The sequence below is a fragment of the Citrobacter koseri ATCC BAA-895 genome (assembly GCF_000018045.1).
Taxonomy (GTDB): domain Bacteria; phylum Pseudomonadota; class Gammaproteobacteria; order Enterobacterales; family Enterobacteriaceae; genus Citrobacter_B; species Citrobacter_B koseri.
In genome coordinates this window covers 4,600,653-4,715,995 of sequence record NC_009792.1, presented here as the reverse complement: position 1 = coordinate 4,715,995, position 115,343 = coordinate 4,600,653, and the positions used below count along the sequence as shown (strand labels likewise).

The 115,343-nt window shown below is 53.3% G+C and carries 109 protein-coding genes and 1 tRNA gene (2 of these 110 cut by a window edge); 54 read left to right on the top strand and 56 right to left on the bottom strand.

Going from position 1 to position 115,343, the window contains the following annotated elements; genetic code table 11:
* Positions 1 to 12 carry the final stretch of a purine ribonucleoside efflux pump NepI gene (gene nepI, locus CKO_RS21885; RefSeq protein ID WP_024131071.1) on the top strand. The gene continues 1,182 nt to the left of window position 1, outside the view, so only the last 12 of its 1,194 coding nucleotides appear in the window; the start codon falls outside the window, past its left edge; the stop codon is at positions 10 to 12.
* Positions 13 to 51: 39 nt separating this feature from the next.
* Here nepI and CKO_RS21880 read toward each other — a convergent pair whose 3' ends face one another.
* Positions 52 to 345: a YicS family protein gene (locus tag CKO_RS21880; RefSeq protein ID WP_024131070.1), complete on the bottom strand. Its 294-nt coding sequence runs from the start codon at positions 343 to 345 to the stop codon at positions 52 to 54.
* 188 nt (positions 346 to 533) lie between these two features.
* Between CKO_RS21880 and dagR the strand changes: the two genes are divergently transcribed.
* From dagR to CKO_RS21810, 14 genes are all read left to right on the top strand, one after another.
* Entirely contained in the window at positions 534 to 3,332 is a 2,799-nt protein-coding gene (gene dagR / locus CKO_RS21875; protein ID WP_012135811.1) for a transcriptional regulator DagR, read from the top strand.
* Positions 3,333 to 3,579: 247 nt separating this feature from the next.
* The gene (locus tag CKO_RS21870; RefSeq protein WP_024131069.1) at positions 3,580 to 4,005 is read left to right on the top strand and encodes a PTS sugar transporter subunit IIA; all 426 of its coding nucleotides are present in this window, start codon (positions 3,580 to 3,582) and stop codon (positions 4,003 to 4,005) included.
* An 11-nt stretch (positions 4,006 to 4,016) separates the two neighbouring features.
* Complete coding sequence (locus CKO_RS21865; protein WP_012135808.1) at positions 4,017 to 4,502, top strand: PTS sugar transporter subunit IIB; 486 nt, start codon at positions 4,017 to 4,019, stop codon at positions 4,500 to 4,502.
* Between the two features lie 23 nt (positions 4,503 to 4,525).
* Positions 4,526 to 5,275 (top strand): PTS mannose/fructose/sorbose/N-acetylgalactosamine transporter subunit IIC, encoded by a 750-nt coding sequence (locus CKO_RS21860; RefSeq protein WP_012135807.1) that lies wholly within the window; start codon positions 4,526 to 4,528, stop codon positions 5,273 to 5,275.
* A complete protein-coding gene (locus tag CKO_RS21855) occupies positions 5,272 to 6,132 on the top strand; it encodes a PTS system mannose/fructose/sorbose family transporter subunit IID (protein WP_012135806.1) in 861 nt (286 codons plus the stop codon). Before CKO_RS21860 ends, CKO_RS21855 begins: the two co-directional genes overlap by 4 nt.
* A 3-nt stretch (positions 6,133 to 6,135) precedes the next feature.
* The gene (dgaE, locus tag CKO_RS21850) at positions 6,136 to 7,245 is read left to right on the top strand and encodes a D-glucosaminate-6-phosphate ammonia lyase (RefSeq protein WP_012135805.1); all 1,110 of its coding nucleotides are present in this window, start codon (positions 6,136 to 6,138) and stop codon (positions 7,243 to 7,245) included.
* Positions 7,232 to 7,975, top strand: coding sequence for a 2-dehydro-3-deoxy-phosphogluconate aldolase (dagF, locus tag CKO_RS21845; RefSeq protein ID WP_012135804.1), 744 nt, complete (start codon positions 7,232 to 7,234; stop codon positions 7,973 to 7,975). Before dgaE ends, dagF begins: the two co-directional genes overlap by 14 nt.
* A gap of 160 nt (positions 7,976 to 8,135) precedes the next feature.
* Entirely contained in the window at positions 8,136 to 8,954 is an 819-nt protein-coding gene (gene nlpA, locus CKO_RS21840) for a lipoprotein NlpA (protein WP_024131067.1), read from the top strand.
* A 901-nt stretch (positions 8,955 to 9,855) separates the two neighbouring features.
* Entirely contained in the window at positions 9,856 to 10,413 is a 558-nt protein-coding gene (locus tag CKO_RS21835) for a fimbrial protein (RefSeq protein WP_012135801.1), read from the top strand.
* 52 nt (positions 10,414 to 10,465) lie between these two features.
* Positions 10,466 to 11,212 (top strand): fimbria/pilus periplasmic chaperone, encoded by a 747-nt coding sequence (locus tag CKO_RS21830; RefSeq protein WP_012135800.1) that lies wholly within the window; start codon positions 10,466 to 10,468, stop codon positions 11,210 to 11,212.
* Between the two features lie 94 nt (positions 11,213 to 11,306).
* Positions 11,307 to 13,727 (top strand): fimbria/pilus outer membrane usher protein, encoded by a 2,421-nt coding sequence (locus CKO_RS21825; protein ID WP_232626235.1) that lies wholly within the window; start codon positions 11,307 to 11,309, stop codon positions 13,725 to 13,727.
* A gap of 14 nt (positions 13,728 to 13,741) precedes the next feature.
* Positions 13,742 to 14,827, top strand: coding sequence for a fimbrial protein (locus tag CKO_RS21820; protein ID WP_012135798.1), 1,086 nt, complete (start codon positions 13,742 to 13,744; stop codon positions 14,825 to 14,827).
* Between the two features lie 10 nt (positions 14,828 to 14,837).
* Entirely contained in the window at positions 14,838 to 15,569 is a 732-nt protein-coding gene (locus CKO_RS21815; RefSeq protein ID WP_012135797.1) for a fimbrial biogenesis chaperone, read from the top strand.
* Positions 15,570 to 15,585: 16 nt separating this feature from the next.
* Entirely contained in the window at positions 15,586 to 16,224 is a 639-nt protein-coding gene (locus tag CKO_RS21810; protein WP_012135796.1) for a helix-turn-helix domain-containing protein, read from the top strand.
* A gap of 44 nt (positions 16,225 to 16,268) precedes the next feature.
* Here the strand turns inward: CKO_RS21810 and CKO_RS21805 are convergent, their stop codons facing one another.
* From CKO_RS21805 to CKO_RS21795, 3 genes are all read right to left on the bottom strand, one after another.
* The gene (locus CKO_RS21805) at positions 16,269 to 17,171 is read right to left on the bottom strand and encodes a carboxylate/amino acid/amine transporter (RefSeq protein ID WP_024131066.1); all 903 of its coding nucleotides are present in this window, start codon (positions 17,169 to 17,171) and stop codon (positions 16,269 to 16,271) included.
* 93 nt (positions 17,172 to 17,264) lie between these two features.
* A complete protein-coding gene (locus CKO_RS21800) occupies positions 17,265 to 18,353 on the bottom strand; it encodes an AAA family ATPase (protein ID WP_012135794.1) in 1,089 nt (362 codons plus the stop codon).
* Between the two features lie 126 nt (positions 18,354 to 18,479).
* Positions 18,480 to 19,487, bottom strand: coding sequence for a zinc-binding alcohol dehydrogenase family protein (locus CKO_RS21795; RefSeq protein ID WP_012135793.1), 1,008 nt, complete (start codon positions 19,485 to 19,487; stop codon positions 18,480 to 18,482).
* A gap of 111 nt (positions 19,488 to 19,598) precedes the next feature.
* On the opposite strand from CKO_RS21795, the gene CKO_RS21790 reads away from it, so the two are divergent.
* On the top strand, positions 19,599 to 20,507 hold the full coding sequence (locus CKO_RS21790) for a LysR family transcriptional regulator (RefSeq protein WP_012135792.1): 909 nt from the start codon (positions 19,599 to 19,601) through the stop codon (positions 20,505 to 20,507).
* Between the two features lie 283 nt (positions 20,508 to 20,790).
* Here the strand turns inward: CKO_RS21790 and CKO_RS21785 are convergent.
* The 8 genes from CKO_RS21785 to gmk all read right to left on the bottom strand — a co-directional run bounded on the left by CKO_RS21785 (position 20,791) and on the right by gmk (position 30,324).
* Positions 20,791 to 20,885, bottom strand: a tRNA-Sec gene (locus tag CKO_RS21785).
* Between the two features lie 249 nt (positions 20,886 to 21,134).
* Positions 21,135 to 22,844 carry an AsmA family protein gene (locus CKO_RS21780; protein WP_012135789.1) on the bottom strand — a complete coding sequence of 570 codons (1,710 nt, stop codon included), beginning with the start codon at positions 22,842 to 22,844 and terminating at the stop codon, positions 21,135 to 21,137.
* 121 nt (positions 22,845 to 22,965) lie between these two features.
* The gene (xanP, locus tag CKO_RS21775) at positions 22,966 to 24,357 is read right to left on the bottom strand and encodes a xanthine/proton symporter XanP (RefSeq protein WP_024131065.1); all 1,392 of its coding nucleotides are present in this window, start codon (positions 24,355 to 24,357) and stop codon (positions 22,966 to 22,968) included.
* A gap of 103 nt (positions 24,358 to 24,460) precedes the next feature.
* Entirely contained in the window at positions 24,461 to 26,542 is a 2,082-nt protein-coding gene (gene recG, locus CKO_RS21770; RefSeq protein WP_012135786.1) for an ATP-dependent DNA helicase RecG, read from the bottom strand.
* 4 nt (positions 26,543 to 26,546) lie between these two features.
* Positions 26,547 to 27,236, bottom strand: a complete 690-nt coding sequence (gene trmH / locus CKO_RS21765; RefSeq protein ID WP_012135785.1) for a tRNA (guanosine(18)-2'-O)-methyltransferase TrmH — start codon at positions 27,234 to 27,236, stop codon at positions 26,547 to 26,549.
* A 4-nt stretch (positions 27,237 to 27,240) separates the two neighbouring features.
* Positions 27,241 to 29,352, bottom strand: a complete 2,112-nt coding sequence (spoT, locus tag CKO_RS21760; protein WP_012135784.1) for a bifunctional GTP diphosphokinase/guanosine-3',5'-bis pyrophosphate 3'-pyrophosphohydrolase — start codon at positions 29,350 to 29,352, stop codon at positions 27,241 to 27,243.
* 18 nt (positions 29,353 to 29,370) lie between these two features.
* Complete coding sequence (gene rpoZ, locus CKO_RS21755; RefSeq protein WP_000135058.1) at positions 29,371 to 29,646, bottom strand: DNA-directed RNA polymerase subunit omega; 276 nt, start codon at positions 29,644 to 29,646, stop codon at positions 29,371 to 29,373.
* Between the two features lie 54 nt (positions 29,647 to 29,700).
* Positions 29,701 to 30,324, bottom strand: coding sequence for a guanylate kinase (gene gmk, locus CKO_RS21750; RefSeq protein WP_012135783.1), 624 nt, complete (start codon positions 30,322 to 30,324; stop codon positions 29,701 to 29,703).
* Positions 30,325 to 30,580: 256 nt separating this feature from the next.
* On the opposite strand from gmk, the gene ligB reads away from it, so the two are divergent.
* A complete protein-coding gene (gene ligB / locus CKO_RS21745; RefSeq protein WP_024131064.1) occupies positions 30,581 to 32,263 on the top strand; it encodes an NAD-dependent DNA ligase LigB in 1,683 nt (560 codons plus the stop codon).
* On the opposite strand, the gene CKO_RS21740 is transcribed toward ligB, so the two are convergent.
* Both CKO_RS21740 and CKO_RS21735 read right to left on the bottom strand, forming a co-directional pair.
* Positions 32,260 to 32,877: a trimeric intracellular cation channel family protein gene (locus CKO_RS21740; protein WP_012135781.1), complete on the bottom strand. Its 618-nt coding sequence runs from the start codon at positions 32,875 to 32,877 to the stop codon at positions 32,260 to 32,262. The two genes, ligB and CKO_RS21740, sit on opposite strands and share 4 nt — an antisense overlap.
* Before the next feature lie 257 nt (positions 32,878 to 33,134).
* Entirely contained in the window at positions 33,135 to 33,998 is an 864-nt protein-coding gene (locus CKO_RS21735) for a YicC/YloC family endoribonuclease (RefSeq protein ID WP_012135780.1), read from the bottom strand.
* Between the two features lie 125 nt (positions 33,999 to 34,123).
* On the opposite strand from CKO_RS21735, the gene rph reads away from it, so the two are divergent.
* Positions 34,124 to 34,840 (top strand): ribonuclease PH, encoded by a 717-nt coding sequence (rph, locus tag CKO_RS21730; RefSeq protein ID WP_012135779.1) that lies wholly within the window; start codon positions 34,124 to 34,126, stop codon positions 34,838 to 34,840.
* Between the two features lie 64 nt (positions 34,841 to 34,904).
* Positions 34,905 to 35,546: an orotate phosphoribosyltransferase gene (gene pyrE, locus CKO_RS21725; RefSeq protein ID WP_024131063.1), complete on the top strand. Its 642-nt coding sequence runs from the start codon at positions 34,905 to 34,907 to the stop codon at positions 35,544 to 35,546.
* A gap of 75 nt (positions 35,547 to 35,621) precedes the next feature.
* Here the strand turns inward: pyrE and slmA are convergent, their stop codons facing one another.
* The 3 genes from slmA to coaBC form a co-directional block, all read right to left on the bottom strand.
* Positions 35,622 to 36,218 (bottom strand): nucleoid occlusion factor SlmA, encoded by a 597-nt coding sequence (gene slmA / locus CKO_RS21720; RefSeq protein ID WP_012135776.1) that lies wholly within the window; start codon positions 36,216 to 36,218, stop codon positions 35,622 to 35,624.
* A 109-nt stretch (positions 36,219 to 36,327) separates the two neighbouring features.
* Positions 36,328 to 36,786 (bottom strand): dUTP diphosphatase, encoded by a 459-nt coding sequence (gene dut / locus CKO_RS21715; protein WP_006687626.1) that lies wholly within the window; start codon positions 36,784 to 36,786, stop codon positions 36,328 to 36,330.
* Positions 36,764 to 37,984 carry a bifunctional phosphopantothenoylcysteine decarboxylase/phosphopantothenate--cysteine ligase CoaBC gene (coaBC, locus tag CKO_RS21710; RefSeq protein WP_024131062.1) on the bottom strand — a complete coding sequence of 407 codons (1,221 nt, stop codon included), beginning with the start codon at positions 37,982 to 37,984 and terminating at the stop codon, positions 36,764 to 36,766. Before coaBC ends, dut begins: the two co-directional genes overlap by 23 nt.
* Positions 37,985 to 38,157: 173 nt before the next feature.
* Here coaBC and radC point away from each other — a divergent pair, with 173 nt between their 5' ends.
* From radC to mutM, 4 genes are all read left to right on the top strand, one after another.
* On the top strand, positions 38,158 to 38,820 hold the full coding sequence (gene radC, locus CKO_RS21705; protein ID WP_012135774.1) for a RadC family protein: 663 nt from the start codon (positions 38,158 to 38,160) through the stop codon (positions 38,818 to 38,820).
* A gap of 216 nt (positions 38,821 to 39,036) precedes the next feature.
* On the top strand, positions 39,037 to 39,273 hold the full coding sequence (rpmB, locus tag CKO_RS21700; RefSeq protein ID WP_003024071.1) for a 50S ribosomal protein L28: 237 nt from the start codon (positions 39,037 to 39,039) through the stop codon (positions 39,271 to 39,273).
* Positions 39,274 to 39,293: 20 nt separating this feature from the next.
* Positions 39,294 to 39,461, top strand: a complete 168-nt coding sequence (rpmG, locus tag CKO_RS21695; protein WP_001051798.1) for a 50S ribosomal protein L33 — start codon at positions 39,294 to 39,296, stop codon at positions 39,459 to 39,461.
* A gap of 98 nt (positions 39,462 to 39,559) precedes the next feature.
* Positions 39,560 to 40,369 carry a bifunctional DNA-formamidopyrimidine glycosylase/DNA-(apurinic or apyrimidinic site) lyase gene (gene mutM / locus CKO_RS21690; RefSeq protein WP_012135772.1) on the top strand — a complete coding sequence of 270 codons (810 nt, stop codon included), beginning with the start codon at positions 39,560 to 39,562 and terminating at the stop codon, positions 40,367 to 40,369.
* 51 nt (positions 40,370 to 40,420) lie between these two features.
* On the opposite strand, the gene coaD is transcribed toward mutM, so the two are convergent.
* Together coaD and waaA are read right to left on the bottom strand one after the other, a co-directional pair.
* A complete protein-coding gene (gene coaD / locus CKO_RS21685) occupies positions 40,421 to 40,900 on the bottom strand; it encodes a pantetheine-phosphate adenylyltransferase (RefSeq protein WP_012135771.1) in 480 nt (159 codons plus the stop codon).
* A gap of 8 nt (positions 40,901 to 40,908) precedes the next feature.
* On the bottom strand, positions 40,909 to 42,186 hold the full coding sequence (gene waaA, locus CKO_RS21680) for a lipid IV(A) 3-deoxy-D-manno-octulosonic acid transferase (protein ID WP_012135770.1): 1,278 nt from the start codon (positions 42,184 to 42,186) through the stop codon (positions 40,909 to 40,911).
* A 422-nt stretch (positions 42,187 to 42,608) separates the two neighbouring features.
* Here waaA and CKO_RS21675 point away from each other — a divergent pair, with 422 nt between their 5' ends.
* Genes CKO_RS21675 through CKO_RS21660 form a run of 4 tightly spaced genes read left to right on the top strand, consistent with a single transcriptional unit; the run spans position 42,609 to position 46,604 of the window.
* A complete protein-coding gene (locus tag CKO_RS21675; protein ID WP_012135768.1) occupies positions 42,609 to 43,733 on the top strand; it encodes a glycosyltransferase family 4 protein in 1,125 nt (374 codons plus the stop codon).
* Positions 43,726 to 44,523, top strand: a complete 798-nt coding sequence (rfaP, locus tag CKO_RS21670) for a lipopolysaccharide core heptose(I) kinase RfaP (RefSeq protein ID WP_012135767.1) — start codon at positions 43,726 to 43,728, stop codon at positions 44,521 to 44,523. Before CKO_RS21675 ends, rfaP begins: the two co-directional genes overlap by 8 nt.
* A gap of 31 nt (positions 44,524 to 44,554) precedes the next feature.
* Entirely contained in the window at positions 44,555 to 45,574 is a 1,020-nt protein-coding gene (locus tag CKO_RS21665) for a glycosyltransferase family 8 protein (protein WP_012135766.1), read from the top strand.
* A gap of 37 nt (positions 45,575 to 45,611) precedes the next feature.
* Positions 45,612 to 46,604 (top strand): glycosyltransferase family 8 protein, encoded by a 993-nt coding sequence (locus tag CKO_RS21660; protein WP_012135765.1) that lies wholly within the window; start codon positions 45,612 to 45,614, stop codon positions 46,602 to 46,604.
* Positions 46,605 to 46,630: 26 nt separating this feature from the next.
* Here the strand turns inward: CKO_RS21660 and CKO_RS21655 are convergent, their stop codons facing one another.
* Genes CKO_RS21655 through rfaD form a run of 7 tightly spaced genes read right to left on the bottom strand, consistent with a single transcriptional unit; the run spans position 46,631 to position 53,900 of the window.
* Positions 46,631 to 47,575, bottom strand: coding sequence for a glycosyltransferase family 8 protein (locus CKO_RS21655; RefSeq protein WP_012135764.1), 945 nt, complete (start codon positions 47,573 to 47,575; stop codon positions 46,631 to 46,633).
* Complete coding sequence (gene rfaQ, locus CKO_RS21650) at positions 47,576 to 48,631, bottom strand: lipopolysaccharide core heptosyltransferase RfaQ (RefSeq protein WP_012135763.1); 1,056 nt, start codon at positions 48,629 to 48,631, stop codon at positions 47,576 to 47,578.
* 1 nt (position 48,632) lies between these two features.
* Positions 48,633 to 49,646 (bottom strand): glycosyltransferase family 2 protein, encoded by a 1,014-nt coding sequence (locus CKO_RS21645; RefSeq protein ID WP_012135762.1) that lies wholly within the window; start codon positions 49,644 to 49,646, stop codon positions 48,633 to 48,635.
* Positions 49,639 to 50,922, bottom strand: a complete 1,284-nt coding sequence (locus tag CKO_RS21640) for an O-antigen ligase family protein (RefSeq protein WP_012135761.1) — start codon at positions 50,920 to 50,922, stop codon at positions 49,639 to 49,641. The genes CKO_RS21645 and CKO_RS21640 overlap by 8 nt, the downstream gene beginning before the upstream one ends.
* Positions 50,923 to 50,940: 18 nt before the next feature.
* Complete coding sequence (rfaC, locus tag CKO_RS21635) at positions 50,941 to 51,909, bottom strand: lipopolysaccharide heptosyltransferase RfaC (RefSeq protein WP_024131061.1); 969 nt, start codon at positions 51,907 to 51,909, stop codon at positions 50,941 to 50,943.
* Between the two features lie 3 nt (positions 51,910 to 51,912).
* The gene (gene rfaF / locus CKO_RS21630) at positions 51,913 to 52,959 is read right to left on the bottom strand and encodes an ADP-heptose--LPS heptosyltransferase RfaF (protein ID WP_012135759.1); all 1,047 of its coding nucleotides are present in this window, start codon (positions 52,957 to 52,959) and stop codon (positions 51,913 to 51,915) included.
* An 8-nt stretch (positions 52,960 to 52,967) separates the two neighbouring features.
* A complete protein-coding gene (gene rfaD, locus CKO_RS21625; protein ID WP_012135758.1) occupies positions 52,968 to 53,900 on the bottom strand; it encodes an ADP-glyceromanno-heptose 6-epimerase in 933 nt (310 codons plus the stop codon).
* Positions 53,901 to 54,115: 215 nt separating this feature from the next.
* Between rfaD and kbl the strand changes: the two genes are divergently transcribed.
* Positions 54,116 to 55,312, top strand: coding sequence for a glycine C-acetyltransferase (kbl, locus tag CKO_RS21620; protein ID WP_012135757.1), 1,197 nt, complete (start codon positions 54,116 to 54,118; stop codon positions 55,310 to 55,312).
* A gap of 9 nt (positions 55,313 to 55,321) precedes the next feature.
* Positions 55,322 to 56,347, top strand: a complete 1,026-nt coding sequence (gene tdh / locus CKO_RS21615; protein WP_012135756.1) for an L-threonine 3-dehydrogenase — start codon at positions 55,322 to 55,324, stop codon at positions 56,345 to 56,347.
* 53 nt (positions 56,348 to 56,400) lie between these two features.
* Here the strand turns inward: tdh and rfaY are convergent, their stop codons facing one another.
* Positions 56,401 to 57,087: a lipopolysaccharide core heptose(II) kinase RfaY gene (gene rfaY / locus CKO_RS21610; RefSeq protein ID WP_012135755.1), complete on the bottom strand. Its 687-nt coding sequence runs from the start codon at positions 57,085 to 57,087 to the stop codon at positions 56,401 to 56,403.
* A gap of 179 nt (positions 57,088 to 57,266) precedes the next feature.
* On the opposite strand from rfaY, the gene CKO_RS21605 reads away from it, so the two are divergent.
* Complete coding sequence (locus CKO_RS21605) at positions 57,267 to 58,301, top strand: glycosyltransferase (protein ID WP_012135754.1); 1,035 nt, start codon at positions 57,267 to 57,269, stop codon at positions 58,299 to 58,301.
* On the opposite strand, the gene CKO_RS21600 is transcribed toward CKO_RS21605, so the two are convergent.
* Genes CKO_RS21600 through gpmM form a run of 3 tightly spaced genes read right to left on the bottom strand, consistent with a single transcriptional unit; the run spans position 58,288 to position 62,094 of the window.
* Positions 58,288 to 59,253, bottom strand: coding sequence for a divergent polysaccharide deacetylase family protein (locus tag CKO_RS21600; protein ID WP_024131060.1), 966 nt, complete (start codon positions 59,251 to 59,253; stop codon positions 58,288 to 58,290). The two genes, CKO_RS21605 and CKO_RS21600, sit on opposite strands and share 14 nt — an antisense overlap.
* 3 nt (positions 59,254 to 59,256) lie before the next feature.
* Positions 59,257 to 60,516 carry a murein hydrolase activator EnvC gene (envC, locus tag CKO_RS21595; RefSeq protein WP_230012564.1) on the bottom strand — a complete coding sequence of 420 codons (1,260 nt, stop codon included), beginning with the start codon at positions 60,514 to 60,516 and terminating at the stop codon, positions 59,257 to 59,259.
* A 33-nt stretch (positions 60,517 to 60,549) separates the two neighbouring features.
* On the bottom strand, positions 60,550 to 62,094 hold the full coding sequence (gene gpmM / locus CKO_RS21590; RefSeq protein WP_024131059.1) for a 2,3-bisphosphoglycerate-independent phosphoglycerate mutase: 1,545 nt from the start codon (positions 62,092 to 62,094) through the stop codon (positions 60,550 to 60,552).
* A 248-nt stretch (positions 62,095 to 62,342) separates the two neighbouring features.
* Here gpmM and CKO_RS21585 point away from each other — a divergent pair, with 248 nt between their 5' ends.
* The 5 genes from CKO_RS21585 to cysE all read left to right on the top strand — a co-directional run bounded on the left by CKO_RS21585 (position 62,343) and on the right by cysE (position 65,486).
* Entirely contained in the window at positions 62,343 to 62,774 is a 432-nt protein-coding gene (locus CKO_RS21585) for a rhodanese-like domain-containing protein (RefSeq protein ID WP_012135748.1), read from the top strand.
* A 27-nt stretch (positions 62,775 to 62,801) separates the two neighbouring features.
* Entirely contained in the window at positions 62,802 to 63,053 is a 252-nt protein-coding gene (grxC, locus tag CKO_RS21580; protein WP_012135747.1) for a glutaredoxin 3, read from the top strand.
* Between the two features lie 47 nt (positions 63,054 to 63,100).
* Complete coding sequence (gene secB, locus CKO_RS21575; RefSeq protein ID WP_003024155.1) at positions 63,101 to 63,568, top strand: protein-export chaperone SecB; 468 nt, start codon at positions 63,101 to 63,103, stop codon at positions 63,566 to 63,568.
* Positions 63,568 to 64,587, top strand: coding sequence for an NAD(P)H-dependent glycerol-3-phosphate dehydrogenase (gpsA, locus tag CKO_RS21570; protein WP_012135746.1), 1,020 nt, complete (start codon positions 63,568 to 63,570; stop codon positions 64,585 to 64,587). Before secB ends, gpsA begins: the two co-directional genes overlap by 1 nt.
* 77 nt (positions 64,588 to 64,664) lie before the next feature.
* Positions 64,665 to 65,486, top strand: coding sequence for a serine O-acetyltransferase (cysE, locus tag CKO_RS21565; RefSeq protein ID WP_012135745.1), 822 nt, complete (start codon positions 64,665 to 64,667; stop codon positions 65,484 to 65,486).
* An 81-nt stretch (positions 65,487 to 65,567) separates the two neighbouring features.
* Here cysE and trmL read toward each other — a convergent pair whose 3' ends face one another.
* The 5 genes from trmL to CKO_RS21540 form a co-directional block, all read right to left on the bottom strand.
* Positions 65,568 to 66,041, bottom strand: coding sequence for a tRNA (uridine(34)/cytosine(34)/5-carboxymethylaminomethyluridine(34)-2'-O)-methyltransferase TrmL (gene trmL / locus CKO_RS21560; RefSeq protein ID WP_012135744.1), 474 nt, complete (start codon positions 66,039 to 66,041; stop codon positions 65,568 to 65,570).
* Between the two features lie 141 nt (positions 66,042 to 66,182).
* The gene (lldD, locus tag CKO_RS21555; RefSeq protein ID WP_012135742.1) at positions 66,183 to 67,373 is read right to left on the bottom strand and encodes a quinone-dependent L-lactate dehydrogenase; all 1,191 of its coding nucleotides are present in this window, start codon (positions 67,371 to 67,373) and stop codon (positions 66,183 to 66,185) included.
* Complete coding sequence (gene lldR, locus CKO_RS21550; protein ID WP_012135741.1) at positions 67,370 to 68,146, bottom strand: transcriptional regulator LldR; 777 nt, start codon at positions 68,144 to 68,146, stop codon at positions 67,370 to 67,372. The genes lldD and lldR overlap by 4 nt, the downstream gene beginning before the upstream one ends.
* Complete coding sequence (gene lldP / locus CKO_RS21545) at positions 68,143 to 69,798, bottom strand: L-lactate permease (RefSeq protein WP_012135740.1); 1,656 nt, start codon at positions 69,796 to 69,798, stop codon at positions 68,143 to 68,145. The genes lldR and lldP overlap by 4 nt, the downstream gene beginning before the upstream one ends.
* Positions 69,799 to 70,069: 271 nt before the next feature.
* A complete protein-coding gene (locus tag CKO_RS21540) occupies positions 70,070 to 70,432 on the bottom strand; it encodes a YibL family ribosome-associated protein (RefSeq protein ID WP_012135739.1) in 363 nt (120 codons plus the stop codon).
* Between the two features lie 290 nt (positions 70,433 to 70,722).
* Here CKO_RS21540 and CKO_RS21535 point away from each other — a divergent pair, with 290 nt between their 5' ends.
* Entirely contained in the window at positions 70,723 to 70,932 is a 210-nt protein-coding gene (locus CKO_RS21535; RefSeq protein ID WP_012135738.1) for a hypothetical protein, read from the top strand.
* Between the two features lie 12 nt (positions 70,933 to 70,944).
* Here CKO_RS21535 and mtlR read toward each other — a convergent pair whose 3' ends face one another.
* From mtlR to mtlA, 3 genes are all read right to left on the bottom strand, one after another.
* On the bottom strand, positions 70,945 to 71,535 hold the full coding sequence (gene mtlR, locus CKO_RS21530) for a mannitol operon repressor MtlR (RefSeq protein WP_012135737.1): 591 nt from the start codon (positions 71,533 to 71,535) through the stop codon (positions 70,945 to 70,947).
* Complete coding sequence (mtlD, locus tag CKO_RS21525; protein WP_024131058.1) at positions 71,532 to 72,680, bottom strand: mannitol-1-phosphate 5-dehydrogenase; 1,149 nt, start codon at positions 72,678 to 72,680, stop codon at positions 71,532 to 71,534. Before mtlD ends, mtlR begins: the two co-directional genes overlap by 4 nt.
* 286 nt (positions 72,681 to 72,966) lie before the next feature.
* The gene (gene mtlA / locus CKO_RS21520; protein WP_012135735.1) at positions 72,967 to 74,880 is read right to left on the bottom strand and encodes a PTS mannitol transporter subunit IICBA; all 1,914 of its coding nucleotides are present in this window, start codon (positions 74,878 to 74,880) and stop codon (positions 72,967 to 72,969) included.
* 531 nt (positions 74,881 to 75,411) lie between these two features.
* Between mtlA and CKO_RS21515 the strand changes: the two genes are divergently transcribed.
* From CKO_RS21515 to CKO_RS21480, 8 genes are all read left to right on the top strand, one after another.
* Positions 75,412 to 75,789: a DUF3302 domain-containing protein gene (locus CKO_RS21515; RefSeq protein ID WP_012135733.1), complete on the top strand. Its 378-nt coding sequence runs from the start codon at positions 75,412 to 75,414 to the stop codon at positions 75,787 to 75,789.
* A 2-nt stretch (positions 75,790 to 75,791) separates the two neighbouring features.
* The gene (locus CKO_RS21510) at positions 75,792 to 76,928 is read left to right on the top strand and encodes an HlyD family secretion protein (RefSeq protein WP_012135732.1); all 1,137 of its coding nucleotides are present in this window, start codon (positions 75,792 to 75,794) and stop codon (positions 76,926 to 76,928) included.
* A gap of 174 nt (positions 76,929 to 77,102) precedes the next feature.
* Positions 77,103 to 77,711, top strand: coding sequence for a glutathione S-transferase (locus CKO_RS21505; protein WP_012135729.1), 609 nt, complete (start codon positions 77,103 to 77,105; stop codon positions 77,709 to 77,711).
* A 99-nt stretch (positions 77,712 to 77,810) separates the two neighbouring features.
* Positions 77,811 to 79,202 (top strand): L-seryl-tRNA(Sec) selenium transferase, encoded by a 1,392-nt coding sequence (selA, locus tag CKO_RS21500; RefSeq protein WP_024131057.1) that lies wholly within the window; start codon positions 77,811 to 77,813, stop codon positions 79,200 to 79,202.
* The gene (gene selB, locus CKO_RS21495) at positions 79,199 to 81,046 is read left to right on the top strand and encodes a selenocysteine-specific translation elongation factor (protein WP_012135727.1); all 1,848 of its coding nucleotides are present in this window, start codon (positions 79,199 to 79,201) and stop codon (positions 81,044 to 81,046) included. The genes selA and selB overlap by 4 nt, the downstream gene beginning before the upstream one ends.
* 186 nt (positions 81,047 to 81,232) lie before the next feature.
* Entirely contained in the window at positions 81,233 to 82,384 is a 1,152-nt protein-coding gene (gene yiaY / locus CKO_RS21490; protein WP_024131056.1) for an L-threonine dehydrogenase, read from the top strand.
* 215 nt (positions 82,385 to 82,599) lie between these two features.
* Positions 82,600 to 84,138, top strand: coding sequence for an aldehyde dehydrogenase AldB (gene aldB, locus CKO_RS21485; protein ID WP_012135724.1), 1,539 nt, complete (start codon positions 82,600 to 82,602; stop codon positions 84,136 to 84,138).
* A 579-nt stretch (positions 84,139 to 84,717) separates the two neighbouring features.
* A complete protein-coding gene (locus tag CKO_RS21480) occupies positions 84,718 to 85,131 on the top strand; it encodes a winged helix-turn-helix domain-containing protein (protein WP_012135723.1) in 414 nt (137 codons plus the stop codon).
* 85 nt (positions 85,132 to 85,216) lie between these two features.
* On the opposite strand, the gene araD is transcribed toward CKO_RS21480, so the two are convergent.
* From araD to yiaK, 8 genes are all read right to left on the bottom strand, one after another.
* The gene (gene araD / locus CKO_RS21475; protein WP_012135722.1) at positions 85,217 to 85,912 is read right to left on the bottom strand and encodes an L-ribulose-5-phosphate 4-epimerase; all 696 of its coding nucleotides are present in this window, start codon (positions 85,910 to 85,912) and stop codon (positions 85,217 to 85,219) included.
* Positions 85,906 to 86,766 carry an L-ribulose-5-phosphate 3-epimerase gene (locus CKO_RS21470; RefSeq protein WP_012135721.1) on the bottom strand — a complete coding sequence of 287 codons (861 nt, stop codon included), beginning with the start codon at positions 86,764 to 86,766 and terminating at the stop codon, positions 85,906 to 85,908. Before CKO_RS21470 ends, araD begins: the two co-directional genes overlap by 7 nt.
* Positions 86,759 to 87,421, bottom strand: coding sequence for a 3-keto-L-gulonate-6-phosphate decarboxylase UlaD (ulaD, locus tag CKO_RS21465; RefSeq protein WP_012135720.1), 663 nt, complete (start codon positions 87,419 to 87,421; stop codon positions 86,759 to 86,761). Before ulaD ends, CKO_RS21470 begins: the two co-directional genes overlap by 8 nt.
* Positions 87,418 to 88,923: an FGGY-family carbohydrate kinase gene (locus CKO_RS21460; protein WP_012135719.1), complete on the bottom strand. Its 1,506-nt coding sequence runs from the start codon at positions 88,921 to 88,923 to the stop codon at positions 87,418 to 87,420. The genes ulaD and CKO_RS21460 overlap by 4 nt, the downstream gene beginning before the upstream one ends.
* A 90-nt stretch (positions 88,924 to 89,013) precedes the next feature.
* A complete protein-coding gene (locus CKO_RS21455) occupies positions 89,014 to 90,333 on the bottom strand; it encodes an MFS transporter (RefSeq protein WP_047460323.1) in 1,320 nt (439 codons plus the stop codon).
* Between the two features lie 105 nt (positions 90,334 to 90,438).
* Positions 90,439 to 91,368 (bottom strand): DUF4862 family protein, encoded by a 930-nt coding sequence (locus CKO_RS21450; RefSeq protein ID WP_012135716.1) that lies wholly within the window; start codon positions 91,366 to 91,368, stop codon positions 90,439 to 90,441.
* Positions 91,369 to 91,390: 22 nt separating this feature from the next.
* On the bottom strand, positions 91,391 to 91,855 hold the full coding sequence (locus CKO_RS21445; protein WP_012135715.1) for a YhcH/YjgK/YiaL family protein: 465 nt from the start codon (positions 91,853 to 91,855) through the stop codon (positions 91,391 to 91,393).
* 11 nt (positions 91,856 to 91,866) lie between these two features.
* The gene (gene yiaK / locus CKO_RS21440; RefSeq protein ID WP_012135714.1) at positions 91,867 to 92,865 is read right to left on the bottom strand and encodes a 3-dehydro-L-gulonate 2-dehydrogenase; all 999 of its coding nucleotides are present in this window, start codon (positions 92,863 to 92,865) and stop codon (positions 91,867 to 91,869) included.
* Between the two features lie 218 nt (positions 92,866 to 93,083).
* Here yiaK and yiaJ point away from each other — a divergent pair, with 218 nt between their 5' ends.
* The gene (gene yiaJ / locus CKO_RS21435; RefSeq protein WP_012135713.1) at positions 93,084 to 93,899 is read left to right on the top strand and encodes an IclR family transcriptional regulator YiaJ; all 816 of its coding nucleotides are present in this window, start codon (positions 93,084 to 93,086) and stop codon (positions 93,897 to 93,899) included.
* A gap of 117 nt (positions 93,900 to 94,016) precedes the next feature.
* A complete protein-coding gene (locus CKO_RS21430) occupies positions 94,017 to 94,490 on the top strand; it encodes a 4Fe-4S dicluster domain-containing protein (protein WP_012135712.1) in 474 nt (157 codons plus the stop codon).
* 35 nt (positions 94,491 to 94,525) lie between these two features.
* Here the strand turns inward: CKO_RS21430 and avtA are convergent, their stop codons facing one another.
* Entirely contained in the window at positions 94,526 to 95,776 is a 1,251-nt protein-coding gene (gene avtA, locus CKO_RS21425) for a valine--pyruvate transaminase (RefSeq protein WP_024131054.1), read from the bottom strand.
* A 175-nt stretch (positions 95,777 to 95,951) separates the two neighbouring features.
* Positions 95,952 to 97,982, bottom strand: a complete 2,031-nt coding sequence (gene malS, locus CKO_RS21420) for an alpha-amylase (protein WP_012135710.1) — start codon at positions 97,980 to 97,982, stop codon at positions 95,952 to 95,954.
* 316 nt (positions 97,983 to 98,298) lie between these two features.
* Between malS and CKO_RS21410 the strand changes: the two genes are divergently transcribed.
* A complete protein-coding gene (locus tag CKO_RS21410) occupies positions 98,299 to 99,123 on the top strand; it encodes a protein bax (protein WP_024131053.1) in 825 nt (274 codons plus the stop codon).
* A gap of 102 nt (positions 99,124 to 99,225) precedes the next feature.
* Here the strand turns inward: CKO_RS21410 and xylR are convergent, their stop codons facing one another.
* The 4 genes from xylR to xylF all read right to left on the bottom strand — a co-directional run bounded on the left by xylR (position 99,226) and on the right by xylF (position 104,257).
* Positions 99,226 to 100,404 carry a D-xylose utilization transcriptional activator XylR gene (xylR, locus tag CKO_RS21405; protein WP_012135707.1) on the bottom strand — a complete coding sequence of 393 codons (1,179 nt, stop codon included), beginning with the start codon at positions 100,402 to 100,404 and terminating at the stop codon, positions 99,226 to 99,228.
* A gap of 82 nt (positions 100,405 to 100,486) precedes the next feature.
* A complete protein-coding gene (gene xylH, locus CKO_RS21400) occupies positions 100,487 to 101,668 on the bottom strand; it encodes a xylose ABC transporter permease XylH (RefSeq protein ID WP_012135705.1) in 1,182 nt (393 codons plus the stop codon).
* The gene (locus tag CKO_RS21395; RefSeq protein ID WP_012135704.1) at positions 101,646 to 103,187 is read right to left on the bottom strand and encodes a xylose ABC transporter ATP-binding protein; all 1,542 of its coding nucleotides are present in this window, start codon (positions 103,185 to 103,187) and stop codon (positions 101,646 to 101,648) included. Before CKO_RS21395 ends, xylH begins: the two co-directional genes overlap by 23 nt.
* Positions 103,188 to 103,264: 77 nt before the next feature.
* Positions 103,265 to 104,257 (bottom strand): D-xylose ABC transporter substrate-binding protein, encoded by a 993-nt coding sequence (xylF, locus tag CKO_RS21390; protein ID WP_012135703.1) that lies wholly within the window; start codon positions 104,255 to 104,257, stop codon positions 103,265 to 103,267.
* Positions 104,258 to 104,623: 366 nt separating this feature from the next.
* Between xylF and xylA the strand changes: the two genes are divergently transcribed.
* The 3 genes from xylA to CKO_RS21375 all read left to right on the top strand — a co-directional run bounded on the left by xylA (position 104,624) and on the right by CKO_RS21375 (position 107,983).
* Entirely contained in the window at positions 104,624 to 105,946 is a 1,323-nt protein-coding gene (xylA, locus tag CKO_RS21385; protein ID WP_024131052.1) for a xylose isomerase, read from the top strand.
* Positions 105,947 to 106,000: 54 nt separating this feature from the next.
* A complete protein-coding gene (gene xylB, locus CKO_RS21380) occupies positions 106,001 to 107,455 on the top strand; it encodes a xylulokinase (RefSeq protein ID WP_012135701.1) in 1,455 nt (484 codons plus the stop codon).
* Positions 107,456 to 107,629: 174 nt separating this feature from the next.
* Complete coding sequence (locus CKO_RS21375; RefSeq protein WP_012135700.1) at positions 107,630 to 107,983, top strand: YiaA/YiaB family inner membrane protein; 354 nt, start codon at positions 107,630 to 107,632, stop codon at positions 107,981 to 107,983.
* 7 nt (positions 107,984 to 107,990) lie between these two features.
* Here the strand turns inward: CKO_RS21375 and CKO_RS21370 are convergent, their stop codons facing one another.
* On the bottom strand, positions 107,991 to 108,986 hold the full coding sequence (locus CKO_RS21370; RefSeq protein WP_012135699.1) for an acyltransferase: 996 nt from the start codon (positions 108,984 to 108,986) through the stop codon (positions 107,991 to 107,993).
* Positions 108,987 to 109,175: 189 nt separating this feature from the next.
* Between CKO_RS21370 and CKO_RS21365 the strand changes: the two genes are divergently transcribed.
* The 3 genes from CKO_RS21365 (at position 109,176) to glyS (ending at position 112,564) form a co-directional block, all read left to right on the top strand.
* Positions 109,176 to 109,478, top strand: coding sequence for a YsaB family lipoprotein (locus tag CKO_RS21365; protein WP_012135698.1), 303 nt, complete (start codon positions 109,176 to 109,178; stop codon positions 109,476 to 109,478).
* A gap of 95 nt (positions 109,479 to 109,573) precedes the next feature.
* Positions 109,574 to 110,485 (top strand): glycine--tRNA ligase subunit alpha, encoded by a 912-nt coding sequence (gene glyQ, locus CKO_RS21360; protein ID WP_001168544.1) that lies wholly within the window; start codon positions 109,574 to 109,576, stop codon positions 110,483 to 110,485.
* Positions 110,486 to 110,494: 9 nt separating this feature from the next.
* Positions 110,495 to 112,564: a glycine--tRNA ligase subunit beta gene (glyS, locus tag CKO_RS21355; RefSeq protein WP_012135696.1), complete on the top strand. Its 2,070-nt coding sequence runs from the start codon at positions 110,495 to 110,497 to the stop codon at positions 112,562 to 112,564.
* Positions 112,565 to 112,678: 114 nt separating this feature from the next.
* Here the strand turns inward: glyS and cspE are convergent, their stop codons facing one another.
* Both cspE and CKO_RS21345 read right to left on the bottom strand, forming a co-directional pair.
* Complete coding sequence (gene cspE / locus CKO_RS21350; RefSeq protein ID WP_000014594.1) at positions 112,679 to 112,891, bottom strand: transcription antiterminator/RNA stability regulator CspE; 213 nt, start codon at positions 112,889 to 112,891, stop codon at positions 112,679 to 112,681.
* 280 nt (positions 112,892 to 113,171) lie between these two features.
* Complete coding sequence (locus tag CKO_RS21345; RefSeq protein WP_012135694.1) at positions 113,172 to 113,462, bottom strand: HTH-type transcriptional regulator; 291 nt, start codon at positions 113,460 to 113,462, stop codon at positions 113,172 to 113,174.
* A gap of 356 nt (positions 113,463 to 113,818) precedes the next feature.
* Here CKO_RS21345 and CKO_RS21340 point away from each other — a divergent pair, with 356 nt between their 5' ends.
* A complete protein-coding gene (locus tag CKO_RS21340; RefSeq protein ID WP_024131051.1) occupies positions 113,819 to 114,529 on the top strand; it encodes a DUF3053 domain-containing protein in 711 nt (236 codons plus the stop codon).
* A gap of 93 nt (positions 114,530 to 114,622) precedes the next feature.
* On the opposite strand, the gene ghrB is transcribed toward CKO_RS21340, so the two are convergent.
* A protein-coding gene (gene ghrB, locus CKO_RS21335) for a glyoxylate/hydroxypyruvate reductase GhrB (RefSeq protein WP_012135692.1) crosses the window boundary here: on the bottom strand, positions 114,623 to 115,343 show its 3' portion. Its footprint extends 254 nt past the window's final position; only the last 721 of its 975 coding nucleotides appear in the window; its start codon lies off the right edge, out of view; it ends in the stop codon at positions 114,623 to 114,625.

The following is a 115,343-nucleotide window of genomic DNA, read 5'->3' as shown; positions in this document are numbered from 1 at the left end:
ACGACGCGATAATACATCAAAAGGGGTGACGATTCGGTCACCCATGACGTTTTACATATCCGGGCATTCGACTTTGCCGAGCGCTTCCCAGTAGTTATTCTGGTTGTTCCTTTCTATCGCCACGATGGCTTCGCGGATGTGCTGTTGATTACTCTCATTCGACATGATCATCTTCTCCCATGCCTCATCCGACAGCGATGCCTGCGGCGTACACATTTTGCGTAGCTCTTTCAGGACGGTGCTTTTTTCGTTAGCGGTCTGAAGCGAGCTATAAGGCGAGTTAGCCAACGCAATGCCTGGCAGCGCGAGAAGGGCGGTAAAGAGCAGCAGAGCGGTTTGTTTCATCGTCATCATCCAGTATTCAAAGTTTAAGCATAAGTATAGACAGAACACGACTCTCTCAGCGGTCCGCATTACTTCGAAAAACCGTCTCGTCTGTAAGTTGTAGGCGGATTCTCCCCGCTCTCTCACTTTCTTGCGTAGCAGAATAGTGTATGTTCTGAACAATCATTTATTTCTTAAGCGGTAAAGAGATGAGACGGATTGAGGTAATACTGGGGGAACTCGAACGGCTGACGCGCGGGCTGAATCTTGCCGATCTGGCGCAGGAGACGGCATTTACGGCGGAAGCCATTGGCTTTAACCTCGGGCTGGCGCGCAACTCGGTCAGTAAAGATCTCAATCAACTCTGCAATGATGGTCTGGCGATCAAAAGCCGGGGCCGCCCGGTGTTTTTCCTGCACCGTCAGGCGCTGGAAACGCTGCTGGGGCGTAAGCTGGATGACGCCGAACGTGAAGTACGTACAATTGCCGATCTGTTGCCGCGTCAGGAAGGGCACACAATCGACGATCCCTTTACCGGTCTGATTGGCTACGATCGCAGCCTGCGCGATGCAGTAGAAAAAGGCCGCGCCGCAGTGCTTTACCCCCACGGGCTGCATGTGTTGCTGACCGGACCTTCCGGCGTTGGCAAAACCTTCTTTGCTGAACTGATGCACCGCTTTGCCTGCGAGCACGCCGCAGGCTCCCTGCCGCCGCTGGTCTATTTTAACTGTGCGGAATATGCCCATAACCCGGAACTGCTCTCTTCGCACCTGTTTGGTCATCGACAGGGGGCGTTTACCGGAGCGAGCGAGAATAAACCCGGCCTGGTGGAGCAGGCGGACGGCGGCTATCTGCTGCTGGATGAGGTACACCGTCTGCCGTATGAAGGGCAGGAAAAGCTGTTCTCCATTCTCGATAAAGGTGAATACCGTCCGCTGGGGGCAAGCAGCAAGGCGCGTTCGATATCGGTACGCCTGATTTGCGCGACGACAGAACCGGTAAGTTCGGCGTTGTTGCGTACTTTTCAGCGGCGTATTCAGGTCTGTATCGATCTGCCGGGCATTCGCCAGCGTTCAATCGAAGAACAGGTGGAGCTGATTGTCGGCTTTCTGCAACGTGAAAGTCGCAAAATTGAGCGCACGGTGAGTATCGACAAGACGCTGTTGCTCTGGCTGCTGAATAAGCCGCTGGAAGGCAACATCGGCCAGCTCAAGAGTGATATCCAGTTCCTCTGCGCTCAGGCGTGGGCGTCGGGGATGACGGAGCATAACGATACGCTGCAACTGGATAAACGGCTGGCGGAAATGCCGTTTAACGCCACGCCGGAGCAACGTCTGCTGGTGGACACGCTGTTTGATGGCAAAGAGCGCTTGAACGTTGACGCGCGCACGTTGCCCGCCTTGAAAACGTCGCTGGCGACGGGCGCTGAGATTGAAGAGAGCGATCTTTTTTACAGCTTCCTGACCCGCGAATACGTCAATCTGCGCAACAGTAACGTGCCTCCGGCGGAAACGCTGGCAATCCTGAAAAATAAGCTCAGCTCAATTTTTGAATATGGCCTCTACAGTCGCGACAATATTGCGCATCCGCCGCGTTATGGCGACCAGATTGAGGAACGCGTGACGCTGCTTATTGGCTGTGTGGAGCAGGTGCTTACGTTTACGCTGCCGGAGAACCTGGTAAATCCGCTGCGTAAACATTTTCTGGCGCTGATTGGCTACGTTCAGCGCGGCCTGATCCCGCAGCTTTATTCTTCCAGCCTGATCCTCGATCGTTGCAAAGATGAGTACGACAACGCCACATTGTTGTGCCGAAAAATCAATGAATTGCTGCATATTCAGTGTCCGGCGACGGAAGTGGTCTGGCTGTGTCTGTTCCTCAAAGAGTGTCGTCATTATCGTCAGCGTATCGACGCCAGCCCGGACTGCGGGGTGATCCTGATTGCTCACGGCGCAACAACGGCCACAAGCATGGCGCAGTATGTGAATCGGGTGCTGGAGCGCGAGTTGTTCAGTGCTATCGATATGCCGTTTGAGCAGTCGGTGCATGACACGCTGGAAACTCTGACCCAGATGATTCAGACCCGACGTTATCAGCGGCTGATCCTGATGGTGGACATCGGCTCGCTGGTACATTTTGGCAGTACGATCAGCAAATTATTCCAGATTGACGTTCTGCTGATGCCAAATATAACCCTGACCAGCCTGCTGGAGGTGGGGCTGGATTTAAGCTATGAAACCAGCGACCTGCCGCAGCTGGCGGCGTTAATGCAGGGTAAAAGCATCCCCTGCCAGCTTTGTACGCCACAGCAGGAAAACGGCGGCAAAGTGCTGGTTATCTCCTGTATTACCGGCATGGGCACGGCGGAAAAAATCAAAAAGGTGCTGGAGGAGAGTTTTGGCGAGCTGATGTCGCAGGACACGCGGATGGTGATCCTCGATTACAACGATGTTCGCAGCCTGGAGCGCGTCCAGCAGTCGCTGCATGCCAGTGAACGACTGGCGGGTATTGTTGGCACCTTCCAGCCGGGGCTGCCGGATATTCCATTCATTTCGCTGGAGGAATTGTTCTCTGAGCAAGGGCCGGAACTGGTGTTGAGCCTGTTAACGCCGGACCTCACCAGCGCTGAACGCCGCCTGGAAATGGAACGTAGCGCAATGCGCTTTATCAGCGCGCTGACGATGGAGAGCATCATCAACCATATTTCAGTGCTTAACCCGCAGCGCATTCTGAAAGAAATGGAAGGGGTGCTTAACCATCTGACCACCACGCTTTCGCTGAAACCAAGCCGCCAGGTGACACTGCGCTTCCTGATCCACTGCTGCTGCATGGTCGAGCGTATCGTGATTAACCGAAAACCGTTACAGATGGCGCTGGAAAACAAACCGGATCTGGATGCCCGCGCGTTTAGTGTCATCAAATCGGCTTTCCTGCCGATTGAAGAGGCTTATGCCATCCGTTTATCGGACGCGGAATATTTTTATATCTACGAATTACTCTATAGCTGATCCCTTATCTGGCGTGGCGCTGCGCCTCGCCAGACCTCTCTTCTCCCCTCGCGTGACACAAATCCTGGCACAGCCTTTGCTCTTACTCTGATGAGTTTTGCCGGATGGCGTTTGCTATTCGTAGGCCCGGTAAGCGTAGCGCCACCGGGCAATGTGTGCCGGATGGCGGCGTAAACGCCTTATCCGGCCTACGGCGGTGACGCTATCGGGCATTGTCAGTCTCATGTAATCGAGCCAGGAGGCCATTTTGACTACCACTGAATCCTTGCCCCAGATCCTGCTGCTGACGCATGGCGGCTGGGGACAACAGCTCTGCAACAGCCTTCGCATGGTGATGGGGGAAATTAAAGGCGTAACAGAAATTGCGCTCATGCCCGTGGATACGCTGGGCGAGTTTTATCAACGTGTCGAAGCCGTGGTGAAAACCATGCCGGAAGGCTCACTTATTCTGACCGATTTTGTTGGCGGCACGACCTCCAACGTGGCGGCACGACTGAGTGCGGATTATCCGGTGGCGGTGGTTTCCGGGCTGAACGCCTCGCTGCTGCTGGAGGCGCTGGACCGGCGCGAACACGGCCCGCTTACCGCCTGCGTGAGCGGTCTGGTGGAAGCCGGGCGCAGCAGTTGTCTGGATGTCGTCGCCCATGTTCGTCAATTACAACAATCACAATAAGGAAAATCATTATGGCAAACATCGTGTTATGTCGCATCGACAGCCGTCTGATTCATGGGCAGGTCGTGACGAAGTGGGTCGGACAATCCCAGGCGAACCGGATTGCCGTGGTCAGTGACGAACTGGATGCCGATCCGTTTATGAAAAACATCTACCTGATGGCCGCGCCGCCAAACATCAAAGTGGATTGCTACAGCAACCAGAGCTTTGCGGCATCGTGGAAAGAAAACCAACTCGGCGACGGCAATGTGCTGGTGTTGTTCCCGTCTCTGGTGGCCATTCAACAGGCCGTGCAGCAGGGATTTGATGTCACCACCATTCAGGTTGGGGGCTTAGGCGGTGGGCCAAACCGCAAAGCGGTTTTCCAGAACATTACGCTCGATGAAAAAGACGTTGGCATTCTTAACGACCTGAAAAGTCGTGGGATTCAGGTGTTCTTCCAGACTATCCCGGAAGATAAACCACAGTCGCTGGACGATATCCTGAAAAAATTCTAACCCTCTGATAATGGGATAACACTATGGATACTTTAGTCTTTGCAAGCCTGATGGGGTTGTATTACTGGTTTGCCCGATTACGCCTTGGCTACACCTTCTCCGCCATGCTGCTTCAGCCGGTGGTTGTCGCGGTCTTTGTGGGGCTGCTGCTCGGGAATATGCAGACGGCGATGATCATCGGGGCGGGTATGCAGCTCGTCTATCTGGGCGTGACCTCGACGCCGGGCGGCAACGTGCCGTCAGATCCGGCGCTGGCGGCCTGTATCTCGATCCCCATTGCGGTTAAAGCCGGAATGGACCCCAACCTGGCGATTGCGCTGGCGATTCCGTTTGGCGTGATCGGCGTATTCCTCGACCAGCTACGCCGTACGCTGAACGCCGCCTGGGTACATATGGCCGACAAACACGCGGAAACGGCAAACATGGCGGGCATTATGCGCTGCGCTTTCCTTTACCCGGCGTTACTCGGTCTGGCGCTGCGTTTCCCGGTGGTGTTCGCCGCCAACTATTTCGGCCAGAACGTAGTAGAAAGCTTCCTCAAGCTGATGCCGCACTGGCTGACCCACTCCTTTGAAATCATGGGCGGGATCCTCCCGGCGCTGGGCTTCGCCATCACCATTATGGTGATCGGCAAAAAGAGTCTGCTGCCGTGGTTTATCGGTGGATTCTTCGCGGTGCTGTACCTCAAGGTCGACATCATGGCGATGGCAATCTTCGGCACCTGTGTGGCCTTCCTGATTAAAGGCCTGGCGAAAAATGAAGGAGCAGCATGATGAGCAGCGACGTAATGCAACATGAACTGGTTGAGCGTGCGCGGGAAACCGGAGCGCTGACCAAAGCGGACATCACCAGGGCGTGGTTTATCTACTGGCTGGGCGCGGAGGTTTCTAACTCCTATGAACGTTTACAGAGCCTGATTTTCTGCGCCTCGATGACGCCGATCATCAAAAAACTCTACCCGCAAAAAGAGGAACAGGTGGAAGCGCTGAAGCGCCATCTGAACTTCTTTAACTCAGAACAGACCTTTGGCGCGGTGATCCAGGGCATCTCCATCGCTATGGAAGAGCAGAAAACGCGTGGCGAACCGATCAGCGACGCCTCCATCACCGGGATTAAAACCGGCCTGATGGGGCCGCTGGCCGGGATGGGCGATTCCATCGTCTGGGCGGCGGTGATGCCGCTGTTGATTGCGATTTTTATTCCGTTCGCCGCCAATGGCAGCGCATTCGGGGGTATTGCGCCGCTGATTCTCTATCCGGCCATTACGCTGGCGATCAGCTACGGCCTGATTCACAAAGGCTATACGCTGGGACGTGATTCCATCGTCGGGCTGTTGCAAGGGGGGCGAATCAAGGAACTGATCTACGGCGCTAACGTGCTGGGGCTGATCATGATGGGGGCGCTGTCGGCGAGCTACGTCAAGATCACCACCCCGCTGAAAATCAGCGCCCTGAAAGGTTCTGAAGTGGTGGTTCAGCAGATCCTCGATTCGATTGCGCCTGGCCTGCTGCCGCTGGCGGCAGTATTTGCCATCTACATCTTTCTGGTGAAGAAAGGGCCGCGTTATACCACCATTCTGCTGTCGATTGTGGCGCTTAGCGTGGTCTGCTCGCTGCTGGGAGTGTTGTAAGCCATGACACAGAATATCTATCAACAGCTGGGGCTGAAGCAGGTGATTAACGCCTGCGGCAAGATGACGATTCTTGGCGTCTCCAGCGTCGCGCCGGAGGTGATGCACGCCACGGCGCGTGCGGCCTCCGCTTTTGTCGAGATCGACAAGCTGGTGGAAAAAACCGGTGAGCGGGTCTCCCGCTATACCGGCGCGGAAGACAGTTATGTCACCTCATGCGCCTCGGCGGGAATTGCGATTGCCGTTGCCGCCGCCATTACCCGTGGCGATCGGGACCGGGTCACGCAGATGCCGGACAGTTCCGGTATGGCCAATGAAGTGGTGATGCTGCGTGGGCATAATGTGGATTACGGCGCGCCGATCACCAGCGCGATCCGTCTGGGTGGCGGGCGCGTAGTGGAAGTGGGGTCGAGCAACCTGGCCGCGCGCTGGCAACTGGAGAGTGCGATTACCGATGACACCGCCGCCCTGCTGTATGTGAAATCACATCACTGCGTGCAGAAGGGGATGTTGGGCATTGAAGACTTCGTCCAGGTGGCGCAGATTCACAACCTGCCGTTAATTGTTGATGCCGCTGCCGAGGAGGATTTGCACGTCTGGGTGGCGAGCGGCGCGGATATGGTTGTCTACAGCGGCGCGAAAGCCTTCAATGCGCCAACCTCTGGATTTATCACCGGCAAGAGAACGTGGATCGCCGCCTGCAAAGCGCAGCATCACGGCATCGCCAGAGCGATGAAGATCGGTAAGGAGAATATGGTCGGGCTGGTGTATGCGCTGGAGAATTATCACCAGGGGCAGACGGTAGTCACCGCCGAACAGCTTCAGCCGGTAGCCGACGCCATTTCAGCGATTCGTGGGTTGAGTGCGGATATCGAGCAGGATGAGGCCGGGCGCGCGATCTGGCGTATTCGTATTCGGGTGAATGCCCGTGAACTGGGGCTGGATGCCCGCGAAGTCGAAGCTCAGCTGCGCGGCGGCGATATCGCCATTTATGCCCGTCGCTATAACCTCCACCAGGGCGTTTTCAGCCTCGACCCGCGAACGGTCGCAGAAGGGGAAATGGCGTTAATCGTGGCGCGACTGAAGGAGATTGCCGACCATGCAGCAGATTAATTTTTATCGTAATCGTGTGGCGATTAACGTACTGGCGAAAGATATCGCCAATGCCAGGGAAATCTATGATGCTGCCGAAGGCCATGCGGCGATCGGCGTCCTCTCCGCACAGTTTGCCTCAGTGGAGGACGGTGTTCAGGAGGTAAAACGCTGGATGGCGGAGGTGCCGTGCATCTCCGTGGGGCTGGGAGCGGGCGATCCGGCGCAATACTATAAGGCGGCGATGATTGCTGCAAAGGTACACCCGGCGCACGTCAACCAGACCTTTACCGGATGTGGTTTTGCCGCTGGCGCGCTGGCGGCAACGGGCGGCGAAAAAACGCATATCAACGCGCTGGTCAGCCCGACAGGCACGCCGGGCGAGGTGCTTATCTCCACTGGCGTTCGCAGCAGCCAGGGGACGCCGGCCCGCGTTTCCTGCGATGCAGCGGTACGCATGATGCAGGATATGGGGGCGCACGCGGCGAAGTTTTTTCCGATGGGCGGCGAGACGTCGTTACCGGAGCTGTATGTGCTGGCAACCAGCGCAGCCCGCAACGGGATGACGCTGATCGAACCGACCGGCGGCATTTCCCTGGAAAATTTCGGCGTTATTTTGCAAACCTGCCTGGAGGCGGGCGTGCCGCGCGTGATGCCGCATGTTTACAGCTCGATTATCGATCCGCAAACCGGAAACACCCGGCCTGAAGATATCGTCAGGTTAATGGAGATCGTGAAAGCGCTGGTTTGATGGCGTAGTTTACGTAGGCCCGGCAAGCGTTCGCGCCACCGGGCTTTTTGTATATGCCTTTTTCTTCTTGCTGATGCCTTTTCGTTTTTTAAACCGCAGCGGCCTTCCCGCTATAGTCATTTCATTACCCATCAGATGGTTATTTAATAAGGATAAAAACGTGAAATTGACGATACCTCATTTACGGGCAGGGGCGGCGGTACTGTTGGCGGGCATATTGCTGGCGGGGTGCGATCAGCAAAGCAGCGACGCGAAACACATCAAAGTCGGCGTGATTAACGGCGCCGAGCAGGATGTGGCGGAAGTCGCGAAGAAAGTCGCCAAAGAGAAGTACGGTCTTGATGTGGAACTGGTAGGATTCAGCGGTTCATTGCTGCCTAACGATGCGACCAATCACGGCGAACTGGACGCCAACGTGTTCCAGCATCGACCGTTCCTCGAACAAGATAACAAAGCCCATAACTACACGCTGGTAGCGGTAGGCAACACCTTTGTTTTCCCGATGGCGGGCTACTCGAAAAAAATTAAAACGGTTGATCAACTGAAAGACGGGGCGACGATCGCCATTCCTAACGATCCGACCAACCTCGGGCGTGCGCTCCTGCTGCTGCAAAAAGAGAAGTTGATTACCCTGAAAGAGGGGAAGGGTCTGTTACCAACGGCGCTGGATATCACCGACAACCCACGTCATCTGAATATTATGGAGCTGGAAGGCGCGCAGCTGCCGCGCGTACTGGACGATGCGAAAGTGGATGTGGCGATCATTAGCACCACCTACATCCAGCAAACCGGACTTTCACCGGTACATGACAGCGTCTTTATCGAAGATAAAAACTCGCCGTATGTGAACATACTGGTGGCGCGGGAAGACAACAAAGATGCTGAAAATGTGAAAGCGTTTTTACAGTCTTATCAGTCGCCGGAAGTTGCGAAAGCCGCAGAGACTATCTTTAACGGTGGCGCGGTGCCGGGGTGGTGATCGGTAACGCTTTAAGTTAAATGAACTTTATCGCCAGAGACTCTTTTCTGGCGATAACATGCAGCATGGTATTTCCCGCTTAACGACAATAGCGAAATTTCTCTTCTTTTTTCCCCGTTCGGAGTTTTCAACAAACTTTCCCCTTCCATTCTTTTTTGTGCTCAAAAAAGCCGATTCTAATAGTGGATTGTCCTTTTTTGTAAGGTTGTGGTAAGCAATCTTTAGATTTTTATACTGAGAAATAGTAGGTGATTAAAAGAAAAGATCGTTCCGGTAAAATTCCTGGAAATGGTATGTATTGTAACCTTGGCTTAACAATAGTTACGTTTAGAATCTAAATAGGATTATTCTTGCAAAAAATTAAAAAAATGATTTGTTTGTAATAACTCATTAATTATTAATAAATTATATAAAATACTTTAGTCGTATTGTCAGGATTATTCTCGTAATTCTAAAAGTGGTGTTTTCTGGCTAATAATGCAGCAATAAATGTGATCGTTTTGTTCTTGTTTGTTTGATATTTGGTTTTTATTGTGTTTTTTATATGTTTAAATTTCGACTGTTTTGGGTCGTGCAGTGATCTGGATCAATTTATTTGATTTATAAAATTTTATCTTTTTTTAACTGATACTGTCTTATAAAAACCTGGTTATCGATATATTTTGCATGGTGAATAGCGCAGATATTATGCGGTACTTTATTTTCCTGTAAGCATTTGGATTTGATTTCTTTTGGTTGAAAAATCCTAATATTGCGGATGAAAGTTTTGCGTATATTATGTCAATGGAACCGGAAGGTGTTATTCAGTACTCATTTTTGATAATGGGGTGAGGTTTGTTTTGCCTTAATAACACATTCAATACGTCGTTCATTTATATCAACAACACCAGGGGAATTTATTATGCGTAAATATAATTATGCGTTATCCGCGTTAGCAATGGTTATCACTTCCGCATTTACTGCTTCAGCATTTGCGGTGGATGGAACTATTACAATTAACGGACAAATTACTGATACAACTTGTACTATTTCTGTCGACGGTGGCAGTAATGATGCAACGGTAACGCTGCCAACCGTTTCGTCTACTACGCTCGGCGCAGCAGGCGCAACGGCAGGTGCTACGCCGTTCACTATCTCGCTGAGTAACTGCTCAGGAACATCTTTAAATACCGCCAGCACCTACTTCGAACCTGGCGCTTATGTTGATAGCACAACCGGTCGTCTGAACATTGATTCAGCAGCGGCAGATGCAGCGACTAACGTGCAGGTTCAATTATTAAACGCCGATCGTGACGCCATTGTTGCAGGGGCTTCAGTAGCGAATGGCCAGAATGATATCCCTGTCGATATCTCTTCTGGAAACGGTACGCTGAATTACTTTGCGCAATATTATGCTACTGGCGCATCTACTGCGGGTTCTGTAACGACTCAGGTCGATTACACCATGGTTTACGAGTAATAAAGACAGGAGTAAAGGCGGCGTCCTTTACTCCTGATTATGAGGTGATGAGATGTTAAAGATATTATCTTCCGGGCTGGTATTGTTATTTTCGGCGTTCTCACTGAACGCTATGGCTGACGTTGTGATTAACGGAACACGCATTGTATTTAATGCAAAAGACAAGGAATCAACGGTACAGTTAAAAAACCGGGGGAATAATCCTTATCTTTTACAAATATGGATGGATGATGGTAACCCAAATGCAAAGCCTGGGGAGATCACGGTTCCGTTCCTCATTGCTCCTCCCGTTGTTCGTATTGATCCGGCGAAGGGGCAAGCTGTGCGAATCATGGCGACGAACCCGTCATTGCCGCAGGACAGGGAGTCCTTGTTTTGGTTCAACATGCTGGAAATTCCGCCAAAAGCACAGGATTCAACGTCGGGCAAAACACATATGCAGTTGGCATTTCGTACCCGAATAAAATTATTCTACCGCCCGGATAATCTGCAACCAACACCATTACAGTCTTATAAAGAATTAAAAATATTCCAACAAGGGAACAACATAAAAGTAGTAAACGACTCTCCCTATTACATCACTTTCAGCAAGGTTGAGATTCGTCGAACAACAGGGTCAGCTGTATTAGCTGCTGTAGAAAACTTCCCCCAGCGTATGGTGAAGCCAAAAAGCGAAATAGTATTTCCGCTCGCTAATAAAAAATCGACGCAATTGAGCGGTGCTTCAGTTTTTTACAGTGTAATAAATGATTATGGTGGAGAAACAACAAATGAGCAAAAATTACAAAGTAGCCCATAACGTTATTTCTTGTCCTCTGAGATTAACCCGCATTGCTCAATTCGTTGTTTTATCTTTTATTTCTGTTCAGGTTGCCTTCGCTGAAAATGATGAAGTGCAATTTAATAGCGATTTTTTACGCTCAGCGATTGATGTTAGCAACTATTCTCAGGGAAACCCGGTTCCGCAGGGACAATATAATGTCGATCTGTATGTGAACGACAAATGGCGAGGACGTGGTGAAGTTAAGTTCGAAAATGATAAAAGCAATGCCGTAGTAGCCAAGCCGTGTTTTACGCTGAAGCTGATATCAACGCTGGGAATCGATATTGATAAAATTGATCCAATGCTGCGCCAGTCGTTAAAGAATAATGAAAGTTGTGTGCGTATCGGTGATATATCTTCTGATTTAACAGCTTATTACGATGTGACGACACAGCGCATCAATGTGCAGGCGCCTCAGATATGGCTGCTTCGCCAGGTTCGCGGCTATGTTAATCCTGAATTATGGGATAACGGTATTCCTGCTGCGACGTTGCAATATGATTACAACGCATGGCATGCAGAGATGTCTGGAACGGACTCTATGTCATCTCAGTATCTGAGCCTGATGGGAGGGCTCAATTGGGATGCCTGGCGCTTACGCTATCGCGGTGTTTTCAACTGGAACAACGATCAGGGTTGGCATTATGACTCAACCAGCACTTATCTTGAGCGCGGCATTATTCCGCTGCGCAGCAAACTGGTGATGGGTGATTCCACCACGGATGGCCAGGTCTTCGACAGCGTTGGTTTTCGGGGCGTAATGCTGACTTCTGACGATCGTATGTATGAGGATTCCCAGCGAGGCTATGCGCCAGTCATTACCGGTGTTGCGAACACCAACGCACTCGTCAGCGTGAGTCAGCGCGGCGCGCGTATCTATCAAACGACGGTTCCGCCAGGCGCGTTCCGTATTGATGACCTGTACCCCAATGGCACCGACGGCGATCTGCTGGTAACGATTAAAGAGGCAGATGGGAGTGAGCACAGTTTTACCGTGACCTATGCTTCCATCGCTGAACTGCTCCGCCCGGGAACCAGTCGCTATTCGCTGATGGCGGGGCGCTATCGGAATACCTCCGTGAATGAGAAACCACAGATTGCGATGGGGACATTCCGTCATGGTTTTACTAACTTACTGACCACTTACACCGGTGCGATGGGCGGGGAGGATTATCAATCGGTCGCAGGTGGCGTCGCGCTCAATACGCTCATTGGCGCGCTTTCTGCTGACATAACGCATGCGCGAACGACGCTTGCGGATAACAGTAAGCGTGAAGGCCAGAGCATCCGCTTTTCATTTGCCAGGATTCTGCCCGTCGTTGATACCAATATCACTCTGGCGAGCTATCGCTATTCCAGCTCCGGTTATTACGATATTGACGATGCGATGTTGATGCGTGATTTAGAGCGGACAAATAAAGGGGCTTATTCCAGCAGCATTAACCGCAAGAATCGTCTGCAACTCAGCGCAACGCAAACTATTTCCGAGACTCTTGGGAGCATTAATCTCAGTGCCAGCACTCAGGATTACTGGAACAAAAGCGGGCGTGATACCGAGTATCAGTTGGGTTACACCAATGCGTTCAAGTGGTTCAATTTTAACCTCAACGCCAGCCGTACCCGCGATTTAGTGAAAGACAAATGGGATAACAAAATCGCGATAGGGATTTCCCTGCCGTTAGGGAACAGCGCGCGCTCGGCTTATCTCAGTACCACCTATGTTCAGGAAAGCGGGCATCGGGGGCTGCAAAACTCAATCGCCGGCACCTCCGGGGAGAACCGTCAGTATAACTGGGGCGCGTTCGTCAATCAGGATGACTACGACCATAGCAGCAATAAAACCACGGGCGGCGTCAGTGGTAACTGGACTTCGCCGTGGACCAGCATGGGCGGCAGTTTCTCAGCAGGCCAGGGTTACCAGCAATACGGCATGAACCTCTCTGGCGGTGTTGTCGCCTGGCAAAATGGCGTTGTGCTGACGCCGATCATGGGGGACACCATGGCGGTCATTGAAGCGGAACATGCGGGAGGCGCAAAGGTGGCAAACAACAGCAGCCTTAGCCTTAACCGCAATGGCAATGCCGCAGTGCCTTACCTCTCACCCTATCGCCAGAACACGATTGAGCTCGACCCTCGGGGGCTATCGAATGATATCTCCCTGGACGTCACCAGCCAGAACAGCGTCCCTACCGCAGGCGCCGTGGTGTTGATGAAATACGCCACGGATACAGGGTATTCCGTGCTTTTCACTCTCCGCCATGCCGGTGATGTGCTGCCTTTTGGCGCCGATGTGGTCGATGAGAGCGGCAATACTGTCGGTTACATCGCCCAGGGTGGGCAAAGTTTTGCGCGCGTTAAGAATCTGGCGGGCAAATTGCGCGTGAAATGGGGAAGTGGATCGGGTCAGGAGTGCCAGTTCAGTTACCGCTTATCAGAGCAGAAAAGCGCAGATGTCGCCGACTTACGTCGGGCTGATGCGGTATGCCAGTAATTAAGGAGTGAAAGATGAAAACTATCGTAACGGGCGTTGCCCTCTCTTTTCTGGCACTGGTGGCGATGTGCGGCGTGGCGCGAGCGGACGGGACGTGGGTGAACTGTGAGCGTACCAATGGCTACTACCAGTACTTTGACTCTACGACCGTACAGGTGGGTAAAGATGCTGCCGTAGGCGATTTATTAGGTACATGGGCGACCTCTTACAACCCGACGGCATGGACCTGCTCTCATCGTACCAATTATCAAAGCTACGCCATCCCGATGGCGGTACAGGGGTATCCCCCCTACACCGTTTGGGGAACTACCCAGGTCGATGGGCAAACGTATACTGTCTATAACACGACGGTAAAAACCGGGTTGGGGTATATCGCTCGCTGGCGCTATACGGTAAAAGGGCAAACCAGCGACTGGTATCCTCTTACTATTGCGACCGGAGGGCAGCAGACGCCTTCGCAGTTATTTACGGTGACAGGCGATGGAAGTTCATGGAATCTCGGCGTGGATGTCCAAATCCGTTTTGTAAAAACCTCGACATCGTTAACCGCAGGCAGCACTTCCGTCTTTGACCCGATGTATATGCGACACTACCAGACATACGGGGGCAGTACGTCTGTTGGCAGCGGCACCTATATGATCGCTGATTTTCTGGCGGGAGGGCTGATCATATCCACCACCGGGGGAACCTGTACGACGTCGGATGTCACGGTTAATTTACCGGCTGTTAGCCGAACTGATTTTAGTGGCATAGGTTATACCGCTGCGCGTACTGATTTTAATCTGAACTTTACAAAATGCCCGGCAGGGTTGTCGAGCATCAGCTATTTGTTTACGCCGACCACGGCCATTATTGATAACGCCAACGGTGTTTTTGCGCTGGCGAGCACCTCAACGGCGAGTGGCGTGGGTATCCAGTTGTTGGACGATCAGAATATCCCTCTGTCGTTTAATACGGCATATCTCCTGACGGATTATGATCCGGCTCAGGACAATGCGAATTATACCGTGCCACTGCGTGCCGGTTTATATCAGACTGCGGCAAATGTCTCTTCTGGCGATGTCAGAGGTGCAGTGACATTCACCCTTGTCTATAAATAGAGGAGGGGGCATGGCGAAACGGCTAAAATATGTTCTGAACCACTTCCTGATTTTACTTTTATTGCCGTCATCGGCTATGTCGGCAACGTATATTAATTACACGCGAGTGATAATTAATGAAAAGGCGCGCGAAACATCATTTACTATTTACAATGAAGGGCTGAAACCCGTTTTATTGCAGTTGTGGACTGAAAAAGACAATATTTTTGATCGTCCCGAGGAGATTAAAACACCGTTTATCATTTTACCTCCGATTTTTCGGCTTGAAGGAAAAACATCCCGGGCGGTGCGGGTACAGTTTACTGGCGACCAGCATACATTACCTGCTGACAGAGAGTCTTTATTCTGGCTGAACACGCTGGAAGTCCCTCCTGTGGCTGATAGTAAAGCGGAGAAGGGCGCGCTACAGGTCGCTTTTCGTACTCGGGTGAAGTTATTCTGGCGGCCCACTGCACTGGCAGCAATCACCCTTGAGGAAAGTATAAAAGAATTACACATCTCTTTATCTGATTGTGGAGGAAAACGCTGCCTGTTAGTAAAGAATAACTCACCTTTGTACGTAACATTAATGGATCTTACGTTGAATGACGGTACAGAAATAAAGCAATTACCTGATGATGGTCTTTGGGCACCATTGTCAACTAAAACGGTTGTTTTACCCAAAAACACAAAAGGGGAGGGCACAGTCAAAACACTCTCATGGATTGATGATTATGGCGTGGTCAATACCTATAACTACTAATGCGAAGGATAACGTTATGCTTAATTTTAACCCTTCATCCTTACGTTTTAAATTTATTTACCTGACGAAAAATATTTATGATGGTATTGCCATTCATACACTTTTTGAAGATGCCCTGCATGAATCAGGATTGAAAATGGGGCTTAATGAAGATATACCCTTTCACCTGATCGATAAGTACAGTAATTTTATTCCGTTTTCATTGCGGTTTGATGCGACGTATAAACAACGCAGTCGCACGCTCGAACACGATATTACCCTCTCGGCAAAAGGGGAAGAGATAAAGCGAATGCGTTTTAATCATATACTCTTTTTTGTCGATATGTATAACCCTGACCATACCTCTTTTCTTTCGGTTGCCGGACTGCATGGCCTTACGGCGGTCAGGGAGCGCATGGATGCTTTCATGGTGCATTGTAATGCGGTGATTAATGGTAATAGAAAATGCCGTTCAAGTAGTTTCTTGTTCACGCTGCGTGAGCAGCAAATTGTGTTTCATCTCTTACAAGGCATGTCGGTTAAAGAAATCGCACTGGAATTAAATGTGAGCGATAAACTGGTTTATCGGGAGCGCTGGGCGCTGACGCGTAAGCTTATCGACCAGAAAAATTGCAGATTATACAAAAGGCTAATAAACATTAACGCGACATTATAAGCGATAAAAGAGTGGACCAGATTATTGGAGTCCACTCTTTTGCCTTATGCCGCCCGGGCGCGACGGCGGGAATCCATTGAAATCAGCACCACCGACGAGAGGATCAGCAATGTACCAAGCCAGTCCGGCAGGGTGAAGCTGATGCCCAGCAACAGCAGCGATAACAACGCGCTGCTTAGCGGTTCCGCGCAGCTCAGAATGCTCGCTTTCGGCCCGCCAATCATTTGCGCCCCTTTCAGATACAGGCTGAAAGTCAGCGATGTGCCGATGACCACCAGATAGAAAAACGCCAGAATCAGGCTGCCGCTGACCACAAAATCCGTTCCCTGCCCGGCATAGAAGGGCAGCAATATCACGCCGCCGATCAACATGCTCCAGCCAACGACAGGAAGCGTGCCGTAACGCGCGATCAGCGTAGAGGGCCAGGTCGTATAAAACGCTGCGGCAAACGCGGAGGCAATCCCCCAGAACAGTGCGGCAGGCGAGATAGACAGCGATGTCGGATTACCGTGCGTTACCAGCAAAAAGGTGCCAATAAGAGAGGTGAGAATGGCCGTCAGCACCAGAATGCCGGGGCGTGCTTTCCGTACCAGCGAGAACCACGCCACGATAATCGTCGGCGATAAAAATTGCAGCACCGTTGCGGTGGCGGCATTGGATTTCTCAATGGTGAGCAGGAAGGTGAGCTGTACGGTAAGCGCCCCCATGATGGAAAAGAACAGCAGGCTTAGGGCGTCCTGGCGGTTTTTGAAAATGGAAAATACTTTGTCGCCGTGAACAAACGAGAGCATCAGCAGAATCAACCCGGCGAATATCAGACGCGTCATGGTCAGAAACTGCGACGACATCTGGCTTTGTTCCATAATGTACTGCGCGCAAACCCCTGAACTTCCCCATAATACGGCGGCAATCAGGACGTTCAGCATCCCTCTTCTGGTGGACCCCATTTTTTCCTCAACATGGTGTTTTGTCTTTTTTATGTGCAGGCATCATAGCAGAGATGGCGGCACAAACGAGACGGGCGTTAGCATCGCCCACTTTTACGACAGTCGGGTAAGCTGTGTTTCACCGTCCTCCATCGCCAGTTGATACAGCGAAAACGCGGCATGTTTCTCGATCAGATTTGCCAGTTCAGGCGAATGACTGGTGAGCCAGATTTGCGAATGGCGGCTGGCTTCGGCGATCAGTTGGGCGAGGGCGGGCAACATCTGCGGATGCAGGCTGTTTTCCGGTTCGTTGAGCGCGATAAAAGCTGGCGGTCGCGGGCTTAACAGCGCTACGGCCAGGCACAGGAAACGTAGCGTGCCATCCGAGAACTCCGCAGGTTCCAGCGGACGGGTCAACCCTTCGCGTTTCATCATCAGGCGAAAGCGGCCGCCGCTGTTATCGCTGTAGAACACGCAACCGGGAAATGCCCGGTCGAGAATCCGCATCAGCAGCAGTTCATCGCCAATCTCGACGATTGTCTGGAACGCTGCCGCCAGGTTTGCTCCGTCGCTGGCCAGAACCGGTGAGCGGAATCCCACCTGCGGAACACGAATCGCAGAACCAGACGAGACTGAAAATTCATGATAAAAGCGCCAGTTGCGCAGCATTTCTCGCATCTGCGACACCTCCGGGTAGAGGTGTGGCTCTCCCAACTGGCCGAATACCGACTCGTTCTCATACAGCGTGCCGCTGTGGGTGACTTTCTCGTGATGGATATTATTGAGGAATACGACCTGGTTTTTACGTTTCATCAACTGTGAGGAGGGGCGGCGAGCGTGTCCGCTCAACCAGACAGACTCCTCTTTGATGACCGGGTCGAGATCGAACTGCGACGGGTAGGGGAGCTTCTCGACAAACCCTACCTGTAACTCGTATTCATAGGTTTCTGTTTCTACCGCCAGAGTCATGCGCCGCAACTGGTCGCTGCGCGTTTTCCCGGCCCAGAATACCTTCAGAATGCCGCCTTCGTTCGCCAGCGCCTGTGAGAACTGCCCCTGTGCCGCACTGTGCATCAGGTGAATCGCCTTATAGATATTCGACTTTCCGGTGCCGTTAGGGCCGAAGACGATATTGAGCTGTTCCAGTTCCAGAGACTGATGGCGAATCGAGCGGTAGTTTTCGATGTGCAGCGTTTTGATCATGGGCGTTAGCGGTAGAGGGGCGATGCGCCAAGCATAGCGATTTCGTCCCGGAAGAGACAACCCGTTCATATAGTTTTACGCGGCGCATAAAAAAGCAGGGGCGACTTTCTCGCCCCTGGGGGCTTATCAGAAGCCTTCCAGCACAATCTTGCCGACGGAGCGGCCCGTTTCAAGCTGTGCGTGCGCTTTCTGAATATTCGCCGCGTTGATGGCTCCGTAATGCTCGCCCAGCGTGGTGTGAATCACCTTAGCATCAATAAGCTGCGCCACGCGGGTCAGTAGCTGATGCTGGGCGAGCATGTCGTCGGTTTCAAACATTGAGCGGGTAAACATAAACTCCCAGTGCAGCGAAATACTCTTTGTTTTCAGCGGTCGTGCGTCGAGCGTTGCTGGATCGTCTATCAGCGCCAGCTTACCCTGCGGCGCCAGGGCTTCGATGAGCTGCGGGTAATGCTTATCAGTGTGGGTCAGGCTGGCGACGTGCGTCACCGCGTTGATGCCGATTCGCGCCAGCTCTTCCGTCAGCGGTTTGCTATGGTCGATAACATAATGCGCACCGGCTTCGCGTACCCATTTCTGGCTTTCCGGGCGCGACGCGGTGCCGATCACCGTCAGTCGGGTGAGTTTGCGGGCCAGCTGCGTCAGGATGGAGCCCACGCCGCCTGCGGCGCCGACAATCAGCAACGTATCCCCTTCGTTGCCGCCTTCTTCAACGCCGAGGCGGTCAAACAACATTTCCCATGCGGTGATCGAGGTCAGCGGCAGCGCTGCTGCGGCGGCATTATCCAGCGTTTTGGGTTTCAACGCGACGATGCGCTCATCAACAAGCTGGAACTCGCTGTTGCTTCCCGGACGGCCCAACGCGCCGGCATACCAGACTTCATCCCCCGGTGCGAACAATGTCACCGCCTCGCCGACTGATTTCACTACGCCTGTGGCATCCCAGCCCAGCACGCGCGGGGTCTCTGCGTTAAAACCCGCGCGTACTTTGGTATCGACCGGGTTAACGGAGATGGCTTTCACCTCAACCAGCAGGTCATGTCCGGCGGCGACCGGAACAGGGAGGTCAATGTCCTGTAAAAACTCAATATTGCTGCCTTCTGGCGCGGTGCGGGTAATTGCGATGGCTTTCATAACGTCTCCGGTGTGGGAACAGGTTTATCGTTTGTATAATTCGATGGTAAACCGCCAGCAGAACGGGAAAAATAGCCTCACGACGACAGGACTTATATTCGGGGAGTGAAAATGTTCCGGCTTGAAGATCTCACGTTGTTTGTTCGCGCGGCGGCGCTAAACAGTTTTAGCGATGCGGCGCGGGAAGCCGGGGTACAGCCTGCCCAGGTCAGTTCCGCCATCAAACGGCTGGAGTCTACGTTAAACATTCGCCTGTTCGCACGCTCGACCCGCAGCTTACGGCTAACGCCGGAAGGCGAGGTCTGGTTGCCTTACGCCAGACAGATGCTTGAGGTGATGCACGCCGGGCTGCAAAAAATTCAGACGCCGGAAGATGAGATCTCCGGTACGCTGCAAATCGCCGTGCCCTCCGATCTTGGGCGCAATTTACTGCTCCCGGTATTTCAGTCGTTTCGCCGTCGCCACCCTGCGTTGCGCCTGCGGGTGTTTTTCTCCGATCAGGTCGCCGATGTATTTAAAGATCCGGTTGATGTCGCGTTCCGTTACGGCAATACGGAAGATGCTTCTTACATCGCGCTGCCCGTCTCCCCCGATAACCGGCGTGTGCTGGTGGCTTCGCCGGACTGGGTCGCGCAATACGGCGATCCGCGTCATCCCGATGATTTAGCGAATCTGAATGCGTTAACGTTCGTGTTGCGCGGACGCCTGCATGACCGCTGGACGTTCATCCGCAACGGTGACGTCAGCAGCGTACAGGTCAACGGCACCATGATGAGCGATGATGCTGAAGTTATCCGGCGGCTGGCTATCGCCGGAGAGGGGATGGCGTATAAATCCTGGCTTGATGTCTCTGAAGATGTGCGTGACGGGCGATTGCAGCGCCTGATGCCAGATTATCAGGGAGAGAAAGTCCCGCTGAACATGATCTGCCCGCACCGCAAACAGCTTTCGACGGCAGTCCGCCTGCTGCACGAAGCGGTAAAAGCACGCTGCGAAAGACTGGAACTCCCCCCGATGTGAGGCGATACGCGTTGCCGTTTGTATTTTGTAGGCCGGATAAGCGTAAGCGCCATCCGGCGCACAATATGACGAGGGGAATCAGCGCGCCCTTAATCCTTTTTAACTGCGGTTGTGCTTCTTTTAGTTCACCAGGTAATGTTTTCTCCCGTTTGCTCCTGGCCGTCAGGACGATACAGCCATAATCGATTTCTTAATAATGGGTGAGGGCGTTTAAAGATCAGGTCGCAATGAAGGAATGAGTTTGGGGAATTGGCTTAAGACCCAGGGGAAGAGTGAGGAACTTTGGCGGAAGATCACAGGAGTCGAACCTGCCCGGGACCGCTGGCGGCCCCAACTGGATTTGAAGTCCAGCCGCCTCACCGGAGACGACGATCTTCCGCGCCCACATTGCTACATGGAGGCGGGGCGCATTATAGCTACTTTCTCAAGGTTTCCACATCCCCCCACTCACTTTTTTCATCAGCCTTTCGCCTTACTATGATCGATTTCATATAAATCTTCACAAAATCCATGAGTTACCTGTTTTCATATCTTTTGGGAATTATGAGTTCACATAGCGTCCATGCGACGTTTCGTGAGAAAACCTGTCACAGGCCCGGTACGCGTAGCGCCACCGGGCAAAACACATTATTGCGCAGGCTGTGGTTGCGTGACTTCCACTCCTGACACAACGCCTGCCCGCATTATTTGCGTCACCTGCTGTTTATCGGCGTTTACCGCGTGCAACTGGCCGTTTACCGTTGGCTTCAGTGGGGCGTCCGCCTGGATATTACCGCTGGCGGTAAGCTGGATGTTGCCGTCGCCGGAAATGGGCAGCGCAGGCCATCCCCATTGCTGCAAGACGTTCATTGGCACACCGCGTCCGTTCAGGCTGACTTTTGTCTGGCGCTGGGGGAGTTGCGAAACGCTGGCCGTAGCTTCTAACAGCCCTTTCTCTGTAAATGCGCTCAGCTCGTTGATGTTAACTGTGCTGCTGTTTGCCGCCAGCGCCAGGGAGGGGCGACGCACGTCCACTCGGTTAAACGTCGCGGCTGCCGCGTTAAGCGTTGCGTTCCCACTCCATACGCCCCATTGATGGTTCTGCACCAGTCCCAGATTTGCGCCATAACCATCCAGCGCGGTGAGCTGCCACGGGAAAGCCGGGTCGATATCAATCACCAGGTTGCGACTGGCGCTGAATTTTTTCAGCGTCAGGCTGTTTAACCAGCCTGGCAGAGGTTTCATCCACTGCTGCTTCCAGTTTTCCGGCAGCGTGTATTCCAGCCCGGCAATGGCGGTATCGTCGAGGATTAGCGCTTTGCCATTACGCAGCCAGTTGCCGGATGTTCTGACCATACCGCCTTCCCAGCGGGTCGTGAACTGGCGTAGCGCAATGCCCTGCGGTGAGAATTCGGCATTCAGAATGGGATCGAAGAAATGCAGAGAACCGTAGATGAACTCGCTGGCATTCATCGATAGTTTGCCTTCTTGCGTCTGCCAGTCATCTTTGCTGAACGTCAGGTTGCGCAAACTGAGATCGAGGTCGGTTACTGCCCAGTCCGGGCCTTGCAGGCGGGCATCGGTCACTTCAAGACGGCCAATTTGCAGAGACGGGATAGCGGTGAGCGGGGCAAAAAAGTCGGTCAGCGATTTATCGCTTTGCAGCCGGATGTCGTTCAGACGCAGATTTTCCACCACCCAACTGCCGTCCGCGTTGCGTCGCGCCACGCCGGTTAAGGCGCCGCGCGCAATGTCTGCGCCAATGTTGCTTAAGATTACCTGTTCCTTATCAATGCTGCCTTCAATCAGCACGTTGGTCGCGGGAACATCATTCAGCGTGAGTGAACCGGCGCTGAGCTGGATCTGCGCCTTATTCCCCAATACCTTGCCCGCTTCAGGATGCCAGGGAACCACGCCGCCGTTAACGCGCTGAGCGCTCAGGTTCCACTCACCGCCCGGGCTGTTAAGCGCCATGTTCTGTAATTGCAGGCGGTCAGCCTGAACAGGAAGCGGTGCGGTCTGCGGGGAGATATTGAGCGTGCCGTCCTGCAACAGGATGGCGTCGACGTGCAGGGGATCGGTTATCTGGCGACTGCTCAGGCCGATATCCACCGTTTTCGCGACTAACGTGGCGGGCTGGCCATCCCGGCCAAACGTGACGTTCTCAAGCAAAACGTGGGACGGTGCGGAGAAGCGGTGGTCCATGACATCAAATGTCAGGCTGTACCCGCTGTTCTCTGATATCCAGGCGCTTACATGCTCCGCGCCCCAGCGGGTTTGCAGCAGAAAATAGAGGCCGAAGATCACCACCAAAAGGGCAATCAATATGTAGAGAATCAGCTTTCCAATAAATTTCATGGTCTTCCATCCCGCGAAGTGCACACATCTGAGTTATGCACGATTTACGCGCAATCCTCAAGGCGGGAATGGTGAAAGAGCGTTACAGCGGCGATGATTGTCGATCATCACCGCATTTCGCTTACGGCTTCTCTGGCGGGAAAATCAGGTTCAGAACGATAGCGGTGATGCCCCCAGCGGCAATGCCGGAGGAGAGCAGGTTTTTCACCCAGTCTGGCGCAAATTGCAGGATCAGCGGCTGCTGAGAAACGCCCAGGCCGACAGCCAGCGACAGCGCGATAATCAGGATAGCGCGGCGGTTCAGCGGTTCACGGGAGACGATACGCACGCCGGAAGCGGCGATGGTGCCGAACATCACCAGCGTGGCGCCGCCGAGCACCGGTTCAGGAATGTGCTGCACAAAGCCGCTTACTGCCGGGAACAGGCCGAGCAGGATCAGCATCAGCGCTACCACAAAGCCGACATAGCGGCTGGCCACACCGGTCAACTGAATCACGCCGTTATTCTGCCCGAAACAGGAGTTGGGGAAGGTATTGAACACGGCGGAAACAAAAGAGTTCAGGCCGTTAGCCAGCACGCCGCCTTTCAGACGCTTCATATACAGCGGCCCGGAGACCGGCTGCTCGGAGACATCGGAGGTGGCGGTGATATCGCCGATGGTCTCCAGTGAGGTGATCATAAAGACCAGCATCAGCGGCAGCAGCAGGTTCCAGTCAATGCCCAGACCGTAGTACAGCGGCGTGGGCACCATGATTAAGTCTTGTGTTGCCGGTGTGGTGTTTTCCGGCAACATCCCCATAAACCAGGCCAGCAGATAGCCTGCCGCCATCGCGATCACCAGCGAAGCCACGCGCAGGTAAGGGTTGCGCTGGCGGTTAAGCAGGATGATCAGCGCCAGTACAACGCCTGCCAGCATCAGGTTTTTGGGCGCGCCAAAGGTGTTGTCGCTCATTGCGGCATAGCCGCCGCCAATGGATGTTAAACCCACCTGGATCAGCGACAGGCCGATAATCATCACCACCACGCCGGAGACCAGCGGTGTGATAATGCGGCGCGCCAGATGCAGTATGCGGGAGAGAACCATCTCGGTGCAGCTTGCCAGCATCAGCGTGCCGAATAGCGCCGCCATCATGGTGGGGACGTCCGCTCCGCCGGTTTTCAGCGCGGTGCCGCCCATAATCAGCGGGGCGACAAAGTTAAAACTGGTGCCCTGAATAGATAGCAACCCTGAACCGACCGGACCCCATGCTTTGATTTGAATAATTGAGGCCACACCGGAGGCGAACAGCGACATACTGATAATGTGTTGAGTATCTTGTGCCGGTAAACCGAGCGCCTGGCAGATTAACAGCGCTGGCGTGATGACCGCGACGAACATTGCCAGCAGGTGCTGACAGGCGGCAAACAGGGTTTGAGGGAGCGGCGGGCGATCTTCAAGGCGGTAAATCAGTTCGCTGTTTTGCGTCTGCGCAACCGGTTGCGCATTTGCCGACTCGACGGTGTTAACAGACATCAGAGGCAATCCCATGGTGGAAAAGCGGTGATTTTATCTGACCAGATGGTAAAAGCAAACGATTGCATTTATAAATTTTACAAACGGTCTCGGGCAGGGGTTATCAGGCGTTGGAATAACGCTCGGTTTCGGGCATCCAGCGTTCAATCAGGGCGGTTGCCTGTTGCGGATAATGTTCGTGAATGTGACGGGCGATGCGTTGAACATCCGGGATAATGGCCTGATCGCGCAGCAAATCCGCCACTTTGAACTCGGTGTTACCCGTCTGACGCGTGCCCAGCAGTTCACCGGGGCCGCGAATCTCTAAATCCTTTTGCGCAATCACAAAGCCGTCGTTGCTGTCCCGTAAGACCTGAAGGCGCTTCTGTGCGGTTTTCGAGAGCGGTGATTTGTAGAGTAGTACGCAATGGGAGGCCACCGCGCCACGGCCCACGCGTCCACGCAACTGGTGTAATTGTGCCAGACCTAACCGTTCCGGGTTTTCGATAATCATCAGGCTGGCGTTGGGGACATCCACCCCGACTTCAATCACCGTTGTTGCGACCAGCAGGTGCAGCTCACCCTGCTTAAAGGCCGCCATCACCGCCTGCTTCTCTGCGGGTTTCATTCGCCCATGAACCAGACCAATCTTCAACTCCGGTAAGGCGAGCCTGAGCTCTTCCCATGTCGCTTCCGCAGCCTGGGCTTCTAACAAATCCGACTCTTCAATCAACGTACAGACCCAGTATGCCTGGCGGCCTTCCTGGGTACAGGCATTGCGGACGCGATCGATAATATCGCTACGACGGGTGTCCGGGATGGCAACGGTAGTGACAGGTGTGCGACCCGGCGGTAGCTCATCAATCACGGAGGTATCGAGATCGGCATAGGCGGTCATTGCCAGGGTGCGGGGGATCGGCGTTGCGGTCATGATTAACTGATGCGGGTGGAACCCCTGCTGCTGACCTTTTTCCCACAGCGCCAGACGTTGATGGACGCCGAAGCGGTGCTGTTCATCGATAATCACCAGCGCCAGCCCGTTAAATTGTACCTGCTCCTGGAAAATCGCGTGGGTGCCGACCACCATCTGTACCTGCCCGCTGGCGATGGCTTCCTGCTGCGCCAGGCGCGCTTTCCCCTTCTGTTTACCTGCCAGCCAACCCACTTCAATACCAAGCGGTGCAAACCAGTTGCGGAAGTTACTGGCATGCTGCTCGGCCAGCAGTTCTGTCGGCGCCATCAACGCCACCTGTTTGCCGTGCGCAATGGCGCGTAGCGCAGCCAGTGCGGCGACCAGCGTTTTACCGGAACCGACGTCGCCCTGCACCAGACGCATCATTGGCACATCGAGCGCCATGTCGCGTTCTATCTCCGCCACCACGCGCGCCTGCGCACCCGTTGGTTTGAACGGCAATGCGGCCAGCAGCTGATTTTTCAGTGAATCGTTCGCGCTAAGCCGCTGGGCGTGAAAACGCTGCGCGCCGGCACGCAGCGCCAGCATGCTCAGGTTATGCGCCAGTAGTTCTTCCAGAATCAGGCGTCGCTGCGCCGGATGCTGCCCGGTTTCCAGATCGCTAAGCTGTAGCGACGGTGGTGGGCGATGCAGCGTGCGCAAGGCTTCCGGCAGGCTCGTCATTCCTTGCGCAAGTTCAGGCGGCAGAAGTTCGGCAATGGCGCAGGTATCAAGCAGGTCCAGCGCCTGGTCGGTGAGCTTACGCAGCGTGGCTTGCTTAATGCCTTCGGTGGTCGGATAAACGGGTGTGAGCGTTTCCTGAAGCTCCGGCGTGCTGAGATCGCCCTGCACGCGGTATTCAGGGTGAATCATCTCCGCGCCGTACTTCCCGCGTTTGGCTTCACCATAGGCCAGTACGCGCCGCCCGGTCGCCAGGCTGTTTTTCATTGCCGCGCTGAAGTTGAAAAAGCGCATGGTGAGAATGCCGGAGCCATCGCTAATCTGGCAGGTCATCATCCTGCGACCGCCGAAGGTGATATTGCAGTTCAGCACTTCGCCTTCAACAGTGGCGTAAATGCCCGGCAGCAGTTCGCCAATCGGGTAAAGATGGGTGCGATCTTCATAACGCAGGGGAAGGTGCAACAGGAGGTCCTGCACGGTGTGCAAGCCAATTTTCGCCAGTTTGCTGCTTTGCGCCGCGCCAACACCGGTTAAGGAATTGAGCGGGATGGCATCCAGCAAACGGCCTTTCATGTGATTACCCTGCCGCCTGCATCGTGGACCACCAGGCGGCGTCGGCCTCGATCTCACCCTGCATGTTTACATGAGGGTAGGGTAGACCTTTGCGCTTGGCGACTTTCGCCAGCACCGGATAGCCGCCCTCAAACAGCAGGCGCTGCTGTTCGTCTTCCGGCAGCATGCTGTTTTCACGCAGGTACATGCCTGCGTTCTGCCGCTGGCGCTGCGCTTCGTAGAGAATCAGAGCGGAAGCGACGGAAACGTTAAGTGACTGCACCATGCCGATCATCGGGATGATGATGTCCTGATCCGCCAGGTCTAAGGCTTCCTGGGTGATGCCGGTTTTTTCCTGCCCCATCAGGATGCAGGTTGGGCGCGTGTAATCGATTTCGCGGAAATCAACCGCTTTATCAGAGAGATGAGTCGCCAGAATCTGCATGCCCCGGCCCTTCAAGTGGCTGACCGCATCGCCGATGGTACGGTGGGTTTTCACCTGTACCCAGCTATTGCTGCCCGCTGCCGCCGACGCCATGGTGCGCATACGGCTGCCCGGCCAGACGGCGTGAATTTCGTGTACGCCTACTGCGTCGGCGGTGCGAATGATCGCCGAGACATTATGAGGTTTGTGGACCTGCTCCATGCAGACCGTCAGATCAGGCTGACGCCTGGCGAGCATCTCGCAGATACGCGCATAACGCTGTAAGTTCATAAAACTAGTTTCGGTTACGGGTGACTTTTATCACGTCCGGCATCACGCGGATTTTGCGCATGATATTCGCCAGATGCACGCGGTCACGCGCGGTGAGGCGAATAAAGGCGCTATAGACGCGACCATCCTTTTCTTCCGTATTCAGACTCTGAATATTGGAGGTCGTCGTGTTGATTGCCGCCGTCAGGTTGGCCAGCGCCCCCTGGTGGTTAAACATATCCACCTTAATTTCGGTGATGAACTCCTGCTCCGTCTCTTTGTCCCATTCCACAGCCATAAACTTCTCTGGCTCTTTCTGGTAACCACGGATGTTGCGGCAGGATTCATGGTGGATAACTAACCCTTTACCTGGGCTGACGTGCGCAATGATCGGGTCGCCTGGAATCGGGCGGCAGCACTTCGCAAAGGTGATCAGCACGCCATCCGCGCCTTTAATCGGCAAATGCCCATGATTGGACTGCGTTGTGGCAGGTGCTGCGGCTTCGCCTTGCTGAAGATTTTTCGCCACCACCACGCTCATCGCATTGCCCAGACCAATTTCCGCCAGCAGATCGTCCAGCGTTGCGAGCTTCATTCGCTCCAGTTCGCGCTGGATATTCTCCTGCGGGATTTCAGCCAGTTTACGGCTGCCGCCGAGGGCATGGTTGAGCAGACGGCGCCCCAGGCTGACGGAATCATCACGCTTGAGGTTCTTCAGCAACTGGCGAATTTTGGCGCGAGCTTTTGAGCTGACGACAAAGTTAAGCCATGCCGCATTCGGGCGTGCGCCAGGGGCGGTAATAATTTCGACGGTCTGACCGCTGGTAAGCGGCTGTGACAGTGGGTATGGCTGCCTGTCGACGCGCGCGCCTACGCAGGCATGACCGATATCGGTATGTACGGCATAGGCGAAGTCGACCGGCGTGGCACCGGCAGGCAGCTCAACAATGCGCCCTTCCGGTGTGAAAACGTAAATCTCATCCGGGAAGAGATCGGATTTAACGCTCTCGATAAATTCAAACGAGCTACCGGCGCTCTGTTGCAGCTCCAGCAGGCTTTGCATCCAGCGCTGAGCGCGGATTTGCGCGGTGGTGCTGGTTTCACCGTGCTCTTTATAAGCCCAGTGCGCCGCAACCCCCATTTCCGCCATCTGGTCCATGTCTTCGGTACGGATCTGTACCTCAACCGGAACGCCGTGCGGGCCGATCATCGAAGTGTGTAAAGACTGATAGCCGTTCGCTTTTGGAATGGCGATATAGTCTTTTACGCGCCCCGGACGCGGCTTATACAGGCTGTGCATCTGGCCGAGTACGCGATAGCAGGTATCGGCATCATGTACGATCACGCGAAAGGCGTAGATGTCCATGATGGAGTGAAAACGCTGCTCTTTGAGCACCATTTTGCAGTAGATAGAGTACAAATGCTTTTCACGCCCGCTCACGCGACACGGAATGCCTGCTTCCTGCAAACGTCCTTCGATCTCAGAGAGGATTTTTTGAATCATCTCTTTGCGGTTGCCGCGAGCGGCTTTTACCACTTCTTTAATCACGCGATAGCGGTTTGGGTACAGCGCTTCAAAACCCAGCTCTTCCAGCTCGGTTTTAATGTGATGAATACCTAAACGGTGCGCCAGCGGACTGTAGATCTCAAGGGTTTCACGGGCGATGCGGCGACGTTTATCCGGGCGTAATGAGCCCAGCGTGCGCATGTTGTGAGTGCGGTCGGCAAGTTTGATGAGAATGACGCGGATATCCTGCACCATCGCCATAATCATCTTGCGAAAGTTTTCAGCCTGCGCTTCTTTCTTATCGCGGAACTTAAGCTTATCAAGCTTGGATACCCCTTCTACCAGCTCTGCAACGCTTTTACCAAAAAGCTGTTCCATGTCCTGGTAGGTCGCAGGAGTATCTTCAATCACGTCATGCAGCAGCGCAGCCATCAGCGTTTCATAGTCGAGTTTCATCTCGGCCAGAATACAGGCTACCGCAACCGGGTGCGTGATATAGGGTTCACCGCTTGAACGTGTCTGACCCTCGTGAGCGTCACGTGCAACGAGATACGCCTGCTGAAGACGTTTTATCTGGTCTTCAGGCAGGTAGTTTTGAATCAGTTGATTCAGGCTTTCAAACAGATACAAGGGCGACCCGCTTTGTGATTAACGACGGCCTTCAGCAATAGCGGTAACGGCTTGTAATTCAGCGGCTTCCTGCTCTTGCTGTTCCTGGCGCTCACGGACGTCGAGGATCTGGTTGTTGATCAGACCTTCTTCGATTTCGCGCAGCGCGATTACGGTAGTTTTATCGTTTTCTTCCGGTACAAGCGGATCCTTGCCGCCTACCTGCATCTGACGAGCGCGACGCGCGGCGACCAGTACCAGGTCAAAACGGTTACCAATTTTCTCTACAGCGTCCTGAACAGTTACGCGTGCCATATTTAAAATGCTCCACAGGTGAAGAAATGACTGGGCATAATACTGAAAGTGGGTTCAGTCTGCCAACAGTTTGCTGATTAAAGCGTCATGACGCTGCTTTTGGCGGCTCATGCGCAGACGTTCGGCGCGAATAATGGTTTTCAGATCGCCCAGGGCGGTGTCGAAATCATCATTCACAATAAGGTAATCATATTCGGCGTAATGGCTCATTTCTGCAACAGCTTGCGCCATACGTTTTGCGATTACTTCTTCGCTATCCTGACCGCGCCCGCGAAGGCGGCGGTCCAGCTCAATTTTGGACGGCGGTAAAATAAAGATACTGCGCGCTTGCGGCATCTTCTCACGAATTTGCTGTGCGCCCTGCCAGTCGATATCCAGAAAAACATCCACACCCGTTGCCAGCACTTGCTCAATGGTTTCACGCGATGTGCCGTAATAGTTACCAAACACTTCAGCGTGCTCCAGAAACGCATCTCTGCCAATCATGGTTTTGAACTCATGATGATCGACAAAGAAATAATGCTCGCCATGCACTTCACCCGGACGCGGTGCGCGCGTGGTGTGTGAAACAGAAACCTGGGTGTCATACAACGGTTGGGTTTTTAACAACGCCTGAATCAGGCTGGATTTACCCGCGCCACTGGGGGCAGAAACAATATAAAGCGTGCCTTGAGCCATGAGTATCTTATGTATGTGATTATCGAAAGAGAGCCTACATACGAGCTTATTATACACGTCGCCGCTATGTGACGTAGCCTTTGTCACACTTTTTGCGTCAGTTTATTGCGTTTTGCGTACCTGTTTCCTGATTTACCGTGTAGTTACTGCAATCAATGAAAATGTCTGGAAGCGTGTTCGCACGATCGCTTTTTGCCTCTCGGTTTTGATGACGCCCCGCGTTATACCTGGCCCGCAATCTACAGCGGAGGTACTGATGAGAAGAGGGAAAAGTATCGTGCTGAGTCTGTTGCTGTGGCATTTCCCGGTATGGGCGGCTTGCCCTGACTGGTCGCCAGCCAGAGCGAATGACGAAATCGCCCGGCTACAGCAGCAGCTCGCCCAGTGGAACGACAGTTACTGGCAGCAGGGGGTTAGTGCGGTAGACGATAGTGTTTACGATCAGCTCAGCGCGCAATTGGTGCAGTGGCAACGCTGCTTTGGCGGTGATACCGGGGCAGAACTGGCGCCGCCAGTGAGCGGCTCATTGCCCCATCCTGTTCCGCATACGGGTGTGCGAAAGCTTGCGGACAAACAGGCGGTGCAGCAGTGGATGCGTAAGCGCAGCGATTTGTGGGTGCAACCGAAAGTGGATGGAGTGGCGGTTACTCTCGTATACCGGGATGGGCGCCTGGTCAGCGCGATTAGTCGGGGGAACGGGCTTAAAGGCGAGGACTGGACGCAGAAGGTGCGTTTAATACCCGCAGTACCGCAAAGCACAAAAGGCGCGCTTGCCAATAGCACGTTGCAGGGTGAGATTTTTTTGCTGCACGACAACCATATTCAGCGACAAATGGGAGGAATGAATGCCCGCTCGAAGGTCGCCGGAATGATGATGCGCCAGAATAACACCTCGTCGCTCCAGTCGCTGTCTGTTTTCATCTGGGCATGGCCTGATGGCCCGGCAACGATGCCTGAGCGCTTGCGTCAACTGTCCGGGGCAGGATTTGGCTTTGCACAACAATATTCTCAACCGGTGAAAAGCGCTGATGATGTTGAACGTGTGCGTACAGCATGGTGGACAACGGGATTACCGTTCGTTACTGATGGAGTCGTGGTAAGAACGGGTAAAGAACCTGAGGCCAGACACTGGATGCCCGGTCAGGGTGACTGGCTGGTTGCCTGGAAGTATCCTCCGGTCGCGAAAGTGGCTGAAGTCACCGGGGTTCAGTTCGCTGTCGGCAAGAGCGGGAAAATCTCGGTTGTGGCGTCGCTTGCGCCAGTGATGCTGGATGATAAACGGGTGAAGCGCGTAAATGTAGGGTCTGTCAGGCGCTGGGAGGAGTGGGACATTGCGCCAGGTGACCACATTCTTGTCAGCCTTGCCGGACAGGGGATTCCGCGTATTGATAAGGTTGTCTGGCGTAGCACTCAACGGGATAAGCCCGCACCGCCGGGGAATCGCTATAACGCATTAACCTGTTTTTATGCGACTGAGGTATGCCAGGAGCAGTTCATCGCCAGGCTGGTCTGGCTGGGGTCGAAGGAGGCGCTGGAGGTTGACGGGATGGGGGAAGCAGGATGGCGTGTGCTTCACCAGGCGCATCGTTTCGAGCATATTTTCTCCTGGCTCGCGTTAACGCAGGAACAACTACAGGCGACACCTGGGTTTAGTAAAGAAAAAAGCAAGCAATTGTGGCATCAGTTTAACCTGGTGCGGCATCGGCCATTTATCCGCTGGGTGATGGCGATGGGCATACCGTTAACGCAGGGGGCGCTTAAGGCCAACGGCGATCGTTCATGGGGGCAGTTACTGGCACGCACGGCAGAATACTGGCAACAGCTTCCGACGACAGGGGAGGGGCGCGCCAGGCGGGTCATCCAGTGGCGGGATAACCCGGAAATACGGGCGTTGGGCAACTGGCTGGCTGCCCGGCATATTAACGGCTTTAGCCCTTAGTGACCTTCGTGGCGATAGTAAAACACCGGCAGGCCAAGTTTGAGACGCAGCGCCAGCAAGCGAGCGGTAAAGCCAAAAACCAGCGTGGAGATAACCACGACGTCTTGGTTGGATACGTAGTGTTGTAGCGCGATGTACAACACGGCAGACGCAAAGGAAACACCAGCATACAGCTCTTTCTGGAAGACCAGCGGAATACGTTTGCAGAACATGTCACGCAATACGCCGCCAAATACGCCGGTAATGACAGCCGCCACAATAGCGATGACCGGGCTATGCCCCATATCCAGCGCAACCTGAGCGCCGATAATAGAAAAGACCACTAAGCCCAGCGCATCAAGTACAAGGAACAGTTTGCGTAGGTAAGGCATTACAGGGGCGACGATCGTCGTCAGAACCGCAGCAGAAGCGACAATAATCACGTACTCAGGGTGCTGTACCCAACCGAGCGGATAGTGACCGAGCAGAATATCGCGTACGGAACCGCCGCCAATTGCTGTCGCGGTGGCAATGATAATAACGCCAAATGTATCCATGCGGCGTCGACCCGCAGCGAGCGCCCCGGTCATGGCTTCGGCAGTAATGCCAATTAAGTAGAGAACGTGTAACAGCATGTCTTCCCCCTGGTTTACTGAGGGCAAAGACTAACGATTTGTGCGTAATATCACGATTGAGATTTTCTAAGGTGAAGCAATTTTGATAACTATAGTTTATGCGGATATTGCGATTAATCCGCTATTTATGCGCTATTCATTTTTAATGGATTAGAAAATGAATAAGAAAAAGTAATCCGAAAGTGGCGAGGGCAGTACGGAGTGTAAAGGAAGCACGTAGCGCCATCGCATCGCGACGGGCTACGTGGGAATGAGGTTTACTCGATATTCTGTATTTGCTCGCGCATTTGCTCGATCAATACTTTCAGCTCAATTGCAGAATTGGTGACATCAGCATTGATGGATTTGGAGGCCAGCGTGTTCGACTCGCGGTTGAACTCCTGCATCATAAAGTCCAGACGACGGCCAACCGCCTCTTTTTTCTTCAGGATGTTGTAGGTTTCTTTGACGTGCGCGTCCAGACGATCCAGCTCTTCCGCCACGTCAATGCGCTGTGCCATCAGCACCAGCTCTTGCTCCAGACGGTTATTTTCCAGTTGTACCTGTGCGTCTTCCAGTTTTGCTACCAGACGTTCGCGCTGCCATTGCAGGATTTCCGGCATATGGGCACGGACTTTCACTACCTCAGCGCTGACGCCTTCCAGACGCTGCTCAATCAGCGCTTTCAAAGCCTGACCTTCGGTTTCCCGGGCGACAATGAAGTCATCCAGCGTCCCGTCCAGCGCGGCGAGGATCTCTGCGGCAATCGCGTCCAGATCCTGTTCCTGGGCGGCCATGACGCCCGGCCAACGCAGGATATCTACCGGGTTGATTTCCCCTTCATCGCTCTGCATTTTGACCCAGTTCGCGGAGGCAACGAGCTGCTTTGCCAGCTTCTCATTCAGAATGAGTTCGCCTTGCGCGCTGGCATCGGGTTCAAAGCGTAAAGTACATTCGATTTTTCCGCGCGTCAGGCGTGTACGAATGCGTTCGCGTACAACAGGTTCAAGGCTACGGAACTGTTCCGGCAGACGAAAATACGTTTCCAGATAACGCTGGTTTACCGAGCGCATTTCCCAGGTAGCGCTACCCCATTCACCCTTGATTTCACGCCGGGCGTAGGCGGTCATACTGCGGATCATAGACGTTCCTGTTTTTAAAGGAGAGATGGAAGGATTATAGCCATCCATGCCTTGTCAGGATAGGAATAACCGCCGGAAGTCCGTATAATGCGCAGCCACATTCGTTTCAAGCCGGAGATCTCAATATGCGTCCAGCAGGCCGTAGCGCTAATCAGGTGCGTCCCGTAACCCTGACCCGTAACTATACAAAACACGCTGAAGGCTCGGTGCTGGTCGAATTTGGAGATACCAAAGTGCTGTGCACGGCATCCATCGAAGAAGGCGTACCGCGCTTTTTGAAAGGGCAGGGCCAGGGGTGGATCACCGCAGAATATGGCATGTTGCCACGCGCTACGCATACCCGTAACGCGCGTGAAGCGGCGAAAGGCAAGCAGGGCGGCCGCACGATGGAAATCCAGCGTCTGATCGCCCGCGCGCTGCGCGCTGCTGTCGATCTTAAAACGCTTGGCGAGTTTACTATCACTCTGGATTGCGATGTGATCCAGGCGGACGGCGGTACGCGTACTGCATCTATCTCCGGGGCTTGTGTTGCGCTGGCCGATGCGCTGAACAAGCTGGTCGCGAACGGTAAGCTGAAAACCAACCCGATGAAAGGGATGGTGGCTGCGGTTTCCGTCGGCATCGTGAATGGTGAAGCGCTCTGCGATCTGGAGTACGTTGAAGACTCCGCGGCTGAAACCGATATGAACGTGGTAATGACCGAAGACGGTCGAATTATTGAAGTGCAGGGAACGGCAGAAGGCGAGCCGTTCAGTCACGAAGAACTCCTTACCTTGTTGGCATTAGCCCGAGGGGGAATCGAATCCATTGTAGCGACGCAGAAAGCGGCGTTAGAAAATTGATTTTAAGGCGACCAGCGAGTCGCCTTTTTTTTGTCTGTAATAAAGTGAAATGAGGAGCGAATCCATGAAACCGTATCAGCGCCAGTTTATTGAGTTTGCGCTTAACAAGCAGGTACTAAAGTTTGGTGAATTTACGCTGAAATCCGGGCGCAAAAGCCCCTATTTCTTCAACGCCGGGCTGTTTAATACCGGGCGCGATCTGGCTCTGCTGGGACGTTTTTATGCCGAAGCGTTGGTGGATTCGGGTATCGATTTCGATCTGCTGTTTGGTCCGGCCTATAAAGGTATCCCGATTGCGACGACCACCGCTGTTGCACTGGCGGAACACCATGACAAAGACCTGCCGTACTGCTTTAACCGTAAGGAAGCCAAAGACCACGGTGAAGGCGGAAGTCTGGTCGGGAGTCCATTACAGGGACGCGTGATGCTGGTGGATGATGTGATCACTGCGGGTACTGCAATTCGTGAATCGATGGAGATTATCCAGGCGAATGGCGCAAGTCTGGCGGGGGTGCTGATTTCTTTGGATCGTCAGGAGCGTGGCCGTGGCGAGATTTCCGCGATTCAGGAAGTTGAACGCGATTACGGGTGTCAGGTGATCTCGATTATCACGCTGAAAGACCTGATTGCGTATCTGGAAGAGAAACCAGAGATGGCGGAACATCTGGCGGCAGTGCGCGCGTATCGGGAAGCGTACGGGGTTTAAGTGAATTGCCCGGCGGCGTAGCGCTTACCGGGCCTGTAAGGCCGGATAAGGCATCGCCGCCATCCGGCTACGCTGTTACTGCAATTGCGCAGCAACCAACGGCCAGCGGGCGTCGAAATCGTCCGTTGGGCGGTATTTGAACTCGCTGCGTACAAAGCGGGACAACATCCCTTCACAAAACGCCAGCAACTGACTTGCCAGCAGGGTTTCATCCGTGGCGTACCCTTCGCCTTCGCGCATTCTTTTTTCCCGCAGAACCTGACGCAGCTGCGCTTCAATGCGCTCAAACAGCTGGTTAATCCGTCCTTGCAGGCGATCTTGTTCAAACATTAACGCATGACCGGTGAGGATACGCGTCAGGCCTGGGTTGCGTTCGCCGAAGCCCAGAATCAACAACACAATTAAACGCAGACGCGCGCTGGTGTCTTTCTCATCTTTTAAGATCAGATTGATACGGGTAATCAGACTGTCTTCGATAAACTCAATCAGACTATCGAACATGCGAGTCTTACTGGGAAAATGGCGATACAGCGCCGCTTCAGAAACGCCGACGGAGGCTGCCAGTTTCGCTGTTGTGATGCGTTGGCTTCCATCGCTGGATTCCAGCATCAGCGCCAGAGACTGAAGTATTTCTTCGCGACGATTCCTTTTCGCAGTTTGTTTTTCTGCCATGTTACAAAATACCCCTGAAAATAAGCACTTGCCAGGCGAGCATCCACACTATGACCGCAAACTCAGCGTTTGCGGCGATGTTATGTCGTTATCAGGATGCGTAAATGTCTTACTTGCGACCAGAATGGCCGAAGCCGCCTTCACCACGGTCGGTGGCTTCAAACTCTTCCACCAGATTAAATTCGGCCTGTACAACTGGTACGAAAACCATCTGAGCAATACGTTCGCCCGGCTCAATGGTAAAGCTGTCCTGGCCACGGTTCCAGATGGAAACCATCAACTGACCCTGATAGTCAGAGTCGATCAGGCCGACCAGATTGCCGAGCACAATACCATGCTTATGGCCCAGGCCGGAACGTGGCAGCATTACCGCTGCCAGAGACGGATCGGCAATATGAATCGCCAGACCGGTCGGCACCAGCGTCGTTGCGCCAGGCGCCAGTTCTACGGCGTCATCGAGACAGGCGCGCAGGTCAAGTCCGGCGGAGCCGGAGGTGGCATAAGTTGGAAGCGGAAATTGCTGCCCAACGCGCGGGTCCAGAATCTTAACGTCGATTTTTTTCATCATAACGGGTCACGATCTCGTCGAGTAATAATTGGCCCAGGAGCGCTTTCCGTTCGAGCGGTAAGGCTTTATCTCCATCCTGCCAGAAAAGGTGTAATGCGTTGCTGTCGCTATTAAATCCTTGAGTTGAAAGCGAAACATCGTTCGCGCAGATCAGATCAAGGTTTTTGCGGATACGTTTTTGCCGGGCGTATTCTTCCACATTATTTGTTTCCGCGGCAAACCCAACGACATAAGGCCGCTTGTCTTTGAGTGCGGCGACCCCGGCGACAATATCAGGGTTCTTGACCATTTTTACTGTTAATTCATCGCCCTGCGTCGCCTGTTTCTTAATTTTTTCACTGGCGACGGCGGCTGCACGGTAATCAGCAACCGCAGCACAGCCGATGAAAATATGCTGCTTCTGAACCGCAGCCTGGACTGCCGCTTCCATTTCCAGCGCGGTCATCACATCAATGCGCTGAACAAAAGGTGGCGTGGGCAGCGCAACGGGGCCGGAAACCAGCGTGACGTTGGCGCCGCGTCGTGCGGCGGCGGCGGCAATGGCAAATCCCATCTTACCGGAGCTGTGGTTAGAGATATAACGCACCGGATCGAGCGGCTCGCGCGTCGGGCCCGCCGTAATCATGATGTTGAGATGTTGCAGATCGTTGACAGGAGAGAAATGTGCTGCCGCCATATCCACAATGGTCAACGGGTCGAGCATGCGTCCTGGCCCCACGTCTCCACACGCCTGGCTGCCGCTGTCCGGCCCCCAGATAAGCATTTCGCGTGACGCGAGTACATCCAGATTATGTTGCGTGGCGGCGGCGCGATACATTTGCTGGTTCATGGCCGGAAGTACGGCAATCGGGGCGGATGTCGCCAGACAAATCGTTGAAACCAGATCGTTGGCCATACCGGCAGCAACGCGAGCGATCAGATCTGCCGTGGCTGGCGCGAGGATAACTAAATCCGCCCATTTCCCCAGCTCAATATGGCCCATCGCGGCTTCTGCGGCAGGGTCAAGCAGACTGTCAGAAACGGGATAACCCGACACCGCCTGTAGGCTCAGGGGCGTGATAAAGGCTTTTGCCGCTTCGGTCATCGCCACGCGGACGTCGGCGCCGCGTTCGCGTAAACGACGCACCAGTTCAGGGGCTTTATAGGCAGCAATGCCGCCGCTCACGCCGAGAACGATTTTTTTGCCAGCCAGGCTCATCATGATCTTTCCTGTTGGATTGCACCAGAAGGCGGACATTTTATCACAATCCTGAATCCCGTCGTGCAGTTGCCCGTAATTCACTTTGCGAGGCGCTACGCAGGAGTGAAATACGGGCGTCGATTCACCCCAGGAGCTATGCCACCATGAGGCGTGCTTAAGGAGGTGAACGTATGGATGCGCCGGAACGTTTAATGCCCCGGGAAAAAATGTTGAAGTCAGGAATTGGTTCGCTGACGGATGTTGAACTGCTGGCGCTCTTTTTACGTACAGGAGTGCCAGGAAAAGATGTGATGGCTCTGGCGCATGAAACGCTGCAACGCAGTGGGTCGCTCTATGGGTTGCTGTCTGCGGATTTCGCGCAATTTCGCGGTACAGGTATCGGTATCGCTAAGTATGCGCAGCTTAAGGGGATTGCCGAACTGGCAAGGCGCTATTACAAGGCGCGCATGATGAAGGAAAACGCGTTGTTGAGCCCGGAAATGACGCGTGAGTTTCTGCAAAGCCAGTTGACGGGGGAAGAGCGGGAGATCTTCCTGGTGATCTTTCTGGATGCCCGGCACCGGGTGATTAAACACAGCCGTCTTTTTTCCGGCACGCTGAATCATGTCGAGGTGCATCCGCGCGAGATTATCCGCGAGGCGATAAAATTAAATGCTTCTGCGGTGATCCTTGCGCATAATCACCCCTCGGGGTGTGCAGAACCGAGCAAAGCGGATAAACTCATCACCGAACGTGTCGTAAAATGTTGTCAGTTCATGGATATACGAGTACTGGATCACCTTGTGATTGGGCGCGGAGAGTACGTTTCTTTTGCCGAACGTGGTTGGATTTAGAACACTTCGCGCGATCCATCGGGATCTTTGTCTGTTCGGGACTTGAGCACATCGCTTACACAGCGTATACTACGCCACCTTTGAGAATCTCGGGTTTGGCATTTGGGCCTGGCAATCGAGAGTTCACAATGAACTGCGATAACCAGGCTGAGAAGCCTGACGAGGCGCCAATACCCCATACGAAGCTCGAGCTAATTTGATTTTTGGAGAATAGACATGTCCCGAGTCTGCCAAGTTACTGGCAAGCGTCCGGTGACCGGTAACAACCGTTCCCACGCACTGAACGCGACTAAACGCCGTTTCCTGCCTAACCTGCACTCTCACCGTTTCTGGGTTGAGAGCGAGAAGCGTTTTGTCACCCTGCGTGTATCTGCTAAAGGTATGCGTGTAATTGATAAGAAAGGCATCGAAACAGTTCTGTCCGAACTGCGTGCCCGTGGCGAAAAGTACTAAGTACTTAGAGGAAATAAATCATGGCTAAAGGTATTCGTGAGAAAATCAAGCTGGTTTCTTCTGCTGGTACTGGTCACTTCTATACCACCACGAAGAACAAACGTACTAAGCCGGAAAAACTGGAACTGAAAAAGTTCGATCCAGTTGTCCGTCAGCACGTTATCTACAAAGAAGCGAAAATCAAATAATTCTCGCTTTGATGTAGTGAAAAACCTCGCTTCGGCGGGGTTTTTTGTTTTCTGGCCGTCCCCATATTAATGAGACCTGAAACAGAGCCGGAGACGTTATGCCTGAATTACCTGAAGTTGAAACCAGCCGCCGCGGCATTGAACCGCATCTGGTTGGGGCAACCATTCTGCATGCCAATGTGCGTAATGGACGTCTGCGCTGGCCGGTATCGGAAGAGATCTACCGCCTGAGCGATAAACCCGTTCTCAGCGTTCAACGCCGCGCGAAATATTTGCTGCTGGAGTTACCGGATGGCTGGATCATCATTCATCTGGGAATGTCGGGCAGTTTGCGTATCCTTCCTGAAGAACTTCCCGCTGAAAAACATGACCACGTTGATCTGGTGATGAGCAATGGCAAAGTCCTGCGCTACACCGATCCTCGCCGCTTTGGCGCCTGGCTGTGGACGAAAGAGCTGGAAGGGCATAACGTGCTGGCGCATCTCGGCCCTGAGCCGCTGAGCGACGATTTTAACGGGGCCTATTTGCAGCAGAAATGTGCGAAGAAGAAAACGGCAATTAAACCCTGGCTGATGGATAACAAACTGGTGGTGGGCGTGGGAAATATCTACGCCAGCGAGTCGTTGTTTGCGGCAGGCATCCATCCTGACCGTCTGGCGTCGTCATTATCGCAGGTCGAGTGTGAGCTGCTGGCCCGCGTGATTAAGGCCGTTTTACTGCGTTCCATCGAGCAGGGGGGTACAACGTTGAAAGATTTTCTGCAAAGCGACGGTAAGCCGGGCTATTTTGCTCAGGAGTTGCAGGTTTACGGACGTAAAGGGGAACCGTGCCGGGTTTGCGGTACGCCGATCGTTGCGGCTAAACACGCGCAACGGGCGACGTTCTACTGCCGTCAGTGTCAGAAATAAGATGGATTGCAGGCCGGATAACGCGCTGACGCGCCATCCGGTAAAAGCGTTTTACTTCAGCTTATCCATCAGGGCCTGATGAACGTTCTCCGGTAAGAAGTGGGTAACGTCGCCCTGATGGCGCGCCACTTCTTTTACCAGCGAAGAAGAGATAAAAGACCACTCTTTTGAAGGCATCAGGAAGACGCTTTCAAGCTGCGGCATTAAATGACGATTCATGTGCGCCAGCTGCATTTCATATTCAAAATCAGCCACGGCGCGCAAGCCGCGAATCAAAATATTGGCCTGCTGAATGCGCGCGAAGTTGGCCATTAAGTCACTGAATCCCATGACTTCCACGTTGCCGAGGTGCGCCGTCGCCTGTTGCGCCAGCGCTACACGCTCTTCAAGGGTAAACATCGGTTTTTTGCTGGGGCTGGCGGCAATGGCGAGGATAACGTGATCAAACATCTGCGTCGCGCGCGTCACGATATCAATATGGCCGTTGGTGATCGGATCGAAGGTTCCTGGGTAAATCGCCCGTTTTTGCATGACAGCCCTCAATGCGTTTTCGGTGGCAGGTAAGGTTCCAGCAGTTGTAACAGACGCTGTAGCGCACCCTGGTTTTGGTACAGTACTTCAACGGCGTGTCGACCGTAGAAATTACGATAATCCGCGTCGGTCAGTAAAGACGAAACCTCTTTTACCAGCGTTGTGGCATCGGTTACGGTAATCAGCCCGCTTGCTTGCTCCAGTCGGGCGCAAATATCTTTGAAGTTAAAGGTATGAGGGCCCATCAATACCGGTATTGCGTGTGCGGCAGCTTCCAGCGGGTTATGTCCTCCGCGTTCAACCAACGAACCGCCGACAAATGCGAGGTCCGCAATACCATACAGTAGCATTAATTCGCCCATTGTATCGCCAATAACAACCTGGGTACTGGCGGACGGCACCTCTCCTGAGGAACGCGTGGTATAGCTGAGCCCTGCCTGGCGCACGAGGTTAATCGCATCCGGGAACCGCTCTGGATGGCGAGGAACCAGAATCAGCAGCAGGTTAGGGAATTGATGCAGCAATGCCTGATGGGCGGCGATAACAATACTCTCTTCGCCGTCATGCGTACTGGTGGCGATCCACACCGGGCGGTGCGGCGCCCACTGGCGACGCAGCGTAACTGCTTTTGCTGCAAGCTGCGGCGTCACGGAAATATCAAATTTCAGACTGCCGGTGACGGTGAGCTGGTTATTTTTCGCACCCAACGCGATAAAACGCGCGCCATCTTCTTCATTCTGCGCCGCGATTAGCGTAATGCGCCGCAGCAGTCTGCGAACAAATTTCCCCAGCTTTGTATAGCCAGCAGCCGACCGGGCGGAAAGGCGCGCGTTGGCGATAACCAACGGAATATGACGTTTATGCAGCGCGGCAATCAGGTTCGGCCAGAGCTCGGTTTCCATAATCAACACCAGTTTAGGGTCAACTTTATTCAGGAAACGGTTGAGCGCATCGGGCAAATCATAAGGAAGATAGACGTGCTGAACATCGCTGCCGAATGCGGACTGTACGCGCTCTGAGCCGGTAGGTGTCATGGTGGTGACGGTGATCGGCAAATCAGGATAACGGTGTCGCAGGGCGCGAACTAAAGGAATTGCCGCCAGTGTTTCACCCACAGAGACGGAATGCAGCATGATCCCGCCAGGTTTAAGCGGATGACGGTAAAAACCGTAACGTTCGCCCCAGCGTTTACGGTAGGCTGGCGCTTTACGTCCACGCACCCAAAGCCGTATCCAGATCAAGGGCTGAATAAGGTAGAGAAGGGCGGTGTAAAGCAATTCGAGCATAGTAAATAGCTGACTGATGGATGTGCTGGGGATTCTATGTATTTAGCCTGGGCTTTACCATCATTTTTATCCTTGTTGCACTAAAACACCTGAATTGACAATACATTATTTGCGGTAGGTGTTTTTCTCCAGATACATCAAAACAGGCTGTTAACGCCGAATAACGCGTGAAATCGTACTCTGTCTTTCAATAGTAATGGTTTACATCTTATTGTTTTGAAATTAAAAATTAACTTTTTGCTTAAAAAACATTCATTTCGGTTCGGGAGCTAATCAATGGTATACTACTGCGCAAATTCAGGCAGCCATCAGCCTTCAGGGCGCCGGGAATATGGAGGGTAGTCTTTGTTTGCAGACAAAGATTACGGCGCTTTTACCTGCCTGGCCTGGGATGTTTGGCGACGTAACGCGGATATTATTGCATGACCATTGCTTTTTGTTTGTACAAATATTTTCCCTATGGCGGGTTGCAGCGTGATTTCCTGCGAATAGCGCATACGGTTGCGGCACGTGGCCATCATGTTCAGGTATTGACTCAACAGTGGCAGGGCGAACGTCCCTCCGACCTTGAAATTATCCTTGTTCCGGTGACTGCCAGAACTAATCATGGAAAAAATGAGCAGTATTATCAGTGGGTTCAGAGTTACCTGAGCCAACATCCCGTCGATCGCGTCGTTGGGTTTAATAAAATGCCCGGGCTTGATGTCTATTATGCGGCAGATGTGTGCTACGCGGAAAAAGTCGCCCGTGAAAAGGGTTTCTTTTATAAGCTGACCAGTCGTTATAAGCACTATGCAGCTTTTGAAAAAGCGACCTTCCAGCAAGGTGCTTATACCGAGCTTTTGATGTTAACAAATAAGCAAATCGGTGACTTTAAGCATCATTATCATACTGAGGATCGCCGTTTTCATATTTTGCCGCCAGGGATATACCCGGACAGGAAATACAGCCAGCAACCTGAAAACAGCAGACAGATTGTCAGAGAAAAAAATGGCATTGGGTTAGATCAGTTCCTGCTTTTGCAGGTAGGTTCGGATTTTAAACGCAAAGGCGTACCAAGAACGTTACTGGCGGTAGCTTCTTTACCTGAAGCAATACGTCAACGTACGCAATTGATGGTTGTCGGGCAAGACAAGGCCGACCGGTATCAGGCCCAGGCGCGTCAATTAGGGATTGAGAAGCAGGTGCAGTTTTTTTCAGGGCGCGATGATATTTCAGCGCTGATGTCTGCTGCTGATTTGCTGCTTCATCCTGCCGTTCAGGAAGCGGCCGGAATCGTATTATTAGAGGCGATTGTCGCCGGGCTACCCGTGTTGACCACCGAAGTTTGTGGATATGCGCACTATATCAATGCTGCGCAGTGTGGCGTTGTTATACCGGAGCCTTTTGCACAGGAAGTCCTGAATGATTCCCTCTGCGATGCGCTGGAGAAAGGTGAGCAGCGAAGTGAATGGGCAAGTCATGCAAGACACTTTGCCGATACAGAAGATCTCTACAGTCTGGCTGATAAAGCGGCTGATATCATTTTAGGTTTTGAGAATGATTGAATTAAAAGAGCCATTCGCTACGCAGTGGCAAGGTAAAGATCCGTTTGTCGAAGTAACGAAACTGGACGGAGAGGTTTTCCGCGCTCTGGAGACCCGGAGGACGCTGCGTTTTGAGATGATGGGTAAAGGGTATTTCCTGAAATACCATCACGGAACCACGCTGAAAGAAGTGCTAAAAAACCTCATTTCCTTGCGTATGCCCGTTCTTGGCGCAGATCGCGAGTGGCTGGCTATTCACCGTCTGCAATCACTGAATGTTGATACCATGACCGGCGTCGCGTTTGGGCAAAAAGGGTTGAATCCGTTGCAGCGGACATCGTTTATCATCACGGAAGATCTCTCGCCGGCAATAAGCCTTGAAGACTTTTGCGCCAGGTGGAGTGAAGAACGTCCTGACCTCACCTTAAAACGAACCATTATCACCCGACTGGCGGAGATGGTGGGGAAAATGCATCGTGGTGGGGTGAATCATCGGGATTGTTATATTTGCCATTTTTTACTACAGCAACCATTACCGGCTGATGTGGCTGATATAAAACTTTCCGTGATTGATCTGCATCGCGCGCAAATTCGTCGCCGGGTACCGCGTCGCTGGCGTGATAAGGATCTGATTGGACTCTATTTCTCCTCACTCGAAATTGGCCTGACCTCGAGAGATATTTATCGTTTTTTACGCGTTTATTTCTCGATGCCACTGCGTGAAATTCTTCGCAAGGAAGCCAGTTTGCTTGAACAAGCGGCGGCGAAAGCACAAAAAATCAAACAAAGAACGATAAGAAAAGCGTTATAAAATCACATACAGGGTTTGAGGTGATCTCATCATGAACATTGATTTTGAAAACGTAATAATTCAAAAAAAGGTTATCGACAACGCTACACACCAGAAAAGCAAAAAGCTGAATATTGCATATGGTGTAGATCGAAATTTTTTATTTGGCTCTGGAATTTCAATGACATCAGTGTTGGTGAACAACCCTGATATTGATATCCATTTCTATGTTGTGACGGACTATGTTGATGATGAGTACCTGGAAAGCGTGGAACGACTCACGCAAATGTATGGTACAACGGTAACGGTCTTAGTTTTCGATAATGAGGCGTTTCGCAAGTTGCCGAGTACTAAAGCATGGACCTATGCGATGTACTATCGCTATTTTGCGTTCGAGTATTTAAGTCGTGAACTGGATTCTGTGCTGTATCTGGATGCCGATATCGTTTGTAAAAATTCGCTGCGGGAACTGACGGATATTCATTTTGCCGGAGAATATGCGGCTGTTGTTAATGATATTGATCGAGTACGTTTAAAATCCGGGCAGAGACTGGGTATTCCTGAGTTAGCTCGTGACTATTTTAATTCAGGGGTGGTATTCGCTAATCTCCATGTCTGGAGAGAAAAAAAACTGTTATCCAAAGCCTTTGAAGTTTTGCATGAGCGTCAGAAAGAACTGCTTTATTTTGACCAGGATATCCTGAATATCTTATTTGTTGGGCATGTGATCCTGCTGAGGCGTGATTTTAATTGTATTTATGGCGTAGACCAGGAACTGAAGAATAAAAATGAATATCGTTATCAGGACTTTATCACTGAGAGTACGGTATTAATTCATTATGTCGGCGTGACAAAACCGTGGCATACGTGGGCTAACTATCCGGTTTCTAAGTACTTTATTGAGGCTTATAAAAAATCGGCATGGGCCGAAAAATCGTTACTCAATGCAAATACGGCAAAATTATATAAGCGTAAGTCACGCCATGAAAGGATACAGCGAAAATATATTCGTTCTATATTTAGCCATATAATGTATATTAAAAATAAGCTACACGGCGCTAAAGTGCATTGAGTGGCTTGTTGAAAATAAATTTAAATAGGTGTAGTGAATGATTTTTGATTGCCATCAGTCTATAAAAAAGATACTTGATTTTAATCAAGCACCAGCCGGGGAGAGTCCACAACTCAATATCGCCTGGGGTGTTGATAAAAACTTCATGTTTGGCGCCGCGATTTCGATGACATCAGTGTTGATACATAATAAAGACATCAATATCCATTTCCATCTTTTTACTGATTATGTGGATGATGATTATCAACAGAAAATAAGTATGCTGGCGCAGCAATTCTCTACTAACATCTCAATATATGTTATGGATGCCGAGGGGCTAAAGGTGTTGCCCAGCGGTAATGCCTGGTCTCATGCGATGTATTTCCGCTTTATCGCATTTGAATATTTAGGCGAAAAAGTTGATTCACTCCTGTACATTGATGCAGACGTGATATGCAAAGGCTCACTTGTTGAATTGAGTCATCTCAACCTTGATGAGCATGTTGCTGCGGTAGTAAGGGACGTCGATGATAGTCCTGCCAGAGATATTGAGAAAAATAGTGATTATTTTAACTCTGGTGTGATCTATGCGAATCTTAAAAAGTGGAAAGAGCAGAACTTTATTGGTGCTGCATTTGATATCCTCCTGGATAAAAATCAGAAACTCTCTTTCCCCGATCAGGATGTTTTAAATATTCTTTTCTTAAATAAGGTGATCTTTTTACCGCGTATCTACAATGCGATATATGGTATAAAACAAGAGTTAAAAAGCAAAGATATATCACGCTATAAAGAATATATAACGGCGGATACCATTCTTATTCACTATATTGGGGTAACTAAACCCTGGAATTCCTGGGCAAATTATCCGTCTGCACAGTATTTTGTGGAGGCATGGAAGGCTTCACCATGGGCGAATGTGCCGTTGTTGCCTGCCAGAACGCCAAAGCAGTATAAGAAGAAGTCACGTCATGAAAGGCTACAGGGTAAATATATTACTTCAATTATCAGCTACATAGGCTATCTGGCCGAAAAAGTCAAAGGTAAGTAAAAAAGCTCCCCTCGGGGAGCTTTTTTTTAATGAATCTTGGTTTTGAGGTACTTTGCGTACCATTTTATGGCGGTAAAATAATTTCCTTTTTTTGCCGCCTGACGGGAGTACACCCGATAATCGGTAGGTCTCATACGAGGGGCATAAGAGCGTAACTCTGCATTCCGCCAGGGCGTGAAATGGTGGTAGAAAACATAAAGCTGTTGCGACAGCCCCGTATGTTCTTTATACCACGGCTTTCTTCCGCCCGTAAAATGAATGATTCTTGGCAGCGTGTCACTGTGATAGAAGAAATTTTCTTTCTGTTCGTCAGTAAACCAGTTAAACAGGAAATTCCAGCGGTTATCAATAAACGTAATATTGCCGTTCATTGCAATGTTGAGTGCGTCCTGATCAAAGTAAGGCAATGATTTTCCTTGCTCAAATAACACGGTATTTGCTTTATGTTCAATGTCATGCTTAATCCAGTTCGCGACATTAATATAAAGGAAACCAGCGTTAAAATAGTGATCGATGCTCAGCCCTAATCGCCGGGCGTGTTTATTATCATGAATGTTGAGAGAGTCATGGCTGACGGCGCAAACAACATTATCAATATCAACGCTGTTAATTTCACTGAGTGAGTCAAAGCATAGCGTATCGGCATCAAGATAGATAAAACGTGCTACTTTGTCTTTAAGTAAACGGGGCACAGCCAGACGCATATAAGTTGAGCGATTGAGATGTTTTATCGCAAAATCATTGTTATATTTTTCAATATCAGCCTTATCGATCGTGATAACCTGAATTTTATTACTGGTCGACTGTAGCTTCGCAATGTCTTCATCGCTGACATCATAGACAAAGACAAAAAATGCGAGAGATTGCTCAGGGTTATTCATTATGACAGACATAATGGATACGGCAACATACTCCAGATAATTAGCATCTGTGCAGTAGGCAATATTAATTACGTTAGTTTTGTTATCCATTTACGCTGTCTCATTTCCTTCAACCGGGTTGCTATCATGGAGCACAGTGTCGATAGCGTCAATAACTGCGTGTTCTGGTATCCAGGTCAGGTATTTCCGGGATCTGTCCAGTTCTGCCCGGGTCGGCATTGGATGATAATCGCCTGCCCAGATCAGCGCAGCTTTATCTGACCAGGGTTTCCACTGTTGATAATTTGTGGCGCCAAACAAACATACCTGCGGCGTACCTAATGCGGCAGCCATATGCATGGGGGCGGAGTCCACGCCGATATACAGTACTGCATGATCGATTAACGCCGCCAGTTGCAGGAAGGTCGTTTTACCTGCCACCGTCAGGTCTGGTGGTGATTGACACAGTCCGGCGATACGCGCTACCTGCTGCTGTTCTTGTACTGCGGGTCCACAGGTCAGGTAAACATGCAGACCGCGTTGCTGCAAATAATCTATGACATGCGCAAATTTCTCGTCATCCCAGCACTTAAAAGACTGTCTTGCAGTGGGTTGAATCACAACGTATTTTTGCATGAAAAGCGCGGGGAGTTGGGTCAGCAAATATTGATAGTCACTCTCGCGATAGCAGAGCAACATCTCTTTTTTGAGCTCGCTTTCACTAAAGTCGAGGCCTTTTAGAATGGATAAGTTTTGCTCAACAATATGAGTTCCGGTTGTTGGTGTGACTTTTGTAAAAAGGCAATTCCACTGCTTCTTGTCCCTTTTAAAGGCAATAGAGGGGCGGCGTAGGGAAGCGATAAGTGCGCCAATAGGCCATTGTTCGGTTAAGTTGACAATAAGGTCATAGTGGTTTTTTTTCAGCTGGCGGCGTACCGATATATAATTTTTAATGGTTTCCAGCAGACCTTTCTTTTTTTCAATAAGGTAAAAGTTGTTGATTCTCTCATCAGCAGCCAAAATTGCCCTGGTGTCTTTATAAAGAAGAAGATCAATTTTTGCGTGCGGATAACGTGCCTGGAGACTGGCAATAACAGGGGTAATGAGCAGAACATCGCCATAAAACTTAAGCTTGCAAATAAGAATTCTTTCTACTTTATCAAACATATTAACTTTCCTTGCTAACAAATAACATTTTGCAAGCGTTTATGGCTTTAAATCGTATTTTTGAAATAAAACGATCAATGTGTGGGTACTTCATTTTATAAATAACTTTTCTTTTAACGATGCTTGTATCACAGCATGTCAGTGCATCTTGAATGTCACTGATCATATCTTCTTCGTAGCGATAATAACCTTTCTTCTTGCGCAGCAACTTGCGTCCTTCAAGGAAGCAGTTAATGATCATTAATGTGGCTACAGTTCGTTTTTCATCATTTTCTTTTATATAGTCACACATTTTACGCATGGCGAAGAAAATATATTGTGCATCATTTTCAAGAATATTCTCGGTAATGCTCCGATCGTTTATTCGATAATAATATAGCTTGTTATCTATTTTTAAGATCTTATGGCATTTAAAGTATTGAAATGGACAAAAAATAATGTCCTCATAACGATGATGTTCTTCAAAGCGGTCTTGCCCAATAATGTCACGGCGAAAGAATTTTGTTACAAGGTGCCATTGACCCGCACGGAAAGTGGGTAATAACTGCGTTAAATTTTCATCCGTTAACGTGATTTCACTCTGTTTTACTGCATCCGGCTTATCTTTTTGGCATTGATAGAGATTATTAATGTCACGGGTTAAGTTGAATTCAACGATATCATATTTCTCTTCTCTTAATTTAGGGAGAAGAACCGAAAAATAATCCGGGCTAATAATGTCATCGCTGTCAACAAAGCCAATATACTTCCCTGTCGCATGTGAAAGCCCGACGTTGCGGGTAATCGCAACACCATGATTTTCCTGGTAGATGTATTTCACGTTGTTGCAATGATGTTCGCGATAAAACGCATTTATGCGTTCTTCAGTCAAATCCGTTGAGCCATCATTAATAATGATTACTTCTACCTCATTAGTGATGCCCTGATGTAAAGACGCCAGCGTATCCGTAATGAATTCGGCATTGTTGTATGCCGGTATAATAATGCTCAGCAAATAATCTGAAGCGTTAATCATGGCATAACTCTCTCATCGTGCCTGGTGTCAGCATCATCGCCGCGCATAATGCCAGCATACTGCTCAGAGTTTCACCTTTGGCGTATAATAATAAGTCGCTTAAACCATAGATAACTATAGCACTGGAAATGATGAATAACAGAGGGCTACGTTGTGTATAAGCTTTTAAAAACATCGCCAGATACAAAAAGAGCAGAGCGATGACGCCAGAAATCCCTTTAAGAGAAAAAGTATCAATGAATTCGTTATGCAAATGGATGTCGACGAACCCAAGTGCTCCTCTTAACGAGGTATCCTGTCGGGCAAAATCCCGCATTCCAGCATCGCGTTGTTCAAGTGATTGGCCCCAGTAGTGGTTTTTTCCAGCATCAATACCCGCCCGTTGCATCGCGAGTCGGGCGCCAATCGAGGTATTACTGTTCTTCTTACTGTAAGAATGCATATCGGTTACGAAGCTGTTATAGCGCTTTTCAATCACCGATTTTAAAGGGATTGCCGCCAGCCCCGCGAGAACAATAAAGGCCAGTAACGTACGCAGCAAAACGGTACGGTTATGCCGATAGTGTAAGAAAAATAGCCCTATGCTCAGAACCGGATAGACCAGAATGGCGGCGCGGGTTTGCGTTATAGTGATAACCGCCAGTGATACCAAAAAGTGTAATAAATAGAGCAGGATTGTATGCTTTAGCCGCAAGTTGATGATGGCCTGTGACGCGAGCAATGCGACAAACGTCAACGCATAAGCCGCTCCTGTCGGATGTTCAAAACCCAGTTCGACACGGTAGTTAAGCGGATCTGGTGAGGTGAGGAGTTGATAACCCGCAAAAAGATACAAACCAACAGCCGTCGTAATCACCCAGTAGCGGGTTATACGATCTTTCATCGCACATGCGATTGGCGATTGCAGGGCTGTGGCAATCAGTGCGGCAAAGATCATCACCTTACCGCCGTTCTGGTATGAGCGATAAGCGCCAGTAAAGGATGAGCCCGGTTCTTTAAAGATCTCAACCCAAATAATTTGTACTAAACCGAAGAGCAGCAGCATCACGGGTAACAGCAGGTTTTTCTTATCACTCAGAAGTGACTTGCTGTGTTTACCGATAATCGGTAGCGACAGAACCGCACATGCAATAAAAACTTTTAAAGCTTCGTCTGGATTGATCAGCAGCATCGCCAGGGTCGTCAGACACCCGGCATAAAATAAAAAATAGATAACGTTAAACGGATTATTTTGCGTGCTGCGGATAAAGCGAGAAAACGTGTGTCCACGAAGCATGATTAATCTCTTTAAAAGTTATAGCAAATTAAAATCAAGCAATGATACTTTGACGGCATCCGCACTCAGAGTTGACATCTTCCCTGAATGACTCTTTTGCGCGCACTGATTCTTCCCATATCCCCCAATCAGTCCCGGATCGGTCGGGCCATACAGCGTGATATTAGGTCGATCAAGGGCGGCGGTTAAATGGCTAAGCCCGGTATCAACGGACACTACAAATTTTGCCCCCGCCAACTCGCGTGCGACCTCTTCCAGACTCATTCGTGGTAAAACATCCACATAATCAAATCCTTCCGCTAATCTTTTTGCCCGTGCTTCTTCATGGGGCGCACCCCAGGGCAGCTTAATGCGTACACCCGCATCACGCAGTTGGCCGATCAGATCTCGCCAGTTTGCTTCTGGCCAGTGCTTATCGTCTCGGGTAGTCGCGTGTAAAAATACCGCATATTGCCCTGCGTCTGCATTCAGATTGCTCAGGAAATGTTGCGCAATCGCATAATCGCCCTGGGACTGTGGCTTGCTGTACCCCAGGCTTTTGGCGAACAGCTCGCGGGTGCGTTCAACGGCATGCTGCGCTTTAGCGATGTGATGCTTTTGGTTGTAAAACAGGCTGGCCAGGGGCTCCCGGGCCGTACTCCAGTCCATGCCGTGCTTTACGCCGCGTCCCAGTCTTGTGACCAGCGCCGCGCTTTTTACCAGCCCCTGGGCATCAATAATCGCATCGTATTGCTGTGCCTGTACGGCATCGCGAAAGGCTTTACGTTCAGCTTTGATGGGCGCGGAAAACCAGGCCTTACGCCAACGGCGAATAGCGACGGGAATCACGCGATCGACAGCATCGTGCCAGGATGGAATTTGCGCGAATCCTTCTTCTACCACCCAATCAAACTGAATACCCGGGATGACTTGCTGTGCGTCAGTCAGTGCGGGCAATGTGTGTAACACATCCCCCATTGATGATGTTTTGACTATCAGAACCCGCATCCGTCAGGCTTCCTCTTGTAATAACAGACTATTGAGTTCTTCCAGGACACGCGTCGGCGTGATGTCAATCAGGCTCTGATGATACCCTTCCGCAGCATCCCCTTTGCGCACCTTGTGATAACCCGTAATCAGACGGATAACCCGCGCTTTATGCGAAAGTGGGGGAGTAAAGTCCGGGCTGCTGGGGCCGTACAGCGCGACCAGCGGACGGTTCAGCGCAGCGGCGACATGCATTAAACCAGAGTCATTCGTAACAACGGCTTTGCAGGCGGATAGAAGGATAACAGCTTGTTCCAGCTGCGTTTCTCCCGCCAGGTTGCGGCACCAGACCTGCTGCTCAGTATTCAGTGTAGCCAGAATTTCATTTCCGGCGTCATGATCTTTTGCTGAGCCAAACAAGACGATCTGGTGGCCTTCATCGATGAGCTGCTTTGCCAGTTCCGCATAGTGATAATGCGGCCAGCGTTTCGCCGGGCCAAATTCCGCGCCGGGGCAAAAACCGATCATCGGACGTTCAGCGGAAAGAGAAAATTCGTTGCAGATGAGGGACTTTTCGCCCTCGCTCACCTGTAGCTGCGGCCATAACAGAGGCTGCGGCAGATCCTGGGCAGTACGCATAACGCCTTTGTCGTAGGCCAGTGCCACATAGCGTTCCACCATTAATGGCCAGGCCTCTTTATCTAACACGCGCGCGTCGTTGAGCAGGCCGTAGCGCATCTCGCCGCGCCAGCCGGTGCGATGCGGAATGCCGGCAAAGAAAGGAACGAGTGCGGATTTAAACGAATTCGGCAGAACATAGGCGCGGTCATAGCGCTTTTCACGCAGACGATGACCGAGCTTGCGCCGCTCGCCAATTTCCAGCGCCCCGTGGCCAAGCGGCATGGGGATCGCGTCGTTGACCTCCGGCATACGCGACAATAACGGGCGGCACCACGCGGGCGCCATCACGTCGATTATCGCCTGGGGATAGCGCGCCTTGAGCGTGCGATAGAGACTTTGCGACATCATCATGTCGCCTACCCAGGACGGACCAATCACCAGTATTTTCATGTTTCTTCTTACGCGTCGCGATTCAGCCAGGCCATATACTCCGTTACGCCTTCGGCAACGGTCTTGAACGGTTTGTCATAGCCTGCGGCGCGCAGATTGGTCAGATCCGCCTGCGTGAACGCCTGGTAACGGCCTTTCAGTTTTTCCGGGAACGGAATGTACTCAAGGTCGCTTTTCTTGTGATAAGCCAGCGCGGCATCCGCCACGGCCTGGAAGGATTCCGCGCGCCCGGTGCCCAGGTTAAAGATGCCGGACACGCCGTTTTCCCAGAACCACAGGTTTACATCAGCCACGTCGCCGACGTAGACAAAATCGCGTTTGAAGTTTTCGCTGCCTTCAAACAGTTTCGGCGTTTCACCGTTGTTGAGCTGAGTATTCAGATGGAAAGCGACGCTCGCCATGCTGCCTTTATGGCCTTCACGCGGTCCGTAAACGTTGAAATAGCGGAAACCCACAATCTGCGAGCTGGCTTCAGGCAGGATCTGGCGTACATACTCGTCGAACAGGAATTTAGAGTAGCCGTAAACGTTTAGCGGTTTCTCATATTCACGAGACTCAATGAAGTCAGAGGTGCGACCGCCGTAAGTTGCCGCAGAGGAGGCATACAGGAACGGAATGTCACGTTCCAGGCAGTAGTGCAGCAGCTCTTTGGAGTATTGATAGTTGTTGTCCATCATATACTTGCCGTCCCACTCGGTGGTGGAAGAGCAGGCGCCTTCGTGGAAAACAGCTTCGATATCGCCGAACTCTTCTCCGGCCATAATCTGGATCAGGAAGTCTTCCTTATCCATATAGTCAGCAATATTCAGGTCCACCAGGTTGACGAACTTGGTGCCGTCTTTCAGGTTGTCTACCACCAGAATATCGGTGATGCCTTTATCATTCAGGGACTTAACGATGTTGCTGCCGATAAAGCCCGCGCCGCCGGTAACGATGATCATAACTGTAACCTTCGAATTATGGAGTCAGAGACAATCTCAGACACGAATACTTCTTATCATATCACTACACGGCCCAGGCTTCAGCCATTCACCGATAAGCTGTGCGGGTACGCGTGATTTATGCTGCATTTTCAAGAAGTGATGATGCGTCATCTCGTATCAATGTATAGCTTTGGGTAATATGTGCTGAAATTTGCCTGGTCTGGAGAATCGCAATGCGTGGGGATTTTTATAAGCAGTTAACCAACGATCTGGAAACCGCCCGTGCGGAAGGATTGTTTAAAGAAGAGCGCATTATCACGTCTGCGCAGCAGGCGGACATCACCGTGGCAGACGGAAGCCACGTCATCAACTTTTGCGCCAACAACTATCTGGGGCTGGCTAACCATCCCGAACTGATTGCGGCAGCAAAAGCGGGAATGGATTCTCACGGGTTTGGCATGGCTTCAGTGCGCTTTATCTGCGGCACTCAGGACAGTCATAAACAGCTGGAGCAAAAACTGGCGGACTTCCTCGGTATGGAAGACGCTATTCTGTACTCTTCCTGCTTCGACGCCAACGGCGGCTTGTTCGAAACCCTGCTGGGCGCAGAAGATGCGATTATCTCGGATGCGTTAAACCACGCCTCGATTATTGATGGCGTTCGTCTGTGTAAAGCGAAGCGTTTTCGCTATGCCAACAACGATATGCAGGAGCTGGAAGCGCGTCTGAAAGAGGCTCGTGAAGCTGGCGCTCGTCATGTGCTGATCGCCACCGACGGCGTGTTCTCGATGGACGGCGTTATCGCTAACCTGAAAGGCGTCTGTGACCTGGCAGACATTTACGGCGCGCTGGTGATGGTTGATGACTCCCATGCTGTCGGTTTTGTCGGGGAGAACGGTCGCGGTTCTCACGAATACTGTGACGTAATGGGACGCGTGGACATCATTACCGGTACGTTAGGCAAAGCGCTGGGTGGGGCATCTGGCGGTTATACGGCGGCGCGTAAAGAGGTGGTGGAGTGGCTGCGTCAGCGTTCCCGTCCGTATCTGTTCTCGAATTCCCTGGCGCCTGCCATTGTGGCGGCCTCCCTTAAAGTGCTGGAGATGGTTGAGGCGGGGAGCGAACTGCGCGATCGCCTGTGGGCGAATGCGCGTCAGTTCCGTGAGCAAATGTCCGCTGCGGGCTTCACGCTGGCTGGCGCCGATCACGCTATTATTCCAGTGATGCTGGGTGATGCGGTGGTTGCGCAGCAATTTGCCCGCGAACTGCAAAAAGAGGGGATTTACGTGACCGGATTCTTCTATCCGGTTGTTCCGAAAGGTCAGGCGCGTATTCGTACCCAGATGTCTGCGGCGCATACCCCTGAGCAAATCACGCGTGCGGTTGAGGCGTTCACACGTATTGGTAAACAACTGGGCGTTATTGCCTGAGGATGTGAGATGAAAGCGTTATCCAAACTGAAAGCGGAAGAGGGCATCTGGATGACTGACGTTCCGGTACCGGAAGTCGGGCATAACGATCTGCTGATTAAAATCCGTAAAACAGCCATCTGCGGCACTGACGTTCACATCTATAACTGGGATGAATGGTCGCAAAAAACCATCCCGGTTCCGATGGTGGTAGGGCATGAATATGTCGGCGAGGTGGTCGGTATCGGTCAGGAAGTTAAAGGCTTCAGGATTGGCGATCGCGTTTCCGGCGAAGGCCATATTACCTGCGGCCATTGTCGTAACTGTCGCGGTGGCCGTACGCATTTGTGCCGCAATACTCTGGGTGTCGGTGTTAACCGTCCCGGTTGTTTTGCGGAATATCTGGTACTTCCGGCGTTTAACGCCTTTAAGATCCCGGATAACATCTCCGATGATTTAGCCTCTATCTTCGACCCCTTCGGCAATGCCGTACACACGGCGCTGTCGTTCGATCTGGTCGGTGAAGATGTGCTGGTTTCCGGTGCCGGCCCGATCGGCATCATGGCGGCGGCGGTAGCGAAACATGTGGGCGCGCGTCATGTCGTGATCACGGATGTGAATGAGTACCGTCTGGAACTGGCGCGTAAAATGGGCATCATCCACACGGTGAACGTTGCGAAAGAGAACCTGACCGACGTGATGGCTAATCTGGGCATGACTGAAGGGTTTGATGTCGGCCTGGAGATGTCCGGTGCGCCGCCTGCGTTTCGCGCCATGCTGGATACCATGAACCACGGCGGTCGTATCGCGATGCTGGGGATTCCACCTTCAGATATGTCTATCGACTGGACGAAGGTGATCTTCAAAGGGCTGTTTATTAAAGGTATTTACGGTCGTGAGATGTTTGAAACCTGGTATAAGATGGCGGCGCTGATTCAGTCTGGCCTGGATCTGTCTCCGATCATCACCCACCGTTTCTCCATTGATGAGTTCCAGAAAGGCTTTGATGCGATGCGTTCAGGCCAGTCAGGAAAAGTGATTCTGAGCTGGGACTGACAGCATCCTGCTGGCGGCCAGGTTTTCCCGAACCTGGCCGTAAAATGGCGTTTTTATTTTCCGCGCATCTTGCGGGATAAGCGTCTGAATTTCTCTTTAAGCTGAATAAGTTTATAAACCAGACCCTGACCTTCAATATTCATATGGTATTTATTTTGTAATACTAAAATATCATTTGCCTGGCAAATTTTCAGACTTCCTTTGCAGGATAAGTCGATGATGCGCAATTCCCCGGAAGGTGTGCGGATAAAGTTTCCGGCATGAATATCATTGGAGGCCAGACCTGCCCGGTGCAGTTGCTGAATACACGCCTTAATATCTTCTTTATTGCTTTCATTAATATCATTTAATGGCTCCCCTTCAATATATTCATGAAGGGTATACACATCATAGCACTGGCGAAAACGTGTTTTCTCGGCCACACAGTAGAGATCGGCGGTACAGGCACGCACTTGTGGCGCCAGGCTGTCCAGTTTTTGGATCAGCTGAGAATAAAAAGGCCCGGAGAGAAAATTCTGAATCTTTTTCTCAAATCGTGGGTCTATTTCGCGATCGTTTTTGATGATGAACTTCCGTGACTGGTATTTAACAAGTTCTACGCTGCGGAATTCGTTGCCGCTGTTCAGCGGTTTGCCACTGATTTCGTTATTCATATACTTATCCATCAGGGACTTAAGGTCTTTATTTTCCTCTTTGTAATAGACCGTATAGCCCTTTTCATGTGTCTTACTGATGGTCATCACTTCCCTCAAGATAAGTATTCTAAATACGTATAATACGAAGGCGTAGTATACATGGTGAGGCTTCTCATCTGTAGGGTGTTTTGTGCGCCTTAACCATCATCTCCACTGGACTTAATAATTTCTTAATGAAAGCACGGTAGAAAGGGCCAATGTATTAAAGACTGACGGGCCATTCTATGAAAAGCAGCACAAGTACACTGAGTGTTATTATTCCGTTATACAATGCGGGTAATAGCTTCCAGGCATGCATGGAATCTTTGATTGCACAAACATGGAATGCGCTGGAGATCATCATTGTTAACGACGGGTCTACCGACAACTCCGTTGATATCGCAAGGCATTTTGCCGATACCCATTCACATGTTCACCTGTTGCATCAGGATAATGCAGGCGCGTCCGTGGCCCGCAACCGGGGGTTGGCCGCGGCGACCGGCGACTACGTTGCTTTTGTCGATGCCGATGATTTGGTGTATCCGAACATGTATGAAACGCTGATGACCATGGCGCTACAGGATGACCTGGATGTGGCGCAGTGTAATGCAGACTGGTGCATTCTTGAGACGGGGCATACCTGGCCATCCATTCCCACGGATCGCATTCGGTCGACAGGGGTATTAACCGGCCCGGACTGGCTGCGTATGGGGCTGGCTTCACGCCGCTGGACGCATGTTGTCTGGATGGGCGTTTATCGGCGCGCCCTTATTGAAAAACACGCGATTAGCTTTGTTCCAGGATTACATCATCAGGATATCCTGTGGACCACGGAAGTGATGTTCAATGCCACGCGCGTACGCTATACCGAACAGGTGTTGTATAAATATTTTCTTCACGATCAGTCTGTTAGCCGCCTGAAACGACAAGGTGAGCGTAATCTGCATTACCAGCGACACTACATTAAAATCACGCGTTTATTAGAAAAGTTGAATAGTGATTATGCGGATCGCATTCCCGTCTATCCTGAATTTAAGCAACAAATTACCTGGGAAGCGCTGCGGGTGTGTCATGCGGTGCGTAAGGAGCAGGACACGCTTATTCGCCAGCGGATGATCGCCGAAATATTTGCCTCCGGCATGTATAAGCGCATGATGCTTAACATACGAAGCGCGAAGGCGGCTTATCAGGCGCTGTTGTGGTCGGGTCGGTTATACCGGTGGCGTGATAAAACGGCCTCGCACCACCGCGTTGCCCGTAAAGCGATTAATCCGCGTTAGCGTTCTGGGGGGCAGCGATCTTGCCCCAGCCTTGCCACTGATGCCGGAAGTAGTTCACCATCGTGCTCTGCGTAATGCTTTCGCTTAACACGCTAAAGAACCGGCTGGCGTAGACAGGTTCTAACGGTTTCTTCGATTTACACACCTTCACGCCGCGGAACGGATTTCGCGGCGAATCCGGCGTACCGTTTTTCGGCGGCGTCAGATTTGGCGTAGAGGTATCTGTCTGCGGCTCGTTGAGCAGGCTGCTCGGACGCACCAGCGTAATATCCGCAGGCAGGTTATAGACCATCTGCTGAAGGACTCGCACCGTTGATGGATGCGGGTGCCCAATCGCGATAGCGGACCCGTTGCGACGGGCTAACTCAATGGCGCGATTAAACTGGCGACGAATATCCGCTTCGTTCTGCGTATCATCAAGGAACACTTTGCGCTTAATCACCTTCACGCCCGTCCCGGAGGCGGCACGCATCGCCTGACTGTTGCCAATGGTCATGCTGTCGAGGAAGTAAAGATTATAACGCTCCAGCGCCTGCATCACTTTTTGCATGCCAAACAGGCTGGAGGTCATCGCGCTGCCCATGTGGTTGTTGAGACCCACGGCATACGGCACCTTATTCACCGCATCGCGAATAATGCGTTCAATTTCGTCGCTGCTCATCTCCGGGCGCAGCGTATCTTTCTCCAGCGGCTGCTTGCTCAGCGGCGCCATCGGCAGATGGATCAGCACCTCATGCCCGCTGTTGTGCGCTTTGGTTGCCATTTCACGGGCATGTGGGGCATTGGGCAGGACGGCAACGGAGAGGGCGGACGGCATCGCCAGCACCTGATTTTCATTGTGCGGACGATAACCAAAATCGTCGATTACGATGGCGAGTTTGCCAGCAAAAACAGGGGAGGCGAATGCCAGCAGGCTGGCGAGTGAGAGTATTGTGCGACGAAAGTGAGGCAAAACTTATCTTCCCAACCACGGCTGTGGATTGACGGCCTGACCCTGGCGACGAATTTCGAAATAGAGTGACGGTCGGCCCTGACCGCCGCTGCTGCCTACAAGCGCAATAGGCTGGCCTGCGCGAACCTGTGTGCCAACGCTGACCAGTGCGCTCTGGTTATACCCATAAAGGCTCATATCGCCTTTACCGTGCTCCACGACGACGACCAGACCGTAGCCCTGCAACCAGTCCGCCAGAATCACCCTGCCGTCCGCAATTGCTTTGACTTCAGTACCTTCAGACGCACCGATAACCATCCCTTTCCAACGTAGCTCACCTTGCAGCTGTTCGCCATAACGATGCAGCGTTGGGCCGCGAACGGGCCAGAATGCCTGACCGCGCGGTGAACCCAGACCGCCGGTACGGGACATCAACGATTTTTCGCTTTCGGTTGGTTTGTAGGTTGTGCCTTTGCGGGTGGCTTCCTGCTGACGATTGCGCACCGCCTGCGCTTCGCGGGCTTCTCGCTCCGCCCGGGCTTTGGCGGCCGCCTCTGCGCGCGCGATGCTGTTGCGCAGGCGGGATTCGTTCGCCCGCAATTCACTTAACTGCTGTTGTCCCTGCTGGATTGACGACTCAAGACCGGCGATCGTTTTCTGACGCTCATTACGCGCCTGCTCCAGCTTCGCCTGTTGGGCGCGCTGTTCATACAGCAGCGTCTGTTGCTGGCTCTGTTTCTCTTCCAGCGCCGCTTTCTGAGACGCCACCTCTTCACGCGTCTGTTTCAGTTCGGCAATGGTGTCCTGGCGCGCCTGGTTCAGATAACCGAAATAGGCCTGCAAACGCTGCCCGCGCTGGCTCTCTTCACCGCTAAGAATGAGCTGAATCCCCGTATGCTCGCCCTGGCGAAACGCCGCATCCAGCTGCGCGGCAAGGCTGCGTTCCTGAATGGCTTTTTGTTGTTCCAGCTTCGCGATAGACGCGTTCATTGCGTCGATCTGCTTATTCAACTGGGCAAGGGTATTCTGGGTTTCACGCAGTTTACGCGCGGCGGCGGAGATGGCCTCTTCCTGCGTTTTGAGCTGTGCGAGCAAACTGGAACGTTGCTGCTGTTGCTGGCGTACGGCGCGCTCTTTGGCGGCGATATCCGCCTGGATGGATTTGAGCTGATCGCGGTCATCCGCATGGGCGGAAAAGGCGCACAACAATACGCCAGCGCTCAACACGCTGGCGTAAATCATGGGCCTGACTGAAAACCTGCGTGGTTTCACGGCCCGTGTAATGGAATTAAACGCCTTTCCCCTCATGGGGAAGGATTATTCCACGATGAACAGCGGCTTACCAGTCATCTCTTTCGGGATTTCCATACCCATCAGCGTCAACATCGTCGGTGCGATATCAGAAAGTTTGCCGCCTTCGACCGCTTTTACGCTTTTCGCGCCGACATAAATCAGCGGAACCGGCAGGTTGGTATGCGCGGTGTGCGCCTGGCCGGTGGATGGATCGCGCATCTGCTCGGCGTTGCCGTGGTCTGCGGTGATCAGCAGTTGGCCACCAACGGACTCAACCGCTTTAGCAACCTGCTCAACGCAGTGATCCAGCGCTTCAACCGCTTTAACTGCTGCTTCCATCACGCCAGTGTGACCGACCATATCACCGTTCGGGTAGTTACAGATGATGGTGTCGTACTTGCCGCTCCCGATAGCCGCAACCAGTTTTTCGGTCAGTTCTGCGGAACTCATTTCCGGCTGTAGATCGTAGGTCGCCACTTTAGGCGAGTTGATCAGGATGCGTTCTTCGCCTGCAAACGGTTCTTCTACGCCGCCGTTGAAGAAGAAGGTGACGTGGGCGTATTTTTCCGTTTCGGAAATGCGCAGTTGGGTTTTGTCGTTCTTCGCCATCCACTCGCCGAAGGTGTTTGCCAGCGATGCCGGTGGGTAAGCCACGGCGGTTTTGATATCAGCGGCGTACTCGGTCAGCATGACGAAGTTCAGATTAACCACTTTCTTACGGGCGAAGCCGTCGAAATCCGCATTAACGAACGCGCGGGTAATTTCGCGGGCGCGGTCAGCACGGAAGTTCATGAAAATCAGCGTGTCGCCGTCTTCCATCGCGGCATCGGCCTGACCTTCCGCGCGAATGACGGTCGCTTTCACGAATTCGTCGTTTTCGTCACGCGCGTAAGCGGCCAGCAGGCCAGCAACGGCGGTATCGGCCTGGAATTCACCCTGCGCCAGCGTCATCAGGTCATAGGCCTGCTCAACGCGATCCCAGCGGTTGTCGCGGTCCATTGCATAGTAACGACCAATAATGGACGCTACGCGGCCTTTGCCCAGCGCGGCAAACTTGTCTTCGAATTTTTTCAGCGAGGATTCCGCGCTGCGTGGCGGGGTATCGCGGCCATCAAGGAAGGCGTGCAGATAAATTTTCTCTGCGCCGCGTTCTGCGGCCAGTTCGACCATCGCCATGATGTGGTCTTCGTGGCTGTGCACACCGCCCGCAGACAGCAGGCCCATAATGTGCACGGCTTTACCGGTATTTTTCGCCTGATCGACCGCAGCCGTCAGTACCGGGTTAGCGAAGAAGGTACGTTCTTTAATTTCAACATCCAGGCGCGTCAGATCCTGATACACGATACGGCCCGCGCCCAGGTTAACGTGACCCACTTCGGAGTTGCCCATCTGACGGTCCGGCAGACCCACTTCCAGACCGGAAGCGTCGATCAGGGTATGCGGACGTTTTGCCCACAGAGCATCCATTACCGGGGTTTTGGCATTCAAAATGGCGTTATCCTGGCTGTCTTCACGGTAGCCATAGCCATCCAGAATCACCAGTACCATAGGTTTTTTAGAAACCGACATTGCGACAACCTCACACTCAATAGACAAAATAATTGCGTAATTTTACTACAGCTGAATCGATAAAATAGCCTCAGAAGATCAAAGAATGGGGCAGAGAGCGAGCCGGGGACGGCGCGGATCGACGTTTTTTTTCCGTAGCGCCCCGCAAAAATGCAATCCATTGCACGCTCTGGCTGTATTTGCGCCAACGCGCAGGTATACTCCTTTCCTGGTTTTTTTAATCACTGAGTCGGGAGTTGTTACCCCCCATGCAAGAAATTATGCAATTTGTTGGCCGCCATCCCATACTGAGTATCGCCTGGATTGCGTTACTGGTGGCGGTGTTGTTCACCACTTTCAAAGGCCTGATGTCTAAAGTTAAGGTTATTACTCGCGGCGAAGCGACGCGTCTTATCAACAAAGAAGACGCCGTTGTGGTGGATTTACGTCAGCGTGACGACTTCCGCAAAGGCCATATCGCGGGCGCGACTAACCTGCTGCCGAGCGAAATCAAGGCCAACAACGTTGGCGAGCTTGAAAAGCACAAAGATAAGCCTCTGATCGTGGTTGATGGTTCCGGTATGCAGTGTCAGGAATCCGCAAACGCACTGATCAAAGCGGGCTTTGAGAAAGTTTTTGTGCTGAAAGAAGGCGTTGCGGGCTGGAGCGGTGAGAACCTGCCATTAGTGCGCGGGAAATAACGCGTTACTCAACACGGGAGATAAGTCATGGCCAACATCGAGATCTACACCAAAGTAACCTGCCCGTTTTGCCATCGTGCAAAAGCGCTGTTGAGCAGTAAGGGTGTGAGTTTCCAGGAACTTCCGATTGACGGCGATGCCGTAAAACGTGAAGAGATGATCAAGCGTAGTGGCCGCACGACGGTTCCGCAGATTTTTATTGATGCACAGCACATTGGCGGCTGTGACGACTTGTATGCGTTGGATGCGCGTGGTGGACTGGATCCCCTGCTGCGTTAAAACATGCCGCAAGTATTTTAAGGACAACACTAAAGGGTTTTCTACACATGTCAGAACAAAATAACACCGAAATGGCTTTCCAGATCCAACGTATCTATACCAAGGATGTGTCTTTCGAAGCGCCAAATGCGCCGCATGTTTTCCAGAAAGATTGGCAGCCAGAGGTTAAACTTGATCTTGATACGGCGTCTACTCAACTGGCAGATGACGTATACGAAGTGGTACTGCGTGTTACCGTAACGGCTTCCCTGGGCGAAGAGACCGCTTTCCTGTGCGAAGTTCAGCAGGGCGGCATTTTCTCCATCAGTGGTATTGAAGGAACTCAGATGGCGCATTGCCTGGGTGCATACTGCCCGAACATTCTGTTCCCGTATGCCCGCGAATGCATCACCAGCCTGGTTTCACGCGGCACGTTCCCGCAACTGAATCTTGCGCCGGTTAACTTCGATGCGCTGTTCATGAACTATTTACAGCAGCAGGCTGGCGAAGGTACTGAAGAACATCAGGATGCCTGATGAACCAAAGTAATGCTTCAATGACTGTGATCGGTGCTGGCTCGTACGGCACCGCTCTTGCCATCACCCTGGCGAGAAACGGCCACCAGGTTGTCCTGTGGGGCCACGATCCTAAACATGTCGCGACCCTTGAGCGAGACCGCTGCAACGTCGCGTTCCTCCCTGATGTGCCTTTTCCCGATACGCTACGCCTTGAAAGCGACTTAGCCACCGCGCTGGCGGCCAGCCGTAACATTCTGGTGGTGGTGCCAAGCCATGTCTTTGGCGAGGTGCTGCGACAGATTAAACCGCTGATGCGTCCTGATGCTCGCCTGGTCTGGGCGACCAAAGGTCTGGAAGCGGAAACGGGGCGCCTGTTGCAGGATGTCGCCCGTGAAGCGCTGGGCGATGACATCCCGCTGGCGGTGATATCCGGCCCGACATTCGCTAAAGAACTGGCGGCGGGTTTGCCGACGGCAATTTCTCTGGCGTCGACGGACGAAACCTTCGCGGATGATTTGCAGGAACTTTTGCACTGCGGTAAGAGTTTTCGCGTCTACAGCAACCCCGATTTCATCGGCGTGCAGTTGGGCGGTGCGGTGAAAAACGTGATTGCGATTGGCGCAGGCATGTCTGACGGCATCGGTTTTGGCGCAAACGCACGTACCGCGCTGATCACGCGTGGGCTGACGGAGATGTCGCGTCTTGGCGCGGCGCTGGGGGCCGATCCGACCACCTTTATGGGAATGGCGGGTCTGGGCGACCTGGTTCTGACCTGTACTGACAACCAGTCGCGTAACCGCCGTTTTGGCATGATGCTCGGTCAGGGCATGGATGTTCAGAGCGCGCAGGACAAAATTGGTCAGGTGGTTGAAGGCTACCGTAATACAAAAGAAGTTCGTGAGTTGGCGCACCGTTTTGGTGTCGAAATGCCAATAACCGAGGAAATTTATCAAGTATTGTATTGCGGAAAAAACGCGCGCGAGGCAGCATTGACGTTATTAGGTCGTGCACGCAAGGACGAGCGTAGTCGCCACTAGCCGTAAGGATCTGTTTTATTAAATGACCCGGCCCGCGAAGAACGGGCCGGTCGTTAGCCTGATACCTGGAGTCAGCAATGTCATGTGAAGAACTGGATATCGTCTGGAACAATATTAAAGCCGAAGCCCGGGCTCTGGCGGACTGTGAGCCGATGCTGGCCAGTTTCTACCACGCGACGCTACTCAAGCATGAAAACCTGGGCAGTGCGCTGAGCTATATGCTGGCGAACAAACTCGCATCTCCGATTATGCCTGCCATCGCCATCCGTGAAGTGGTGGAAGAGGCCTACGCCGCCGACCCGGAAATGATCGCCTCTGCTGCCTGTGATATTCAGGCGGTACGCACCCGCGACCCGGCGGTAGACAAATACTCGACGCCGCTTCTGTATCTGAAAGGCTTCCATGCTCTCCAGGCCTACCGTATCGGCCACTGGTTATGGAATGAAGGCCGCCGCGCGCTGGCGATATTCCTGCAAAATCAGGTTTCTGTCACCTTCCAGGTCGATATTCACCCGGCGGCGAAAATTGGACGCGGCATTATGCTCGATCACGCGACGGGGATTGTGGTCGGTGAAACGGCGGTAATCGAAAATGATGTCTCGATCCTGCAATCGGTCACGCTTGGCGGGACCGGGAAAACCAGCGGCGATCGTCATCCCAAAATTCGTGAAGGCGTGATGATTGGCGCCGGGGCGAAGATCCTTGGCAATATCGAAGTGGGGCGCGGCGCGAAGATTGGCGCGGGCTCCGTGGTCTTGCAGCCTGTACCGCCACACACCACCGCAGCGGGCGTTCCGGCGCGGATTGTCGGTAAGCCCGACAGCGATAAGCCGTCAATGGATATGGATCAGCATTTTAACGGGATTCACCATACGTTCGAATACGGCGACGGCATCTGACTTTATGCCCGGTGGCGCTGCGCTTACCGGGCCTACCAGCTCCGTAGGTCGGATAAGGCGTCAGCCGCCATCCGACAGAAATCAACGACGCAATACCGCGCCAGGATACCCCAACTGGCGCCATGCCTCATATACCACGACCGACACCGCGTTCGACAGGTTCATGCTGCGGCTGTCCGGCATCATTGGAATACGAATTTTTTGTTCTGCGGGCAGCGCGTCGAGAATGGTCGCCGGTAAACCGCGCGTTTCCGGGCCAAACATCAGGTAGTCCCCATCCTGATAGCTCACCGCGCTATGGGCAGGGGTGCCTTTGGTGGTCAGAGCAAACAGACGCTGTGGGTTTTCGGCGGCGACAAAGGCGGCGTAATCGTGATGGCGCTGTACGGCGGCAAACTCGTGATAGTCCAGCCCCGCGCGGCGCAGACGTTTATCATCCCATGTGAAGCCCATCGGCTCGATAATATGCAGACGAAAACCGGTATTGGCGCAAAGACGAATAATATTGCCGGTGTTTGGTGGGATTTCTGGTTCGAATAATACGATATTCAACATGCTTAACTGCCCCCTTAAGTGCGGGGGGCAGAATAGCAGAAAATACGTTCACCCTCACCCTGTAGGCCTGATAAGCGTAGCGCCATCAGGCATCCCCGATGCACATTACATTGCCGGATGGCGGCTGACGTCTTATCCAGCCTACGCCGCATCACCCTGCGTCAGCGGTGCCAGTGCGGCAGGTAAGCTCTTACCGAGTTCCTGCACCAGCGAATCACGGCTGATCTCGCTGATTGATTTTGCGCCGGTCAGCGTCATGGCGACCTTCATCTCTTTTTCGATCAGATCCAGCAGGTTCGCCACGCCAGCCTGACCCGCCGTCGCCAGCGCGTACAGATACGCACGGCCAAGCAGTACGCTATCGGCCCCAAGCGCAATCATGCGTACCACGTCCAGACCATTACGAATTCCGCTATCCGCCAGAATGGCGATATCGCCTTTCACCGCGTCGGCAATGGCGGGCAGGGCGCGGGCGGAGGAGAGTACGCCGTCGAGCTGGCGGCCGCCGTGGTTAGAGACCACGATGCCGTCAGCGCCAAAGCGTACCGCGTCGCGGGCGTCTTCGGGATCGAGGATCCCTTTGATCACCATTGGGCCGTCCCAGAATTCACGGATCCACTCCAGGTCTTTCCAGGAAATCGACGGATCGAAGTTGTTCGCCAGCCAGCCGATGTAATCTTCCAGCCCGGTCGGTTTGCCAAGGTAGGCGGAGATATTGCCCAGATCGTGCGGACGACCGTTCAGGCCGACATCCCAGGCCCATTGCGGATGGGTCGCAGCCTGCCAGTAGCGGCGCAGGGCGGCATTCGGGCCGCTCATCCCGGAGTGGGCGTCACGGTAACGCGCGCCAGGCGTTGGCATATCGACGGTAAAGACCAGCGTGGAGCAGCCCGCCGCTTTGGCGCGCTCCAGCGCGTTACGCATAAAACCGCGATCGCGCAGGACGTACAGCTGGAACCACATCGGGCGTTTAATCGTCGGCGCGACTTCCTCGATGGGGCAGACAGAAACGGTGGAGAGGGTAAACGGAATCCCTTTCGCATCGGCGGCGGCGGCGGCCTGAACTTCACCGCGACGCGCATACATTCCGCACAGGCCAACCGGAGCCAGTGCAACCGGCATCGACAGCTTTTCGTTAAACAGGGTGGTTTCCAGGCTCAGGTCGGACATATTCTTCAGCACGCGCTGGCGGAGCGCCACCTCTGACAAGTCTTCCACGTTACGACGCAGGGTGTATTCCGCATAGGCGCCGCCGTCGATGTAGTGGAACAAGAAAGGGGGCAGAATGCGTTGGGCTGCGGCGCGATAATCGCTGGCTGCTGAAATGATCATGCTTTGTTCTCCCTGGAAATCTCATTATGGTCACCGGGCAGGCGGGTAATACGCGCCTGGCGGGCCTGGTCTTCATCAAATCGTTTAATGGTGGTGTGGACGAAACTGAGGTGCGCCATCATGGCTTTACGTGCGCCGTCGGCATCACCGGCCAGAATGGCGTCCATCACCGCCTGATGTTGTTCCGTCAGTTTTGAAAACACCGGCGGAACGAGATACATACGTTGGCGGCTCTGCTTCACGGATGATTGCAGGACATCAAAGAAGCCGCGCATGGTCTGCAACAGCACGACGTTGTGCGAGGCCTCCGCAATCGCGAGATGGAAGCGAACATCCGCCTGGGAGGCGAGGTCCGGGTCCTCACTGAGCGTGGCGTCAAAGCAGAGCTTAATTTTCTCTTTATCAGCGGGCGTGGCGCGCATCGCGGCGTGCCAGGCGGTGCTGGCTTCAATGGCGTGGCGGGCTTCCAGAATGTCGAAGCTGTAGTCCGGGTCGTCCGCCATCAGCGTTTTCAACGGTTGAACGATATTCTGTTCGGACCAGGTTTCATGCTGCCAGCGAACGAACGTTCCGCCGCCCCGGCGGCTGATCAGCACGCCTTCACTGACCAGTTTCGCCAGCGCCTCGCGCAGAGAATTGCGCGACACACCCAGTTGTACGGCCAGCTGGCGCTCGGCGGGCAACTTCATGCCCGCCTCCAGCTGTTGTTCTTCAATCAGCGCCCGCACACGAGAAGCAACCTCGTCTGACAGGCGTTTTGGCATCACAATCACGGAATCATCCAGGTTAAGACATAGGCCTGAAGTGTGGTAATCACACCCACCATGCAGGTGAAAATCAGGCTGTGTTTAACGGTAAAGCGGAACAGGTCGGACTCTTTCCCTACCAGACCCACTGCCGCACAGGCAATGGCGATAGACTGCGGAGAGATCATCTTACCGGTTACGCCGCCGGTGGTATTCGCCGCCACCATCAGCACGTCAGAGACGCCGATTTGCTGGGCGGCCGTCGCCTGCAGGGCGGCAAACAGCGCGTTTGATGAGGTATCAGACCCTGTCAGGAATACGCCCAGCCAGCCAAGGAACGGCGAGAAGAAGGTAAAGGCGCTGCCCGTATGCGCCAGCGCTAACGCCAGCGTAGAGGAGAGCCCGGAGTAGTTAGAGATAAACGCGAATGCCAGCACCATCCCGATGGAGTAAATCGGCAGCGCTAACTCTTTCAGCGTGCTGCCGAATGTCTGGATTGCGGCAGATGGTTTCATTTTCAGCCAGACGACGGACAGCAGCGCAGCGAACAGAATGGCCGTACCGGTAGCGGAGAACCAGTCGAACTTATAGACCGCAGCGTAGGCGGTTGCCTCATGCACCACTGGCGGCATACGGGCAACCAGCTTATCGAGATGCGGAACCGGAATATTAATCACCCAGTCGTACAGCGCGCCGCCTGGGGCAAACATCGCTTTAAACGGCGGAACGCTCCAGAGGGTAACGGTCGCTGTCAGGAACAGGAACGGCGACCATGCGCGAACGACTTGACCAACCGTGTAATGGGTGCGGTCCAGCGTCTGATCGACCTGTGAAGCGCCCATATCGCCAAAGCGGAAAATACGTACCGGCTGCCAGCGTTTCAGGAACAGCGTCAGACAGACCAGCGAGACCAGCGACGAGATGATGTCCGGCAGTTCCGGGCCGATAAAGTTAGAGCTGAGGTACTGGGCGATAGCAAATGAACCACCCGCCACCATCACCGCAGGCCAGGTCTCTTTCACGCCGCGCCAGCCGTCCATAATCGCCATGATCCAGAACAGCACGATAATGGTCAGGAACGGCAACTGACGGCCGACCATCTGGCCGATCTCAAAGCTGTCCAGCCCGGTGACCTGACCGGCCACCAGAATCGGAATCCCCATCGCGCCAAACGCGACCGGCGCGGTGTTGACGATCAGGCACAAACCCGCCGCATACAGCGGATTAAAGCCCAGGCCGACTAGCAGAGCCGCAGTAATCGCCACTGGCGCGCCAAAGCCCGCTGCCCCTTCAAGGAATGCCCCGAAGGAAAAGCCGACTATCAGCATTTGCAGACGCTGGTCAGGGGTAATCGACAATATTGATGACCGGATGATGTCGAATTGCCCGGTTCTGACAGAGATTTTATAGACAAAGACAGCGGCGATAATGATCCAGGCAATCGGCCACAGACCATAGAAGAAGCCATACACCACCGCAGCCAGAGCGTTATCCACCGGCATTTTGTAAAACAGCAGCGCGACAGCCAGCGCGATTGCGACCGTCCAGGAGGCGGCGATGTAGCCTTTCAGCTTGAGCTTAATCAGCGCGAAGAAAAAGAACAGGATCGGAAGCGATGCGATCAGGCTGGAAATCCAGATGTTACCGGCCGGATCGTAGTTTTGTTGCCAGAGATTCATTGCAGGTCTCCTGAGGGTCACACGCATAATGCAATGAGTCTTTTGCTCATCTCTTTGTCACATTATGTGTAAAAGTGGCCCTGCCAATATTGGGATGTAGGGGTAATGACAATGAATGGTTAATCAAATGTTGCTTATTGGCAACGCTAGTGTAGGTGAATTTTAATGAACTGTGAACCAGTGATCGGATTAAGGGATAATTGGTTGGGCCAATTGGGGGGAGGGGAGGGAAAGGGCGGGCCGGGCAAGCGTGCGCGTACCCGGCAGAAGGTTAAAACTCGGTTTTTGCGAAACCGGTCATCTCTTTCAGGCCCATTTCACGGCCTAACGCCGTCATTGGGTGGACGACAACCAGACCGCGCACGCTTTTCTTCAGCTTGCCCATATCGGCCTGTTCTTTTTTGGTAATCGCGCGGCGAAACGGCAGGTTCATCAGCTTTTGCGCTTCTTTACTCAGCTTCTGGCTGTGAACGTCACGCAGGCGCACGATCTCGGCTTCCAGCGTGGCTTTCTCTTTTTCCAGTTCGGCATATTTGTCAGCGGCATCGACAAGGGATAGCGAGGCCTGCTGGTGGCGGATGGCGTCCAGGCGATCGCTCAGACGTTTAATTTCGTTTTTTTCGACTTCTTTCATGGGATAGCTTCTGATGGAACCAGGATGAATTTTCTATAGTATGCGCGCAGAGCGGGATTATTCACAACTAATGGGATAAAAATAATCAAATAAGGCAAGTATTATAATGCTAATTTATTGTGTAACGTCTTGATTTAATACTTATTTAATAAACAAAACGTGATGTTAACGGTTTCTGTATGGTGGTTTGCGATTAAGCACGTTTTCCTCAATAGAAAACCCTGTCTGAGCCTAAACTAAAATTAGCGGCCGCGCATTCCCCGACGCGGAGAATACATGGAGATATCATCATGGTTAAAATAGGTGACAACGTTCCGCTTCTTATTGATAAGGCTGTAGATTTTATGGCTTCGAGTCAGGCATTTCGGGAGTATCTGAATAAAACGCCGCCGCGCGATATGGTTCCCGATGAGGTGCCGAAGGCAAATGCGCAGATGTACCTGCAACGTCTGGAATATTATCGCCAGCTCTATCAGCCGCAGCCGGAAGAAAAACAGTAAGTGGTTGACGGTCTATTTTTGAAAGGCTTTTTTTAAGCTGATTTTAGAAATCAGCTCGGTCAGGGAAAGCACCATCGTTGAGCGTACCGCTTGCTGGTAGCGCTGAATTTGCATGGCGTATAAACCCGGGTCAGAGGTCTCAAAATGCGGCGGCGGCGGTAACGCCGTCACGCAGTGCAGTTCGCCAAACGGCCCGAGAATTTCGTCGTCGGTGAACGCATATTCATTACCGTCGTGATTCAGTTCTTCACGCAGCGCCATCAGCAGTTCCGCATCTTCGTATTCAGGGCGACTGAGTACCCCCAGACCGTAGATCAGTTTCAGACGTACCGAGAGATCGCCCAGCGGTCCATCGCCGTCGAGCAACGGTTCCACTGCGTATTTCACCGCATAATCGTCTTTGCGAAACACCTGAAGTACCAGAATATTCACCGCCTCGGTGAGTAACTCTACGGCGGTGATGAGGAAACTTCGTACGGTTTTGCCAGCATTCAGACGCTCAAGCACGCGGTTTTCAAAGGCCTGGGTTTGTTCCATTATTGCCTGCATATCTGACAATCTGTCATTCGGGCGCAGGATGACCTGCGCCGTATTTTGCCTCATTTGGTCGCGTTGTATGCGTTAACCGCCTCCGCTACCACTTCGCTGTTTACATCCAGCCCGGAAATTTGCGCCAGCGCTTCCTGTGGCCCTTTCTCTGCGATCAGCGCAGCCAGTTCCTGGGCCTGCGGATCGTCTTCGCTGGTAAAGTGCATCGCGGCAGCGATGCCGTTGACCAGGTTAACGTGCGGCAGGCCGTATTCCAGCGTGCCCAGCAGCGGTTTGATCAGACGGTCGCCCGCACTCAGTTTACGCAGCGGCTGGCGGCCAACGCGCTCAACGTCATCTTTCAGATACGGGTTTTCAAAACGACCGAGGATTTTCTGAATGTATGCCGCATGTTTGTCGGCATCAAAACCGTAGCGTTTGATCAGCACCGCGCCGCTCTCTTCCATCGCCCCTTTTACCACAGCGCGGATTTTCTCATCGAGAATCGCGTCACGGATGGTCTGATGACCGGTTAATTTTCCGAGGTACGCGGTTATAGCATGCCCGGTGTTCAGCGTGAAGAGTTTACGTTCGACAAATGCCATCAGGTTATCGGTTAATTCCATACCTGGAATATCTGGCAGCGCGCCTTTGAACTGCGTTTTATCGACAATCCACTCGCTGAAGGTTTCCACGGTGACTTCCAGCGGGTCGTTCGTGGCGGAAGCGGAAGGCGGCACGATACGGTCGACGGCGGAATCGACAAAACCGACATGCTGTTCAACCCAGGCTTTGTCTTCATCCGCCAGGGCGTTCATCACATGACCTTTCAATTGCGTGGTGCCGCGCACCATGTTTTCGCAGGCAATGATGTTAAGCGGCGCTTCAATCCCCTGCGTTTTACGTTTAACCAGGCCTTTAGCGATGGCCGGAGCAATGCGTTCCAGTACTACTGGCCCAACGGCGGTGGTGACCAAATCGACATGCGCAATCAGCTCAACCACGTCATCGCTGATGCTGCTCACGGCATTAACGCCGGAAACCGTATCAACCTGCTCATTTTCACCCACCACATGAACCTGATAGCTATGACGGGCATTCAGGGCGTCGAGCACGACCTGGTTTACATCCGCGAACGTCAGTTGTATCCCCGCGTCAGCCAGCAGTTTGCCGATAAATCCACGACCGATATTACCTGCGCCAAAATGTAATGCTTTCATAGTGTTAACCTTCATTAATGTTTTTACCCGAGAGGGCTGGGGTGAGGGACCGCATGGCTTCCCCCCTCACCCAAACCCTCTCCCTTGCGGGAGAGGAAACCGTACACCGCAGGCCCGCTAGCAGCGCCACCGGACATGATGCCGGATGGCGGCGTAAACGCCTTATCCGGCCTACGGGAACTGCACATCGCATGCCCGGTAAGCGCAGCGTCGCCGGGCATGATGCCGGCCTACGGGAACTGCACATCGTAGGCCCGGTAAGCGCGAGCGCCACCGGGCAACGGACTTACTTACGACCGGCCAGCAGTTCCAGCACTTCATCCACGCTGGTGGTATGCGCCAGACGCTCGATCACGGACTCATCATCCAGCGCGTTAGTCAGGCTGGTGATGACCTGGATGTGCTCGTTGTTACGCGCCGCGATACCAATGACCAGACGGGCGATATCGTCTTCTTCTTCACCGAAGCGTACGCCTTCCGGGTACTGGCAGAACACCACACCGGTTTTCAGCACGCGGTCTTTGGCTTCCACGGTGCCGTGCGGTACGGCGATAGACTCACCCAGATAAGTCGGGGTCAGTTTTTCACGTTCCAGCATGGCGTCGATGTATTCTGGCTCAACATAACCGCCTTTCACCAGTTGCTCGCCCGCAAAGCGAATGGCTTCTTCTTTAGTGGCGGCTTTACGACCCAGGAAGATGTTTTCTGCGCCCAGCTTGAACAGGTTATTATCCCCTTCATCAAAGCTGTCTTTCAGATGATCGCGTACTTTCTCTTCGTTGGTGTTGTGGCGCTGCGCGGCAACCAGACGTTCGGTCAGGCTGGTGTACAGTCCGCTATCCAGGAAGTTGGTCAGCGAAATGTGCTGCGCTTGCGGAACCTGGCGCATGGCGCGCTCGGTCAGGTCACGGTGAGTGATGACCAGGTCGACATCCGGCGGCAGGTTGTTGATCGCGCTGTTGGTGACGGAAATCTGGCTCAGACCCGCATCCTGAACTTTTTTGCGCAGTACGCCCGCACCCATTGCGCTGGAACCCATACCGGCATCACAGGCAACGATGATTTTACGTACATGGCTCAGGTCGTTGGTCACATCGCCAGCGGACAGCGCGGATGCGCCTTTAGATTCCGCTTTCATGTCCTGCACGCGACGGGTTGCCGCGTCGATATCATCATCTTCTTTCACTTTGCTGGTTTTCAGCAGAATGGAGGCAATGATGAAGGAGACCGCCATAGCAGCGATAATCGCCGTGATGTTAGCGAAGTAGGCGCCTTTTGGCGTCATCGCCAGTACCGCCAGGATAGAACCCGGAGACGCCGGAGAAACCAGACCGCCGTTCAGGATGGTCAGCGTAAACACGCCAGTCATACCGCCGAGGATAACGGCCAGGATCAGACGCGGGTTCATCAGCACGTACGGGAAGTAAATTTCGTGGATACCGCCCAGGAAGTGGATGATTGCCGCACCGCCAGCAGACTGTTTTGCGCTGCCGCGACCGAAGAACATGTACGCCATCAGGATGCCCATACCCGGGCCTGGGTTAGCTTCGATCAGGAAGAAGATGGATTTACCCAGCTCATGGGACTGCTGAATACCCAGCGGCGAGAAGATACCGTGGTTGATCGCGTTGTTAAGGAACAGGATTTTCGCCGGTTCAACGAAGATAGACGCCAGCGGCAGCATGTCATGGACAACCATGAAGTTAACGCCGGCTGCCAGCAGTTTAGACAGGACTTCAACCGCCGGGCCAATGCCGAGGAACGCCAGAATCGCGAGGATCATCCCGATGATGCCAGCGGAGAAGTTATTCACCAGCATTTCGAAACCGGATTTGATCTTACCGTCTACCCAGCTATCGAATTTCTTGATGCAGTAGCCGCCCAGTGGGCCTGCGATCATTGAGCCGAGGAACATCGGCATGTCCGCACCGACGATAACGCCCATCGTGGTGATAGCACCGACCACGCCGCCGCGCTCGCCGCCGACCAGCTTACCACCGGTATAACCGATCAGCAGCGGCAGGAGGTAGGTGATCATCGGACCAACGAGCTTTGCCAGCGTTTCGTTAGGCAACCACCCTGTTGGAATAAATAATGCGGTGATAATACCCCACGCGATAAACGCGCCGATATTTGGCATCACCATATTGCTGAGGAAACGACCAAAGCTTTGCACTTTGATCTTAATATCGGATGACATAAAAACACCCCTTCTTATGTTTGCTGTCGCGCAGGCTCGAAGCCCGAGGTTTGTTAATGTAGCGGCAGAGGTAGCCGGACCCTGTAGATAGTGCGAAATCTGGCACTGAATCGTTCAACTGTCCAGTTGCTGGCTTGTTGTGTGATTTGGATCACATGAATATAGGGTGGATGGTGGTTATTGATGTGATATTGATCACAAAACGGCTGTGTAAAAAAACAACAAACCCGGAATCACTGGTGGAAATAGCGTTTAAATGTGAACTGTTTCACATTTTTGATTTGAGGGTTTGTTGGATTTTTGTGATCTAAATCACAAGATATTTTCATCCGAAACCTGTGTGGTGTGATCTTAAGCAGATTCCGCCTCATGCTTCATTCTGATGTGTAATTGAGCAACCTCTCGCCGTGCAAAATTATCTTTTGGTTTGATGGCGAAAATGGCGGACTCGAATTATGTTCAAAATATCGGTGGAATCGTAATACGCCGCCTGTCATTTAACACTCTTATTAGCGTGAAGCCGGAGCAGGTATGTTTCTAAATTATTTCGCGTTAGGAGTATTGATCTTTGTTTTTCTGGTGATTTTTTATGGAATCATCATGATTCATGACATCCCTTATCTGATCGCTAAAAAACGAAACCACCCCCATGCTGATGCTATTCATACTGCTGGTTGGGTCAGTCTGTTTACGCTTCATGTTATTTGGCCGTTTCTGTGGATTTGGGCCACGCTTTATCAGCCTGAACGGGGCTGGGGCATGCAAGCGCATGTTTCACCACAGGAAAAGGAACCTGAGCCAGAACCGGAGCCTGACCCGGAACTTATCGCCTTGTCGAAACGTGTGGAAGCGCTGGAGCGAAAGCTGGCTGAGGTACAGTCCCCTGATATTCCCCCGTCGGAGAGCTAATCATGGATCTGTTGATTGTTTTGACCTACGTAGCATTAGCCTGGGCGGTATTTAAAATATTCAGGATTCCGGTGAACCAATGGACACTTTCCACGGCGGCATTAGGCGGGGTATTTTTAGTTAGCGGACTTATATTATTAATGAACTATAACCACCCCTATACTTTTACGGCGCAGAAAGCGGTTATTTCTATTCCCATTACGCCGCAGGTAACAGGTATTGTGAGTGAGGTAACGGATAAAAATAATCAGCTGATTAAAAAAGGCGATGTTTTATTCAAAATCGATCCCGTGCGGTATCAGGCGCGGGTCGACAGGTTACAGGCTGACCTGGTCACGGCCACGCATAATATACATACCCTGAAGGCGCAATTAGCGGAGGCTCAGGCCAATACCACGCGGGTGTCCGCAGAACGCGACCGCCTCTATAAGGATTATCAGCGCTATCTGAAAGGCAGTCAGGCGAGGGTGAATCCGTTCTCTGAAAGCGATATCGATAACGCGCGGCAAAACTATTTAGCGCAGGATGCGATGGTAAAAGGTTCTGTTGCTGAGCAAACGCAGATCCAGAGCCAACTGGACAGCATGGTCGATGGCGAGCAGTCGCAAATCGTCAGCCTGCGGGCGCAGCTGGCCGAGGCGAAATACAATCTTGAACAGACGGTTATTCGCGCGCCGAGCAATGGCTATGTGACCCAGGTGCTCATCCGGCCCGGTAGCTATGCCGCCGCGCTGCCGCTGCGCCCGGTAATGGTTTTTATTCCCGAACAAAAACGGCAAATTGTCGCCCAGTTCCGGCAGAACTCATTATTACGTCTTGAGGCGGGAGATGAGGCAGAAGTGGTGTTCAATGCGCTGCCCGGCCAGGTATTCCAGGGCAAGTTGTTGAGTATTTTACCGGTTGTGCCCGGCGGTTCTTACCAGGCGCAGGGAACATTACAGTCCTTAAGCGTAACGCCGGGGATGGACGGCGTGCTTGCGTTGATTGAGCTGGAGCCGAATAGCGATGTGGATGCCCTGCCTGACGGCATTTACGCCCAGGTTGCGGTTTACTCCGATCACTTCGCCCATGTCTCCGTGATGCGTAAGGTGTTACTGCGCATGACCAGCTGGATGCACTATCTTTATTTGGATCATTAAGCGGGTCGTCACCTGCTTTTTAGTAAAAATGCCTGATGGCGCTATGCTTATCAGACCGACAGAAACAATGTCTGCAATGTGTAGACCGGATAAGGCGCTTGCGCCGCCATCCGGCAAAACTAAGGCAAGATTTATTGATACCACTTTATTTTTTGTTGGCAAAAAGGACACGGCATGAAACTCATCGGCAGCTATACCAGCCCTTTTGTGCGAAAGATTTCGGTTTTATTGCTGGAAAAGGGCATCACTTTCGAATTTGTGAATGAACTTCCCTACAACGCGGAAAACGGCGTGGCGCAGTACAACCCGCTTGGCAAAGTCCCCGCGCTGGTGACGGATAAGGGAGAGTGCTGGTTCGATTCCCCGATAATCGCCGAATATATTGAGTTACTGGATATTGCTCCGGTGATGATTCCGCGTGAACCGCTGGCCTCACTGAAAGTACGGCAGATTGAAGTGTTGGCGGACGGCATTATGGATGCCGGTCTGGTTTCCGTGCGTGAACAGGCGCGCCCGGCGGCGCAGCAGTCTGAAACGGAACTGTTGCGCCAGCGCGAGAAAATCAACCGTAGCCTGGACGCGCTGGAAGGCTATCTGGTGGACGGGACGATTAAGACCGATACCGTGAATCTGGCAACCATCGCCATTGCCTGCGCCGTGGGCTACCTCAATTTCCGCCGCGTGGCGCCGGGCTGGTGTGTGGACAGACCGCACTTAGTCAAACTGGTGGAAACGCTCTTTCAACGCGAAAGTTTTGCCCGCACGGAACCGCCAAAGGCTTGATGCGCATTATGTCCGCCTGAGCAAACTCACGGTACAATCCCCCTCATGTCGATATCCCTCTCCGCACCGGAGGGGGCCACCAACAGCCAGGCCTTTTTCATGACAACCGAAACGCGTTCACTCTACAGCCAGCTTCCTGCTATCGATCGCTTACTGCGTGACAGCACTTTTCTTTCTTTACGTGACACCCACGGGCACACCAGGGTGGTGGATCTGCTTCGCCAGATGTTGGATGAAGCAAGGGAAGCGATTCGCGATACGCAGGCGCTGCCCGCGTGGTGCGAGAACTGGGCGCAAGAGGTGAATATCCGGCTGGAGAAAGAGGCGCAAAGCGCGCTGCGTCCGGTGATTAACCTGACGGGAACGGTGCTGCACACCAATCTGGGGCGAGCGCAGCAGGCGGAAGAGGCGATTGACGCGGTGGCGCAGGCAATGCGCGCTCCGGTCACACTGGAATATGATCTGGATGGCGCCGGGCGCGGGCACCGCGATCGGGCGCTGGCGGATCTGTTATGTCGCATTACCGGGGCGGAAGACGCCTGTATTGTGAACAACAACGCGGCGGCCGTGTTGCTGATGCTGGCGGCGACGGCGAACGGTAAAGAGGTGGTGGTATCGCGTGGCGAACTGGTGGAGATTGGCGGCGCGTTTCGTATTCCTGATGTGATGCGTCAGGCGGGCTGTACGCTGCATGAGGTGGGCACCACCAACCGGACTCACGCGAAAGATTATCGTCAGGCGGTGAATGAAAACACCGGCCTGTTGATGAAAGTGCATACCAGTAATTACAGTATTGAAGGCTTCACCAAAGCGGTGGATGAGGCAGAGCTGGCCGCTATTGGGCTGGAGCTGGATATCCCGGTGGTGGCGGATCTGGGCAGCGGTTCGCTGGTGGATCTCAGTCAGTACGGCTTGCCGAAAGAACCGATGCCGCAGCAGCTGATTGCCGCAGGCGTCAGCCTGGTCAGCTTCTCTGGCGACAAGCTGCTGGGCGGGCCGCAGGCCGGGATCATTGTCGGCAAGAAAGAGATGATTGCGCAACTGCAAAGCCACCCGCTGAAGCGGGCTCTGCGTGCCGACAAAATGACGCTGGCGGCGCTGGAGGCAACCCTGCGGCTTTACCTGCACCCGGAAGCGCTGGCGGAGAAACTGCCGACGCTGCGGCTGTTAACCCGCAGTGAAGCGGCGATTCAGGCGCAGGCGCAGCGGCTACAGGCGGCGCTTGCCACACGCTTTAGCGCGGAGTTCGCGGTAAACGTGATGCCTTGCCTGTCGCAGATCGGCAGCGGTTCGCTGCCGGTTGATCGGCTGCCCAGCGCGGCACTGACCTTTACGCCGCATGACGGGCGCGGAAGCCGTCTTGAGGCGCTGGCGGCTCGCTGGCGCGCGCTGCCCGTCCCGATCATTGGCCGAATTTACGATGGTCGCCTGTGGCTGGATATCCGCTGCCTTGAAGACGAGACCCGGTTTATGGAGATGATGTTGAAATGATTATTGCAACCGCCGGACACGTTGACCACGGAAAAACAACGCTATTACAGGCGATTACCGGCGTGAATGCCGATCGCCTGCCGGAAGAAAAAAAACGCGGTATGACTATCGATCTGGGGTATGCCTACTGGCCGCAGCCGGATGGCCGCGTACTGGGATTTATCGACGTTCCCGGTCATGAAAAGTTTCTCTCCAACATGCTGGCGGGCGTGGGCGGTATCGATCATGCGCTGCTGGTTGTCGCCTGCGATGACGGCGTGATGGCGCAGACCCGCGAGCATCTGCAAATTTTACAATTGACGGGCAATCCGCAGCTTACGGTTGCGCTGACCAAAGCCGACCGCGTGGACGACGCGCGAATAGAAGAGGTGCGGGAAGAGATTCTGGCGACGCTGGGCCATTACGGGTTTGCCGACGCGACGCTGTTTGTCACCGCTGCGAATGAAGGGCGCGGTATTGAGGCATTGCGCGAGCATTTACGGCAGTTGGCGGGCCGCGCGCATCCCGGCCATCAGAGCTTCCGCCTGGCGATCGATCGCGCGTTTACGGTGAAAGGCGCAGGGCTGGTGGTGACCGGTACGGCGCTCAGCGGCGAAGTGAACGTCGGCGATACGCTGTGGCTGACCGGTGTGAATAAGCCAATGCGCGTGCGCAGCCTGCATGCGCAGAATCAGGCGACTGAACACGCTCATGCCGGACAGCGTATTGCGCTGAATATCGCGGGTGATGCGGAAAAAGAGCAGCTTAACCGTGGCGACTGGCTTCTCTCTGACGTACCGCCGGATGCCTTTTCACGCGTCATCGTTTCGTTAGAACATGCTGCGCCGCTCGTGCAATGGCAACCGCTGCATATTCACCACGCCGCCAGCCATGTCACCGGACGTATTTCCCTGCTGGAGGGCACGCTGGCGGAACTGGTGTTCGATACGCCGCTATGGCTTGCCGATAACGATCGGCTGGTATTACGCGATATTTCTGCCCGAACCACGCTTGCTGGCGCACGCGTGGTGACGCTCAACTCGCCGCGTCGCGGTAAACGTAAACCGGAATATCTGCAATGGCTGTCGGCGCTGGAAAACGCCAGGGATGACAGCGCCGCGCTGGCGACGCATCTCGAACGCGGCGCGGTGAATATTCCTGATTTCGTGTGGGCACGGCAGCTCAACGGCGACGGTATGCGCCAGCTTATTGAACAGCATGGTTTTATTCAGGCGGGTTACAGCCTGTTGAATGCCCCTGTCGCCGCGCGCTGGCAGCGTAAGATTCTGGATACGCTCGCGATGTACCACGAACATCATCGCGATGAACCCGGCCCAGGGCGCGAGCGTTTGCGGCGCATGGCGCTCCCGATGGAAGACGAAGCGCTGGTGCTGCTGCTCATCGACCGTATGCGTGAAAGCGGCGTGATTCACAGCCACCATGGCTGGTTGCATTTACCGGATCACAAAGCCGGTTTCAGCGACGAGCAGCAGGCCGTCTGGCAAAACATTGAGCCGCTGTTTGGCGACGACCCCTGGTGGGTGCGCGATCTGGCGAAAGAAAAGGGCGTGGACGAGCAAGTTATGCGGCAGGTGCTGCGACAGGCGGCACAGCAGGGCATGATTACCGCGATCGTGAAAGATCGTTATTACCGTAACGATCGGATTGTCGCTTTTGCGAACCTGATCCGCGAACTGGATCAGGAGAGAGGCTCGACCTGCGCCGCTGATTTTCGCGATCGGCTGAATGTTGGACGAAAACTCGCCATTCAGATTCTGGAGTATTTTGACCGGACAGGATTCACGCGCCGTCGCGGAAACGATCATTTATTACGCGATGCGTTATTATTTCCGGCAAAAGAATGATACGAATTATTAAAATAGAAAATGAATTAATACAATTATTTTCTTGAATTATATAAAGCACAACAGGCGATGAACCTAATGTGCTTTTTTATATTTTATAATGGGAAAATAACAACAGCGATCATATTTTCACGACAGGTTCATCCGTATGCTGCCAGCCTTATTTCAGTAATTAAGGATGGTACAATGGCTGCTTCAACATTTTTTATTCCTTCCGTGAATGTAATCGGCGCTGGTGCATTAAAAGAAGCAATGAATACCATGGCGGAATATGGTTTTCGCCGTACATTAATTGTCACGGATAGCATGTTAACAACATTAGGCATGGCTGGAGATATTCAGAAAGCGTTGCAGGAACGCGATATTTTCAGCGTTATTTATGATGGCACGCAGCCGAACCCGACCACCGAAAACGTGGCTGCCGGGCTGAAACTCCTGAAAGAACACGGGTGCGATAGCGTAATTTCGCTGGGCGGCGGCTCTCCGCACGACTGCGCGAAAGGCATCGCGCTGGTGGCGGCGAACGGCGGCGACATCCGCGACTATGAAGGCGTGGATCGCTCCGCGAAACCTCAGCTACCGATGATTGCCATCAACACGACGGCGGGAACGGCATCAGAAATGACCCGCTTCTGCATCATTACCGACGAAGCGCGCCATATTAAGATGGCGATTGTGGATAAACACGTTACGCCGCTGCTCTCTGTGAATGACTCTTCGTTGATGATGGGGATGCCAAAATCGCTGACCGCCGCGACCGGCATGGATGCGTTAACCCACGCCATTGAAGCCTATGTTTCTATTGCCGCAACGCCGATTACTGATGCGTGCGCGTTGAAAGCCATCTCTATGATTGCGGAAAACCTGGCGATTGCCGTGGAAGAGGGCAGCAACGCGCAGGCGCGCGAAGCGATGGCCTATGCGCAATTCCTGGCTGGTATGGCGTTTAACAATGCTTCTCTGGGCTATGTCCACGCGATGGCGCACCAGCTCGGCGGCTTCTACAATCTGCCGCACGGCGTATGTAATGCGGTGCTGTTGCCGCACGTTCAGGTATTTAACAGCCAGGTCGCGGCAGGCCGTCTGCGCGACTGTGCGGCTGCGATGGGCGTTAATGTAACCGGGATGAGTGAAGCCGACGGCGCGAAAGCGTGCATTGACGCTATCCGTCAACTGGCGCAGCAGGTCAACATTCCGGCGGGTCTGCGCGACCTGAATGTGAAAGAAGAAGATATTTCCGTGCTGGCGACCAATGCGCTGAAAGACGCCTGTGGCCTGACCAACCCTATTCAGGCGACCCACGACGAGATCATGGCGATTTACCACGCGGCGATGTAATTGAGTGATTGCCGGATATACGATACGCATCGTGTCATTCCGGCGTCATGCCCGATGGCGCTGCGCTTATCGGGCCTACACTGTGCGGTAAGGTGAAACGGCTTAAACATCCGCTTATCTATATCGTGACCGCAGTCGTAAAGCAGTAAAAGGCTGGCGAAGATTTCGCCAGTCCCGTCTAACCTTTGTAGTACCCCTACAGTAAGGAGACGGTCATGACCAATAATCCCCCTTCAACGCGTATTCAGCCCGGCGAGTATGGTTTTCCTCTGAAATTAAAAGCCCGCTACGACAACTTTATCGGCGGAGACTGGGTCGCACCGGTAGACGGCGAGTATTACCAGAATCTGACGCCGGTGACCGGGCAACTGCTGTGTGAAGTCGCCTCTTCCGGCAAAAAAGATATCGATCTGGCGCTGGATGCCGCGCATAAAGTGAAAGAACAGTGGGCGCATACGTCCGTGCAGGATCGCGCCGCGATTCTGTTTAAGATTGCCGATCGCATGGAGCAAAACCTGGAACTGCTGGCAACGGCGGAAACCTGGGATAACGGCAAACCCATCCGTGAAACCAGCGCCGCCGACGTGCCGCTGGCGATCGACCATTTCCGCTATTTTGCGTCCTGTATCCGCGCACAAGAGGGCGGTATCAGCGAAGTTGACAGCGAAACGGTGGCCTATCACTTCCATGAACCGCTGGGCGTGGTGGGGCAGATCATCCCGTGGAACTTCCCGCTGCTGATGGCGAGCTGGAAAATGGCCCCGGCGCTGGCGGCGGGGAACTGCGTAGTGCTCAAACCTGCGCGTCTGACGCCGCTTTCGGTTCTGTTGCTGATGGAAATCGTTGGCGATCTGCTCCCGCCGGGCGTGGTCAACGTCGTGAACGGCGCGGGCGGAGAGATCGGCGAATATCTGGCGACGTCGAAGCGGATCGCGAAGGTGGCGTTTACCGGTTCGACGGAAGTCGGGCAACAGATCATGCAGTACGCGACACAAAACATTATTCCGGTAACGCTGGAGCTGGGCGGTAAGTCCCCCAATATCTTCTTCGCCGATGTGATGGATGAAGAGGATGCGTTTTTCGACAAGGCGCTGGAGGGCTTTGCGCTGTTTGCCTTTAACCAGGGCGAAGTTTGTACCTGCCCGAGCCGTGCGCTGGTACAGGAGTCTATTTATGAGCGCTTTATGGAGCGGGCCATTCGTCGCGTCGAAAGCATTCGCAGCGGTAACCCGCTCGACAGCGTTACGCAGATGGGCGCGCAGGTCTCCCAGGGTCAACTGGAAACCATCCTCAACTACATTGATATCGGTAAGAAAGAAGGCGCGGATGTGTTAACCGGCGGGCGGCGCAAGCAGCTGGAAGGAGAGCTGAAAGAGGGCTATTACCTCGAACCGACCATCCTGTTTGGTAAGAACAATATGCGCGTCTTCCAGGAGGAGATTTTTGGCCCGGTGCTGGCGGTGACGACCTTCAGGACGATGGAGGAAGCACTGGAACTGGCTAACGACACCCAGTACGGGCTTGGCGCCGGGGTCTGGAGTCGTAACGGCAACCTGGCATACAAAATGGGGCGCGGTATTCAGGCGGGACGCGTATGGACCAACTGCTATCATGCTTACCCGGCGCATGCTGCGTTCGGCGGCTATAAGCAGTCGGGGATTGGCCGCGAAACCCACAAAATGATGCTGGAGCATTATCAGCAAACCAAATGTCTGCTGGTGAGCTATTCCGATAAACCGCTGGGGCTGTTTTAAGCGCCGTATAACCACGTTGCCGGATGGCGGCTTCGCCTTATCCGGCCTACGGAGAACTGCACATGTAGGCCCGATAAGCATAGCGCCATCGGGCATGAGGTTCGCCTTATCCGGCCTACGGGAAACTGCACATGTAGGCCCGATAAGCGCAGCGCCATCGGGCATGAGGTTCGCCTTATCCGGCCTACGGGAAATCGCACATGTAGGCCCGATAAGCGCAGCGCCATCGGGCAGATTTGCCGGAGAGAGTGAAGCCGCTGTTCGGTCGTTGGGAACCCGTCGCAGGATTATTAACTGTAATTTGAGATAAATATATAATATTTAATTGTCACATGCACCGGCCCTGTCTATTTAGCTTATACTGCTAATCGTTTGTCTTTAGTAATTACATTAATTTATACAAATATGTTTTTCAGCTATTAAACCTATACCCCATCAGAAAGGTGTGGGAAAAGAGTTGTGTCGGTTAACTATTGAAAATAAATTGCTTTTTTTTACACTTGAGGCTTACACAATAATCAAGGAGGAGGTGAACATGAGCAGGTATCTCTGGTTTAGCTCAACGTGAGTATCTAAAGTATGGAATATCAGTTACATGGATTTATGATTGGCAGGGAAATATTCCTTGATATTAACGAAGCTCGAATTTTCCGGCTGCCGGTTAATAAAATGGATAGCGTCATCTCTTTCTGTGGAGTGTTTTTTAATCGGACAATGCTCCATCTGTTTGTTTACCTTTTGGTCAATGCACGTTCTCAATATGTCTCAAAGGATGAATTACTCATCAACGTTTGGGAAAAAAATGAATTATGTGCTTCCACGCAGCGTTTATCTAAAGTCGTCAAAAATCTAAATAATAAATTAAGTCTGCTGGGGCTACCGAAGAATTCAATTGTCTGCGTGAAAGGAAGTGGATACATACTGGCACTGGATGATATTCAACCGCTTTATAGTGTGGTGGACAATGTAGATTATCAATACCGATATCGCTGAGGTCAGTAACCGTTTATTCCGTAGCGTGATGTCGCCTTCGGATTCTTACCCTGGACGTTTTACGCCCAGGGATTTTTTTATTGTCTTACTGCCCGTAATAGGCGTTCGCGCCGTGTTTACGCAGATAATGTTTGTCGAGCAATTCTGGCTGCATATCCGGTAGCTGCGGCGTGAGCTGGCGGGAAAACAGCCCCATATAGGCGCACTCCTCAAGCACCACGGCGTTATGCACGGCGTCAGCGGCGTCTTTCCCCCAGGCGAATGGCCCGTGTGAATGGACTAATACCGCCGGGATCTGCATTGGGTTCAGACCGCGTTCTTCAAAGGTTTTGATGATTACCTCGCCCGTCTGGTATTCGTATTCCCCTTTAATTTCCTCCACGGTCATCAGCCGGGTACAGGGGATTGCGCCATAGAAATAGTCGGCATGCGTGGTGCCCCAGGCGGGCAGGTCAAGACCCGCCTGTGACCAGATCGTTGCATGGCGGGAATGGGTATGCACAATTCCGCCGATCTGCGGATAACGACGATAGAGCGCCAGATGCGTCGGCGTATCGGACGAGGGCTTTTTGCTGCCTTCAACGACCTTGCCGCTGGCGATCTCCACCACCACCATATCGTCGGCGGTCATGACGTCATATTCAACGCCGGAAGGTTTAATGACCATCAGTTTTCGCGTTTCATCTACGGCGCTGACGTTACCCCAGGTGAATGTCACCAGATGGTGTGCCGGAAGCGCCAGATTGGCTGCCAGCACCTCGGCTTTTAACTGCTCTAACATGTGAATCCTCCTTCCTGCATACGCGCTTCTATCCAGCGCCGCGCCTGGATAATTTCCAGCACCGGCTCTTTGGCCTTTTCCGTCCACATCTCAATCAAAAACGCGCCACGGTAGTTCAGCTCATGCAGCGTTTTGAAGATGCCGACAAAATCCACGCACCCTTCGCCGAACGGCACGTCGCGGAACTGACCGGGGCTGTTCTCGGTCACCGGCTGCGTGTCTTTCAGGTGGATGGCGGCGATGCGGTCAATACCGAGCTTCAGCTCAGCGGCGACGTCGTTGCCCCAGGCGCTGAGATTGCCGACATCCGGGTAAACGCTAAACCACGGCGAGGCGAGCAGCGCGTCCCATTTTTTCCATTTGCTGATGGAGTTCATAAAGGCGGTGTCCATGATCTCCACCGCCAGCATCACCTGCGCCGCTGCGGCTTGCTCCACCGCCCACGCCAGCCCTTCGGCAAAGCGTTGTTGCGTACCTTCGTCATGTTCTTCGTAATAGACGTCATAACCCGCCAGTTGAATGGTGCGGATACCCAGATCGCGCGCCAGGTGAATCGCTTTGGTCATGATGTCGCGCGCCCGCTGGCGTACGGCCTCATCGCGACTGCCGAAGGGAAAGCGACGATGCGCGGACAGGCACATTGACGGGATGGCCACGCCGGTTTCCAGCATGGCGGTCACCAGCGACGCCCGCTGCGTGGGGCTCCAGTCCAGGCGCGACAGGCGTTCGTCGGTCTCATCCACCGACATTTCGACAAAGTCAAAGCCGCAGCTTTTCGCCAGCACCAGGCGCTCCGGCCAACTGAGGTCTTTTGCCAGCGCTTTTTCATAGATACCTAACGGATGATTACGCATGCTGCTCTCCCCAGATGGCGTTAATTTGCGCGTGGAACCCGGCAGCAACCTGTGCCGGATGCGCCGCCCCTGCCAGCGCGCGCCCGGCGATAAATGCTTTGACGCGAATATCTTTAAACAACGGCAGATCGGCAGGCGTAATGCCGCCGGTAATCGACAGCTCCAGGCCAATATCAGAAAGCGCCTTCATCCGTGCCAGATCCGCGTCTCCCCACTGCTGTCCGCTGGCCTGCGCGTCGCGCCCACGGTGGTAAATCGCCTGACGCACACCGGTGCGATACCACGCGCGGGCATCGTCCAGCGTCCAGTTGCCGAACAGCTCCATTTGAATTTCACCGCCGCAGGATTGCGCGACGGCATGGCCTTTCTCCACCGTGGCGAGCGGCGCCGCACAGATAATCGTCATCCAGTTGGCGCCTGCGGCAAAAGCCTGCTGCGCAAGCGTTTCACCCGCATCGGCCACCTTCCAGTCGGCAACGATGATTTTATCCGGGCACTGGGCGCGCAGCGCTTTCACCGCGCCAAGCCCCTCGGTTAAACAGAGGATGGTGCCAGCCTCAACGATATTGACGTGGTCCTGTAACAGGGCGACATCGTGAAGCGCCGCCTGAAGGTTGGTGTGGTCGAGCGCCAGTTGCAGTAATGGTCGGCTCATAATGCGTGCTCCTTAATGCGGGCGTGGTAGCCCTGTAATGCCTGAATCAAATCCTGGTATTGGTGGTATTTGCGCTGATAAAGACGGTGCGCGGCCATGTCGGGCATCAGCGTGCGTACCGGGTGCCGTAAGGCGTGCTGAGCCTCGCTGAAACTGCGGTATACGCCGGTGCCGACGCGGGCGGCGAGCGCGGCGCCAAAGCAGCCGGTCTCTTCAACCTGCGGCAGTTCGATGCGCAGGCCGCTGACATCCGCCAGCATCTGCATCCAGACGTCGGAGTGCGCCGGGCCGCCGGTCACGCGCAGGGTGTGCGCCTCAGTAAAGCGTTCGCGCATACGGTTGAGATGGGTCATGTGGCTGAACACCACCCCTTCGTAAATGGCCTGTAGCAGATGCGCGCGGGTATGCAGCGCCTGCATGCCGTAAAAGCCGCAGGTCATCTCCAGCCCGGCATTGCTGCCGTACAGAAACGGCAGGAAAAAGAGCTCGCCGCTCGCTTTTGGCAGACTGGCGACGGCCTGGTTGATCTCGTCAAAAGAGAGTTCGCCCCACTGGGCGGTAAACCATTCAAGATTGCCGGATGAGGTAGGGCTGGCTTCGTGAACGATGTACTGCCCGTCGTTGACGTAGCGGCCATAGACATAAGGGTGCGCTTCGTGGTCGCGCAACCCCTCGGTGATCCCGCTGGTCACCGCCCAGGTGCCCATCACCGCGTTGAGGGTGAATTCATCTTCAATACCGGCGCAGAGCGCGGTGGAAACCACGTCAAACAGACCGCCGACGACGGGCGTGCCCGCCTTCAGACCGGTGATGGCGGCTGCCTGAGCAGTGATCTCCCCGCATATTTCGGCTGACCCCATAATGGGGGGCAGCGCATCGTCGATTTCACTGATGCCCAACCATTGGGTCAGGCGCGGGTCATACTGCCCGCTGCTCATGTTGTAGAGGTTGGACTCAGAAATGTTGCTCTCTTCGCACCCTTTTATGCCGGTTAAGCGCCAGCGCAGATAGTCATGCCCCATCATCACGCAGCCAATTTGTGCGTAACGTTGAGGGTCGTTCTCTTTAATCCAGCGCAGCAGAGAGGCGGGATGCCCGGTCCACAGCGTCTGGCGGGTAACGGGGTAAAGCTGTTCAGGAATGCCGTCCTGCTGCCAGCGCTGGACAATCTTCAGCGCCCGGCGGTCGGAAGAGAGAATGGCGCTGCCCAGCGGCTGATCCTGCCTGTCGAGCAGAAACAGTCCTTTACCCTGAGCGGAGATACCGACGCCTTTAATTTGCTCGCCGGAGATGCCTGTACGCTGCAAAAGCCCGGTAATGGTGGCTGCACACTGTTGCCAGAGCTGGTGCATGTCGCGTTCGGCGTAACCCGGCAGTGGCGTTGCCGTCTGTAACGACTGCCGGTTGATCCCATGCTCATGACCTTTGGCGTCATACAAACCGGCTTTCAGATAAGTACCGCCACAATCGATGCCCAGCCAGAAGGCCTCTTTCTCTCTCATCTTTCATGTCTCATTTTTGCCGGATGGCGCCACGCTTATCCGGCCTACGGGTTTTGTAGGCCCGGTAAGCGCTGCGCCCCGGGCATGGTGTTACGCGGCGTGTTTACGCGGACTCATTGTCTTTGCCGGTGTCGAACCCGCATCGCATTTCGCGGGCAGCAACAACGCCAGCAGCGCGGCCAGCGCCAGGGAGATCGCCAGGCAATAGACGCCCGCATCTTTGCTGTACAACGTGATCAGTACGCCAACCGCGTAGGGGCCGCAGAAGCCGCCGAGGTTGCCAAGCGCGTTGATAACGCCGCGTGCGCCGCCCGCCATCTCGGCGCTGAACAGACGTGCCGGGATCGTCCAGAAAACGCCCGCCGCCGATTGCAGGAAGAAGCCGCAGCCGACCAGCGCGGCATAGGCCAGCCAGATTTGGTTTTTCAGCGCCACCGACAGGAACATGCACAGGGCGAAGCCAATCAGCGGCAGGCAGACAAACAGTTTGCGTTTACCCGTGCGGTCGGAAAGGAAAGAGAACAGGAACATCCCGGCGATCGCACCGACGTATGGCAAAATGGCGAGCATACCGACTTGCCCCATGCTGCTGTGGGTCAGCTCTTTGAGGATGGTTGGCAGCCAGAGGGTGTAACCGTAAATCCCGGTCTGATAGAAGAAGTTCAGGGCGATAAGTTGCCACATGGTTTTGTCGGAAAGGACCGCGCTGAGAGAGGCGTTTTTGACTTCGCTTCCGGCAATGGCTTTCTGTTCTGCGGCGAGGGTTTCCACCAGATAGTTTTTTTCCGCCCCGGAGATCCAGCGGGCTTCCTGCGGCCGGTCATAAATGGTGTACGCCCACAGCACCAGCACGACGAGAGAGAGCAGACCTTCAATAATGAACAGCCAGCGCCAGTCGAGTACGGTGATTATCCAGCCGGAGAGCGGGGCGGTGATAATCCCGGCAATCGGCACAAACATAATCACAATGGCGTTCGCACGACCGCGTTCAGCGTCCGGGAACCAGTTGCTGATCATCGTCAGTACGACGGGCAGCATGCCGCCTTCCGCCACACCCAGTAAGAAACGCAGGGCAAGCAATTGATACTGGTTGGTGATTAAGCCTGTGAGGACGGAAATAACCGCCCAGGCAACCAGCGACCAGCCGATAAATTTCTTGCCGCTGCCGTGAACGGCGATTTTGCCGCCGGGAACCTGTAAGAACAGATAGCCGATGAAGAAAATCCCGCCAGCCAGACCGGCCATAGTGGCGGAAATACCTAATTCGGCATCCATTCCGCCAGGCATCGCGAAAGCAATATTCACGCGGTCCATATAAGAAATAATACAGGTAATCAGAATGGGCGGAATAATTCGCAGCCAACGCTGACGAGGTATATCTTTTTCTGTAGGGCGAGAGGTCATATTCATCTTCGTATTCTCGTAAAGTAAGTATTCTGGCGATGAAAAGTAAATTATTTAATGCCTGATGACGTTTTGCTTATCAGACCTACGCCGCCATCCGGCAACGTCTTATTATTTGGCGTTATTTAATGCCGTAATGCCGTCGCGTAATATCGCTACGCGGTGACTGACGTCGGCATTAGCGTTAATTTCCAGTAACTTAATACCCATGAATTGCAGAACGTCTGTTCCTGCGCAGGTCAGTAATTCACGGGCATGTTCCTGCGTCATCATGCTGTCAGGGCAGAAAGGTGCGAAAGGCGCATGTAAATCCTGCCATTCGCCGTATTCACCGCTTTGCGTTGTACCGGAGAACATCAGCGCGCCGAGTTTGCCAGCCTGTTTCACCTGCTGCGTATGGGTTAGTGGCAGGGTGGTGTTGCGTCCTTCAATGGCGGAACGCGCCCAGTTAATGCAAACGCTGATGTCGTAGTCGGCAATCACCTCCAGCACGTTGTCCAGAGGCAGGAATCCTTTGCGCGGCGCGGCGCTGGTCATCGCGTCGCAGTGTTCCAGCACCAGGTCGCACGGCCAGTCCCAGCCAGCGATCTCTTTCACTGAACGGGCAAATGCGTCCGTTGCCTGCGCGACGTTTGGGTTATCGGCCTGCGGTGCGGCGTGCAGCTCAAGCGCGATCACTTTCCCGGCGCTTGCCGCGTTGATTGTCGTGATCTTCTGGTAAAGGTGGCGATAGTACGCCACACAGGCCTGACGCTGATCTTCATTGCTGGAGGCCAGCCCAAAGCCGCGGTTTTCACCGCGACGGCGCATGGTCTCCATAATCGCCGTCACGACGATTTGCCAGTTGCCTGGCGTATGGCGCAATAACCACGCGTCGCCGAGTGGGTGAAGATGTTCAAGGCAGGGTTGCTCCAGCCCACGAATATCAGGAGTATCGGAGAGTTGCCGCCAGAATTCCTTCTCTTCCTCTTCACTCTTTTGGTGAAATGAGGGTGCACAGGGATACGCACCGATAATATAACCGGTATTGTTCGTTTTCATGTTGTGCTCCAAAGATAACGTTTTATAAAGCGGATATTGCCACTTTAACGACGATTTTCCGTATGGGTGTCGCGACCGTTTTATTGCAGCCAGGGCGATGAACATCCTGCGGGAAAAAAATAGCGTAGCTTCCCGGAACCATTTCAAAGAAAGATTCATGTTCACTGTCGTGATAGAAAATAATATCGCGCTGTTCTAATAACGATTCGCTGATTTGGTTATTACCGGTGTCGATGGCAACCCCTATTTTTTCTTCACCCCAGGCGAGAAACTGAATATCCAGATAACGGCGATGAACTTCTGGACGGTTTTCAGCCGCAGTGCGGGTGGTTAAATCAATTATCTGGGCAAAAATATTTTTGCCGTCGATTTCCACCACCCCAGGGTCCAGCGTGCGAAAGTCGGTGGTGCGTAAGAAATCGAGCGCCTTTTCAATCGCGTCTGGCAGACGACACGGATTGGGCTGTGCGATATGTCCAAATATCATGCTATGCCTCCTTACAGCGCCTGGATTTTGGCCCATACGCTGTCATCGACGGTGATGCCGTTGCGGCGATTCTCATCCCGCAGCCGGGTAAATTCGTGGCCTGGCAGACGGATTGCCACGTTCTCATCGGCGCGCTCAGCGGTGGTGACGAAATCCATAATGCGCTGGAGTTTGGCATCGCGCGTGGCGCCATCAATCAGCTTATCGACCTCAATAGCGATGAAGATCTGCGAAACGCCGTATTCGTCGCTGTTTTCCTGGGTAACTTCGGCAACGGAAGCGCCGTCGGAAAGCAGGGTGGCGATCATATCCAGCACAATCGACAGACCTGACCCTTTCCAGTAGCCCATCGGCAAAATGCGGCGATTTTTTTCGATCACGCCAGGTTCTTTGGTCAAATTGCCTTCATCGTCGAACCCGCCGTCTACCGGCAGCTCACGTCCCGCCAGCCGGTTCACCTCTAACATGCCGTAGGAGAACATCGACATCGACATATCGATCATGGTGATTGGCGATGAAGGGATGGCGACGATCAGCGGGTTCGTGCCAATGCGGCACTCTTTTGACCCCCACGGCGGCATCACGGCGATAGAGTTGGTCCAGCAGATGCCGATGTAGCCTTTTTCCGCCGCCTGCCAGCCGTAGCTGCCGCCGCGCATCCAGTGGTTGGCATTGCGTAACGCCACCAGGCCGATGCCGTGGTCGGAAGCCAGTTCAATGGCGCGATCCATCATTTTTTTCGCCGTCAGATTGCCGATGGCTCGCTGAGCATCCCACTGCTCAATGGCGCCAAGGCTGGTGATGCGCTGCGGTCTGGCATCAGGAATGATGTCGCCATTATCCAGTTGCTGAATGAAACGGGGAAAGCGATTCACGCCATGCGAATAGACGCCGGATTCTGTAGTACGGGCAAACATCTCTGCACAGGCGTCAGCCGTTTCCGCCGCAACGCCGCGCGCCAGCAGCACCCGATTGAACGCCTCTTTTAACTGCTCAAAAGTCACTTTCATTCCTGCTTCTCCCGTTTATTTTTGACCGCTTTTTTATCTTTAAATTTCACTATGCGAAATCTGATTTCAAATATAGCGATCAAATTTTGACAGATCAACGGGGTGGTCTATTTTTTAAAATCATCAAAATCAAATAGTTGTGTTTTTTCGGTTCAGATCGTGAACTGAAACACACTTTGCGCTACCATCAGAGCGCGACGAAAAGGGGAGCGGAAGCGATGGGCATAAAAGAGAGCGAAATGACGCAAGAAAAAGAGAGGCCAGCCGGTAGTCAGAGCCTGTTCCGTGGTTTGATGCTGATTGAGATCCTCAGTAACTACCCGAACGGATGCCCGCTGGCGCACTTGTCTGAACTGGCAGGGCTGAACAAAAGTACCGTGCATCGACTGCTACAGGGATTGCAGTCCTGCGGGTATGTCACTCCCGCGCCTGCCGCCGGAAGCTATCGTCTGACCACTAAATTTATCGCTGTCGGGCAGAAAGCCCTGTCATCGCTGAATATCATTCATGTGGCTGCGCCGCATCTTGAGACGCTGAATATCGCCACTGGCGAGACCGTCAACTTCTCCAGCCGTGAAGACGATCATGCCATTCTGATCTATAAGCTGGAGCCGACCACCGGCATGCTGCGCACCCGCGCCTATATCGGTCAGCATATGCCGCTGTATTGCTCTGCGATGGGGAAGATTTACATGGCGTTCGGCCATCCTGACTATGTGGAAACCTATTGGGAAAGCCACAAGGATCAGATCCAGCCGTTGACCCGTAACACCATTACCGGGTTGCCGGCGATGTATGACGAGCTGGCGCAAATTCGTGAAAGCGGTATGGCGATGGATCGCGAAGAGAATGAGCTGGGCGTTTCCTGCATTGCCGTGCCGGTGTTTGATATTCACCATCGGGTGCCATACGCCATCTCTATTTCGCTTTCGACGTCCCGGCTCAAGCAAATCGGCGAGAAGAATCTGCTCAAGCCCCTGCGTGACACCGCGCAGGCGATCTCGAATGAGTTGGGTTTTACCGTGCGCGCTTAAGGCAGGCGCCCGGAAGATGATGGGCATCTGACAAAATTTAATCGTTTCCCTCGTCGGATCAAAGCAGCGATCGCGCTCTCTCTGGCACTCTGGGGTTTTACGCAGGTGGAGAGGGCAATGAACCGATTTATCATGGCGGATGCGGCGAAATGTATCGGCTGTCGTACCTGTGAGGTTGCCTGCGTAGTGGCGCACCAGGAGAACCAGGACTGTGCGGCGGTATCGTCCGGGGAATTTGTCTCCCGCATCCGGGTCATTAAAGACGATGCGTTTACCACGGCGGCGGCATGTCGCCAGTGTGAAGATGCCCCCTGCGCGAACGTGTGCCCAACGCAGGCTATTCGTCGCGATCATGGGCACATCTTCGTGGAACAAGCGCGCTGTATCGGGTGTAAAAGCTGTATGCTGGCGTGCCCGTTCGGCGCGATGAACGTTGTGTCGCGAACCTCACGCGTACAGGCGATTAAATGCGATCTTTGCTGGCACCGTGAAACGGGCCCGGCATGTGTGGAGGCCTGCCCGACTGACGCGTTGCAGTGCCTTGATGTGGAAAACGTGCAGCGACAACGACTGCACGCGCAACCCGTCTGAGTGTCACCCCGGTCAGGCGATGACCGGGGAGGCTGTCAGCCTTCGCGCCAGGCGCGCTCAACCTCTTCAGCAAGAATTTTCACCCCTGCCTCAATTTTTTGCGGATCGGGAACGTAGTTCATCCGCATGCACTGGTGCGTATGCGGCCAGGGTTTGTCCAGCCCCGGGAAGAAGTAGTCGCCGGGAACCATCAATACGCCGCGCGCTTTCAGACGCTGGTACAGCAATTCAGTTGAAATCGGCAAATCTTTGAACCACAGCCAGAGGAAAATAGCGCCTTCCGGTTTATGGATCAGGCAGCGATTTTCCGGTAAATACCGGCGAATGGTCGCGATTGTCTCCAGTACGCGCTGGTAGTAGAACGGTTTTATTACCGTTTCCGACAGGCGCAGCAGGTCGTTACGCTTAATCATTTCGCACATCATTGCCGGGCCAATACCGCCAGGCGACAGGCTGATAATGCCGTTCATATTGGTGATGGCGGTGATGATTTTTTCATTGGCGATAATGATGCCGCAGCGGCTGCCGGGCAGCCCCAGTTTGGAGAGGCTCATGCACAGGATGATATTCGGATTCCACAGCGGGCGTGCTTCGCTGAAAATAATGCCCGGGAAGGGAACGCCGTAGGCGTTATCGATCACCAGCGGGATGCCGTGCTGATTGGCAAGGGTATCCAGCTTCATCAGCTCTTCGTCGGTAATCACATTGCCTGTTGGGTTAGTCGGGCGCGACACGCAGATCATGCCGGTCTCTTCCCCGATGCGCAGATGTTCAAAATCAACGTGGTATTTGAACTGACCTTCCGGCAATAGCTCGATATTCGGGCGAGCGGAAACGAAAAGATCCTCTTCCAGCCCGGAATCGGCATAACCAATGTATTCCGGCGCCAGCGGGAACAGCACTTTTTTAGTCGTCCCGTCGGCGCGGCGTCCGGCGAAGAGATTAAACAAGTAGAAAAACGCGCTCTGACTGCCGTTTGTTAGTGCAATATTCTGTGGTTCGATATCCCAACCCAGATTCTCACGCAGCAGCGACGCGAGCGCTGTCAGTAGCTCCGTTTTTCCCTGCGGACCGTCATAATTACAAAGCGCATCAGTGGCTTTGCCGTTTTCCAGCATTTCGCCCAGTAGCGAATGGAAGTAATTCTGCATTTCCGGGATTTGCGCTGGATTACCCCCGCCGAGCATGATTGCGCCGGGCGTGCGTAAGCCGTCATTGAGGTCTTCCATCAGGCGGGTAATGCCTGAATGGCGGGTAAATTTGTCGCCAAAAAGTGAGAATGTCATAGCAGGTGGTCTGTCGAACTCATTATCAAAGTGGCTAACCATAGCGCTACCTATGGCAGGGTGCAAATCAGGCGTTAACGCCGTGGTTGATGTTTTATGCTGAAGATTTTTATCTGGCTGGTGTTTTGTTTTGATGAGACGTCCGGCGGATGGGCACACCGGACGTCAGGCAGGATTAAGGGCGACCCGCCCAGACGACCATGACCTTATCGTCGTCGTGCTCGCGCACAAAACCGTACCCCTGCTTCAGTGAGAGCGTGGTTTGCTTACCGGCGCCGATGGCGGGGTGTCTGGCGCGGAACTGGCTGATTCGCTGCCAGTGGGCGACGGTGGCGGCGGATTTACCGTTGATATCCTGCCAGTTCATGTCAGAACGGGCGCCTTGCAGCGGATCGGAACCCGTCGGGCCAAAGGGGCGTGCGGATTCGTCGCCATAAAAGATCTGTACGGCGCCGGGCGCCAGCAGCAGAAGCTCTGCGGCCTTATCGCCGCCTTCCCGAAAGAGGCGAGTGTCGTGTGAGGAGAGATAACTCAGCACGTTGAAATCCTGTAATTTCTCTGCCATTTGCTGCCAGGTGGCGTCCATATTCGCCAGACAATCGACCGCTTTTGCCGCCTGCTCCTGGTAGTCAAAGTTGATCATCGCATCAAAGCCGTGGCGGTAATAATCACTCTGCATGACGCCGTGGCCCCAGGCTTCACCAGTCATCCAGAAAGGCGTGTCGTCCAGCGTCTTGTCCGGGTTGGCCTGTTTCCACTCGGTCAACGCCGCGCTGGCCTGGGTTTTCAACTGCTGCCAGGCAGGAAGTTCGACGTGTTTGGCGGTATCTACGCGGAACCCGTCGATGCCGTAATCACGCACCCACTGACTGAGCCAGTGGGTCAGATAATCCCGCGGCGTGTAGCCCTCAATGGCTTTTGCACGGGTATCCGGTTTGTTTTTATAGAACACCGGCAGGCCGGAAGGGGTTGTGGATTCCGTTTTAATATCGGGCAGGAAGGCCAGCGACATGGTCAAATCGTCAAAGCCAGGATTGTCATAATCGCCAATATCCGTGCGAATCCATTCTTTCCCCCACCATGCTTCCCATGCCGCTTTGTCGCTGAAGTTGATGTAGTCATTAAAGCTGTGCCAGCTTTGCCCGGCGGCGGGCTTCCAGTCAGTCCAGCGTTCGCCCAGCGTCTTTTTCAGCTCATCGCCTTGCAGATACAGCGCGCCAAACCGGAATGTCTGCATGTCCGCCAGCGTGGCGTAGCCCGTGTGGTTCATCACCACATCAAACAGAATACGGATGCCGCGCTGGTGTGCGCCATCGACTAACGCGCGAAGGTCGCCCTCGCTGCCCATATTGGCGTCCAGCGTGGTCCAGTCCTGGGTGTAATAGCCGTGGTAGGCATAATGCGGGAAGTCCCCTTTCGTACCGCCGCCGACCCAGCCGTGGATTTGCTCGAACGGCGCGCTGATCCACAGGGCATTCACCCCCAGGTGTTGCAGATAGTCCAGCTTGTTTGCCAGCCCGCGTAAATCGCCGCCATGAAAGGTGCCAATCTCCTCCATGCCATCTTTGTGGCGGCCATAGCTTTGATCATTCGTCGGATCGCCGTTCTGGAAACGGTCTGTCAGCACAAAGTAGACCGTCGCGTTATGCCAGTTGAATGCGGCGGGCGTGTCGGTTTCCGCGCGTTCAAGCAACAAAAGCCCGTTGCTGGTCGCGCCGGGTTGCAGCGTAATCTGACCGTTCTTAACGGTAGCGGTTTGCTGGCTGTAGTAATCGCGCACGACAGCGCCTTCCGGGAAGGTGTGACTCACCTCCAGGGTCAGCGGCGAGCCGTTCCACGTCGGGCACTGGCGCACCGTGCTGGCGACGGGATCGGCGGTGCTTTTTATCGACAGCGTTAGCGTTGGCGTACCGGAGCGGGTATCAATCTCCAGCGAGTAGTCGCCGTCTTTAAACAGTCGCCACTGTGGCGGCGTGCCTTCACACGGTTTGAGCGACAGCATCTGATTGAGTTTTATGGCATCAGCAGGTTGCCAGCACTGTTGGTCAATATGCAGCGACAAAGGGCGCGTACCTTTCGTCAACGCGGCATGGCTGACAAACTTACCCGTCCCTTCCGCCGTAAAGGGCGGGAATCCCTGAGATGTCCATGATGAGGCGAATACGATGCCGGGCATAAGCGCCAGTGCAAAAGCGGTAAGTTTCATTACGCTTTCCTTATTGCTGCGATTTTAGCCAGTATGCCGTTGAAAGATAGCGGATAACTCATCCCTCTGGCGTATTCCGCCAGGCTGAGGCGCGAGGGTGAGCGATCGTGCGCAGAAAATAGCCATGTTTTGCGATAACCACCACATTTTCTTCGTATTAATAGCGTTCTTCGCCATTATTGCGTGACAGGGTTTCGGAATTGGACTATTCCTTGGGGTGCTCTTGACGGTTATTTTTGATATGATTTGAGATTCATCTCTCATTTTTTTGAAAAATATAAGGCGTTGGAATGTATAAATCCGACTAGGAGACCTAATGATATTGACGCCCATACGACGATATGGGGCAATGATTCTTATGTTACTCACCGTAGTATTTTCGGGTGAGGTGCTGGCGAAGGCGCACACGACAACAACGAGTCAAAAGTCCCACGTAACCAAGACAGGTCATAAACAGGTAAGCAGTAAACAAGAGTATTCTCGCAATAGTGCAAAGAGTAGTTCACTTCCTGATTTGCGAAAATACCCTTCTGGAACACCAAGGAAAAAAGCGTTTCTCCGGACGGTTATGCCTTTTATCACCAGTCAAAATGCTGCGATTACTGCGGATCGTAACTGGCTGATTTCAAAACAGTACCAGAATCGCTGGTCGCCTTCTGAGCGTACGCGTATGAAAGATATCGCAGCGCGCTACAAGGTAAAGTGGTCTGGCAACACGCGTAACATTCCGTGGAATACCTTGCTGGAACGCGTAGACATCATCCCGACCAGTATGGTGGCGACGATGGCGGCGGCGGAAAGCGGCTGGGGAACCTCTAAACTGGCGCGCAACAACAATAACCTGTTCGGCATGAAATGCGGAAAAGGGCGTTGTACCAATGCGCCGGGTAAAGTGAAAGGTTACTCGCAGTTCGGCTCGGTTAAAGAGTCGGTTAACGCGTACGTGATTAACCTGAACACGCATCCTGCTTACTCGTCTTTCCGTAAGTCTCGCGCCCAGTTGCGTAAGGCGGATCAGGAAGTTACCGCAAGCGCGATGATCCATAAGCTGAAGGGTTATTCGACGAAAGGGCAGAGCTACAACAACTATCTGTTCGCGATGTATCAGGATAACCAGCGTTTAATCGCCGCGCATATGTAATGACCCGATTTTGTAGGCCGGATAAGGCGCTTGCGCCGCCATCCGGCACAAACGCCCGGTGGCGCTTCGCTTACCGGGCCTACAAACGACCACCTGCCACCGCTACAACAACACCTCACTGTACCGATCGCGGTACTCTTTTGGCGTCGTGTCATACTCCTTTTTGAAAACAGAATAGAAATATTGCAGGGATGGGTAGCCGCACATCTGTGATATTTCGTTAATCGGCAGCGTGGTTGAAATTAACAGGCTGCGCGCTTTTTCCAGTTTTTCAGCATGAATAACGGCGTGAATGGTCTCCCCGACGTCTTCTTTAAACCGTTTCTCCAGGTTCGAGCGGGAGATACCGACCGCGTCCAGCACCTGATCGACTTTAATACCTTTGCAGGCATGGTTACGGATGAAATGCATCGCCTGTATGACGGCCGGGTCGGTCAATGAGCGGTAGTCCGTCGAGCGACGCTCAACGACGCGCACAGGCGGAACCAGAATACGTTGCAGCGGCAGCACTTCCTTATCCAGCAGGCGGTGTAGCAGTTTTGCCGCCTGATAGCCCATCTGCCTGGCTCCCTGAGCGACCGATGACAGCGCGACCCGCGACAGATAACGGGTCAGTTCTTCGTTATCAATACCGATGACGCACAGCTTTTCGGGAACCGGGATATGCAGATGCTCGCAAACTTGCAGCACATGTCTTGCCCGGGCGTCGGTAACGGCGATAATCCCGGTTTGCGGCGGCAGGGTTTGCAGCCAGTCCGCCAGCCGGTTTTGCGCGTGCTGCCAGTTTTCCGGTGCGGTTTCCAGCCCCTGATAGACCACGCCACGGTATTTTTCTTGTGCAACCAGTTGGCAGAACGCGTATTCACGCTCGGCCGCCCAGCGCTTGCCGCTGGAGGCGGGCAGGCCATAAAAGGCGAAGCGATTGATCCCTTTTTCTTTCAGGTGCAGAAAGGCGCTTTCCACCAGAGCGTAGTTATCGGTGGCGATATAATGGACGGATGGATAGTGTGCAGCAAGGTGGTAAGAACCGCCGACGCCGATAATGGGCACATCCACATCGGCAAGCGCCTGAGCAATGTCATCGTCATCGTAGTCGGCAATGACGCCATCGCCCAACCACTCTTTGATGTTATCAATTCGCGCGCGGAAGTCTTCTTCAATGAAGATATCCCATTCCGATTGCGATGCTTGTAAATATTCACCCACGCCTTCCACTACCTGACGGTCGTAGGCTTTATTTGCATTAAATAACAGTGTGATACGGTGGCGTTTCTCAAACATAGTTCTTTCCCTGCTGAATCAGTCATAAAGGACAATGCCGGTACGTGTTGACCGGCATTGAGCATGACCCCTTTTCTGGAATTCAGGAACGACGTTTAGTTGCTGAGTCCATCCATACTGCCAGTAACAAGATCGCACCTTTCACGATGTACTGCCAGAATGTGGGCACGTCCATCATACTCATTCCGTTATCAAGAGAGGCCATAATAAACGCCCCCATGACGGCGCCCGCGACGCTACCCACGCCACCCGCCAGGCTGGTTCCGCCGATCACGCAGGCGGCAATCGCGTCCAGCTCGGCAATGTTCCCGGCGGAAGGCGATCCGGCGCCGAGGCGCGAACTGAGTATCAGCCCTGCAATCGCCACCATCAGGCCGTTGATGGCGAAGACTGCCAGTTTGGTTCGCTCAACGTTAATGCCGGAGAGACGAGCGGCTTCCAGATTGCCGCCAATCGCATAAATTCTCCGGCCAAACGCCGTTCGCGTCGCCATAAACATACCGCCAAGCAGCAGGAATACCAGCAGCAGTACGGGCGTTGGAACGCCGCGATAATCGTTCAGCAGCCAGATTGCGCCCAGGACAATGACGGCGGTTAGCGCCTGGCGACCGACTACCGCAGTAGAAGCCGGGGTGCTAAGCGCCAGAGCCTGCCGACGCATACGCCCGCGCCATTGCCAGCCGATAAACGCCATTAAGCTGATGGCGCCTATTGTGAAGCCCAGACCGTTGGATAAGTAGCTCTGACCAATCTGCGACATCGCCGAGCTGGTGGGCGAGACGGTCGTACCATTCGTGATGCCAATGAGAATGCCACGGAAAGCCAGCATCCCGGCCAGGGTGACGATAAACGAAGGGACTTTCCGGTAGGCGACCCACCACCCGTTCCAGGCGCCGAGCAGTAAACCCAGCGCCAGCGTGACAACAATCGTAAGCGGCAATGGCCAGCCCAGCCAGACGTCGCAGATTGCCGCGACGCCGCCTAATAGCCCCATCATTGAGCCAACGGAGAGGTCGATTTCCGCAGAGATAATCACGAAAACCATCCCCACGGCCAGAATACCGGTGATCGCCGTCTGACGAAGCAGGTTGGAGACGTTGCGCGCGCTCAGGTATGCGCCTTCCGTGGTCCAGGTAAAGAACAGCATGATCACAATAATCGCCGCGATCATGACGAACACCTGTAGGTTCAGTGATTTTAACCCAGGAAAACCGCCCGTCAGAGGGGCTGAGAGTTTCACTTCAGACGGATTGTTTTTCGACATGATATTCGCTCCTCAATGCGGCTTCCATCACCTGTTCTTGAGTCAGGTTATGATTCACCAGGTTGGCTTTCAGTTTTCCTTCGTGCATCACCAGGATGCGATCGCTTAATCCAAGAACCTCGGGGAGTTCCGACGAGATGACGATGACAGCAATACCTTGCTGAACAAGCTGGTTAATGAGTTTGTAGATTTCATATTTCGCGCCGATATCGATTCCTCGGGTGGGTTCATCGAGGATGAGAATACGCGGGTTCAGCAGGAGACAGCGCGCCAGTATGGCCTTTTGTTGGTTCCCGCCGCTAAGGCGCCCAATCGCTAAATCAGGCGAGGATGTTTTCACTTTCAGGCGTTGCAGCGATTCCAGAATGCATTTTTGCTCTGCGGCATCGTCAAGATGGCTTATCTTCCCGGTGAACCGATCGAGCGCCGCCAGTGTGATATTTTTCCCGACGGCCATAACCGGCACAATGCCGTCGCGTTTCCTGTCTTCAGGCACCATTGCAATGCCATGAGCGATCGCTTGCTGGCAATGACGAATATCCACGGCCTGATTATCGATCATGACCTTTCCTTCCCAGCGCCCGGGCCAGACGCCGAACAGGCATTGCACTAACTCCGTGCGGCCCGCGCCGACCAGCCCTGCAATGCCGAGAATCTCGCCCCGTTTCAGCGAAAAGGAGACATCATTGACGCGTTTGATGTGACGGTTGACGGGATGCCAGGCGGTAAGGCGCTCAACGCGCAAAATCTCCTCCCCGGTGGCATGCGGTTCATTAGGATAGAGCGCCGTCAGCTCGCGACCGACCATCATGGTGATGATATCGTCTTCTTCCATTCCGGCGGCTGCGCGGGTGCCAATATGTTGGCCGTCGCGGATCACGCAGATTGTGTCCGAGATAGCTTTAACTTCATTGAGCTTGTGTGAGATATAAATACACGCAATATCATGCTGTTGCAGATCGCGAATAATTTCCAGCAGCACGGTGGTTTCTTGTTCCGTGAGGGAGGCCGTCGGCTCATCAAGAATCAGCAGCCGAACTTGTTTATTAAGCGCTTTGGCAATTTCTACCAGCTGTTGTTGCCCCAGGCCCAGGTCGCCCACGCGGGTATCCGGTGAGATAGACAAGCTGACCTGATCTAACAGCTTCTGGCAGCGTAGCGTCATCATGTCGTAATCAAGAATGCCGTTACGGGTGATTTCGCTGCCCAGGAAGATATTTTCCAGCACGGTTAAGTGTTTAACCAGCGCTAACTCCTGGTGAATAATAGCAATGCCCTTACGTTCGGTATCACGAATATGGCTGGCTTGCAGTGTTTCTCCCGCAAACAGAATTTCACCTTCATAAGAGCCATGAGGGTAAATACCGCACAGCACTTTCATTAACGTTGATTTACCCGAACCATTTTCACCGCACAATGAAACGATTTCCCCGGCATTAAGCCTGAGGCTGACGTTATCAACTGCCTTCACTGCGCCGAAGGTCTTGGTAATGTTTTTCATTTCAAGTAGATAGGGCATAACTACTCCACATAAGCCAATGCGAGAACCCGGCATGGAGGGTTTGACGCCCTCCGCTGTTGTAGAGGGCGCAACGTTTACAGATCACTCTTTTTGTGGAACCCGTCTTTAATCACGGTTTCGTCAATATTGGTTTTATTAACATCAATTGGAGTAAGCAGACGGGAAGGGACATCTTTCAGACCGTTATTCAGCGTGGCGTCGGCCTTAGGTTGTTGCCCGTTACCCAGCTCGACGGCGATCTCGGCGGCGGTATTCGCCAGTAGCGTGATGGGTTTATAAACCGTCATGGTCTGCGTGCCTGCGACAATACGTTTAATGCCCGCAAGGTCGGCATCCTGACCGGAAATAGCGACTTTTCCCGATAATCCCTGAGCGCTGAGCGCCTGAATCGCACCGCCTGCGGTTGCGTCATTGGAAGCGACAACCGCGTCAATTTTGTTATTGTTTGCGGTCAGCGCATTTTCCATAATTTTCAGCGCATTTTCAGGCAACCATCCGTCCACCCATTGATCGCCGACGACGTTAATTTTTCCTGAGTCGATATAAGGTTTTAATACTTTCATTTGCCCGGCGCGGAACAATTTTGCATTATTATCTACCGGCGAGCCGCCCATCAGGAAATAATTCCCTTCAGGCACTTTATCGACCAACGCCTGAGCCTGTAATTCGCCGACTTTTTCGTTATCAAAAGAAATATAAAAATCGATGTCGGCATCATTTATCATACGGTCGTACGCTAATACTTTTATTCCTTCTTGTTTCGCTTCTTTTACGACATTGCTTAATACTTGCCCGTTATAAGGAATAATGACCAGAACATCAACGCCACGGTTGATCATGTTTTCAATCTGCGACATTTGGGTTTCTTCATTACCATTGGCAGATTGTACAAATACTTTTGCGCCGAGGGATTCGGCCTTGCTCACGAAAATATCGCGATCTTTTTGCCAGCGTTCCAGACGTAAGTCATCGATAGCCATACCAATTTTAACTTCTTTGGCATGTCCCGTTATGCTGGTGAGCAGGAGTGAAGTGCAGACGGTGAGTAAGATGTTTTTTATCTTCATAATCGTGATGCCTTTTGTTAGAGGGAACAGCGGTAAAAGTAACAATCACAGCGTGAGACGTAGCAGATTTTTAGCAGTTAATACGCGGAAGGCAATTATAGATTTTTATCTTGCAGTTACGATTTTTGGTTTATTTCGGGAATTATGACCGAGATCGTACTTTTAATGACGCATTACGCCCGTTACATTTCGTTGTTGATGAATAACCATTTTTTGCAGACGGTTACTTTTATTTTGCGAGGCGGCGCACACTTACGAATTATCTAAATAGCAGAGTGAAATAACATAATTGAGCAATGTGAATCGAGTAACCAATATTACGCCATTACCCATCCCTCGCCGTATTACCTGATTATGGAGTTCATTATGCAGGCTTATTTTGACCAACTCGATCGTGTTCGTTATGAAGGCCCTAAAAGCACTAATCCGTTAGCTTTCCGCCATTATAATCCAGATGAAATCGTACTGGGTAAACGCATGGAAGATCATCTGCGTTTTGCGGCCTGCTACTGGCATACCTTCTGCTGGAACGGCGCGGATATGTTTGGCGTAGGCGCGTTCAACCGTCCGTGGCAACAGCCCGGCGATGCGCTGGAGCTGGCGAAGCGCAAGGCGGATGTGGCGTTTGAATTTTTCCATAAGCTGAACGTGCCTTACTACTGCTTCCACGATGTGGATGTTTCGCCGGAAGGCGCCTCGCTGAAAGAGTATAAAAACAACTTTGCGCAAATGGTCGATGTGCTGGAGTCGAAGCAAGAACAGAGCGGCGTGAAGCTGTTATGGGGCACCGCGAACTGCTTTACCAACCCGCGTTACGGCGCCGGGGCGGCGACGAACCCGGACCCGGAAGTCTTCAGTTGGGCGGCGACGCAGGTGGTGAACGCGATGAACGCCACGCACAAACTGGGTGGCGAAAACTACGTTCTGTGGGGGGGCCGTGAAGGGTATGAAACCCTGCTGAATACCGATCTGCGCCAGGAACGCGAGCAGATTGGCCGCTTTATGCAGATGGTGGTGGAACATAAACATAAAACAGGTTTCCAGGGCACGCTGCTGATCGAGCCAAAACCGCAGGAGCCGACAAAACACCAGTATGACTACGATGTGGCAACGGTTTACGGCTTCCTCAAGCAGTTCGGCCTGGAAAAAGAGATCAAGGTGAACATTGAAGCCAACCACGCTACGCTGGCGGGCCACTCTTTCCATCATGAGATTGCGTCCGCCATTGCGCTGGGCATTTTTGGTTCTGTGGATGCCAACCGTGGCGATGCGCAGCTGGGCTGGGATACCGACCAGTTCCCGGTAAGCGTCGAAGAGAACGCGCTGGTGATGTATGAAATCCTGAAAGCGGGCGGTTTCACGACCGGCGGGCTGAACTTTGACGCGAAGGTTCGTCGCCAGAGCACCGACAAATACGATCTGTTCTATGGTCATATTGGCGCGATGGACACGATGGCGCTGTCATTAAAAGTGGCAGCGCGCATGATTGAAGATGGCGAACTGGATAAACGCGTGGCGAAACGTTATTCCGGCTGGAATAGCGAACTGGGCCAGCAAATTTTGAAAGGCCAGTTATCCCTGAGCGACGTCGCGCACTATGCTGAACAGCGTAATCTGGCGCCGGTGCATCAAAGCGGCCATCAGGAACTGCTGGAAAATCTGGTGAATCATTATCTGTTCGACAAGTAATCGCCATTGCGCCGCGTTTAGCCAACGCGGCGCATCGATAAAGGAGTGGTCACGATGTATATCGGGATAGATCTGGGCACGTCCGGTGTGAAAGCCATCCTGCTGAATGAGCAGGGAGACGTGCTGGCCTCGCAGACGGAGAAACTGTCCGTCTCTCGCCCGCATCCATTATGGTCGGAGCAGGATCCCGAACAGTGGTGGCTGGCGACGGATCGCGCCGTAAAAGCGCTGGGGCGAGAGCATTCATTGCGTGATGTAAAGGCGCTGGGGATTGCCGGGCAGATGCACGGCGCCACGTTGCTTGATAAACACCAGAAGGTGCTACGCCCGGCGATTTTATGGAATGACGGACGCTGTGGTGAAGAGTGCGCGCTGCTTGAGCAGCAGGTTCCGCAGTCTCGTGCCATTACCGGCAATCTGATGATGCCCGGCTTTACCGCGCCAAAACTGCTGTGGGTTCAGCGCCATGAGCCGGATATCTTCCGCCAGGTTGCAAAGGTGCTGCTACCTAAAGATTACCTGCGTCTGCGTATGACGGGGGATTTTGCCAGCGATATGTCGGACGCGGCGGGAACGATGTGGCTGGATGTCGCAGCGCGTGACTGGAGCGACACCATGCTCAACGCTTGTCAGCTAACCCGTGAGCACATGCCCGCTCTGTACGAAGGCAGCGACATCACCGGTACGGTGTTGCCTGAGGTGGCGCACTCCTGGGGGATGCCTGCGGTGCCTGTTGTTGCAGGGGGCGGAGATAACGCGGCGGGCGCGGTGGGCGTGGGGATGATCAATGCGGGTCAGGCCATGCTGTCGCTGGGAACATCAGGCGTCTATTTTGCGGTGAGCGACGGTTTTCTCAGTAAACCAGAAAGTGCGGTACACAGTTTTTGCCACGCGCTGCCCAAACGCTGGCATTTGATGTCCGTCATGCTGAGCGCGGCATCCTGCCTGGACTGGGCGGCGAAATTAACCGGTCAGGCGTCTGTTCCCGCGCTGATTGACGCGGCACGCCAGGCGGATGATAACGCGGATGCCGTCTGGTTCCTGCCTTATCTTTCCGGCGAACGCACGCCGCATAATAATCCGCAGGCGAAGGGCGTATTCTTTGGCCTTACGCATCAGCATGGCCCCGCAGAGCTGGCGCGGGCGGTGCTGGAAGGCGTCGGTTATGCGCTGGCGGATGGCATGGATGTTGTGCATGCCTGTGGCGTGAAACCCGGCAGCGTGACGCTGATCGGCGGCGGGGCGCGCAGTGAATACTGGCGACAAATGCTGGCGGATATCAGCGGGCTACAGCTTGATTACCGTACCGGCGGAGATGTAGGCCCGGCATTGGGTGCCGCGCGTCTGGCGCAAATTGCGATGAATAAAGAGCAACCATTATCTGATTTATTACCGCAGCTTCCGCTGGAGCAAGCGCATTTCCCTGATGCTGAACGCCATGCGCGTTACCTTGAACGTCGCGAAACGTTCCGCCGCATTTATCAGCAGTTATTATCGCTCATGTCTTAATCCGCTATTCCTTCCGGCAGTGGCCGGAAGGAATTCTTATTTCATATTGATTGCCTCGATATATATCGAAATCAATATGTGTGTTTTCTGATTTTCACGTTATTGTCCGGTTATCGTCTTTTCCATTCTTATTTCTTGTCTTAATGTGAATCGGCAAAGCATAAGGAGAGTGATATGGACGATAAGGTTGCGCGCAGGAAGCGTCTGGTCGGTTTAATCATGCTGGCGGGCGGTGCGCTGGTCTATCTGACAGGGCTGTGGCCTGCTTGCCACTCGTTGAGCGATAAGGGCTATTTTTTTGCGATAATGGTGATGAGTGGTTTTCCCCTGTTAATACGCCAGGAGCCGACGGGAAATGAGCGTCTGCTCACCCGGTGCAAATATCTGTTACTTCTCGCCGCAGGTATGCTTTTTGTCGGTCTATGGAATATTGATTTACCGGTCGCCGTCAAAGTGATGTGCCTTCTGGGGCTGGGCGTGAGTCTGTTGGGTACGGATATGTACGCCACGTATTCTGATGACGAATAAGGGCCGGTCAACTGACCAGCCTGCGCGTATCAGCCTTCTGTAGCAATATCGACAGCAGCAAACTTCCGGCCAGGGTGAGGGTAAAAATCCATACGATATCCAGCGGCGGCCAGCGTTTAAACTCCACGCCATTCGTCCGTAGCGCATGGATTATCAGCGCGTGAAACCCGTAAATACCGAGTGAGTGGCGGGAAATCAGCGCCAGCCCGGGAACCGTGCGCGTATTCAGGGTATTTTTGACCAGCGTGAGCAGCGACGCGGCGCAAATAAACACCATCGGGCCGCAATAGACGTACCAGGTATCGGCAAAATTTCCGCGCCAGTTGAGTTCATGTAACGTTCCGCGCGAAATAATCAATACCGCCGTAATGAAAAGCGCGGCGCTTATCCAGGTCAGCGAACGTTTTTGTGTCTCCATCATGCCAATCGCCCGGCCCAGCATGCCATAGAGGATGTAGTAAAACGTGTCGCCAGTGATATACAGGTTAACGGGGAGCCACTCAAATCCGCCGATTTTTTGCGACACGGTATTGGGGTTGGCGACAACGCCAATGACGATCATCAGCACCAACAGCATTTTGCCGCTGATGTTTTTAACCTGTATTAACGGCGATACCAGGTAGATCACCGCGATCGCGAAGAAAAACCACAGGTGGTAGAACACCGGTTTTTGCAGCAGGTTTTTCAGCGATAGCTCTGCGTTAATCGACGTAAAAAGGGTGATATATACCAGCGCGACGGCGCTATAGAACAGCAGGCAGAGCGCAATGCGCAGGAAATGTCGCGGCTGGGCGCTACGTTCGCCAAAAAAGAGATAGCCCGAGATCATAAAAAACAGCGGTACGCTGACGCGTGAGGCGGAGTTCAAGACATTGGCAAAATCCCAGCTAAACGGATTGATGCTTTGCGCATTGGTGACGTACCAGGTGGTGGCGTGGATCATCACGACCATTAAACAGGCGATCCCTCGCAAATTATCAATCCAGTATATTTTGGGTTGCATCAGTTCCTCTGCTTCCGTTTTAAATAGGGTCTGACTTGTTTATTGGCGCGGTATCTCACTGGAATATTCTGAGTTTTTACGCTAAAGCTTGTGATGGCTCAGCGAGATTCGCAAAATGCGCCTGTCTTTTGGGCTAAACCCTAACCTTAATAATAATAAGAGCGACCGGCAAATAAGGCGGTAATAAAAATGATGATGAAGTCTGTTTTTCCGGCGCTGTTAACCCTCCTGCTGGTGGGATGCGCGACGACGGCGCAGCCGGTTCAGAAGGCGCAGAAGGTCAACGTGAACCCGGAACGCTCACTGGATATGGAAGCATTGTGCAAAGCGCAGGCGGCGCGGCGTTATAACACCGGCACGCAGAAAATTGATGTGACCGGTTTTGAGCAATACCAGGGTAGCTATGAGATGCGCGGCAATACTTTCCGCAAAGAGAGTTTTGTTTGCTCTTTTGACGCAGAAGGGCAGTTTTTACATCTTTCCATGCGCTAAGTTCCCCCTTTTTCCCGTTTCGTACTGTATATCTTGCGGTCAGCGGGTATACTGATCCCTTCCTTTAAATCCACACGTATCCAGCACGAAATAATATGCAAAAGTTTGATACCAGGACCTTCCAGGGCTTGATCCTGACCTTACAGGATTACTGGGCTCGCCAGGGCTGCACCATTGTTCAACCATTGGACATGGAAGTCGGCGCGGGGACTTCTCACCCAATGACCTGTCTGCGCGCGCTGGGGCCAGAGCCGATGGCGGCTGCCTATGTGCAGCCTTCTCGTCGTCCGACCGATGGTCGCTATGGCGAAAACCCGAACCGTTTACAGCACTACTATCAGTTCCAGGTGGTGATTAAGCCATCGCCGGATAACATCCAGGAGCTGTATCTCGGTTCTCTGAAAGAGCTGGGGATGGACCCGACTATCCACGATATCCGTTTCGTGGAAGATAACTGGGAAAACCCGACGCTGGGCGCCTGGGGTCTGGGTTGGGAAGTGTGGCTGAACGGCATGGAAGTGACTCAGTTCACCTACTTCCAGCAGGTTGGCGGTCTGGAGTGTAAGCCGGTTACCGGTGAGATCACCTACGGCCTGGAACGTCTGGCTATGTACATTCAGGGCGTAGACAGCGTTTACGACCTGGTCTGGAGCGACGGCCCGCTGGGTAAAACCACCTATGGCGACGTGTTCCATCAGAACGAAGTGGAGCAATCCACCTACAACTTCGAATACGCCGATGTGGATTTCCTGTTCACCTGTTTCGAACAGTATGAGAAAGAAGCACAGCAACTGCTGGCGCTGGAAAACCCGCTGCCGCTGCCTGCTTACGAGCGTATTCTGAAAGCCGCCCATAGCTTTAACCTGCTGGATGCGCGTAAAGCCATCTCCGTTACCGAGCGTCAGCGCTACATCCTGCGCATTCGCACCCTGACCAAAGCAGTGGCAGAAGCTTACTACGCTTCCCGTGAAGCCCTTGGCTTCCCGATGTGCAACAAAGACAAATAAGAGGCGGCCATGTCTGAGAAAACTTTTCTGGTGGAAATCGGCACTGAAGAGCTGCCACCAAAAGCCCTGCGCAGCCTGGCGGAGTCCTTTGCTGCGAACGTTACTGCGGAGCTGGATAACGCTGGCCTCGCACACGGCAACGTAGAGTGGTTCGCCGCACCGCGCCGTCTGGCGCTGAAAGTGGCGAATCTTGCTGCTTCTCAACCCGATCGCGAAGTTGAAAAACGCGGCCCGGCGATTGCCCAGGCGTTTGACGCGGAAGGCAAACCGAGCAAAGCGGCGGAAGGCTGGGCGCGTGGTTGCGGCATTACCGTGGACCAGGCTGAACGTCTGACCACTGACAAAGGCGAATGGCTGCTGTATCGCGCGCATGTGAAAGGCGAAAGCGCAGAAGCGCTGCTGCCGAACATGATTGCCACCTCTCTGGCGAAACTGCCGATTCCGAAACTGATGCGCTGGGGCGCGTCTGACGTTCACTTCGTGCGTCCGGTACACACCGTAACGCTGCTGCTGGGCGACAAGCTCATTCCGGCAACGATTCTGGGTATCCAGTCCGATCGCGTCATTCGCGGCCATCGTTTTATGGGCGAGCCGGAAATCACCATCGACACTGCTGACCAGTATCCGCAAATCCTGCTGGAGCGCGGTAAAGTTGTTGCTGATTACGAAGCGCGTAAAGCGAAAATCAAAGCCGATGCAGAAGAAGCGGCGCGTCAGATTGGCGGTAACGCTGACCTGAGCGAGAGCCTGCTGGAAGAGGTCACTTCGCTGGTGGAATGGCCGGTGGTGCTGACGGCGAAATTCGAAGAGAAATTCCTCGCGGTGCCGTCTGAAGCGCTGGTTTACACCATGAAGGGCGACCAGAAATACTTCCCGGTTTACGCCGCAGACGGCAAACTGCTGCCGAACTTTATCTTCGTGGCGAACATCGAATCTAAAGATCCGCAGCAAATCATCTCCGGTAACGAGAAGGTGGTGCGTCCGCGTCTGGCAGATGCCGAGTTCTTCTTCAATACCGACCGTAAAAAACGTCTGGAAGATAACCTGCCGCGTCTGCAAACCGTGCTGTTCCAGCAACAGTTGGGTACGCTGCGCGACAAGACCGACCGTATTCAGGCGCTGGCGGGCTGGATTGCTGAACAAATTGGCGCGGATGTCAACCACGCTACCCGTGCGGGCCTGCTGTCGAAATGTGACCTGATGACCAACATGGTCTTTGAGTTCACCGACACGCAGGGCGTCATGGGGATGCACTACGCGCGCCATGACGGCGAAGCGGAAGATGTAGCTGTCGCGCTGAACGAGCAGTATCAGCCGCGCTTTGCCGGTGATGACCTGCCGTCTAACCCGGTTGCCTGCGCGCTGGCGATTGCCGACAAGATGGACACGCTGGCGGGGATCTTCGGTATCGGTCAGCATCCGAAAGGCGATAAAGACCCGTTCGCGCTGCGTCGTGCCGCGCTGGGCGTGCTGCGTATCATCGTTGAGAAGAACCTGAATCTGGATCTGAAAACGCTGACCGAAGAAGCGGCGCGTCTGTACGGCGACAAGCTGACCAACGCGAATGTGGTTGATGACGTTATCGACTTTATGCTCGGTCGTTTCCGCGCCTGGTATCAGGATGAAGGTTACACCGTGGACACCATTCAGGCGGTTCTGGCGCGTCGTCCGACCCGTCCGGCGGATTTCGATGCCCGTATGAAGGCCGTGTCGCACTTCCGCACGCTGGAAGAAGCCTCCGCGCTGGCGGCGGCGAACAAACGTGTGTCCAACATTCTGGCGAAGTCCGACGAAGTGCTGAACGATCGTGTCAATGCGGCAACGTTGAAGGAACCAGAGGAAATTGCTTTGGCTCTGCAAGTTGTGGTTCTGCGTGACAAACTTGAACCCGTGTTTGCTGAAGGTCGTTACCAGGAAGCGTTAGTCGAACTGGCTGAACTGCGTGAACCGGTCGATACGTTCTTTGAAAAAGTGATGGTGATGGTTGATGACAAAGATCTGCGCATCAACCGCCTCTCTATGCTGGCGAAACTGCGTGAGCTGTTCCTGCAAGTAGCGGATATTTCCCTGTTGCAGTAAGTTCGTCGCAATAAAAAAAACCTGCCATCTGGCAGGTTTTTTTATGGGGAAAAAGGTAAAAAAAATCCCCGCCGATTGGCAGGGATCTTCAATTCTGAGCTTATAAAGCTAAGATTACAGGCTGGTTACGTTACCAGCTGCCGGGCCTTTAGCGCCGCTTTCGATGGTGAAGGAAACTTTCTGACCTTCATCCAGGGATTTGTAACCGTCGTTCTGGATAGCAGAGAAGTGTACGAACACGTCTTTGGAGCCATCGTCAGGAGTGATGAAGCCGAAGCCTTTATCAGCGTTGAACCATTTTACGATACCAGTCATTTTACCGGACATAGTGTATTACCTTTTAAAAAATAAGTGTGCCTTTCGGCGATATGGCGTGCTTTACAGATTTTTTAAGCGTTAAGGAAATGCGCACTACGAGGGGTATCAACGGATAACTCTTGAAGGGGACTGCCTTACTAAACTGCTTTAATGGTCTGTACGTCAAACCGTTGGACGCATTAACTCATGTAACGCTTGTGGATGCAACTTTTATTTTACTTCTTTCGGGTAAGTCTGTCGGGAAACGGCCCCTTAACAGGACCGTTAAACGAAAAAATCAGGCAATAATCTATTTCATCAACTGCTTACTTAAACCTGGGTTGGCCTGGATCAGGCGCATCAGATTTAACTCGGTACTCGACGGTTTTACCCGTCTGGATTCCCATTCCTGCACCGTGGCAACGGTTACGCCCATCGCCCGGGCAAAATCATCTGTTTTTAGCCCGGTTCCTCTTCGTAACTGTTCAAACTCTGTAAAAGGGTTGGGCTTGTTTGTCAGGATAATCGTCTGCGATACATCTTTAAAAACAATTTGTTCCAGACTGCTCAGCAGTTCAAACATAGGATCTTTGTATTCCATTGAGAACTCCTATAAATCACACAGCGGGATCGTGAATTTCATCGAAGCTCATTAAGAATAGTCGGGAAACGTGAAGCCGGTTGGAAGCGGCAAAGAAGTGGATTCGTTTCAGCGCATTCCGGTCAGGATCGCGCGTTGGCTAAGGATCTGAAAAAGGCCGACATATCGGATCGACGGCGCGCAATTGTAAAGATAACAAAAATTTTATCACGTAAAAAAGCTGGCCGTTTCTTCGTATAATATTCCACGGCAAGATTACGCAGAAAGGGTATCTTGCAAGGCTGTCCTGGACTATCCTTGTCAGCGTCAGGCACGCGGCATCGTTGTGCGCATTTTTGGGTGAAAGGAGTATTAAAATGGCGACAGGTAAGTCCTGCTCTCGCTGGTTTGCGCCTGTTATGGCGTTATTAATGGTAGTTAGCCTGAGCGGGTGTTTTGATAAAGAAGGTGATCAGCGTAAAGCGTTTATTGATTTCCTGCAGAATACTGCGATGCGTAGCGGGGAGCGTCTGCCGACGTTGACCGCCGATCAGAAAAAACAATTTGGTCCGTTCGTGTCTGATTATGCGATCCTGTATGGCTATTCGCAGCAGGTGAATCAGGCGATGGATTCCGGTCTGCGTCCGGTTGTGGATAGCGTCAATGCGATCCGCGTTCCTCAGGACTATGTCACCCAGCGCGAGCCGCTGCGTCAGGCAAATGGTTCTCTGGGCGTGCTGGGTCAGCAGTTGCAGAATGCGAAATTGCAGGCAGATGCCGCGCACAGCGCGCTGAAACAGTCCGACGACCTGAAACCGGTCTTTGATCAGGTTTACAGTAAAGTGGTGACGGCGCCTTCGGAGGCGTTACAGCCGCTGATTCCGGCTGCGCAAATTTTCACGCAGCAACTGGTGCAGGTCGGCGACTTTGTGGCGCAGCAGGATACGCAGGTGAGCTTTGTCGCGAACGGCATTCAGTTCCCGACGTCACAGCAGGCCAGCCAGTACAACACGCTGATTGGGCCGCTGGCGTCTCAGCACCAGGCATTTAATCAGGCCTGGACCACTGCGGTAAACGCGATCCAGTAACGCTGTTTATGCCCGATGGCGCTGGCGTCGATCGGGCATACGGTTAAGCAACGTTGTAGGCCGGGCAGGGCAACGCCGCCGCCCGGCCATTTATTATCCTGCGACCTGCGGGTTCACGCAGTTCTTCTCCACCTTGCCTTGTAACGCATCAATTAAGTTATCCACCGCGCAGGCGGCCATGTTGTAGCGCGTCTCATGGGTGGCGGAGCCGATGTGCGGCAGCGCCACAACGTTCGGCAGCGACAGCAGCGGCGAATCGACCGGCAGCGGTTCTTGTTCAAACACATCCAGACCCGCCGCATGAATTTCACCGCTTTGCAGGGCGGCAATCAGCGCGGTTTCATCCACGACCGGGCCGCGCCCTGCGTTAATGAAAATGGCGGAGGACTTCATTTTGGCAAACTGCGCCGCGCCAAACAGGTGATGTGTCTCTTCCGTCAGCGGCAGGATCAGGCAGACAAAATCCGCCGCCTGTAACAGGGTGTCCAGATCGCAGTACCGGGCGTTGAAGCGTTCTTCCGCCTCAGGATGATGGCGGCGGGCGTTGTAGAGAATCGGCATGTTAAAGCCGAAGTGAGCGCGTTGCGCCAGCGCAAGACCAATGCGCCCCATCCCGACAATCCCCAGCGTTTTGTGGTGTACATCAGTGCCAAACCAGTCTGGCCCGATGCTTTTTGTCCATTCCCCCACTTTGACGCGTTCGGCCACTTCCACCACGCGGCGGGCGGTGCTCAGCACCAGCGCCATTACCGTATCCGCAACGGTTTCCGTCAGCACGGTCGGCGTGTGCATCAGCAATACGCTGCGCGCGTTG

Coding starts and splice junctions, on each gene's coding strand:
- CKO_RS21880 (WP_024131070.1), bottom strand. CDS start 345: ATGAAACAAACCGCTCTGCTGCTCTTTACCGCCCTTCTCGCGCTGCCA.
- dagR (WP_012135811.1), top strand. CDS start 534: ATGAGACGGATTGAGGTAATACTGGGGGAACTCGAACGGCTGACGCGC.
- CKO_RS21865 (WP_012135808.1), top strand. CDS start 4,017: ATGGCAAACATCGTGTTATGTCGCATCGACAGCCGTCTGATTCATGGG.
- CKO_RS21860 (WP_012135807.1), top strand. CDS start 4,526: ATGGATACTTTAGTCTTTGCAAGCCTGATGGGGTTGTATTACTGGTTT.
- CKO_RS21855 (WP_012135806.1), top strand. CDS start 5,272: ATGATGAGCAGCGACGTAATGCAACATGAACTGGTTGAGCGTGCGCGG.
- dgaE (WP_012135805.1), top strand. CDS start 6,136: ATGACACAGAATATCTATCAACAGCTGGGGCTGAAGCAGGTGATTAAC.
- dagF (WP_012135804.1), top strand. CDS start 7,232: ATGCAGCAGATTAATTTTTATCGTAATCGTGTGGCGATTAACGTACTG.
- CKO_RS21835 (WP_012135801.1), top strand. CDS start 9,856: ATGCGTAAATATAATTATGCGTTATCCGCGTTAGCAATGGTTATCACT.
- CKO_RS21830 (WP_012135800.1), top strand. CDS start 10,466: ATGTTAAAGATATTATCTTCCGGGCTGGTATTGTTATTTTCGGCGTTC.
- CKO_RS21820 (WP_012135798.1), top strand. CDS start 13,742: ATGAAAACTATCGTAACGGGCGTTGCCCTCTCTTTTCTGGCACTGGTG.
- CKO_RS21815 (WP_012135797.1), top strand. CDS start 14,838: ATGGCGAAACGGCTAAAATATGTTCTGAACCACTTCCTGATTTTACTT.
- CKO_RS21810 (WP_012135796.1), top strand. CDS start 15,586: ATGCTTAATTTTAACCCTTCATCCTTACGTTTTAAATTTATTTACCTG.
- CKO_RS21805 (WP_024131066.1), bottom strand. CDS start 17,171: ATGGGGTCCACCAGAAGAGGGATGCTGAACGTCCTGATTGCCGCCGTA.
- CKO_RS21800 (WP_012135794.1), bottom strand. CDS start 18,353: ATGATCAAAACGCTGCACATCGAAAACTACCGCTCGATTCGCCATCAG.
- CKO_RS21795 (WP_012135793.1), bottom strand. CDS start 19,487: ATGAAAGCCATCGCAATTACCCGCACCGCGCCAGAAGGCAGCAATATT.
- CKO_RS21790 (WP_012135792.1), top strand. CDS start 19,599: ATGTTCCGGCTTGAAGATCTCACGTTGTTTGTTCGCGCGGCGGCGCTA.
- CKO_RS21780 (WP_012135789.1), bottom strand. CDS start 22,844: ATGAAATTTATTGGAAAGCTGATTCTCTACATATTGATTGCCCTTTTG.
- xanP (WP_024131065.1), bottom strand. CDS start 24,357: ATGTCTGTTAACACCGTCGAGTCGGCAAATGCGCAACCGGTTGCGCAG.
- recG (WP_012135786.1), bottom strand. CDS start 26,542: ATGAAAGGCCGTTTGCTGGATGCCATCCCGCTCAATTCCTTAACCGGT.
- trmH (WP_012135785.1), bottom strand. CDS start 27,236: ATGAACTTACAGCGTTATGCGCGTATCTGCGAGATGCTCGCCAGGCGT.
- rpoZ (WP_000135058.1), bottom strand. CDS start 29,646: ATGGCACGCGTAACTGTTCAGGACGCTGTAGAGAAAATTGGTAACCGT.
- gmk (WP_012135783.1), bottom strand. CDS start 30,324: ATGGCTCAAGGCACGCTTTATATTGTTTCTGCCCCCAGTGGCGCGGGT.
- ligB (WP_024131064.1), top strand. CDS start 30,581: ATGAGAAGAGGGAAAAGTATCGTGCTGAGTCTGTTGCTGTGGCATTTC.
- CKO_RS21740 (WP_012135781.1), bottom strand. CDS start 32,877: ATGCTGTTACACGTTCTCTACTTAATTGGCATTACTGCCGAAGCCATG.
- CKO_RS21735 (WP_012135780.1), bottom strand. CDS start 33,998: ATGATCCGCAGTATGACCGCCTACGCCCGGCGTGAAATCAAGGGTGAA.
- rph (WP_012135779.1), top strand. CDS start 34,124: ATGCGTCCAGCAGGCCGTAGCGCTAATCAGGTGCGTCCCGTAACCCTG.
- pyrE (WP_024131063.1), top strand. CDS start 34,905: ATGAAACCGTATCAGCGCCAGTTTATTGAGTTTGCGCTTAACAAGCAG.
- slmA (WP_012135776.1), bottom strand. CDS start 36,218: ATGGCAGAAAAACAAACTGCGAAAAGGAATCGTCGCGAAGAAATACTT.
- dut (WP_006687626.1), bottom strand. CDS start 36,786: ATGATGAAAAAAATCGACGTTAAGATTCTGGACCCGCGCGTTGGGCAG.
- coaBC (WP_024131062.1), bottom strand. CDS start 37,984: ATGAGCCTGGCTGGCAAAAAAATCGTTCTCGGCGTGAGCGGCGGCATT.
- radC (WP_012135774.1), top strand. CDS start 38,158: ATGGATGCGCCGGAACGTTTAATGCCCCGGGAAAAAATGTTGAAGTCA.
- rpmB (WP_003024071.1), top strand. CDS start 39,037: ATGTCCCGAGTCTGCCAAGTTACTGGCAAGCGTCCGGTGACCGGTAAC.
- rpmG (WP_001051798.1), top strand. CDS start 39,294: ATGGCTAAAGGTATTCGTGAGAAAATCAAGCTGGTTTCTTCTGCTGGT.
- mutM (WP_012135772.1), top strand. CDS start 39,560: ATGCCTGAATTACCTGAAGTTGAAACCAGCCGCCGCGGCATTGAACCG.
- coaD (WP_012135771.1), bottom strand. CDS start 40,900: ATGCAAAAACGGGCGATTTACCCAGGAACCTTCGATCCGATCACCAAC.
- waaA (WP_012135770.1), bottom strand. CDS start 42,186: ATGCTCGAATTGCTTTACACCGCCCTTCTCTACCTTATTCAGCCCTTG.
- CKO_RS21675 (WP_012135768.1), top strand. CDS start 42,609: ATGACCATTGCTTTTTGTTTGTACAAATATTTTCCCTATGGCGGGTTG.
- rfaP (WP_012135767.1), top strand. CDS start 43,726: ATGATTGAATTAAAAGAGCCATTCGCTACGCAGTGGCAAGGTAAAGAT.
- CKO_RS21665 (WP_012135766.1), top strand. CDS start 44,555: ATGAACATTGATTTTGAAAACGTAATAATTCAAAAAAAGGTTATCGAC.
- CKO_RS21660 (WP_012135765.1), top strand. CDS start 45,612: ATGATTTTTGATTGCCATCAGTCTATAAAAAAGATACTTGATTTTAAT.
- CKO_RS21655 (WP_012135764.1), bottom strand. CDS start 47,575: ATGGATAACAAAACTAACGTAATTAATATTGCCTACTGCACAGATGCT.
- rfaQ (WP_012135763.1), bottom strand. CDS start 48,631: ATGTTTGATAAAGTAGAAAGAATTCTTATTTGCAAGCTTAAGTTTTAT.
- CKO_RS21645 (WP_012135762.1), bottom strand. CDS start 49,646: ATGATTAACGCTTCAGATTATTTGCTGAGCATTATTATACCGGCATAC.
- CKO_RS21640 (WP_012135761.1), bottom strand. CDS start 50,922: ATGCTTCGTGGACACACGTTTTCTCGCTTTATCCGCAGCACGCAAAAT.
- rfaC (WP_024131061.1), bottom strand. CDS start 51,909: ATGCGGGTTCTGATAGTCAAAACATCATCAATGGGGGATGTGTTACAC.
- rfaF (WP_012135759.1), bottom strand. CDS start 52,959: ATGAAAATACTGGTGATTGGTCCGTCCTGGGTAGGCGACATGATGATG.
- rfaD (WP_012135758.1), bottom strand. CDS start 53,900: ATGATCATCGTTACCGGCGGCGCGGGCTTTATCGGCAGCAACATCGTT.
- kbl (WP_012135757.1), top strand. CDS start 54,116: ATGCGTGGGGATTTTTATAAGCAGTTAACCAACGATCTGGAAACCGCC.
- tdh (WP_012135756.1), top strand. CDS start 55,322: ATGAAAGCGTTATCCAAACTGAAAGCGGAAGAGGGCATCTGGATGACT.
- rfaY (WP_012135755.1), bottom strand. CDS start 57,087: ATGACCATCAGTAAGACACATGAAAAGGGCTATACGGTCTATTACAAA.
- CKO_RS21605 (WP_012135754.1), top strand. CDS start 57,267: ATGAAAAGCAGCACAAGTACACTGAGTGTTATTATTCCGTTATACAAT.
- gpmM (WP_024131059.1), bottom strand. CDS start 62,094: ATGTCGGTTTCTAAAAAACCTATGGTACTGGTGATTCTGGATGGCTAT.
- CKO_RS21585 (WP_012135748.1), top strand. CDS start 62,343: ATGCAAGAAATTATGCAATTTGTTGGCCGCCATCCCATACTGAGTATC.
- grxC (WP_012135747.1), top strand. CDS start 62,802: ATGGCCAACATCGAGATCTACACCAAAGTAACCTGCCCGTTTTGCCAT.
- secB (WP_003024155.1), top strand. CDS start 63,101: ATGTCAGAACAAAATAACACCGAAATGGCTTTCCAGATCCAACGTATC.
- gpsA (WP_012135746.1), top strand. CDS start 63,568: ATGAACCAAAGTAATGCTTCAATGACTGTGATCGGTGCTGGCTCGTAC.
- cysE (WP_012135745.1), top strand. CDS start 64,665: ATGTCATGTGAAGAACTGGATATCGTCTGGAACAATATTAAAGCCGAA.
- trmL (WP_012135744.1), bottom strand. CDS start 66,041: ATGTTGAATATCGTATTATTCGAACCAGAAATCCCACCAAACACCGGC.
- lldD (WP_012135742.1), bottom strand. CDS start 67,373: ATGATCATTTCAGCAGCCAGCGATTATCGCGCCGCAGCCCAACGCATT.
- lldP (WP_012135740.1), bottom strand. CDS start 69,798: ATGAATCTCTGGCAACAAAACTACGATCCGGCCGGTAACATCTGGATT.
- CKO_RS21540 (WP_012135739.1), bottom strand. CDS start 70,432: ATGAAAGAAGTCGAAAAAAACGAAATTAAACGTCTGAGCGATCGCCTG.
- CKO_RS21535 (WP_012135738.1), top strand. CDS start 70,723: ATGGTTAAAATAGGTGACAACGTTCCGCTTCTTATTGATAAGGCTGTA.
- mtlR (WP_012135737.1), bottom strand. CDS start 71,535: ATGAGGCAAAATACGGCGCAGGTCATCCTGCGCCCGAATGACAGATTG.
- mtlD (WP_024131058.1), bottom strand. CDS start 72,680: ATGAAAGCATTACATTTTGGCGCAGGTAATATCGGTCGTGGATTTATC.
- mtlA (WP_012135735.1), bottom strand. CDS start 74,880: ATGTCATCCGATATTAAGATCAAAGTGCAAAGCTTTGGTCGTTTCCTC.
- CKO_RS21515 (WP_012135733.1), top strand. CDS start 75,412: ATGTTTCTAAATTATTTCGCGTTAGGAGTATTGATCTTTGTTTTTCTG.
- CKO_RS21510 (WP_012135732.1), top strand. CDS start 75,792: ATGGATCTGTTGATTGTTTTGACCTACGTAGCATTAGCCTGGGCGGTA.
- CKO_RS21505 (WP_012135729.1), top strand. CDS start 77,103: ATGAAACTCATCGGCAGCTATACCAGCCCTTTTGTGCGAAAGATTTCG.
- selA (WP_024131057.1), top strand. CDS start 77,811: ATGACAACCGAAACGCGTTCACTCTACAGCCAGCTTCCTGCTATCGAT.
- selB (WP_012135727.1), top strand. CDS start 79,199: ATGATTATTGCAACCGCCGGACACGTTGACCACGGAAAAACAACGCTA.
- yiaY (WP_024131056.1), top strand. CDS start 81,233: ATGGCTGCTTCAACATTTTTTATTCCTTCCGTGAATGTAATCGGCGCT.
- aldB (WP_012135724.1), top strand. CDS start 82,600: ATGACCAATAATCCCCCTTCAACGCGTATTCAGCCCGGCGAGTATGGT.
- CKO_RS21480 (WP_012135723.1), top strand. CDS start 84,718: ATGGAATATCAGTTACATGGATTTATGATTGGCAGGGAAATATTCCTT.
- araD (WP_012135722.1), bottom strand. CDS start 85,912: ATGTTAGAGCAGTTAAAAGCCGAGGTGCTGGCAGCCAATCTGGCGCTT.
- CKO_RS21470 (WP_012135721.1), bottom strand. CDS start 86,766: ATGCGTAATCATCCGTTAGGTATCTATGAAAAAGCGCTGGCAAAAGAC.
- ulaD (WP_012135720.1), bottom strand. CDS start 87,421: ATGAGCCGACCATTACTGCAACTGGCGCTCGACCACACCAACCTTCAG.
- CKO_RS21460 (WP_012135719.1), bottom strand. CDS start 88,923: ATGAGAGAGAAAGAGGCCTTCTGGCTGGGCATCGATTGTGGCGGTACT.
- CKO_RS21455 (WP_047460323.1), bottom strand. CDS start 90,333: ATGAATATGACCTCTCGCCCTACAGAAAAAGATATACCTCGTCAGCGT.
- CKO_RS21450 (WP_012135716.1), bottom strand. CDS start 91,368: ATGAAAACGAACAATACCGGTTATATTATCGGTGCGTATCCCTGTGCA.
- CKO_RS21445 (WP_012135715.1), bottom strand. CDS start 91,855: ATGATATTTGGACATATCGCACAGCCCAATCCGTGTCGTCTGCCAGAC.
- yiaK (WP_012135714.1), bottom strand. CDS start 92,865: ATGAAAGTGACTTTTGAGCAGTTAAAAGAGGCGTTCAATCGGGTGCTG.
- yiaJ (WP_012135713.1), top strand. CDS start 93,084: ATGGGCATAAAAGAGAGCGAAATGACGCAAGAAAAAGAGAGGCCAGCC.
- CKO_RS21430 (WP_012135712.1), top strand. CDS start 94,017: ATGAACCGATTTATCATGGCGGATGCGGCGAAATGTATCGGCTGTCGT.
- avtA (WP_024131054.1), bottom strand. CDS start 95,776: ATGACATTCTCACTTTTTGGCGACAAATTTACCCGCCATTCAGGCATT.
- malS (WP_012135710.1), bottom strand. CDS start 97,982: ATGAAACTTACCGCTTTTGCACTGGCGCTTATGCCCGGCATCGTATTC.
- CKO_RS21410 (WP_024131053.1), top strand. CDS start 98,299: ATGATATTGACGCCCATACGACGATATGGGGCAATGATTCTTATGTTA.
- xylR (WP_012135707.1), bottom strand. CDS start 100,404: ATGTTTGAGAAACGCCACCGTATCACACTGTTATTTAATGCAAATAAA.
- xylH (WP_012135705.1), bottom strand. CDS start 101,668: ATGTCGAAAAACAATCCGTCTGAAGTGAAACTCTCAGCCCCTCTGACG.
- CKO_RS21395 (WP_012135704.1), bottom strand. CDS start 103,187: ATGCCCTATCTACTTGAAATGAAAAACATTACCAAGACCTTCGGCGCA.
- xylF (WP_012135703.1), bottom strand. CDS start 104,257: ATGAAGATAAAAAACATCTTACTCACCGTCTGCACTTCACTCCTGCTC.
- xylA (WP_024131052.1), top strand. CDS start 104,624: ATGCAGGCTTATTTTGACCAACTCGATCGTGTTCGTTATGAAGGCCCT.
- xylB (WP_012135701.1), top strand. CDS start 106,001: ATGTATATCGGGATAGATCTGGGCACGTCCGGTGTGAAAGCCATCCTG.
- CKO_RS21375 (WP_012135700.1), top strand. CDS start 107,630: ATGGACGATAAGGTTGCGCGCAGGAAGCGTCTGGTCGGTTTAATCATG.
- CKO_RS21370 (WP_012135699.1), bottom strand. CDS start 108,986: ATGCAACCCAAAATATACTGGATTGATAATTTGCGAGGGATCGCCTGT.
- CKO_RS21365 (WP_012135698.1), top strand. CDS start 109,176: ATGATGATGAAGTCTGTTTTTCCGGCGCTGTTAACCCTCCTGCTGGTG.
- glyQ (WP_001168544.1), top strand. CDS start 109,574: ATGCAAAAGTTTGATACCAGGACCTTCCAGGGCTTGATCCTGACCTTA.
- glyS (WP_012135696.1), top strand. CDS start 110,495: ATGTCTGAGAAAACTTTTCTGGTGGAAATCGGCACTGAAGAGCTGCCA.
- cspE (WP_000014594.1), bottom strand. CDS start 112,891: ATGTCCGGTAAAATGACTGGTATCGTAAAATGGTTCAACGCTGATAAA.
- CKO_RS21345 (WP_012135694.1), bottom strand. CDS start 113,462: ATGGAATACAAAGATCCTATGTTTGAACTGCTGAGCAGTCTGGAACAA.
- CKO_RS21340 (WP_024131051.1), top strand. CDS start 113,819: ATGGCGACAGGTAAGTCCTGCTCTCGCTGGTTTGCGCCTGTTATGGCG.